General features: G+C 66.9%; 72 protein-coding genes, 1 tRNA gene and 1 pseudogene. 40 read left to right on the top strand and 34 right to left on the bottom strand.

Annotated elements, in window-relative coordinates:
• Positions 1–111: 111 nt before the first annotated feature.
• Positions 112–942, bottom strand: a complete 831-nt coding sequence (locus ABZS58_RS31985; RefSeq protein ID WP_354786965.1) for an SGNH/GDSL hydrolase family protein — start codon at positions 940–942, stop codon at positions 112–114.
• Positions 943–1,071: 129 nt separating this feature from the next.
• Here ABZS58_RS31985 and ABZS58_RS31980 point away from each other — a divergent pair, with 129 nt between their 5' ends.
• The 11 genes from ABZS58_RS31980 to ABZS58_RS31930 all read left to right on the top strand — a co-directional run bounded on the left by ABZS58_RS31980 (position 1,072) and on the right by ABZS58_RS31930 (position 7,463).
• Positions 1,072–1,716, top strand: a complete 645-nt coding sequence (locus tag ABZS58_RS31980; RefSeq protein WP_354786964.1) for a hemerythrin domain-containing protein — start codon at positions 1,072–1,074, stop codon at positions 1,714–1,716.
• Positions 1,717–1,756: 40 nt separating this feature from the next.
• Positions 1,757–1,903 (top strand): GPGG-motif small membrane protein, encoded by a 147-nt coding sequence (locus ABZS58_RS31975; protein ID WP_354786963.1) that lies wholly within the window; start codon positions 1,757–1,759, stop codon positions 1,901–1,903.
• 179 nt (positions 1,904–2,082) lie between these two features.
• Positions 2,083–2,165 (top strand) — tRNA-Leu (locus ABZS58_RS31970).
• Between the two features lie 207 nt (positions 2,166–2,372).
• Positions 2,373–2,741, top strand: coding sequence for an AbrB/MazE/SpoVT family DNA-binding domain-containing protein (locus tag ABZS58_RS31965; protein WP_354786962.1), 369 nt, complete (start codon positions 2,373–2,375; stop codon positions 2,739–2,741).
• A complete protein-coding gene (locus ABZS58_RS31960) occupies positions 2,738–3,781 on the top strand; it encodes a tyrosine-type recombinase/integrase (RefSeq protein ID WP_354786961.1) in 1,044 nt (347 codons plus the stop codon). The genes ABZS58_RS31965 and ABZS58_RS31960 overlap by 4 nt, the downstream gene beginning before the upstream one ends.
• A 214-nt stretch (positions 3,782–3,995) precedes the next feature.
• The gene (locus tag ABZS58_RS31955; RefSeq protein WP_354786960.1) at positions 3,996–4,367 is read left to right on the top strand and encodes a hypothetical protein; all 372 of its coding nucleotides are present in this window, start codon (positions 3,996–3,998) and stop codon (positions 4,365–4,367) included.
• Positions 4,364–5,440 carry a site-specific integrase gene (locus ABZS58_RS31950; RefSeq protein ID WP_354786959.1) on the top strand — a complete coding sequence of 359 codons (1,077 nt, stop codon included), beginning with the start codon at positions 4,364–4,366 and terminating at the stop codon, positions 5,438–5,440. Before ABZS58_RS31955 ends, ABZS58_RS31950 begins: the two co-directional genes overlap by 4 nt.
• A 68-nt stretch (positions 5,441–5,508) precedes the next feature.
• Positions 5,509–6,600 (top strand): hypothetical protein, encoded by a 1,092-nt coding sequence (locus ABZS58_RS31945; RefSeq protein WP_354786958.1) that lies wholly within the window; start codon positions 5,509–5,511, stop codon positions 6,598–6,600.
• 82 nt (positions 6,601–6,682) lie between these two features.
• Positions 6,683–6,853, top strand: a complete 171-nt coding sequence (locus ABZS58_RS31940) for a hypothetical protein (RefSeq protein WP_354786957.1) — start codon at positions 6,683–6,685, stop codon at positions 6,851–6,853.
• The gene (locus ABZS58_RS31935; protein ID WP_354786967.1) at positions 6,781–7,020 is read left to right on the top strand and encodes a transposase; all 240 of its coding nucleotides are present in this window, start codon (positions 6,781–6,783) and stop codon (positions 7,018–7,020) included. Before ABZS58_RS31940 ends, ABZS58_RS31935 begins: the two co-directional genes overlap by 73 nt.
• On the top strand, positions 6,924–7,463 hold the full coding sequence (locus ABZS58_RS31930; protein WP_354786956.1) for a transposase: 540 nt from the start codon (positions 6,924–6,926) through the stop codon (positions 7,461–7,463). Before ABZS58_RS31935 ends, ABZS58_RS31930 begins: the two co-directional genes overlap by 97 nt.
• Positions 7,464–7,593: 130 nt before the next feature.
• On the opposite strand, the gene ABZS58_RS31925 is transcribed toward ABZS58_RS31930, so the two are convergent.
• Entirely contained in the window at positions 7,594–7,977 is a 384-nt protein-coding gene (locus ABZS58_RS31925) for a hypothetical protein (RefSeq protein WP_354786955.1), read from the bottom strand.
• On the opposite strand from ABZS58_RS31925, the gene ABZS58_RS31920 reads away from it, so the two are divergent.
• From ABZS58_RS31920 to ABZS58_RS31885, 8 genes are all read left to right on the top strand, one after another.
• Positions 7,976–9,058 (top strand): hypothetical protein, encoded by a 1,083-nt coding sequence (locus ABZS58_RS31920; RefSeq protein WP_354786954.1) that lies wholly within the window; start codon positions 7,976–7,978, stop codon positions 9,056–9,058. The genes ABZS58_RS31925 and ABZS58_RS31920 overlap by 2 nt on opposite strands.
• Before the next feature lie 101 nt (positions 9,059–9,159).
• Positions 9,160–13,545 (top strand): BREX system serine/threonine kinase PglW, encoded by a 4,386-nt coding sequence (pglW, locus tag ABZS58_RS31915; protein ID WP_354786953.1) that lies wholly within the window; start codon positions 9,160–9,162, stop codon positions 13,543–13,545.
• Positions 13,542–17,123 (top strand): BREX-2 system adenine-specific DNA-methyltransferase PglX, encoded by a 3,582-nt coding sequence (pglX, locus tag ABZS58_RS31910; RefSeq protein ID WP_354786952.1) that lies wholly within the window; start codon positions 13,542–13,544, stop codon positions 17,121–17,123. The genes pglW and pglX overlap by 4 nt, the downstream gene beginning before the upstream one ends.
• 112 nt (positions 17,124–17,235) lie before the next feature.
• A complete protein-coding gene (locus ABZS58_RS31905) occupies positions 17,236–17,724 on the top strand; it encodes a Uma2 family endonuclease (protein ID WP_354786951.1) in 489 nt (162 codons plus the stop codon).
• 69 nt (positions 17,725–17,793) lie between these two features.
• The gene (locus ABZS58_RS31900; RefSeq protein ID WP_354786950.1) at positions 17,794–21,477 is read left to right on the top strand and encodes a hypothetical protein; all 3,684 of its coding nucleotides are present in this window, start codon (positions 17,794–17,796) and stop codon (positions 21,475–21,477) included.
• Positions 21,474–24,278, top strand: a complete 2,805-nt coding sequence (pglZ, locus tag ABZS58_RS31895) for a BREX-2 system phosphatase PglZ (RefSeq protein WP_354786949.1) — start codon at positions 21,474–21,476, stop codon at positions 24,276–24,278. The genes ABZS58_RS31900 and pglZ overlap by 4 nt, the downstream gene beginning before the upstream one ends.
• Positions 24,275–25,591, top strand: coding sequence for a BREX system ATP-binding protein BrxD (brxD, locus tag ABZS58_RS31890; protein WP_354786948.1), 1,317 nt, complete (start codon positions 24,275–24,277; stop codon positions 25,589–25,591). Before pglZ ends, brxD begins: the two co-directional genes overlap by 4 nt.
• Entirely contained in the window at positions 25,588–27,717 is a 2,130-nt protein-coding gene (locus ABZS58_RS31885) for a DEAD/DEAH box helicase (protein ID WP_354786947.1), read from the top strand. The genes brxD and ABZS58_RS31885 overlap by 4 nt, the downstream gene beginning before the upstream one ends.
• An 83-nt stretch (positions 27,718–27,800) precedes the next feature.
• On the opposite strand, the gene ABZS58_RS31880 is transcribed toward ABZS58_RS31885, so the two are convergent.
• Together ABZS58_RS31880 and ABZS58_RS31875 are read right to left on the bottom strand one after the other, a co-directional pair.
• Complete coding sequence (locus ABZS58_RS31880; protein WP_354786946.1) at positions 27,801–28,301, bottom strand: hypothetical protein; 501 nt, start codon at positions 28,299–28,301, stop codon at positions 27,801–27,803.
• A 401-nt stretch (positions 28,302–28,702) separates the two neighbouring features.
• Complete coding sequence (locus ABZS58_RS31875) at positions 28,703–29,116, bottom strand: helix-turn-helix domain-containing protein (protein WP_354786945.1); 414 nt, start codon at positions 29,114–29,116, stop codon at positions 28,703–28,705.
• A gap of 753 nt (positions 29,117–29,869) precedes the next feature.
• On the opposite strand from ABZS58_RS31875, the gene ABZS58_RS31870 reads away from it, so the two are divergent.
• Positions 29,870–30,955 (top strand): hypothetical protein, encoded by a 1,086-nt coding sequence (locus ABZS58_RS31870; RefSeq protein ID WP_354786944.1) that lies wholly within the window; start codon positions 29,870–29,872, stop codon positions 30,953–30,955.
• Positions 30,956–31,449: 494 nt separating this feature from the next.
• Here the strand turns inward: ABZS58_RS31870 and ABZS58_RS31865 are convergent, their stop codons facing one another.
• The 11 genes from ABZS58_RS31865 to ABZS58_RS31815 all read right to left on the bottom strand — a co-directional run bounded on the left by ABZS58_RS31865 (position 31,450) and on the right by ABZS58_RS31815 (position 43,597).
• Complete coding sequence (locus ABZS58_RS31865) at positions 31,450–31,983, bottom strand: DUF2220 domain-containing protein (RefSeq protein ID WP_354786966.1); 534 nt, start codon at positions 31,981–31,983, stop codon at positions 31,450–31,452.
• On the bottom strand, positions 31,869–32,672 hold the full coding sequence (locus ABZS58_RS31860; RefSeq protein ID WP_354786943.1) for a DUF3322 domain-containing protein: 804 nt from the start codon (positions 32,670–32,672) through the stop codon (positions 31,869–31,871). The genes ABZS58_RS31865 and ABZS58_RS31860 overlap by 115 nt, the downstream gene beginning before the upstream one ends.
• Before the next feature lies 1 nt (position 32,673).
• A complete protein-coding gene (locus tag ABZS58_RS31855; protein WP_354786942.1) occupies positions 32,674–36,063 on the bottom strand; it encodes an SbcC/MukB-like Walker B domain-containing protein in 3,390 nt (1,129 codons plus the stop codon).
• Positions 36,060–36,677 carry a DUF4194 domain-containing protein gene (locus tag ABZS58_RS31850; RefSeq protein WP_354786941.1) on the bottom strand — a complete coding sequence of 206 codons (618 nt, stop codon included), beginning with the start codon at positions 36,675–36,677 and terminating at the stop codon, positions 36,060–36,062. Before ABZS58_RS31850 ends, ABZS58_RS31855 begins: the two co-directional genes overlap by 4 nt.
• Entirely contained in the window at positions 36,674–38,125 is a 1,452-nt protein-coding gene (locus ABZS58_RS31845; RefSeq protein ID WP_354786940.1) for a DUF3375 domain-containing protein, read from the bottom strand. The genes ABZS58_RS31850 and ABZS58_RS31845 overlap by 4 nt, the downstream gene beginning before the upstream one ends.
• A gap of 209 nt (positions 38,126–38,334) precedes the next feature.
• Positions 38,335–38,838: a hypothetical protein gene (locus ABZS58_RS31840; protein WP_354786939.1), complete on the bottom strand. Its 504-nt coding sequence runs from the start codon at positions 38,836–38,838 to the stop codon at positions 38,335–38,337.
• A 149-nt stretch (positions 38,839–38,987) separates the two neighbouring features.
• Complete coding sequence (locus tag ABZS58_RS31835) at positions 38,988–39,440, bottom strand: hypothetical protein (RefSeq protein WP_354786938.1); 453 nt, start codon at positions 39,438–39,440, stop codon at positions 38,988–38,990.
• Positions 39,437–40,420, bottom strand: a complete 984-nt coding sequence (locus ABZS58_RS31830; RefSeq protein ID WP_354786937.1) for a hypothetical protein — start codon at positions 40,418–40,420, stop codon at positions 39,437–39,439. Before ABZS58_RS31830 ends, ABZS58_RS31835 begins: the two co-directional genes overlap by 4 nt.
• A gap of 168 nt (positions 40,421–40,588) precedes the next feature.
• A complete protein-coding gene (locus ABZS58_RS31825; protein ID WP_354786936.1) occupies positions 40,589–41,491 on the bottom strand; it encodes an ImmA/IrrE family metallo-endopeptidase in 903 nt (300 codons plus the stop codon).
• 128 nt (positions 41,492–41,619) lie between these two features.
• Complete coding sequence (locus tag ABZS58_RS31820) at positions 41,620–42,573, bottom strand: hypothetical protein (protein WP_354786935.1); 954 nt, start codon at positions 42,571–42,573, stop codon at positions 41,620–41,622.
• Positions 42,574–42,712: 139 nt separating this feature from the next.
• Positions 42,713–43,597 (bottom strand): hypothetical protein, encoded by an 885-nt coding sequence (locus tag ABZS58_RS31815; RefSeq protein ID WP_354786934.1) that lies wholly within the window; start codon positions 43,595–43,597, stop codon positions 42,713–42,715.
• Positions 43,598–44,057: 460 nt separating this feature from the next.
• Here ABZS58_RS31815 and ABZS58_RS31810 point away from each other — a divergent pair, with 460 nt between their 5' ends.
• Positions 44,058–45,194: a hypothetical protein gene (locus ABZS58_RS31810; RefSeq protein WP_354786933.1), complete on the top strand. Its 1,137-nt coding sequence runs from the start codon at positions 44,058–44,060 to the stop codon at positions 45,192–45,194.
• Positions 45,195–45,446: 252 nt separating this feature from the next.
• On the opposite strand, the gene ABZS58_RS31805 is transcribed toward ABZS58_RS31810, so the two are convergent.
• A complete protein-coding gene (locus ABZS58_RS31805) occupies positions 45,447–45,575 on the bottom strand; it encodes a hypothetical protein (protein WP_354786932.1) in 129 nt (42 codons plus the stop codon).
• A gap of 310 nt (positions 45,576–45,885) precedes the next feature.
• Between ABZS58_RS31805 and ABZS58_RS31800 the strand changes: the two genes are divergently transcribed.
• A complete protein-coding gene (locus ABZS58_RS31800; RefSeq protein ID WP_354786931.1) occupies positions 45,886–46,545 on the top strand; it encodes a DNA-binding response regulator in 660 nt (219 codons plus the stop codon).
• Positions 46,546–46,560: 15 nt separating this feature from the next.
• Here ABZS58_RS31800 and ABZS58_RS31795 read toward each other — a convergent pair whose 3' ends face one another.
• On the bottom strand, positions 46,561–50,175 hold the full coding sequence (locus ABZS58_RS31795; RefSeq protein ID WP_354786930.1) for an AAA family ATPase: 3,615 nt from the start codon (positions 50,173–50,175) through the stop codon (positions 46,561–46,563).
• A 99-nt stretch (positions 50,176–50,274) separates the two neighbouring features.
• On the opposite strand from ABZS58_RS31795, the gene ABZS58_RS31790 reads away from it, so the two are divergent.
• From ABZS58_RS31790 to ABZS58_RS31735, 12 genes are all read left to right on the top strand, one after another.
• Positions 50,275–50,766 carry a hypothetical protein gene (locus ABZS58_RS31790; RefSeq protein WP_354786929.1) on the top strand — a complete coding sequence of 164 codons (492 nt, stop codon included), beginning with the start codon at positions 50,275–50,277 and terminating at the stop codon, positions 50,764–50,766.
• A gap of 450 nt (positions 50,767–51,216) precedes the next feature.
• The gene (locus ABZS58_RS31785; protein WP_354786928.1) at positions 51,217–51,402 is read left to right on the top strand and encodes a hypothetical protein; all 186 of its coding nucleotides are present in this window, start codon (positions 51,217–51,219) and stop codon (positions 51,400–51,402) included.
• 250 nt (positions 51,403–51,652) lie between these two features.
• Positions 51,653–52,537, top strand: coding sequence for a site-specific integrase (locus ABZS58_RS31780; RefSeq protein WP_354786927.1), 885 nt, complete (start codon positions 51,653–51,655; stop codon positions 52,535–52,537).
• 164 nt (positions 52,538–52,701) lie between these two features.
• Positions 52,702–52,989 (top strand): hypothetical protein, encoded by a 288-nt coding sequence (locus ABZS58_RS31775; protein ID WP_354786926.1) that lies wholly within the window; start codon positions 52,702–52,704, stop codon positions 52,987–52,989.
• A gap of 1 nt (position 52,990) precedes the next feature.
• On the top strand, positions 52,991–53,275 hold the full coding sequence (locus ABZS58_RS31770) for a ribbon-helix-helix domain-containing protein (RefSeq protein WP_354786925.1): 285 nt from the start codon (positions 52,991–52,993) through the stop codon (positions 53,273–53,275).
• 1,160 nt (positions 53,276–54,435) lie between these two features.
• Positions 54,436–55,479, top strand: coding sequence for an FHA domain-containing protein (locus ABZS58_RS31765; RefSeq protein ID WP_354786924.1), 1,044 nt, complete (start codon positions 54,436–54,438; stop codon positions 55,477–55,479).
• Positions 55,479–56,150, top strand: coding sequence for a VWA domain-containing protein (locus tag ABZS58_RS31760; protein ID WP_354786923.1), 672 nt, complete (start codon positions 55,479–55,481; stop codon positions 56,148–56,150). Before ABZS58_RS31765 ends, ABZS58_RS31760 begins: the two co-directional genes overlap by 1 nt.
• Positions 56,140–57,462: a hypothetical protein gene (locus ABZS58_RS31755; RefSeq protein ID WP_354786922.1), complete on the top strand. Its 1,323-nt coding sequence runs from the start codon at positions 56,140–56,142 to the stop codon at positions 57,460–57,462. The genes ABZS58_RS31760 and ABZS58_RS31755 overlap by 11 nt, the downstream gene beginning before the upstream one ends.
• 116 nt (positions 57,463–57,578) lie before the next feature.
• On the top strand, positions 57,579–60,665 hold the full coding sequence (locus ABZS58_RS31750; protein WP_354786921.1) for an AAA domain-containing protein: 3,087 nt from the start codon (positions 57,579–57,581) through the stop codon (positions 60,663–60,665).
• Positions 60,643–61,869, top strand: coding sequence for a hypothetical protein (locus ABZS58_RS31745; protein WP_354786920.1), 1,227 nt, complete (start codon positions 60,643–60,645; stop codon positions 61,867–61,869). The genes ABZS58_RS31750 and ABZS58_RS31745 overlap by 23 nt, the downstream gene beginning before the upstream one ends.
• Positions 61,850–64,135, top strand: a complete 2,286-nt coding sequence (locus tag ABZS58_RS31740; protein ID WP_354786919.1) for an AAA family ATPase — start codon at positions 61,850–61,852, stop codon at positions 64,133–64,135. The genes ABZS58_RS31745 and ABZS58_RS31740 overlap by 20 nt, the downstream gene beginning before the upstream one ends.
• Positions 64,132–66,195 (top strand): hypothetical protein, encoded by a 2,064-nt coding sequence (locus ABZS58_RS31735; protein WP_354786918.1) that lies wholly within the window; start codon positions 64,132–64,134, stop codon positions 66,193–66,195. The genes ABZS58_RS31740 and ABZS58_RS31735 overlap by 4 nt, the downstream gene beginning before the upstream one ends.
• Positions 66,196–66,342: 147 nt before the next feature.
• Here the strand turns inward: ABZS58_RS31735 and ABZS58_RS31730 are convergent, their stop codons facing one another.
• From ABZS58_RS31730 to ABZS58_RS31705, 6 genes are all read right to left on the bottom strand, one after another.
• Positions 66,343–68,634 (bottom strand): UvrD-helicase domain-containing protein, encoded by a 2,292-nt coding sequence (locus ABZS58_RS31730; protein WP_354786917.1) that lies wholly within the window; start codon positions 68,632–68,634, stop codon positions 66,343–66,345.
• Positions 68,634–75,323 carry a DEAD/DEAH box helicase gene (locus ABZS58_RS31725; protein WP_354786916.1) on the bottom strand — a complete coding sequence of 2,230 codons (6,690 nt, stop codon included), beginning with the start codon at positions 75,321–75,323 and terminating at the stop codon, positions 68,634–68,636. The genes ABZS58_RS31730 and ABZS58_RS31725 overlap by 1 nt, the downstream gene beginning before the upstream one ends.
• A complete protein-coding gene (locus ABZS58_RS31720; protein WP_354786915.1) occupies positions 75,320–80,740 on the bottom strand; it encodes a class I SAM-dependent DNA methyltransferase in 5,421 nt (1,806 codons plus the stop codon). The genes ABZS58_RS31725 and ABZS58_RS31720 overlap by 4 nt, the downstream gene beginning before the upstream one ends.
• Entirely contained in the window at positions 80,737–83,691 is a 2,955-nt protein-coding gene (locus ABZS58_RS31715; RefSeq protein WP_354786914.1) for a DEAD/DEAH box helicase, read from the bottom strand. Before ABZS58_RS31715 ends, ABZS58_RS31720 begins: the two co-directional genes overlap by 4 nt.
• A 53-nt stretch (positions 83,692–83,744) precedes the next feature.
• Positions 83,745–84,884, bottom strand: a complete 1,140-nt coding sequence (locus ABZS58_RS31710) for a serine/threonine-protein kinase (protein WP_354786913.1) — start codon at positions 84,882–84,884, stop codon at positions 83,745–83,747.
• Between the two features lie 245 nt (positions 84,885–85,129).
• Positions 85,130–85,267, bottom strand: coding sequence for a hypothetical protein (locus ABZS58_RS31705; RefSeq protein ID WP_354786912.1), 138 nt, complete (start codon positions 85,265–85,267; stop codon positions 85,130–85,132).
• Between the two features lie 780 nt (positions 85,268–86,047).
• Here ABZS58_RS31705 and ABZS58_RS31700 point away from each other — a divergent pair.
• The 3 genes from ABZS58_RS31700 to ABZS58_RS31690 are packed head-to-tail and all read left to right on the top strand — an operon-like array spanning position 86,048 to position 88,271.
• Positions 86,048–86,269, top strand: a complete 222-nt coding sequence (locus tag ABZS58_RS31700; RefSeq protein ID WP_354786911.1) for a hypothetical protein — start codon at positions 86,048–86,050, stop codon at positions 86,267–86,269.
• Complete coding sequence (locus tag ABZS58_RS31695; RefSeq protein ID WP_354786910.1) at positions 86,266–87,663, top strand: class I SAM-dependent DNA methyltransferase; 1,398 nt, start codon at positions 86,266–86,268, stop codon at positions 87,661–87,663. Before ABZS58_RS31700 ends, ABZS58_RS31695 begins: the two co-directional genes overlap by 4 nt.
• Positions 87,660–88,271 (top strand): restriction endonuclease subunit S, encoded by a 612-nt coding sequence (locus ABZS58_RS31690; protein WP_354786909.1) that lies wholly within the window; start codon positions 87,660–87,662, stop codon positions 88,269–88,271. The genes ABZS58_RS31695 and ABZS58_RS31690 overlap by 4 nt, the downstream gene beginning before the upstream one ends.
• A 222-nt stretch (positions 88,272–88,493) precedes the next feature.
• Here ABZS58_RS31690 and ABZS58_RS31685 read toward each other — a convergent pair whose 3' ends face one another.
• The 7 genes from ABZS58_RS31685 to ABZS58_RS31655 form a co-directional block, all read right to left on the bottom strand.
• Positions 88,494–89,558 carry a Wadjet anti-phage system protein JetD domain-containing protein gene (locus ABZS58_RS31685; protein ID WP_354786908.1) on the bottom strand — a complete coding sequence of 355 codons (1,065 nt, stop codon included), beginning with the start codon at positions 89,556–89,558 and terminating at the stop codon, positions 88,494–88,496.
• Complete coding sequence (locus ABZS58_RS31680) at positions 89,555–94,051, bottom strand: hypothetical protein (RefSeq protein ID WP_354786907.1); 4,497 nt, start codon at positions 94,049–94,051, stop codon at positions 89,555–89,557. Before ABZS58_RS31680 ends, ABZS58_RS31685 begins: the two co-directional genes overlap by 4 nt.
• Before the next feature lie 11 nt (positions 94,052–94,062).
• Entirely contained in the window at positions 94,063–94,848 is a 786-nt protein-coding gene (locus ABZS58_RS31675; protein WP_354786906.1) for a hypothetical protein, read from the bottom strand.
• Positions 94,849–94,853: 5 nt separating this feature from the next.
• Positions 94,854–96,302: a hypothetical protein gene (locus ABZS58_RS31670; RefSeq protein ID WP_354786905.1), complete on the bottom strand. Its 1,449-nt coding sequence runs from the start codon at positions 96,300–96,302 to the stop codon at positions 94,854–94,856.
• A 204-nt stretch (positions 96,303–96,506) separates the two neighbouring features.
• Positions 96,507–97,424 carry a hypothetical protein gene (locus ABZS58_RS31665; protein WP_354786904.1) on the bottom strand — a complete coding sequence of 306 codons (918 nt, stop codon included), beginning with the start codon at positions 97,422–97,424 and terminating at the stop codon, positions 96,507–96,509.
• Between the two features lie 346 nt (positions 97,425–97,770).
• The gene (locus ABZS58_RS31660) at positions 97,771–99,153 is read right to left on the bottom strand and encodes a recombinase family protein (RefSeq protein ID WP_354786903.1); all 1,383 of its coding nucleotides are present in this window, start codon (positions 99,151–99,153) and stop codon (positions 97,771–97,773) included.
• A gap of 339 nt (positions 99,154–99,492) precedes the next feature.
• Positions 99,493–100,158, bottom strand: a complete 666-nt coding sequence (locus ABZS58_RS31655; protein WP_354786902.1) for a hypothetical protein — start codon at positions 100,156–100,158, stop codon at positions 99,493–99,495.
• A 127-nt stretch (positions 100,159–100,285) separates the two neighbouring features.
• On the opposite strand from ABZS58_RS31655, the gene ABZS58_RS31650 reads away from it, so the two are divergent.
• Positions 100,286–101,224: a hypothetical protein gene (locus ABZS58_RS31650; protein WP_354786901.1), complete on the top strand. Its 939-nt coding sequence runs from the start codon at positions 100,286–100,288 to the stop codon at positions 101,222–101,224.
• A gap of 576 nt (positions 101,225–101,800) precedes the next feature.
• Here the strand turns inward: ABZS58_RS31650 and ABZS58_RS31645 are convergent.
• The 3 genes from ABZS58_RS31645 to ABZS58_RS31635 form a co-directional block, all read right to left on the bottom strand.
• Positions 101,801–103,291: an ATP-binding protein gene (locus tag ABZS58_RS31645; protein WP_354786900.1), complete on the bottom strand. Its 1,491-nt coding sequence runs from the start codon at positions 103,289–103,291 to the stop codon at positions 101,801–101,803.
• Positions 103,291–107,700, bottom strand: coding sequence for a hypothetical protein (locus ABZS58_RS31640; RefSeq protein ID WP_354786899.1), 4,410 nt, complete (start codon positions 107,698–107,700; stop codon positions 103,291–103,293). The genes ABZS58_RS31645 and ABZS58_RS31640 overlap by 1 nt, the downstream gene beginning before the upstream one ends.
• Before the next feature lie 816 nt (positions 107,701–108,516).
• Positions 108,517–110,022: an NYN domain-containing protein gene (locus ABZS58_RS31635; RefSeq protein ID WP_354786898.1), complete on the bottom strand. Its 1,506-nt coding sequence runs from the start codon at positions 110,020–110,022 to the stop codon at positions 108,517–108,519.
• A gap of 410 nt (positions 110,023–110,432) precedes the next feature.
• Between ABZS58_RS31635 and ABZS58_RS31630 the strand changes: the two genes are divergently transcribed.
• Positions 110,433–111,098 (top strand): AAA family ATPase, encoded by a 666-nt coding sequence (locus tag ABZS58_RS31630; protein ID WP_354786897.1) that lies wholly within the window; start codon positions 110,433–110,435, stop codon positions 111,096–111,098.
• Positions 111,099–111,240: 142 nt separating this feature from the next.
• A pseudogene (locus ABZS58_RS31625) lies at positions 111,241–111,488 on the top strand (IS1380 family transposase); the annotation flags it as partial.
• A 43-nt stretch (positions 111,489–111,531) separates the two neighbouring features.
• Here the strand turns inward: ABZS58_RS31625 and ABZS58_RS31620 are convergent.
• The coding region (locus ABZS58_RS31620) for an integrase core domain-containing protein (RefSeq protein ID WP_354786896.1) at positions 111,532–111,777 on the bottom strand (246 nt) is incomplete at its 5' end.

The following is a 111,777-nucleotide window of genomic DNA, read 5'->3' as shown; positions in this document are numbered from 1 at the left end:
CAGCCCCCGCGCACTCGGCGACATCATCGCCGCAGCGCTCCATCTCACCCACTTCGAATACCGGTACCTACCGCAATCTCGTTGAGATCACCTCACTGGACCACACGCACCTCACCAGCCGAAACCGGCGGCGTAACTCACCGATGCGAGCGCCGCCTGGCCCGACGTGTTGGGATGGAAATAATCCCAGGTCGAGATCTGCGACAGCTGGAACGCGTAGCCGAAGACCGCGCCGCCGTCGTATTTGCAGTTGGGGCCGTACGCGGTACACGCGGAGGCCAGTTGACCGTTGAAGTCGATCACACGCTGACGGACCCGGTCCCTGCGTGCCGTGTCGGCCGCGGCCGTGGACGTCGGGTTGGCCAGCATCGACTGGCAGATGCCGAAGAGCCCCCAGGCGGTGCGGGCGCCGGAGCTGTCCTTGCCGACCTGCCAGAGCCGCTTGATGTCGGGCACGCTGATGAGCAGGACCTTCGCGTCGGGCAGCCCGGCCTTGAGTGTGCCGAGCGCGGTGTCCAGCGCCGCGCGGTAGGCCGCGACGGTCGTCATCGAGGACTCCGACGAGGTGCAGGCGTCGTTGGCGCCGATGAGGATCGTGACGTAGGCGACACGCTGCGAGACAGCGGTCTGGGCCTGACCTGCCATGTCGGCGACCTTCGCGCCGCTTCTGCCGTCATTGTACGAATGACCGTCGATGGCTGGACTCGTTGCCCGGATCCGGAGGTAGTGGCTGTTGACGGCGGGGGTGCTGCCCGTACTGAAGGAGCGTGACGGGCAGTCGGCGAACCATCCGCACGCGTTGAACCCGCGGGTGATGGAGTCGCCCATGCCGGCGATCGATCCGGGTGGCGGCCCGGGTGCGGCGTGCGCGGGGACGGCGGTCCCGAGCAGCACGACCACGGTGGCGGCGAGGACGGTCAGTCCCCGCCCGGTGATGGACATGGCGGCCCCTTTCCTTGGGCATCCATCGATAGCTGTGCATAGTAGCGTACTGGCGGGTAGCCCCTCGTTTCAAGAAGTTGCGCGTCGGGTACCGAAGCCGCACCAGCACATCGATCGAGGAGGGTCCACGTGAGCGCTGCGCCACTGCCGCCGCTGCCACCGGTTCCTGGGGGCATCGAGGACGACGACGTCGACTTCGGCGGCCGCAGCATGCTCGATCTCCTCGACGAGGACCACCGGCAGCTCACCCAGCTCTGCGACCGGCTCACGACCCCCCGTGAGCAGGAGCCGGCGAAGCCGCAGGACATCGAGGACGTCCTGGTGGCGACCCTCGCCCGGCACCTGTCGGCCGAGGAGCAGTACCTGTACCCGACGGTCAAGGCCGTCCTGCCCGACGGCGACCCGATCGCGTCACAGGAGGTCGCCGCGGACGCCGAGCTGCTCCTGGCCCTGCAGCGACTGCACGTGACCCCGGCCGCGGACGACGCCTACCAGGCCGCCCTGGACGCGGTCGCCGCGCACGTCCGCTCGCACGCGCACCGTACCGGCGAGGAGGTGTTCCCCCGTCTGCGCGAACAGTGCAGCGACACCGAGCTCGTCCGGCTCGGCAACCGCGTCCTGATCGCCCGCGGGGCCGCACCGACCCGCCCCCACCCCAACACCCCGGCACGACCCCCGCTCAACAAGCTCGTCGACCCGGCCGTCGCCGTGGTCGACAAGGTCCGCGACGTCCTCACCCGCCGCACCACCTGGCCCGAGGACCTCGCGAGCTGACTCGCGTTCATCGATCTCACCCCGGAGGTACGAAACCATCATGGCTACCCTTTTGTGGATCATCGCGGTGATCATCGGCATCGCCGGCGTCTTCGCACTCCTGCGCCGCCAGATCCTGTGGGGCATCATCCTCATCGTCGTCGCGCTACTCGTAGGCCCGGGCGGCGTGAGCATCTTCAACGTCTGACCCTGGGTGGCCGGCTCCCCCAACCGGCCACCCAGGCGAAACAGGGCCCCGGCGATCCCCTCCGCCGGGGCCCTTCGCGTGTCGCACCCCCCGATTCGCCAAGATCTTCCAGGACCGTGTAACGTCTCCGTCGGCCAGCCGGGCGGTGAGGAAGTGACCGGGTAGGATGGTCGGAGCAGGTCGAAGTGGCGGAATGGCAGACGCGCTAGCTTGAGGTGCTAGTGCCCGCAAGGGCGTGGGGGTTCAAGTCCCCCCTTCGACACACAAACGTTGCACACATGCCACATCTGACGGGCGAGTGTTCGGGTGCCTTCCGACACTCGCTTGTAGCGTTCGCGCTACGTCTCAACGGTCCCCGCAACTGTGGGTGGACCCCATGAGCGGTGCCACGATCCCGGCGGTGATTCCGTCCTCAATGGCGCCGTCAAGCGCACCGTCGACCCGGTTCGCGCAGCGACGCGTGCTGCCGTTGGCTGACCTTCAGGCACGTCGCACCCGTTCGACGGTGTACGGGCTCGCCGCGGTCGACAACCGGGGCAGAATCGCTGACGGCGCGCTGTTCCGGGCATTGGGCTGGCCGCCGGGCACCCGGCTGGAGGTCAAGGCGCACCTCGGTCTGGTCCTGGTGCGGTCCGACCAGCAGGGCGTGCTCAGCATCAACCGGCTCGGGCATCTGCAACTGCCGGTCGCGGTACGACGCTGGTGCGACCTCGCTCCCGGCGACAAGGTGCTGCTCGCCGCCGAGCCAGACCAGCAACTGCTGGTCATCCACCCGCCGACGACTCTCGACGCGATGATCACGCAGGCGCACGCCACGCTGGGCGGTGACACTGCATGACCCCCGAACCGACCACGTCAACGGCCGGCACCGCCGAGCTGGACGCCGCCCGACTGCTGCTCGCCAGGCTCGGAGTGTCCCCGGCCGACCTGCTGGGGCTCGTCGACGCCCGTACGCCGGCGCCGACGTTCGCCGAGTACGTTCCGGTGGTCTCGGCGGCGGTCACCGACAGCAGCCGCCGAGCGTACCGGAGCTACTGGAACCGGGTCTTGGACCAGTGGGCCGATCGACGTCTCGACGAGATCAAACCCTCCGACATCGAGCGTCTGGCGGAGTACGTCAAGACGCATGTCGTCGCCCGGCGCAACGCGCGTGGCGGACGCAGCGCCGCGGAGAACCTCATCACCGCCCTGCGCTGCCTCTACAACCGGGCCGTTGCCGACGGCCACCTCGCCGAAGCCGACAACCCGGCGAGGAAGGTCGCCAAGCCCCGCCGCCTGCCCAGCACCCGGCGTGCGGTGCCGGACGCGCGGCTGGTCGAGATCAACGCCGTAGCGGCATCCAGCGGTGACGATCCGGTCCTCGACTGTCTGCTCCTGCGTCTGCATACGGAGACGGCGTGCCGGCGCGGCGGAGCGCTCACGCTGCGACCCGCAGATCTGGATCCTGAGCAGTGCCTGATCCTGTTGCGGGAGAAGGGCGACACTGTCCGGTGGCAGCCGGTCTCCCCCACCCTGATGCGGCACCTGCAGCAACATGCGGAGGAACGCCACGCGCCCGCCTCGGGGCAGCTGCTGCGGTACCGCAACGGTGACCCCATCACCTACCGCCGCCTCGACCACCTGTGGGTCAGGATCGGCCGGCAGCTGCCGTGGGTGGCGACACAGCAGATCAGTACACATTGGTTGCGGCATACGACGCTGACTTGGGTGGAGCGCAACTTCGGCTACGCCGTCGCACGCGCCTACGCGGGTCACGCCGCCAGTGGCGGTGACACGGGAACGACAGCCACCTACGTGCGCGCCAGCGTCCATGAAGTCGCGGCGGCACTCGCGGCGCTCACCGGCGAACAGCACCCCCTGCAGCTGTCCGACGCTTGACCGCTCCGTGGTGGCCTGTCCGCAACCGTGCGGGCGGGCCACCACGGCGACACGTGGGCACACGTGGTGACACCTCCCCTGCCGTCGAGTACTACGGCAGTATCGAATCGTCGCCTCGGCCGGCTGGGGCGACGAGGTGATCTCATCTGCGAGGGCGGTGCGTATAAAGATGTTCCACGAGGGTGGCGCCAGTGCCACTGCATCAGGGCTGCCCTTGGCGCGGCTGGACGCCCGGCCTGCCGGAAGCAGCTCGATCTACGTCGTCACCGCAGTCGACGTTCGGGGACGGCTCGCCGACCGCTCCGGACTGCAAGCTCTTGCCTGGCTGCCCGGCCACCCGATCGCTGTCCACATCACGCCGACGATGGCGATCGTCGAAGGACGCGCCGAAGGGCCGCACGCCATTACCCGGCAAGGTCATCTCCGGCTACGGGCCTCGGTGCGGCACGCGTTGAGCATCAACGCGGGCGACAGGGTGCTCCTGGTCGCGCGACCCGAGTACGACCTGCTGGTCGTCTACCCGATCCCTGTACTGGACGCGATACTCCGGACGCACGACCTTCCCGGTGACCGGGGTGCGGCATGACCGCGTCGCCGGCGGCCCAGAAACGCGCCGAGTTGGACACGATGCGGGTCTTGCTGACACGGCTGGGCATCACGCCCGAGGAGCTGCTCAGTAACGCCGCGCCTCGTGAGATGCCGACGTTCGCTGAATACATCGACCGGGTCGCGGAGGCCGTGACGCCCGGCACGCGCAGCGCGTACGGATCGTACTGGCGACGCGTACGGGAAGTATGGGGAAACCGCCGGCTCGACGAGCCCAGTCCGCTGGAGATCAAGGCCCTGTCCGAGCAGGCGAAGGCGACCGCCGTCGTGCGGGCGAATTCCCGCGGCGGCCGGACCGCGGCGGAGCACGTCATCTCAGCGCTGCGGTGCCTGTATCAGCACGCCGTCGCCGATGGCCTTCTTGCGGAGGCTGACAATCCCGCGAAGCGCGTTGCCAAACCGCGTCGCCTGGCCAGTCCACGCCACGCGCTCACCGACGCTCAACTGGCCGAGATCGTCGCGGTGTCGGCGACGACCGGCAACGATCCCGAGCTCGACAGTCTGCTGATCCGCCTGCACACCGAGACGGCCTGCCGCAGGGGCGGCGGCCTGGCCTTGCGGCCGGTCGATCTGGATCACGGGCAATGCCTGATCCGGCTCCGGGAGAAAGGCGAAACCGTCCGGTGGCAGCCGGTCTCCCCCACCCTCATGCGCCACCTGCTCCGCCACGCGGAAGAACGCGGCGACGGTGCACCGCACGGCCAACTGCTGCGCTACCGCCACCGCCAACCGATCACCAGCCGCCGGTACGACCACCTGTGGGTTCGTGCGGGCCGGCACCTTCCGTGGGTCGCCACCCAGCAGATCAGCACCCACTGGATCCGTCACACGACGCTGACCTGGGTCGAGCGCCACTTCGGATATGCCGTTGCTAAGGCGTTCGCCGGCCACAACGGCCGAGGCGACGCCGGTACCACCGCCACCTACGTCCGCGCGGACCTGCACGAGGTCGCCCGCGCAACCGCCGCCCTCACCGGCGAACATCACCCGCTCGCCGCACCTGCACCCGAACCGGTGGAGGGTGCCACCTTCTGGCACCTCCCTGCCCGGTAAGTCGCCGAGCACCATCGACCGCGATCCACCAGCTACGCCGGACGGCAACCGAACGGGGACGAACACACATGACGCGCTATGCCATCGACGTGCAACGAAGCGAACTTCACGCCGTTTGGAGCACCGGCCTTGCCGACGCCACGCACGTGGTCGCGGTGTTGCCGTCCGGCATCTCGGCACACGACGTCGGCGCGCTCGCAGCGGCATTGACGGGCCTGTCCGCCGCGCTTTGGCGCCGCTACACGCACCCGTCCATGGACACGCACCTTGACGAGGGAAGCAGCGCAGGCTGGCAGCGGTGCGAAACGCGAGCCCTGTTCGGCGACGTGACGTCGACGGTACGGGACCCGAACCTCCCCATCGACGATGTGCTCATCGTCTCGTACGACCTGGTCGAGGAGAACGCCCACCGTGTCGGCAGGGCATTGCACACTATCGACACCAAGGCCGTCACCGACGCGGTCGTAGGCGACATCGAGTTCGAGCTCGCGGCAGTCGCGGACGCAGAAGCAGGCAGTCTCGTCGGGAGGGCTCAGCAAGCGATCTCCCTGATCCGCCCGGACGCCTCGCCCGTACAGGTCGCTGCGGCCGACCGGCTCCTGCACCGCAGTCTTCTCAACCCGGATGAACTACTGCAGTCCATCGACCCGACATCTGCCGCCGTCGCGGCCGCGCATTGGCTGCACGCCGCTGCGGAAGTCGTCGCAGAGCACCTCGGCGTCCCACCGGCCGCTGTGATCCAGGAAGCCGACACCATCGAAGCGACCCCACAACAGACGCCTATCACGGTGCTGGAGCTGCTGGACCGCCAGATCTCACCGCTGAACGTCGTTGCCACCCTCATCCAGGACGCCATGCTGGTTGCCGAGGGGCTGCTCCCCAAGACGGCTCCCGCCATCCAGAACATCAGGAAGGCACAGCGGCGGGCGGCATCCGCGCCGGCGAGGCAGGTGCGACTTACCCTGCTCGACCCGCAGCGACCGTCCCGAGACCTCCTCGAAGACCTGCTCGCAGGCATCCGCGGCTGCTGGCTCGTGTACCCGCGATACGTCGACTACAACGACCTGAGCGATGTGGATGGGTCTGAGATCGACGACATGTTCGTGGCCGCCGTTCGCGCACGGGCCTCCCAGCGACAGGGCCGCCTGACCGACCAGTGATCGCCGACCGGAAGGGAATCGAACTTCCGTCCGGCGCACGAACCAGCTGGCCGAGCCGGTCCTGGCCGCCGACGAGTCCCCGGTGCAGGTCGTCACTCCCGCGATCGACCCGGACACCGGCGAACTGATCCCCGGCAGCCCGCACGTGCTGGCCACCCGCACCCCGGACGAACGTCTGGCCTGGCTGACCGGGCTGACCTCCCGCAGCTACGACACCGTCACCGCCGCCTGCGCAGCTTCACCGGGCATCTGATCGTCGACGGCTATGGCGCCTACCAGCGGCTGATCACTGGTGTCGACGCGGTCCTGGCCGGTATCCAGCAGTGCGTGCAACACGTCCTACGCCGCTGCGCGGGGTGGCGAAACTCGGCCCCGGCACCCTGCAATCGCACTGGACCAGGCAGGTCACCGACGCCCTGACCGACGCACACACGGCGACCGAGACCGCCAGAGCCGCCCAGCAGACCGCTCTTGACCCCAACCTGCTCGTCGACCTACGCGACCGCTACGACAAGGCCGTCGGCAGCGGCATCGTCCACAACCGGCACCGCGACTGGCACGACGGCAACCACCCCGGCTACACCCTCGCCCGCTGGCTCGCCACCCACGCCGACCAGGTCTGGCACTTCACCACACACCTCAACGTCGACTGGACCTCCAACGCCGCCGAACGCGGCGTCAAACCCGCCAAACGACACCAAGCCGTCTCCGGCTACTGGCAAACCCACGCCACCCTCAACCGCTGGTGCCTGATCAACTCCTACCTCACCACCACCCGCAACCACGGCCTGACCGTCCTGGACGCGATCACCCGAGCACTGACCGGCCAACCCTGGCTACCCACACCCGCCACGGCAGCGTAACCATCCTCCATTCACGACACCACCCGTGAATGGACTCTCGACGAGGTACTTGAAAAACTGCTGCAATCCCTTGTGCTTGTTCAAGGCGGTCACCGCGGAGCGGGTCTCGATCACCCACGCCTGGAAATGCTCAACGTGCGCCTTCGTCACATCGGTCGAGTCCTGCGGCGACAAGATCCTTCGGTTTCCCACTGAGCGCAGTATCGATCCGGAGACCTTCTCCCGCCTGGTACGCGATTGCTGGATCGGCACGTCCGGCACGGCTGGCGCTGCCATGCACAAGCTCCTCGCCGGACTTCGCCAGCATCCACCCGCGCACTTGCTCCTCGCCTACGCCGGTACGGCGGCAGAATGCAGTCGGGCAAATCGCCACGCCGGATTCCGGCGAACCCTCGTCACCGGTCGTCGATGCACAACTCACTCTCTGGTGATGCCAATACTGAATGCGGTCGATTACGAAAGTGACATAGGCATCGACCAAGAACAACCCGCCTTGGTCTACTGTGCCCGGCATGGCTACGGAGGCTGCGATCCGCGGATACCTGCTCGAAGAGGCGCTTGCCTGGCTTCTCCGACGTAGTGGCTACGAGTTACTGGTCCACAACGAGCTCGATCCGGAGTTGGCCTGGGGCAGCAACGGGCTCCGGGTCCACGGTCGCGGCGCCGACCACCAGGCCGACACCCTCGGGGAGCTCTCGTTCGTCCCGCCGTTCTCGTTACCGATCCGCCTGTTCGTCGAGGCGAAGTTCCGCGAAGCAGTCACCGACATCCGGGACATACGCAACGCCCACGGCGTCATCCACGACATCAACGAGAACTTCAGCCGCACGACGCCGAACGGCCGCCCGCACCGCCGGTACCGGTACACCTACGCGCTCTTCTCCACAGCTGGCTTCTCATCCGCCGCCCAGACCTACGCGTTGGCTCACCAGATCTCCCTGGTCGATCTTTCCGGGCTGCCGTTCGCGTGGCTGCGCACTGCCGTCTTCAATGCTGCGAAGCAGGTGAAAGCGCTGGAAGATGAGGTACGACAGCAACATCCAACGGTCAAGCCGCTACCGCTGCCCCTGCTTCGCTACGCCGTCCGCGCGGCGCTCGGAACGAATGAAGCGCAGCCTCCACCATCTGGCGAGACGGCCCTTTGGAGCGATGTCGAACACCTCATCATCGCCCTGGCAGAACAGATGCGACTGGAACTGATCAACGAAGGCCAGAACGAGGTGCTGCTCGGCTTCCCCGCCGCGCCCTTTGTGTTGACGATGACCGCGCCACGGCCGGGCAGTGTGGAAGCGTTCCTTGACTATGCGCGCGGTCGGCCCACACATCAGATCCGGCTCGTGCGACGACCGAGCGCCGGGCAGACAGCATCCTGGGAAATCACCCCAACGGACCGGGACCAGGCATATCGGCTGTACTTCAACCTGCCGGCCAGCCTCGACGACTGGATCTCGCACAGCGAACTCGAACGGTCCAGGGTACGAATGGTAAAAGAGGATCTTCTCTCGACCATCCTGATCTACCGGATCTCGGATCGGCGGACCGAGGTGTTCCGCTTGCAGTACTCGCCCGCACAGGTGGAAGCCGCCCGAAGGTGATCCGACGTCATCCGACGGGCTGATCAGGCACGACCAGGTCACCATCTAGACTCATCGGGCCGATCAGGTGCTCACTCACCGTCGAGAAGAGGTTCCCCGCCGTGCAGGAGGGTCGTTGGACGACCGTCACCCCTTCGCAGTTCACGCACGAACGGGAGGCTCTGGCCCATGTCCAGCACCTGCTACCGGATGCCGAACCGTACCGGGCCTGGTCCAACTTCACGTTCACCGCTGACACCGGGCACGTCTACGAGGTGGACCTGCTGGTCGCGGCGCCGAGCGGGCTCTATCTGATCGAGATCAAGAGCCTCCGTGGCCGGTTGACCAACAGTGGATCCAACTGGCTGCTGGGTGGCGGCGAAGGCACGCGCACCTTCGACAACCCGCTCCACCTCGCCGACTCCAAGGCCAAACGGCTCCGGTCACTCCTCGACCGGGCCGCGGGCACCGGCGGCAAGGTCCCGTTCATCCAGGCGGCGGTGTTCCTGTCGGTCCCGAGCCTGCAGATCGCCCTGTCGGACAACCAACTGCATTGGGTGTACGGGCCGGAAGGCACAGGCCAGCACCACCTGCCGGGTATCGGCGCGGATCTCTTGCAGCGACCGCCCCTTGATGAACGCCGACGGCTGACACCCACCATGTCCAAGGCGCTGCCCGAGCTGCTCAAGAAGGTCGGCATCGCCCGTAGCCGCAAGCACTACCAGATCGGCGCGTGGCAGCTCGCCGCGAAGCCGATCGATCAGGGGCCGACCTGGCAGGACCATCTCGCAAAGCACAGCCAGCTCGATAAGGAGCACCGGCGGGTCCGGATCTATCTTGTCGAACGCAACGCCGTGCAGTCCGAGCGGGCCAGCATCGACCGGGCCGCGAAACGCGAAATGCTGGCGCTGCACGGCATCAACCACCCCGGCATCGTGCAGGTCGACGCGCTGGAGCAGCACGAGGCCGGACCAGCGCTGGTGTTCCGCTACGACCCTCGATCCCTACGGCTGGACCATTACCTCGCGCAGTATGGCGCGAAGCTGGACGTTGAGACCCGGGTCGGCATGGTGCGTCAACTCAGCGAGGCCCTGGCTTACGCGCACGGTCGGCACCTGCACCACCGCGCGCTGTCCGCCCGCAGCGTTCTCGTCATGCCGGGGCCGCGACGACGCGGTACTGAGGAAGAGGCGTGGCTGCGTCCGCAGTTGCAGATCAGCGACTGGCAGACCGCCAGCCGCAGCACCGACTCCAACGCTGGCTCATCGGCGCCCAACCCGCTGCTGGTCTCGCCCACTGCCCACGTCAACGCCCATATCGAACAGTCCGCCCAGGGGTATCTCGCACCAGAGATCGCCGCGCCGGAGGCTGACCCGGTCGCATTGGATGTCTTCGGGCTCGGCACGGTGACCTACCTGCTGCTGGCCGGGAAACCACCCGCGGGCACCCGGGCCGAGCTGCTCGCCCGGCTCGCCAACGACAACGGCCTGCGCCCATCAGCCGACGCCGATTCGATCTCGGAGTTCATGGACGAGGTCGTCCAGGCCGCCACGGCGCCCCAACCCGCGCAGCGCCTGGCCACCGTCGCGGAGTTCCTCGAAATGCTGGAGCTCGTCGAGGACGAGATGACCGCACCCGAGCCGGCGGCTGTATCGGTCTCGGTACACCCTCCGGTCGAGCCGGCCGATGAGCCGGACCTGCTCGAAGCCCGTGGCGGCGACGTCTACGGCGACTGGCAGATCGTTCGCCGACTGGGCACCGGATCGACCAGCCGGGCATTCCTGGCCCGCAACCTCGGCTCGACCTCCGAAACCCTCGTGGTCCTCAAGGCCGCGCTGTCCGATGAGAAGGCCACCCGGCTCGACCACGAGGCCGCGGTACTGCGGGGACTGGTCGATTCGCGCATCATCAGGCTGGCCCGGCAGGAGGCGATCCCGCTCGGACGACGCACGGTCCTCGTGCTCGAGCACGCCGGCGAACTGACCGTCGCCCGGAAGCTCCGCGAGGACGGCCGGCTCACCGTCGACGAGTTGGAGACCTTCAGCGAGTACCTGTTCGGCGCCGTCGACTTCCTCGATGGCGAGGGCGTCTACCACCGCGACATCAAGCCGGACAACATCGCCATCCGGGTGCGACCCAACCGGACCAAGCAGCTCGTCCTGTTCGACTTCTCGCTCGCCGCGACCGACGTCAAGCAGACCACCGCCGGGACGCCTCGATACCTGGACCCCTTCATCGGTACGGTCCACCGACCCGTCTACGACGCCCACGCCGAACGCTTCGCCATGACCGTGACGCTGCACGAAATGGCCTCGGGTGAACTGCCGGTATGGGGCGACGGCGTGACCGAGCCGCAGTTCACCGACGGTCCGGTGACCCTGGCAGGCGAAGCGTTCGACCCGGCAATCCGTGAAGGGCTGGTCGAGTTCTTCGGCCGCGCCCTGAACCGCGATCACAAGCTGCGGCACGAGACGCTGAAGGAGATGCGTGACGCCTGGCTCCAGGTGTTCCGCAAGGCCGACGCCGCCGTTCCGGTCGGCTCGCAGCATCCCGAGACCGAGGACGACACCGCCGATCTCGCGATCCTCACCAGCACTCGGGATGCGGCGGCGGCCGCCGCCACCCGGGCCACCTCCCTCGAAGCCGCCGGCCTGAGCCCCCGCGCCATCTCGGCTGCGCACCGGCTCGACGCGACCACCGTCGGGCAGCTGCTCGGCCTCGCCGGTAAGGTGCTGTTCAACCTTCCCGGTATGGGCGCGAAGACCCGCCAGGAGCTGCAGCGCCGGATCAAGGATTGGCGGACCCGCCTCGGCGAGCAGGAGCCGGCCCCGCAGGCCACCGCCGAGCGAACCGCCGCCAAGCAGGAGATCGCCGCTGCCGGGCCCGCCGAAGGCGAACTGGCCCGCGTCGGCCTCGATGCCATCGCGTCGCTGCTGCTGCCCGCGGTACCGAAGCAGGGAAAACCGACGACGGAGGCTGAGGCGATCCGCCTGTTGTTGGGCCTGCCGGACGCGACGGGGGTGCTGCCGAAGCTTCCCGTGTGGCCGCAGCAGCCGCTGGTGGCCAAGCAGGTGCAGGTCACCGCCGGGCGGGTCGCGCAGATCCTCATCAAGCAACGGAAACGCTGGGCCGTCGAGCCTGTGATGGCCGACGTCCGCGCCGAGCTCCTCACCATCCTCGGTGAGAACGGCCGGGTGATGGGCGTCGACGAGCTCGCCGCCGTGCTGCTCAGCCGGCGAGGCTCGGCCCGTACCGGCGACGAACTGCGCCTTGCGCTGGCCACCGCGGCGGTCCGCGGCGCGGTCGAGATCGACACCGTCGTCGAAGATCCTCGGCTCAAGACCCGCCGGCACGGCGACACGCTACTGGTGGCGCTGGAGGTAGGACCCGACGAGAGCCCGGACACGCCATCCGCGCCCGCGTTGCTCGACTATGCCGACGCGCTCGGCACCGTCGCCGACCGGCTCGCCGGGCTCGATGTGCTTCCCAGCCCCGCTACCGTGCTCAGAGAACTCGCCGCGGTCACGCCACCGGCCGGCGCCGCGCCGGACGAGCGCCGCCTAGTCCAGCTCGCCGCGGTCGCGTCGAAGGATGCCGCCGCAAGCCCCCGCCTGGAGATCTACTCGAAGACCCTCGACCCGGTCCGTGCCCTCCGGCTGGCACAGGCCGGTGTTGTACCGCCGGCGCTCGGCGACCTACCCGTCGGGTTGAGACCGGCGCAGATCCAGCAACGGGTCTCCGCCCGGTTCCCGGACCTGACGCCCCTGCCGTCACATCCGAAGCTGGACATGCTGCTCGCCGACGCGGGTTTCCAACTGCAGTGGCGCGACGGGCAGTACGTGCCACCGCGCTCGGTCGCCTCGTCGTCCGCGTCCATGGCCAACCGGCGTCGCTCGACACGCCTCACCGGCGCGCACTGGACCGTCGTGGACTCCCCCGAGCTCGCCGCAGCCCTCCGCGCCGAGGAACGACTCGACAGCGCGCGCGAAGGAGTGTTCCGAGCGCTCACCGTTCGGCTGGACCGCGCGATCCCAGCGCAACGCGACCTCACCAACCGATTCGGCGCCCGCCCGGTCAACGTCGCGGCCCTGTTCATCACCGCCCTGCGTGAACTCGTCACCGCAAAACCCAAACCCAGCTGGGAGACCGTGCTACGCGCCGACACTGCTCCGGCGGGCTCGCGAGATGCCATCAAGCTTTCCGAGTACGTCAAGACCAGCTGGACGGCGATCCGCCCGCAGTTACTGGGCCAAATGGCCGAGGGCAGCCCGCTGCTATTGCACGATGCCTCCCTGCTGGCCCGCTACGGCGCCATGGACTTGCTGCACGAACTAACCACCCAAGCCGAAGCCGGCACCGGGGCGGTCTGGCTGCTCTGCCCGGTCGAAGACCCGGGTGCACTGCCCCGCCTCGATGGCACGGTCGTGCCGGTCGCCGACAACCAGTGGATCCCGCTGCCCGACGCCTGGGTGGCCAACGAACACCGAAGTGGAGCCCACGCCTCGTGATCGACCGTCAACTGCTGCTCGCCGACCTCAAGAAGCAGGTCAAACTCCTGGAAACCGACCTGCGCGAGCAGGTGACGACCACGCCGAAGGTCTTCGAAAGACTCGACAGGGAGTACCAGCGGGCTTTCAAGCAGGGTCGAACCGCAGCAACGTGGGCAGCGTGGCGGGACGAGCGAGTAACGCAGGCCGCCGCCGCATGGGTGCTCGGCACTGTCTTCGTACGGTTCTGTGAGGACAACGGACTGCTCGAACAGGCGCACCTGACCGGACCCTCGGTGGAGCGGATGACCCACGCCGAGGAGGCGCAGGAGGACTTCTTTCGACTCAAACCGGCCGAGACGGACCGGCACTGGATCCTCGAGGCGTTCGGCTCGATCGGATCGACGCAGGCGGGGCAACTACTCTTCGACAAGCGGCACAACGCGGCCTATCAGATCCCAGTCTCGGCAGACGCCGCGAAGGCATTGATTGCCTTCTGGCGCCAGCGCGGCGACGACGGCGCGCTGATCCACGACTTCACAGACTCGGAGTGGGATACGCGCTTCCTCGGCGATCTCTATCAGGACCTCTCGGAAAGCGCACGAAAGACATATGCGCTACTGCAGACGCCGGAGTTCGTCGAGGAGTTCATCCTTGACCTTACACTGACACCGGCTATCGAGGAGTTCGGTTACGACGTCGTCAAGATGATCGACCCGACCTGCGGGTCTGGGCACTTCCTGCTCGGTACCTTCCACCGGCTGCTAAAGGAGTGGGAGCAGGCTGGCAAGGAACCGTACGAGCGGGTACGGCTTGCCATGGAAGCTGTACATGGCGTAGATATGAATCCGTTTGCTGTCGCGATCTCGCGTTTCCGCTTGATTATTTCAGGACTGCAGCACGCTGGCTTTTCATCATTTACGTCCGCAGCTCAACATACCCTTCCTGTAAACGTTGCGATTGGCGACTCGCTACTTAAAGACCGCCAAGAGGACGGGTCGTCCTACTTCTTCGACGAAGAGGACGCGCAGAATTACTTCCACTACGCAACTGAGGATCTCGAAGACTTTCCTGAAATCTTGCGCGAGGGCCGCTATCACGCCGTCGCGGGAAATCCTCCATACATTACGGTAAGCGATGAGAAAGCCAGCCAAAGCTACCGCAGGATGTATAGCGCCTGCCATCGCCAGTATGCGTTAACCGTACCTTTTGCTCAACGCTTCTTTGAACTTGCCGTACTGCCGGCAGGCGACGGCCGAGGTGCGGGATTCGTAGGCCAGATTACCTCTAATTCCTTTATGAAGCGCGAATTTGGCAGAAAACTGATCCAGGAATTCTTCGCCAAGAGAACGGAGCTGACTCACATCATTGACACATCAGGTGCGTTTATTCCGGGTCACGGCACTCCGACGGTCATCCTGATCGGAAGTCCGACAGAAAGACCCACGAGAACCACCATCCGTGCCGTGCTTGGTGTTAAAGGTGAGCCTCACACACCAGCCGTACCGGCTGAAGGAAAGGTCTGGAGATCGATTCTCAATCAGACCAGTTTGCCGAAGTCCCAGAGCGAATGGATCAGCACCGCCGACATAGATCGAAAAGAATTCGCAGCATTCCCATGGAGCCTTGCCGGCGGCGGGGCCAACACTCTATTGCAAATACTCACTCAACAGACGCGAAAACTGATAGAAAATTCGGAGGTGATCGGACGCACTACACACACCGGTCTAGATGACGCGTACTATCTGTCGACTAGTTCCGCAAGAACGCACGGCCTAACGAGTTCGACCGTTCCTGTCGTTCTAGGTGAACAGGTACGCGACTATTCGCTTACTACCGAAACATCGACAGCATTTCCATACACCGCTGACGGCAATCCGAGGCCAATCACAGCCAGCGAAGAGCAATTCTACTGGCGAACTCGAACCTGGCTTCGAAACCGTGTGGATTTCGGGCAAACCCCAGAACAACGTGGTCTTCGCTGGTTCGACCACAGTATGTTCTTCGCCAAAAGGTTTACCGCCCCTGCAACGATTGCGTTTGCCTTTGTGGCGACACATAACCATTTTGTGCTTGACCGCGGCGGGAAAGTCTTCAATCGTTCCGCGCCGGTAATCAAGCTTCCGGAGGGGGCAGACGAGGAAGAGCATCTTCGACTGGTCGGAGTGTTGAACAGTTCCACTGCGTGTTTCTGGCTCAAGCAAGTCAGCCATGACAAGGGCAGTCAGGGCGTTAACGAGGGTTTCAAAAGCCAGGACTGGGAGAGGTTCTACGAGTTCACTGGGACCAAGTTGCAGGAGTTTCCGCTTCCTGCTGTCTACCCGACGGAACTCGCGACCCAACTGGACGCACTGGCACAACGTCTTACCGCATTAGACCCGTCAACCGTTGCCTCGATTGCCACTCCGACCCGCAAGCGTCTCGCCGACGCGAGAGCGGCATGGCTCGCCACGCGCGCGACGATGATCGCCAAGCAGGAAGAGTTGGACTGGCAGGTCTACTCCCTCTACGGACTGCTCGATGATCTTCGCGCACCGGAGGACTCAGTGCCGGAGCTGCAATTCGGTGAGCGGGCGTTCGAGATCGTGCTCGCCCGCCGCTTGGCTGCTGTCGAGACCGAGACGCAGTGGTTCATTCGGCACGGCTCCACGCCCATGACTGAGCTGCCCGCGCACTGGTCACCGGAGTACCGGGCCGTTGTCGAACGCCGAATCGCCGTTATTGAGTCCAACCGGAGCATTGGGCTGATTGAGCGGCCGGAGTGCAAGCGTCGCTGGTCGACCGAGGGCTGGGAAGTCACGCAGGATAAGGCGTTGCGGGGCTGGTTGCTGGATCGGTGCGAGGCTCGTGAGTTGTGGTTCCACTCTATTGATGGGATGGAGCAGCCGCGCCCGCTGACCGCGAGCCAGCTTGCCGACGAGCTGCGCCGAGATGCGGACGTGCTCGCCGTCGCGGACCTGTACACGCCGGGCAAGGAATTCGCCAAGATAATCGCCGAGCTGGTCGCTGACGAGCATGTTCCGTACCTGGCCGCGCTGCGATACAAGGGCAGCGGCCTTGATAAACGTACCGACTGGGAAGCCGTCTGGGACCTACAGCGTGCCGAGGACGCAGCCGAAGATGATCGGGCTAAGAAGAAGATCCGGGACACGATTCCGGTGCCGCCGAAGTACGGCTCGGGTGACTTCCTGAAGCCCAGCTACTGGCGCAACCGGGGCAAGCTCGACGTACCGAAGGAGCGGTTCATCTCCTATCCGCTGGCGAGCCCTGACGGTGATCCTTCGCTGCTGCTGGGCTGGGCCGGCTGGGATCACCGCGAGCAGGCGCAGGCCCTCGCCACCCTGATCGTGGACCGGGAGCAGACCGAAGCCTGGTCCACGGATCGGTTGACGCCGTTGCTCGCCGGTCTCCGTGAGGTGCTCCCGTGGGTGCGACAGTGGCACGGGGACTTCGACCCGCTCTACGGAGGCTCCCCCGCGGAGGTCTACGACGCGTTTCTGTCGGAGATCACCGGTCGGCTGCAGCTCACCGACGAGGCTCTCACGAGCTGGCGGCCGGTCAAGGCCACCCGTGGGCGAAAGGCCGGGGGCGCCGCATGAGTGCCGGTGCCGTTGTAGCCTCGGAGGGCGTACCGCAGAGGGAGGCATGATGAGCGCCGAGACCGTGGGTGCCGAGATGCCCACTCAGGTGACCCTTGACGACCTTGCCGCGATGGCTGCTGCCGATGAGAACCACCGCTATGAGCTCAGCCTCGAGGGAGTGTTGTCCGTCATGCCACCCGCGGATCCCGATCACGCGCTGCTCGTGACGCGGATGTTCGCCTGGTTCCTCACCAATGGCTACGGGCCTGAGCAGGTCGTCGTGGACTGCGGTATCGACGTCGGCGGCGGCCGGGTGCCTGACCTGTCGGTCTGGGCGGAGGGCCGGCCACCGCGCCGGGCCCGGTCCAGCTATGCGGGCACGGACGGGCTGCTGCTCGCTGTCGAGGTCGTGTCCAGGGGTTCGGAGGTCGTCGACCGGATCATCAAGAAGACCGAGTATGCCAAGGCCGGCATCCCCCACTACTGGTTCGTCGAACGGGACGGCGGCACGACCGTGCATCGGCACACGCTCAACGCGGAAACCGGCGAATATGAGCTTGTCGTCGGTGGTGCACAGCCGCTCGCCTGGCTGCTGACCACCGTTCCGGACGTGGCGTGACCTTCTCGACATGATGATCCGCCGAGCGGGTCATGTATCGACAGTGACCGGCACGCTACGGTGACGACCATGGCATCGACGACCCCGCCGCTGCTCCGCGAACTGATCCACATTCCGGAGCGGTCCAGCCAGAGTGACTTCGTCCTCAAGCTCGTCGAGGGTGTGACCGACCCGCAGGCGACCCTGCGGGAGTATGTGATCACCGACCGCCTGGTGGACAACTTCGACCAGGCGCTCAACCTGATCGCTGGGGCGCTCGGTGGCGGGTCGAAGGCGGCGTACCTGCACGGTTCGTTCGGCGCGGGTAAGTCGCACTTCATGGCGGTGCTGCACGCGCTGCTGCGCGGTGAGAAGGTTGCCCGCGAGCGTGACGAGTTCGCGCGGCTGCTCGGCAAGCACGACGAATGGCTGTCAGGCAAGAACTTCCTGCTCGTGCCGTTCCACTTGATCGGCGCCAAGTCGCTGGAGCAGAAGGTCCTCGGCGGCTACGTCGAGCACATCCGGCGGCTGCACCCCGACGCACCCATTCCGGCGGTACACCGGACCGACGCCCTGCTGGAGAGCGCTCGCTATCAGCGCAAAACGATGGGTGACCCGGCGTTCATCAGTGGGCTGCCCGGCAGCGATGACGAGTGGGGTGACGAGGAGGCGTGGACGTCGCAGCAGCTCGACGCGGCCTTCGCCGCATCACCCGACGACGAGGGTCGCCAGAAGCTCGTCAACGACCTGCTGCAAACCTGGAACCAGGGGTTCTTCACCAACGCCCAGGAGGACGCCGAGGGCTTCGTTTCCCTCGACCGGGGCCTGACGGAGATCAGTCGGCACGCCAAGTCGCTCGGCTACGACGGTCTGGTGCTCTTCCTGGACGAGTTGATCCTGTGGCTGGCCAACTCGATCGCCGACGAGAAGTTCGTCGCCCGGGAAATTCAGAAGATCACGAACTTCGTCGAGGGTGGTGACGTCCGGCGGCCGATCCCGATCGTCAGTTTCATCGCTCGGCAGCGTGACCTGCGGGAGCTGGTCGGCACCGATGTGACCGGTGCGACCGAGCTCGGTTTCATGGACACGCTCAACCTGGCCAGCGGCCGGTTCGAGCTGATCACGCTCGAGGACCGGAACCTGCCGGACATCGCGCGGCAACGCCTGCTCAAGCCGCTCTCCGACGAGGGCGACCGGCAGATCGCCGACGCGTTCGAGCGCACCACCAAAGAGGTACGTCGGGATGTTTTCGACACGCTCATGGGTGCTGAAGGCGCCGATCTCCCATCATTCAGGGCGACCTATCCGTTCAGCCCGGCGTTCATCAGCACGCTGGTGCACGTCTCTAGTGCGCTGCAGCGTTCCCGCACCGCGCTGAAGCTGATGCGGGATCTGCTCGTCGAGCGCCGTGACGATCTGCGGTTGGGGCAGTTGGTGCCGCTCGGTGACCTGTATGAGGTGATCAGCCGGGGCGGGGATCAGCCGTTCACCGAGAAACTGAAGATCGAGTTCGAGACGGCGCAACGGTTGTACCAGGGACGCCTCCGGCCGTATCTGTTGAATGTCTATGGCATCGGCGAGGACGACGTCGAGCGGGTACGCCGAGGCGGGGACGTGCCTGCGGACCTCGCCGGGCGGGTCCGGGTCTTCACCGGCGACGACCGGATCATCAAGACCCTGCTGCTTTCGGCGCTGGCGCCGACCGTACCGGCGTTGCGGAATCTGACTGCTCGGCGGCTGTCCGCGCTGAATCACGGCAGCATCACCAGCCCGATCCCGGGTGGCGAGGTCGGCCAGGTCATGCGCAAGATCGACGACTGGGCCGGCCAGTTCGGCGAGATCAAGAAGCTCGGCATCGACGACCCTGTCGTGTCGCTGGAACTCGTCGGCGTCGACGTGGACAGCGTCCTGCAGTCCGCGCACCACTTCGACAAGCCAGGCAACCGCCGCTTGATGGTGAAACGCCTGCTGTGGGAAGAGCTTGGCGTCACCGAGTCCGGCCAGTACGTCGACACGGCGGAACTGCCGTGGCGCGGCAGCCGGCGCCAGATCGAGATGATTTACGGCAATGTCCGCGACGAGAACAATATCCGCGACGATGCCTTCCACCCCCTCGAAGGCGACGCCTGGCGGTTGATCATCGACTACCCGTTCGATGAGGGAAACCACAGCCCGGCCGACGACCGCGACCGGGTCCACCGGCTCGCCGAACGGATCTCGCCGCGGACGGTGTGCTGGATCCCGGCCGCGTTCACCGCCGACCGGCTCAACGATCTGGGCCGGCTGGTCATCATCGACGCGGTCCTCAGCGGCCAGCGGTTCGACAGCCACGCGCAGCACCTCAGCAAGGATGACCGCCGCCGGGCGAACGACACCCTGCGCAGCCAGCGCGACGCGCTGATGAGTCGCATGCGCACGCTCCTGCGCCAGGCATACGGGCTGGCCGCGAAGCAGTCGAACGACGTGGTCACCTCATACCAGGATCACGTCCTGTCGCTGGCTTCCAATTTGCAGCCGACGCTGCCGATCGGTGCGGCGTTCAAGCAGGCTCTGCAGGCCCTCGCTGAACAGATGCTGGCCAGCCAGTTCCCGGCCCACCCGGACTTCGACCCTGACCGCAACGGCACGATCGTCAGATCGACCGAGTTGAAGATGGTGCTCGAGGTTGTCCGGCAGGCGATCGACGCGCCCGACGGCCGTGTCGAGGTGGAGCGCAAGGACCGCCTGACCGTGCGACGGATCGCCAACCCCCTGCGGCTGGGTGAGATGCACGAGTCGGCCTTCGTCCTCGGCCGGCACTGGGTGCAGCACTTCCATCAGAAGGTGGCGCAGGAAGCCATCACAGGCGACCTCAAGGTGCCGGATCTGCTGCGGTGGCTTGACGAGCCCCAGCCGTACGGCCTGGACCGCAGTGTCGCCGGGCTGGTCCTGATGTGCTTCGCCGAGCAGACCGACCGGGCGTGGCTGCTGCAGGGCGGTGTCCTGAACCCGCCTCCGGACCTGACGGGCATCCGGGACCACTTCACGCTGCGGGAGCAGGCGCTGCCGTCGGAGGAACACTGGCAAACCGCCGTCCGCCGGTCGATGGACCTGTTCGGTGTGACGACGCCCGGGCCGAGACGGGGCCGGTTGGTGGCATTGTTGGTCCGCGACATCTCCTCAGAGGCGGGGCGGTACCGCAACGACGCCCACCGGCTGCTGCGGCAGTTGCAGGACCACGCCCAACCACTGGACCTCTCCGCCGAGACCGGGCGGCTGCAGACGGCGCAGGCCGCGGCCGACCTGCTCGACGGGCTGCACTCCCGGGCCAGCACCGTCGACGTCATCACGCACCTGGCAACCGCGGACCTGGGTGGCCCTGCGGACCGGTGCGGAGTGAGCATCCGATCGGCCGCCACGATCGCCCAGGCGCTGGACCAGATGGACTGGAGCAACCTCGAACTCATCACCCAGCTTCCGGCGCCGTTCGACCGTGAAGGCGCGGAGATCCTGGAAGAGTTGCGGACCGTGGCCCGCTCCGACGAGCTCACGACACGGATCAAACTGGCACCGGCGCTGACGACCGCAAAGACCAAGACTTCGGTCCTGCTCAAGCGAGCCATCATCAAGCCGACGCCACCGCCGACGCCTCCGCCGCCTCCGCCGAACCGAACGGCCACCAGGCGCGACGACGTCACTGCGGCGAACGTGGCCGCGGTCGTTGACGAACTCCGCCAGATCATCAACAGCAAGCCGGACAAACGGTTCACGGTGACATGGGAGGAGACCGAATGACGACAGCCGACGCCACTCGGACCCGCGTCATGCGTATCACGCCAGCGGCGCTGACCCGCAAAGTTGAACAGCAGCTCGCGCGGCATAGACGGACCGTTGATGGGCCTGCTCCGGTGATCCTGCTACGCGCCGAGCCGCAGTGGACCACCGAGCCGACCTTGGTACTTGCTGACGGCATCCGACTGAGGGTGGCCGTAGCCGTATCGACATTGGCCGTTTGGGACCAACTCGTCGGGCACCTCGCCGGTGATACCCCAGAACCTCTGGTCATCCTGACCGACCTGACCGATACCGAGCTTGGTCACGGCATCCTCAGCGAGGTGTTCCGCAACCGGGTCATCACCGTCGAGCCCTGGTCGCTGATCGCGGACTGCTTCGGCGCGCAGCGCATCGACCCGCGGCTGGCAAACGAACGATGGGCCGGGGCGGCGTTGATCGACGCGATGCCCAGCACCGGCTGGCCCAAACTGTCCGGCACGCTCTTGACCCGTGACGTGGCGCTGAGCTGCCTCGCCGCGGCCAGACTCGGCCTCAACACCGCCAACGGCGACGCCGAAAACCTCGACGGCGCCGCACTGCTGCGGTGGACGCTCGAACCGGAAGCAACCGCCGCCCTCACAAACCTCCAGGCCGAGGAGCGGACCGGCCTGCAAACCTGGCTGGTGGAGCGCACCGGCAGTGCCACCCGCCCGGTCTTTGCGCTTATCGAGGCCGGACGAGTGGAGGACAGCATCCCGTTCGGCCTGGTGTGCGCCGCGCTCTGGTCCGACGAGAGCTCCGACACCAGCCGCGCCAAAGGCCGAGCCGACCAGTACCTCAACGATCAGGCGGTCGGCGACCCGGAGTTGCGTGCTCTCGGCACGGTGGCCGAGCAGGTCATCGCCGAGATGCTCGGAGAGGCGGGTCGCGACGGTGTACGGAGCGCCGCGGTCGCGCTCCGCCTGCAGCAGGTGCTGGACCGGGCCGAGGAGCTGGTGATCCAGCTCGGTGCACAGATTGCCGCCGCCCGCAGTCCGATCCTGCGGACCGGATTCGACCACCGCATCGGCGTAGTCGCCGTTGCCTTGCAACGGACACTCGACGAGCCGGGGCCGGCAGCGGCGCAGGCGCTCGAAGCCGCGGCAGCCGTGCTCGGTGCGCACCGGCTTGCCTCCCGCCAGGAGCAGCGCGTCGAACGGGCCACCATGGCACTGCGACTCGTGCGTTGGCTGGCTGACGGCGACGCCTCGCCACCGGAAAATGTCAGCGACGCGATCGACCGGCAGGTCACTCAATGGGCCTGGGTCGATCTCGCGCTTACGCAGGTCTGGGCGGGCGAGGAGGCCCACCCGGCACTGCAGGCCGTGTACCGGAGCCTGTATCACGCGGTGGCCGCTCGCCGGCGCGCCCTCGACGAGGCGTTCGCCAATCGGTTGGCGGCCTGGACCACCACCGGCGGGCAATTGTCAGGATCGACGGTCGTCGTGGAAAAGGTCCTCGAACGGGTCATCGCACCACTGGTCCGCGCAGGCGGGCCGCCAACTCTGCTGGTGATCCTCGACGGCATGAGCACCGCCGTCGCCGCGGAACTGGCGCAGGAGCTCACCAACCATGGCTTGGTGGAGTTCGACGTGCTGGCGGGAGTGGACAAGGGCGCGCCGCCACGGCGCCGTGGCGTGGTGGCCGCCTTGCCGACGCTCACGACCGTGTCCAGGGCATCGCTGCTCAGCGGAAAGCTCCGCACCGGCGGCCAGGACGACGAACGGGTCGCCTTCGAGGCCCACCCGCTGTGGGGAGGACGCCCCGCCCGGCTGTTCCACAAGGGATCGCTGCACGGCGGCGCCGGCGAAGTCCTCGGTACCGAGCTCGTCCAGGCGCTCGGCGATCCGCAGACGCTGGTCGCTGTCGTCATCAACACGGTCGACGACGCGCTGGACCGAGGCCGCGAATCCGCTGACGCGTCGTGGCGGCTCGGTGACCTCGGCCCCCTCCGGGTCCTGCTCGACCATGCTCGCAGCGCCGGCCGCGCGGTGATCCTGACCAGCGACCACGGCCATGTACTGCACCGCGACGGTACACACCGATCGGCCGACGCTCCCGGATCGGGTCGTCACCGCAGCCCCGGCACCACCCCGGTCGGCGCCGGTGAGGTGCTGCTGTCCGGCAGCCGCGTCCTCGCCGAGGAGCACCGCATCGTCGCACTGTGGAACCCGGACCTCCGGTACGGACCGAAGAACGCCGGCTACCACGGCGGGGCAGCCCTGGCGGAGGTCACCATCCCGCTGCTGGCGTTTCTGTCCCGCGGGGCCGAAGTACCAGCAGGCTGGGGTGCGCTGTCCGATCAACGTCCAGTGTGGTGGGACTGGACCACGCCAGCGCCGCCGGTGACGCGGCAGGTCGTGCCACCACGGAAGGCACGCCAGCACAGCGCGCAGCGGGCGGAGGCTGCCGGGCAGGTGACCCTCGATATTCAGCTCGACCCGCCGATGACTGACTCGCCTGTTCCGAGCCTCATCGATGCCCTGTTCGCGAGCGAGATGTTCGAGGCACAGCAGTCGTCAACCGCGCGGCGCATGCCCAAGCCGAAGATCAGAGGAGCTCTCGACGCGCTCCTCGCCGCCAACAACACACTCCCCCTGCCGGTCCTCGCGCAACGCGCCGGTGAGGCGCCGGCACGGGCCAACGGTTTCGCGACCACGCTGGCCCGCATCCTCAACGTCGACAACTTCGAGGTGCTCCAGCTCATCGACGACGGGCAGACCGTCCGGCTCAACGTCGCCCTGCTGCGGACGCAGTTCGGTCTTCCGGACGACGTGCGGTGACCGCCGCGGTGAGCGCCGCGCGGCGCAGACAGGTCATCGACGCGCTGCGGCGGGGCGCCGTGCCGGAGACCGGGCTCGACCTGCTCGCTGTCGGCCTGGACCGGTTCACCGGCAGCGTCGAGGAGGACCTCGAGGCCGTTGCGGCCGGCGGATCGGTGTTCAAGGCGGTCCGCGGCGAGTACGGCGCAGGAAAGACCTTCTTCACCCGCTGGCTCGCCGACCGCGCCCGCAAGGCGAACCTGGCCACCGCCGAGGTGCAGATCTCCGAGACCGAGACACCACTGCACAAACTGGAGACCGTCTACCGCCGGCTCACCGAGCGGCTGACCACATCGGCGTTCCCGCCGAGTGCGCTACGGCCCGTGGTCGACTCGTGGTTCTATGCGCTCGAGGAAGATGCGCTCGCCGCTGGGACCTCCGCCGATGACAGCGCAGCGCTCGAAGCGGCCGTCGCCGATCTGCTGCGGCAACGCCTCGCCGCGGTCGGCCGGACGGCGCCGACGTTCGCGGCCGCGCTGGGCGCCTACCGTGCTTCCACATTGGATGGTGACGCCACCACCGCGGCCGCGATCCTCGCGTGGCTCGGCGGACAGCCGAACGTGGCCGCCGCCGCCCGCCGGATTGCCGGCGTCCGCGGAGATCTCGACCACTTCGGTGCGCTCGGCTTCCTGCAAGGCCTTTTGACGGTACTTCGTGACTCCGGCCATCCTGGTCTCCTGCTTGTCCTGGACGAGGTCGAGACCCTGCAACGCGTCCGGTCCGACGCCCGGGACAAGGCCCTCAACGCGCTCCGCCAGCTCATCGATGAGGTGTACTCCGGCCGCTTCCCCGGTCTCTACCTGGTCATCACGGGCACTCCGCCGTTCTTCGACGGCCAGCAGGGCGCCCAACGCCTCGCGCCACTGGCGCAACGCCTCGCGACGGACTTTCCCGCTGATCCCCGGTGGGACAATCCGCGAGCGGTCCAGATCAGGCTGCCCGGCTTCACCATCGATGCCCTCGTCGACCTCGGCGGCAAGGTCCGGGATCTCTTCGCCGCTGGGACGACAGATCCGGCCCGTATTGTCGGCGTCGTCGACGAACGCTATCTTCGCGAACTCGCTGAGGCGGTCGCGGGCCGGCTCGGCGGCAAGGTCGGTATCGCGCCCCGGCTGTTCCTCAAGAAGCTCGTCGCCGGTGTCCTCGACCTCGTCGAGCTGCACCCCGAGTTCGATCCACGACAGCACTACGCGTTGACCGTGACCGACACCGAGCTGTCCGACGTGGAACGCAACGCTGCCAACGCCGACGACATCGACCTCGAGGTGCCGTGAGCCTGGAGTCGCTGCACCCGTCGATCCAGCACCATGTGGTCAACACCTTGGGCTGGGCGGCGCTGCGACCGCTGCAGGAAGCCGCGATCATGCCGTTGCTGCGTGGCGACGACGCGCTCCTCCTCGCGCCCACGGCGGGTGGCAAGACTGAGGCCGCGACCCTGCCGCTGCTGTCCCGGATGTCCGCGGAGCAGTGGCGTGGACCGGCGCTGTTGTACCTGTGTCCGCTCAAAGCACTGCTCAACAACCTCCTACCGCGCCTGGAGCAGTACGCCGGCTGGGTCGGGCGCACCGTGGCGCTGTGGCACGGCGACGTGAACTCCCCGCGCCGCAAGCAAATCCTGCGCGACCGGCCGGATATTTTGCTCACCACCCCGGAGTCACTCGAAGCAATGTTGGTCAGCGTCAACGTCGACCACCGCTCATTCCTCGGCGGCATCCAGGCCGTCGTCATCGACGAGGTACACGCGTTCGCCGGCGACGACCGCGGCTGGCACCTCCTCGCCGTATTGGAACGCTTGAGCCGGATCGCCGGTCGCCCGATCCAACGGGTCGGGCTCTCCGCCACCGTCGGCAACCCGGACGATCTGCTGCTCTGGCTGCAGGGCGCCGAACGCGGACGCCGACCCGGTTCGGTCATCGCGCCGGACATCGCACCGCCGGCCGGCGGGCGCCCTTCCCCTGACGGTCCTCCTCCCGGCGACATCGAGCTCGACTACGTGGGCTCTATCTCGAACGCGGCGACCGTCATCGCGGCGCTGCACCCCGGTGAGAAACGGCTCGTCTTCTGCGACTCGCGCCAACTCGTCGAAGAGCTCGGCGCGGCGCTCCGCTTGCGTGGGGTCACTACCTTCGTGTCCCACGCGTCGCTCTCCATCGACGAGCGTCGGCGGGCCGAGACAGCATTCGCCGAGGCACGGGACTGCGTCATCGTCTCCACCAGCACCCTGGAACTCGGCATCGACGTCGGCGACCTCGACCGAGTGCTGCAGCTCAACGCCCCACGCACCGTCGCCTCGTTCCTCCAGCGGCTGGGCCGCACCGGACGACGCCCCGGCAGTACCCGAAACTGTCTCTTCCTCGCCCTCGACGAACCCGGCCTTCTCCAAGCGGCCGGACTGCTGGCGCTCTGGGGCAGCGGCTGGGTCGAGCCGGTCACGCCACCACCCGAACCGCGGCACATCGTCGCGCAGCAACTCCTCGCGCTGTGCCTCCAGGAGCAGCGGGTCGGCGAGAACCTCTGGCCATTGGCGTGGAACGGCTTGGCGCCGTTCGACAAGACCGCCGACGTCATCCAGCGGTACCTCCTCGATCAGGGCTACCTGGACCAGGACGGCGGGATGCTCCACATCGGTCCTGAAGCAGAACTGCGCTTCGGCCGCCGCCACTTCATGGGCATGACAGCTGTGTTCACCGCACCTCCCGAATTCACCGTACTGACCGGCCGGACCGAGATCGGCCGGACCGACCCCGCACTGCTCACCGAGGAGGTCCGCGGGCCACGGCTACTCCTCCTGGCCGGGAAGAGTTGGCGGGTCACGTACGTCGACTGGGTACGCCGACGCTGCTACGTCGAGCCCGCCGACAGCGGCGGGAAAGCCCGCTGGAACACGGCAGGTGGAATCGCCGGGATGAGCTTCGAACTGGTCCGCGCCATGCGAGGCGTCCTGCTCGGCGCCGACCCACCGGTTCGGTTGACTCGCAGGGCAAGCGGCCGTCTCGAAGAGACCCGGCTGCGGCTGTCGTCTCTCGTGCATCGAGGCGGGCCGGTGGTACACCGCAACAAGGGACAGCTGCGGTGGTGGACGTGGGCCGGCTACCGCGCAAACGCGACCCTGGCCACGACGCTCAGCGAGCTGGTCGATCCCGCAGGGTACTTCGATGACCAGCACATCAGGCTACGGGCAGACCTGTCCCAGAACGACTGGGTTAGTGCCGTGGCGGATGCGGAGCAGCGGCTCTGCCTACCTGACGTCGATCCGAAGGCGCTTTCCGGCCTCAAGTTCAACACGGCGCTTCCGCAACGACTGGCCATCGCCACGCTTTCATCGCGTCTCGCTGATTTGCCTTCGGCCGCACAGGTCCTCGGCGAGCGAGCAACCTTCGTGACCTCTGACGACGACTAACCGGCCAACTATCTTCACTTTGGCCCAGGGTTCAGCAACGTACTCCACGCTGGGGCCTGCCGCCCGTGGCTGCTTGGTCTTCGCTAACGTCGACCCTGATCTGCCGTAGCCTGGGCTGCCTGTGCGCTGCTGAACCTGCTCCGTTCCCACCGCCCCGGCTCGTCGAGTAGTACAAGCGTGCTCGAACCACCACCCATGGACCGTGACTCGCTGCCGAGTGCGGCAGCCAGTTCATGCCACCGATCCTCGTCCTCATACCTGAGGAGATCGGCGGCATCGTAGACGACAAGCCACTGATTCAGGGACGCTGAACGGTCGCCGGCATCACCGACGAAGTCGGACCAGCTGCGAGTCGCCCGGTAGGGCAGTTGAAGCGCCGCAGTCAGATGCTCAATGGTGCGGGCGACGGTAGTGCAGGCCGCACCGAGTGCGAACCGGATGTCGATGCGATCCTCTGCTCCCAGCTCCAGGGCCTCATCGAGTTCGAACACCAGTTCCTCGAAGTGACCCTGCGCAAGGTCTGCGATGATCGTCCGCCCGCGAGTCGCAATGACCCGCTCGGCAAAGAGGTTGAGATCGGCCACACCGATAGTGTGGCAGTCCGCTTCATCCGGGCGACCGGCGCGATCGCCCTGTCCTTCCTTGGCCCACCAAATGCCAAGATCATGATCTGGTATGCCCTGGACAAACCGGCATGCCGGACTGCTTGACTCATTCAGGCGCAGCGTCAAGGTGCCTGATCGCTTTATCCACGATGCCAGATACTAAAGCGCAGACCCTTGAACAGCAATAACACTGCTCGATTTAGATCGTTCGGAACCGGACAAGCCGAGTCAAGGGGTCTGATAGCGGCATTCTCGACCTGACATCTATGCCAGAGAATGAAGGAAGGCTATACCGGTCATACGACCAGTAGAAACCCTCAAATTTCGGGACGGCGGGATTCGAACCCACGACCCCTTGATGCGCAATCAAACGAACTCTGTCAGGTTAGGTCGCGAATGTAGCTGTCCAGATCCCCACGGCGAACCCGACGTAGACGACCAATAGTCACTGACGGCAACGTTCGAGCGGCGACTAACCTCTTCACGTGCACCGAGCTGCACCGCAACACGGCGGCGGTCTCCTGCACGGTGAGGAGGTCAGGCCTGCCGCCCTCGTCTGCCGGCGCGGCCGGCGAAGCGTCGACGACGTTCACGCGTGCGGGCTGTGACTGCACCGACCTGCCGGAAAGGGGGACGATGATCGCCAGGAAGGTCTGATGTTCGGCATCGACATGTCCGCCCACTGCTCGAACAAGGTCTTCGACGGCGAGTTGTAGCTTCGGATGGTCCATCGAGTTGAAGTGCTCCTGATCATGCGTGCCCTGCCGGGTATGCGCTGGCGGGAAGGGAGTCACGGACACCCACGCTAGAGATTGGACAAGGTGCAAGCCGGCCACAGCGGGTTCATGCACTCGGACCACGAGCACGGATTCGCAGGCGTACCGCAAGGTGAGCAGCGACACGTCGTACAACGACGCATTGCGTCGACGGGCGTGGCCGGTCGAGGATCTCCACGAGGCATCGACCCAAGGTCGCCGGGTTAGCTCTGGCCAACTTCCCAAGCCAGCCGACCGGGCACATATTCATCGGTCGATGAGCAACATCGCCGAGGGGGCAAGGACGGACATGCACCTGGCGAGTGTCACCGGGGACGTCATGAAGCCCTACGCCATCCGCAGCCCTCGAACTGAACTCCCCGCCTCATGGGGCGTCGGCTACGGCAATACCGCGGCAACGGTCGCAGTGCTCCCGGCTACCTCAAATCCGGCGAGCAGCTGATCCTTGCCGAGTCGTTGACCAGGTTGTCGCAGGCGTTATGGCACTGCTACACCCATCCGGCATCCGCAACCTCCAGCACGAAGGGTGGCGACGTCAGCAAGAACGAGCGTCACTCCCACTTTGTGCTCGACGGACAGATGACACGTGGTGACACCTTCCACCACTCCGCAGAGGACGGCACCATCAACACGTGTCCGAACAGACCAGCCGTACGAGGCCGGTCACCGCGTGGTTGCCGTCGTCGGCCGCCCAGCGGCGGCGGGCATTGGGGCCGCACTCACGCTGCACCCAACAGGCAGTTGACGTTACCGACTGGGTAGGACATCTCCATGACGCACTACGCGATCAACGAATACCGTGACGAGCTCCTCGCCGTATGGAGCGCTGGATACGGAGAAACGGCCCGAGCGGTATCTACGCTCCCCACGACTGCGACCCCAACACAGCGATTCGCGCTCGCCGAAAGCCTCACTCACCTGTCGCGCGCATTCTGGCACTGCTACACCCATCCAGCCTCCGCATGCCGGAGCGTGGAGGTCAACACCGAAGGCTGGCGGCGGCAGGAGACCCGCGCACTGTTCAGCGCCGTGGTCGCATCGCTGCTGAAGCCGAACCTGCCCGAGGGAGACACACTGATCGTCTCCTACGACCCAGTGGAAGAGTCCGCGCATCGCGTCGGGCGCGCACTGCACGAAATCGGCGATGACGATCTCACTGCTGCCGTTGCCATCGACGTCGAAGCCGAACTCGCTGCCGTCGAGCAAGCCGAACGCGGAGACCTGTCCGACCGCGCCCGCCAAGCCGTCCTCCTCACCCGCGAAGACGTCTCCCCCGCCCAGATCGCCGCCGCGGACCACCTACTACGGCAATACCCCCTCGGCACAGACGACCTGCTCCTCAGCTTCGACCCGACTGCAGCATCCGTGGCCGCAGCACACTGGCTGCAAGCCGCCGCCGACGTCGTGGCCGACCTCGCCCACCTCCCCGCGGCCGAGGTCGTCGAACGAGCCGACGACGTCGAGGCGATCCCCCACGCCACCCCGACCAAAATTCTCGAGCTCATGGAGATCGGCGCATCCCCACGCGACGCCGTCCTGGATCTGATCAGCGGCGCCATGCGCGTCGCCCAAGGCGAACTGCCCGATATCGAGGAGACTCGCGACGTCATCGAAGCGGCCGACCGATTCATGGAGACGGACGAGCCGATGCGGCTCACGCCACTCGATCCCCAACGTCCAGCGCGCGATCTCCTCGAAGACCTCCTGGCCGGCATCCGAGGCTGCTGGCTGCTCTACCCTCGATACCTCGACGGTGTCCAGCCCCATCACGACGATGAACTCCAGGGCGGAATTGACGCCGAGTTCCTGGACGCTGTCCGAACACGCGCCAAGGCCGACCACGCCCGGCTGCTCTAGCTGGCCGCCCGCCGAACCCGCAACCTTCCGATTACAAGTCGGTGGAGTACGTGTTGCTCGCGCCGTCGATTTTGTGCGGGCTAACATCCGCGACACAACCTGCAACCACCGCCGTCTCCGGCCAGGAGTCTGACCCGACCATTACAGGCAGGTGTGGGTGAGCGGGACCAGCAGAGCCATCCCTCCGGTTCACTGTAGGAACTCGAATCCTCTAACGCACTCGGAGGCTGCTGAGCGACTGCAGGGCTACGGGTACTCGTTGTACAAGCGGGTTGCCGGTCGGAAGATTCGCCATCATGTGCTTGGTGGCCGCCTCATCCGTTTCACCGATGACGACCTGCGGTCCGCTTTCCGCGTCGTTGAGCCGGCCGTTGAGGCTCTGGCCGCGCGTTGACGCTGTTGGCGTCGTCCCTGACTCTCATCCGCCATCGTCTTACGGGTCGATGGCCGGGTTGGTGCATCGCGGTCGAATCACGTCTGGCCTGACATGGACCTCAGCTCGGGTCAGCGCCCTGATTGGTTGGGTGGCCGATGCTCATTGCCGTTCGGACGGCAGAGAACCGGATCCGTTCCTGCTCAAGGCGTACCGACGGGCCGAGAGCGTCCTCGACGAGGTCGCGGTACAGGCCCGCTTCGTGGTCGTCGAGCGCTGGCAGGTGCGCGGAAACCGGAGTCGGCTCGTGTACCCACTGGGTTTTGTGCGCCAGCAGGGTGGGTCGGTCCATGAGTATGGACCGGGTCAACGGAAACAGTTGCCGGAGCCGGCTGAGGATGGCGAAGCCGTGGGTGTCGATGTCACCCCAGTAGATCAGTTGCCGTTCTTTCAGCCAGTGCAGCGGCTGCAGCGTGGAGAGGGCGTAGCCGCCGCCGAAGATGACGACCGCGTCGGGCGCGGACGGGAGGGCGAGGTAGGTCACCTCGTTCTCCACGACGTAGATCGTCGAGGCTTGCAAGGGCGTCGCAGCGAGTTCGTCGACTCGGACCGCGACGTCGCTGTATGGTCCGGCGAGGTCGACGGACGGGTCCAGGCGGCGGACCCGAGCATGGCGGGCTTTTTGCGGAACCGATATCGGCCGGCGAAGTCGCTTGCCGGCACGTCGGCGGCTATCCGGTGTTCGGGCAGTTGCCGGTCCAGCAGGCTCGCCAGGATGCTGCGGTGCTGTTCGATGAATTTGGTGTCGACGCCGGGTACGTCGACTTGGCGCAGGTACAGGTCGGCGCCGGTGTTGGCCTCGATCCACAAGATTGTGTCGAGGAGCGCGGCCCACTGCTGTTCGTGGTGCAACACTTTCATCGGTTGCGTGGCCAGGTAGTCGATCAACGCCGGCGTTCGCTGCCGGGTGAGTTCGACGAGTTCGTCAAAGCGCTGTGCGTATCGCGTGACGCCGAGGATCTGCCACAGCTGCCGGGGTGTGTCGATCCAGGCCCGGCATGGCAGGGTGTTGGTGCCGACGTGCCGGCCGCCGACCGATCGGTGTTCGAGGCGGAACAGTCGTGGGTCGGCGGCGCGCCATCGGTCGGCCCAGCTCTGCGCGGCGGCGAATGCGTCGGCGATCTCGCGGGCCGTCGGTGCTCGGATCGGGACGGCGACCGGCTGCCAGTCGGCGTCGGCCATGGAGGCGGCGAGGAAGTCGCCGCGGTCCCAGCGGCGGCGGAGCACGTCGGTGACGTCCGTTGGGGTTGTCCACGGGTCTCGTGCGGGTGTCCGGCCGGGCATGTCAGTGTGCGCCGATCTCGGCGGTGCCGCGCTGATGGACGTGGAGCTGCCGGCGGGACCGGTATTCGTCGATGGTGAGGGTCTGCAGCCGGGAGTAGCTGCCGCCGGGGTTGTCGACGTAGCCGACGGCGGCGACGAACGGCTCGATCACGTGGATCTTCTGCAACGGGGTGACGATCAGCAGTTGCAGCCCCAAGCTTTGGAACAGCCGCAGCGCGAACCTGGCGGACTCTTCCGAACCGCGGCCGAACGCCTCGTCGATGACGACGAACCGGAAGGTCCGCGACGGCCCAGGGCCGTGCTCGAGTTTGAACTGGTATGCGAGGGAGGCGGCGAGGATGGTGTAGGCGAGTTTCTCCTTCTGCCCGCCGGACTTGCCGCCGGAGTCGGAGTAGGTTTCGTGTTCGGTGTTGTCGTGGCGCCAGCGCTCGGAGGCCGCGAAGACGAACCAGTTGCGGACGTCGGTCACCCGCTTGGCCCACTGCTTGTCGGCCTCGGTGTGACCTTCCCGGCCTTTGAACCGTTCGACCAGTCGTTGCACCTGGAGGAACTTCTGCTCGGAGTACTGGTCGGCGTCGTCGCCGGACAGGGCACTGTCGGTGCAGGCGCGCATGTCGGAGATGAAGTCGCGGATGTCGGTGCTGGGGTTGCGGTCACCTTCGAGGCGGATGTACCGGCCGGTGTTGTAGTCGATGCTGACGAGCGACTGGTTGATGATCTCGATCCGCTCTTTGATCATCTCGCTCTGTTTGGTGAGCTGGGAGTGGAACGTGGCGATGTCGCGGATCGTGTTGGTGTTCAGGTACAGCTTGAAGTCGGCCTCGAAGCGTGGCAGATCGTCCTCGACGAGCCGGGCGCGCAGCGTGCGGTACTCCCCCGCCGCCTGGATGGAGTCGTCCATCTCGGTAGTGAGGTGTGGGTAGCTGCGCCGGAAGTTGACCATGTGCGCGACGGCCCGCGATGCCGCCTGGTGCTGGCTTCGGGTCGCGGTCTCGACGGCGCGGGTGAGGCGGCGTTCGGTATCGGTGTGGAGTTGCTCGTATTCTTCCGGGGTCGCCGGTGGTGTGCCGATGTCGGTGGCGAGTTGCGTGAACTGCTTCCTTGCGGTCGCGGCGGCGGGTTCGGCGAGTCGCGCCTCTGCCTGCTGTTCGGCGAGCTGGGCGAGTTCGAGGAGTCCGCCGACGCGGCCCTGCTCGGCCTGCGCGGCCGCCTGCAGCGCTTCGCGTTCCGCGATGTCGGTGCCGACCTGTCGGAGCGCCTCGGTGAGTCGCTGCAGTTCGCCGGATGCCGACTCGAGTTGGCGACGCTCGGTCTCGAGTTCGGCGATTTGCCGGGCCACCTGCTGCCAGTTCAGATCCGCGAAGTCGGTGATCTCGCCGAGTTTGGCGAGTACCGCGTCCCGGGCGGCGGCAGCGCTGAGGTCGCCCTCGAGGGTCTTGTGTTCGGTCGTCGCCGTGGCGTGCTCTGCCGTCAGGGTTGCCGCGGTGGCGAGCAGCGCGGCGATTTTCTGTTCGTTGCTCCAGCCGAGGACGTAGGTGCGGCGGTCGTCGATGCGGTTCCGGTCGTCCTTCTCGTGGCGTCCGCCCGGGTCCTTGATCTGGCCGGAGCGGGTCACGGCACGGTCGGCGTGCTGGAACTCCGTCATCGTCTCGACGCACGCGTGTCCGGCCCGGCGGCCCAGCTCTGCGGCCAGCCAGGGTCGGAACGGCCCCTCCCGCAGGTCGAGCTTCGCGGCGAGCGAGTCGTATCCACGCTGGTCCGTCGGCCGGGCGGCCGCCACACGGTCCGGAACCCGGTAGTAGACGAGGCGGGCATTGAGGTGGTGGCTGTCGATCCAGCCGGCGACCGTTGGATAGTGTGCCTGGGACACCAGCAGGGACACGCCGAAGCTGTGCAGGACACGTTCCGCTGCACCTTCCCAGTCTGACTCGTCGTCGCGGACCTGGATCAGCTCGCCGGCGAACGGCAGCAACGATTCGGCAAGGCTCAGCTCTCTGCACATCCACTCGCGCAGCTCCAACATGCGGCGGGGAATGTTGCTGCGTCGTTGCCGGAGACTGAGCAGTTCGGCGTTCAGCTCCTCGAGCCGGTCATGGAGCCCTTTGACGTGGTGCATCGCCTCAGCGAACCGGCGCTGAAGGTCGGTGCGGCGTTCGGCGCTGCGACCCGCCTCACGTTCGATCTCGCCGAGGCGGGGCGCGAACTGCTCCGCGGACGCGACCGGCGTGAGGCCCGCGTCGGCCAGTTGGCGGTTGAACCGTTCGGCGCGTTCCTTCCGCCGACTTTGTAGCTGGCCTGCGTCGGCCACTTCGCGCTCGATCTCACCGATGCGATCACCGCCGTGACCTGCCCGTTCCAGCTCCAGCCTGCTGGCCCGCCGGCGCAGTTCCGCGATTTCGGCGCTGAGTGTCGACAGCTGCGTGCTGAGCGCGGTCAGGGTTGCCTGATGCTGCTGGATGCGGGTCTTCAACAGGGCGGCGGCTCCGTGTGCGCAGAAATACGGTAGTGCGGCGCGTTGCAGGTCCAGTTCCGCGATGCGCACACCCAGTTGGTCGTGCTCGTCGCAGCGTTCGATCATCGGGGTCAGGGCGGCGAGCTGCTCCCGGGCGACCTGGACCGCCTGGTGGGCGGTGGTGAGGTCGTCGAAGTGGTCGACGAGCTGCTTGATCCAGGTGTCCGCGTCGAACGGTTCGAGCATGTGGCTGCGCACGAACGCGTTCAGGTTCTCGACGGCTTTCATGGAGACGGTCTGGTGGAACAGGTCCATCGCCTGGTCGGAGCTGATCCCGAGCCGTCGGCGGTAGTCCTTACCGTACTCCGGGAAGTGTTCGTAGATCTTGGCGCCGGACTGCCGCAGCCGGCGGCGCAGCTGGCTGATCTCGGTGCCGAAGTCCACGAAGTCAGGTTCGATGCCGCGGCGGCCGTCCGCGACCACGAACAGGCGCTCCGGTTGGCCCGGGTTGCCCTCGTGCAGCCAGAACACCTGAGCGACGGTCACGTGGGCGTCGAGGTCGGCGTTGCCGAACACCCCGAGGATGACCGAGTAGCAGCTGCCCCGCCGCAGTGCGACCGGCCGGGAGACACCCGTCAGTTCGTTGCGTTCGGACTTGTGGTGGCCCAGCACGTAGGAGCGGAGGCTGCGTTCGCGGGTCTCCGCGCCGGCGGCCTTGTTGTAGGAGATCTTGTTCGCCGGCAGCAGCAGCGTCGTCACCGCGTCGACCAGCGTCGATTTTCCGGAGCCGATGTCGCCGGTGAGCAGGCCGCTCGCGCCGTCCAGGGTCAGCGTCCAGACCCGCTGGTCGAACGTGCCCCAGTTGCGGACCTCCAACCGGTGCAGCCGAAATCCGGGACCACCGTGCACGACATCGTCGAGCGTCAGGTTCTCCGTCACGCGGTGCCCTTCCCGTCCCGGCCGGCGAACTCCGCTGCGTACTCCCCCAGCCGAGCATCCAGCTCCGCCAGCCACTGCCCATCGACGAAAGCTTTCAGGATGCGTCGCACCTCGTAACTGCCGTCGCCGTCGTTCACCCGACGGAGGAATCCCAGCTCCACGGCCTTGCCGATGTGGGCGTCGATCTGGTCGATGAGCCGGGCGTCGGTGCTGGTGTCCGGCAGGAACACCGCGAGCATGTCGATGATCTGCTGGCGGGTCAGCACCATGCGGGTGTCGCTGGAGTTGGCGTCGAACTCGGCGAGCCGTTTGCGCAGCAGCGCCAGCAGCACACTCACGTGCAGCGACAGCTGCCTGCGAGCGACCAGTCGTGGCACCGCGACCTCGTCGACGGCTTCGTCATCGGGTCTGCCGCGCAGGTATGCGTAGCCCTCGGCCTCGTCGATGAACACGACGAGGCCGAGGACCGCGACGTAGTCCCGCACCTGGGACTGCAGCTGCAGCAAATGCCGCCACGGCACCTCGTGGGTGTCGCGATACACAACGCCCTTCATGAGGTGGGTGACTGCGATGGACAGGTCCGGCTGGAACTCGGGTGTGCCGCGCCCGCTCATGCCGCCGCTTTCGACGACGCCATGCGGGTGTAGATGACGCGGGGCATGGTGACCCGCTTCGCCGCGCCGTCTGGGTCCTGCCAGCGGACTTCGGCGGGCCGGTGCTCGTCGAACACCACATCGAACGCCGGGTCTGTCAGCGACAGATAAGTGACCAGCTCGGCGAGCCCTTGCCGCAGCGGCCGGCGGGAGAGGACCTCCACGAGCTCGACCTGAGGACGCTTCAGCAGCGCGGCCCGGACCTCCTGCCGAAGTGGCTCCGGATCGACGTGGACCTGCTCGAACAAGACCGAGAAGTCCACGACCTCATCAGCGCGCTCGGCGGTAGCGGTGCTGTCCAGCGCTGCTTTCGACCGCGGCCGATACAGCGGACGCTCCATCGGCAGGACAATGGTCGGGGTAGCGGCGTCGATCTCCATCGTCAGGCTCGCATCGGGATACCGGCGCAGCCGCAGGGCGTGGGTCTCGATGCTGCGGAGCAGGTCCATGACCCGCCGGTTCTCCAGCCACACCTGATCGTCGAGGAAACGGCGCAGCTGCTCCGACAACAGCCGGACCGTTGCCTGGGTCCGTTCTGCCGCGTCGAGCCAGTCGTAGTGGATGCGGCGCATCCGCGGGTCCGGGCCGCCGATCCCCGGCAACGCCTGCACCCGGTCCAGCAGAGTCGTGAATTCCGCCTGCCGGGCGTGTGAGAGCAGGAAGTCGTAGAACGCGTGGAAGCTGCGGCCCTGATCGGAGTCGGCGATGGTGCTGCGGTCTCCGAGCACCTCGTCGAGGAACGCGCCCTTCGAACCGTTCCACAGCGCGACGCGCTCCCGCAGCTCACGATCCAGCCCACGGAAGTTCGCCTCGACCTCACGGAAGTCCGCCAGCAGGTCCCGGGCGGTCGAGGTGAACTGCTGATACCGGTCGCGTTGCGCGGTGTCGTCCAGCAGCGGCAGCTCCCCACCGCGGATACGGGCGATCTCCTCGTCGATCTCCGCGCGACGGCGGTACAGCTCGGTCAGCCGCACGTCCGGGTCGGTCTCCGCACCGAACGCCATCTGCCGCAACAACTCGAAGACGATGTTGAGCCGTGACTCCGTGCCCACGAACGAGCGGGCCTGCAGCGACCGGACCCACGCGAGGGCCTTCTCCACCGCCGGCGTCGCGTCGAAATGCGCCTCGTCGGAGCCGGCCGGATAGTACTTGCGCAACCAGCCAGCGTCGGCATGGGCCCAGTCGTCCAGATACGCCCGGGCCGGCCGTGGGAACCTCGGCTCCCGCTCGTTGAAGCCCGACAGTTCGTCGTCGAGCCGCGCAGCCAGGTCGACCGCAGGTACCGATCGAGCGTTCTCGTCGACGAAGACCTTCCCGAGGAACGCCAGGATCAACGGCGCGTGTTCAGCGCGAAGCAGCTTCCACGCGGCGTGGTTGCGCCGCAGCGCGTCAACATCATCGAAGTCCACCAGCACCTCACGGTCAGCTCATCCGAGTGATACACCATGCTACGAGGCCCCACTGACATTTTCGTGCGGCGACCGACCTCGCGCAGACGCCACAGCAGGTGCCGGGGCCCCTGGACGCCATGCCCGCACATGAGGGTCAGTCGAGGTTCTTGCCGATCGAGCGGTGCCAGCAAATCCAAAATGCCTTACGGCCGGTAGCAGCGCAGCGTCTACTTTGCCCACCAGGGCGACAGTGCTACGAGGTGATCACGTACGGCTTGGGAGTACGCCTCTTCGAGCGGGGTGAGCGCCGCTAGATCGATGACAGCGAGTGGGATGTTCATCGCGTGGTCGTCCTGGATCGGGGCGTCCAGCCACGCTTGCCGCATAGCGCCGCCTGCGGTCTTGCGCAGTTCCCGCACGAGGGTCGCGTAGGTGTCCCCGACGATGCTGGACTCCGCAGCGGTCCAGGCCAGGAAGTAACTGAGCCGGCCTTGAATCTCCCGGATGGTTTCGGACAGGCGGATGCGTTCGGCGGCCGGTTCGTCGTGACGACGGCGTCGAATCGCGTACGGCAGTTCCTTGTAGGCGGCGTACGCCTCGAACGCGGCGGCGAACAGATCACGTTGACGGGCGCGCTCTTCCTCACGGCCTTTCCGTCGGGCGGTCCAAACCGCCACGCATGCGCTCAGCAACGCCGCAAAAAGCGCCCCGGACAGCAGTGCAGCGATCACGAGGCTTGACGGCGCGACCGGTTGAGCGATCGGGGCCGGCGACGGTGAACCAACCGTCGTCACGGCTGGAGCAGCCGATCCGGATACCGCCGGAGTAGCACCAGACGGACTCGGTCCCGGACTCACCAGACTCGGCGGGGTGGACGGGCTCATGGGCTCTCCTGGTCCTCCCGGGCGTCGTGGGGTGCCTCGGCGCCGACCCACTCACCGGTCCGCCGCCACCATTCTTCCTTGATCAAGTGAATGATGATGTGGCCGAGGAGCGCGGCGGCGCCGTCACCGCGCAGCCATCGCTGGTCGGGGCCGTCGAAGGGGAACCACATGCACAGTCCGTCGGAGAGATACCGGTGTGGTGACTCGGTCGGTCCGTCCACGAAGACCCGCGGTACTTCCGGCGACCCAACGGCGAAGACGATCGTCACCTCGCGCGGTTCGACGCCGGGCGGGGTCACCGTGCAGCGCACCGCGAAGCCGCCGCGGTAGCGGCGCGGCGGGCGGATCGGGCGGACCGTGATCCCGGTGCCGGTGAGCTCGGCGAGAAAACGCAGCCGCAGCGCCGGCCTGGCGTGCCAGGCCGGCGCTCGCCACGGGAGGTGCTTCACTGCGGTGACCGGCCACCGTAGGCGCGGGTCGGCACGATCAGTGACGCCGCGCCGCCGAGGCCGAGCGCCGTGGTAGAGACCGGTGTGCGGGGCCGCAGGAGACCAACGGCACCGGCGAGCCCGCCACCGGCCGGGTCGTCGATGTACTTCCAGAACATTTGGTGCAGAGCGGCCTGCACGGCCTGATCATCACTGTCGTTGTCGATCGCCTCGGTCACCGCGTCGGCAGCCTTACGGAGCCGGCGGGCCACGACGTCACGGCCCAGCATCAGCTTGAGCGGAGCGGAAACACCAGCTGGGTCCTGGGTGGCGGTGCCCCGGCTGATCCGGGTGGCCGCCTTGTCCAGCACGGTGCGCAAGGCGACCGGCACCCCCATGCCACTGGTCACGAACTCCCAGGCCAGTACGGAGAGGTGGAACGACGACAGGCCGGGCGTGTCGAACTGCTTGTTCCACGCCTTCAACAGCCGAATCACGACCCGGCGCAGCTGGCGCAGCGACGCCGGGGCAGCGTTGAACAGCTCGACGTGGCCTTCAGGGTGGGACGGCTCCCACCGGTCTTTGTCCAGGTTTGGGATCCACAGACCGTCACCGTCGCGCCGGGTGAGCGCCACGACCATATCGACGGTAGGGTCTTGGCCGTTGACGGGCTTGCCGAAGGAGATCTTCGGGCCGCGCTTGGAGGTGCCGCACCGGGCCTTCGGGTACTCCTCACGCACCCCCGGACCGAGCAACGCGCACAGCTTCTCGGCCACGTCGGTCGGAGACTCCCCGCCGCCCTCCGGGCCGAGCTTTGGGTAGCAGCGGCGATCGAGGACGAGACCTCCGTCGCCGTCGGTCACCGGGTGGTTCATGGTGTGGTGCGCGAGCGATCCGCTGCTGTAGGTGCGCAGCGAACCGGGGAAGCCTTCGGCGAGGTCGCGGACCAGCTCGAGGCGGTTGCGGGCTTCTTTCAGCGGTGCGTCTTCAGCGTCGATCATCGTACGGACGGTGGACAACAGGTCGGCGGTGTGCCCCATATTGCGGCTCCCAAGGTCGCGTGCCGCACTTCGCGGTGCGGCACGTCTTTTCGCAACACCCCGGTGGGTGCTGAAGGGCCTGTTGGCCCTCACCCCTACCTGACGACGCATCCGGCGATCCGTCCAAGGTCAGATGCACTCCCGGCAGACCGTGCCGGTGCCGACGAACATCGCCTTGTCGTAGGTCATCGTGCATCGTTCGCAGCGCCGTTGCCGCCGCATCGTGCAAGCACAGTGCCCGGACGGGCAACGCGGTTCACGGCAGGTGGCGCAGGCACCGGTGACCTCGAAGGAGTCCTGGCACAGCTCACAGCCCGCCCAGCGCGGCTGCGACATAGTGATCGGCGGTCGGGTCGGGGAGAAGGACTGCCACGGTGCGTGATCTTCGACCAGGACCGCGACGAGAAAGCCGTCGCACCAGGCGGCCTGCCCGTACAGCCGGCCGCTGGTGTGCCCCGTCCGATATGCGATGACGGTGTCGCTGACGGTGATCGGCACACCGTCGGGGCGGTCGAGATGCTGCAGTGCCGCGGCGACCAGCGGGGTCTGTGACTGGTCGCTGCCGCGGGCCGGCGGGTAGACGCTGCCCCGACCTGCGGCGAACGACACGATGCCGTCGGTGTCGTACAGCACCACCGCGCCGAAACTGCGCAGGTGCTCGACCGCGCGCACGACGCACGCGGCCCGCGAGGCGGTGGACCTCCTGTAGAGCGCGACGATGTCGCCCGGGGTGGGTGTCCGGTCGCCGAAGCAGGCGGCGACCAAGTCGTCGGGGAGCAGTACCCGGGCGGCAAACAGGTCGCAGGCCGCGTCCTCGAACCCGTCCTCGTCGGCGTTCAGCAGGCCGGTCCCGAGGCCAGGATCGGTGTTCTGCAGGTGATGACCGAGTTCATGCAGCACCGTGAACTGTCGGCGGCCCGGCGAGGAGGCATTCGCGACCCACAGCGACGGCGGCATGGTCGCGGGCTTGTACCCACCGGCGACCGAGCAGAGGCCGGAGGTCTGCACCTCGGCGGTTAGCTTCACCTGCACGTCAGACCATGTCCGCAGCTCCTGGATGGCACCGCCCCGCAAACGCTCCAAGGCCCCGGGATGGTCCCGTTCGACGACCTGCATCATTAGGTCAACCTGGGCACGTACCGCCGTGGACGTCCGATTCGTCACTGGTCATCCCGTGCCTCATCGCCGTGCTCGGCTACGAGCCACTGCCCGATTCTGCCGCGCCAGTCAGGGTCCGCTTTGCCGGTCTGCCGGAACGCCATGGCGAAAGTACCGAAGCCGACCTGCAACCGGGTCTGAACCTCGCTACCCCTCATGCGACGGGCCAGGGATCGCCAGGTCCCGCGCCAACGAGGGTGCTCCAGCTCGACCGCCAGCTCTGTCGGCAATCCACCGGCCGCCGCCAGGACGTCTTCGACGGTGAGCCCGAGCACCCGGGCAAGCACGTCGGCTTGTTCTGCGGTCGCCAGACGCTTGCCCTGCAAGATCTGCAACACCTCAGGTTGCGGTGCCGCCAGCGCGGCGACAACGGCGGACAGGCCGACCCCTCGGGCTGGGACACGCAGATCCACTGGTACTGACGCTTGGGTGGGCACCAACGGCGCTCCAACCAGGACGTCGAGATCGTCAGCAAGGCTTGCCCGGACGGTGGCGCTGGGACTCCAAGGGTCGGTGATCGGTCGGCCACCGCGGGCACCGTCGGGAATGTTGTCGCTCGATCTGTGCGCCGCTGCTCGGCACCAGTCGGTGAGGGCCGGCGTCCACAGGTCAACAACCCGGTTGAGCGTCCCGGTCGGGATCGAGACCGCGAGACCTGCCCAAGCGGTGACCTCCACTCCGAAAGCTGTCTCCTGCCCGTCGACGACCAGGCTGTCTTCGTCCTCGCCGGTAGGTTCGACGGACACCGGGACCACCCGCCATCGGCGGTCCTCAGCTTCCACCAGCAGCACCAGTCCGGACACCTCATCCCAGGTCGCTCGCCACACCTGACCTGCCGCCGGTGCGATGTCGGCTGGGTCACCGAACCGTTCGCGCAGTCCAGCGGTCGTCAACGCTGCCGGGGCCACCGCGGAGGTGACGAGGCGGCGCAGGCGGTCGGGGATCTCAGCCGTCACGACGGGACCTCCTCTGCCTCTGTGCTCGGTTGTGCCCGCTGCTGTGAGTTGACGACACGTCTGCCGCATTGTCCAACGCCCCAGGCCAGTCGTTCGCTGCGGCGCTGGTCCGGAACGGTGCGCTCCAGGATGCCCACGGTCAGCGTGCGCACAGCGTCAGCACCTCCCGGACGACTTGCTCGGGATCGTCATGGTTTCCGGCGAGCTCGCGGATCAGCGCCTTGAGCTTCCCGATCCGGGTGTAGGCGGTGCTTCGCCCGCACCGGAGGTGCGCGCGAACCGCAGCTGGGTCTTCAATCAGCAGGAGTAGCTGACGTTCCACCTCAGTCAGCTGGGCGAACACGCTGTCCGCAGCGCTCGCCGCAGCTCTCGCGTCGTCACGCTCTTCAAATACCGTCTCCGGGGTCGGCGCGTCGGCTGGCACGAATTCGTGCGTCTCGTCGATCGTGCGCGGTTCGGCGTCCAGCGTGGCAGGGAACCGGCGCACGATCACCGCGACCAGCTGCTGCAATTCGAGGCTGGCGAATCCAGCGGCGGACATCACGGCCTCGACCACCGTGATCAGATCCGGGGTATACGCGATCGGTGGTCGCCGCGTTTCGCTGCTCCACCGCACTGCTCTGACCCGTACGGTGTACGCCGCCGCGACAAGGTCGTCGAGCCGTCCACCCCAGGGCGACCCGACGGTACCCGCCATCCGCCACCGGCCGGTTCCAGGTTGACCGGCTGGCACCATCTCGAACGTCGGTTCCGCCATCAGCAGGTCTTGCAGTCGGCGGAGCACGGACCCGCGGTCGGTGTCGCGCACCTGATCAACCAGCCAGTAGTACACGGTCCGATGGAACAGCCGAGTCAAGGATTCGTCATCGTCGGCTTCTGCGAGCAACGCCGGGATCGCCCGTTCCCACCGATGTTCCACGAAGCTCTGCACGAAATCCCAGACGTAGTCATCGTCGAGGCGCCGGCCGGCGTACAGGATTGGCAGACGCCTCAGTTGCACCCGCATGACATCGCGGAGCAGCAACAGTCCCGCCTCACCGAACCGTCCGGTGTCCGCGAACTCCGCCAGGATCGAAATCCCGACCTCCCATCAGATTGACGCCGACCATCCCGCCCGCGCCATGGCCGAGAATCGATCAACGTCGCCACACTTGACATCTCACAGGCTTCAAGCGGCGATGAAGCTACATCGGCCAAGATTCCTCCCGCAGCACAATGACAAAAATTCACCCGCCAGGTCATCCTGGGCTCCCATTCGTACGGCCGGACACCGCGGATGTCGATTCGAGGCACGTGCGGGTCACGTCACTCGATCGATAGATCTTTTGCCCACGGCTGCCGTTCGCGCGGTAGAAGAAGGCGTGACTCCCCCTCGCCGTACCGGCCTCGGCCGTCTCCGACCCCGAGCGTCACGCTCTGGCACAGCCCTGCCGTGGTGGATCGGCGTCGCGATCCTCTTCCTGATCCTCGCGACACTGCGGATCGTGCTCGTGCAGCGCGGGCTGCTGTTCGGAGTCGGGCGGATCGTGACCATTGACGTGCTGATCAGCTCTACCCTGATCCTCGCCCTGGCGTCGGCGCGGCACCGGTCGCAGGGCAAGACCCGTCCGGTGCCGGCGGACGAACCGACCAGTTCGTGGACGGATTGGTTCGGCGTCATCGCCGCTGTGATCGGGCTGCCAGCGCTCGTGGCGTCCGGCATGAACTTGCTCGCCCCTCCGACACCCCACGGGTTGAACGCTCCCGCGTGCCCGGGAGCGCAGGTCTATGACATGCCTTACATCGGCGTCGCAGTCGGCCCGCTGGGCAACTACGCCCGTAGCGGCGCCGGCCTGTCATTCCCGCAAACCGATCGGTTTGACAGCGGCTGCACGCTCGGGTTCGCCGGCTACTGCGTCGGTGACCCGGTCGAAGACCCGACGGTCAAGAACGACTGGGAGGAAACCCGCTGGCTGCGCCTGGGCCAGCACACCAGCCAACCAGCCAAGGGCACCGCTCAGTTGCTGTCTGACGAGCCGGGAGACCGCCGGTTCGTCTCGCTGGCCTACATCGCGCCGAAGAGCCCAGACCGCGACCTGCGCTACCTCGGCGACGCCGAGTGCGCCAGCAGTCGCGACCTTCCGGCGGGGCCGGTGCAGATCGCCCCAAAGGTCGGCGACGGCATCATCGACTTCACCGTCCAGGTCGACCATGCCGAACGCATCGGACTGGCCGTCGCCATCCCCCACGACGCCCTACGCGCCGGCAGTGCGATCCGCCGCGTCTACTCCCAGCCGACGGATATCAACGGAACAGCCACCATCACGTGGCGATTCGCCGTCACGGCGAAACAACTCCGACCTCAGCGGACAGCCCCAGTCCCCGTCGTCGTCCCCGTCGTCGTCCCCGTCGTCGTCCTCGCCGTGGCTTGTCTGGGACCGGTCGCACCAGCCGGAGCGGACACTGCCGCTACCCGGACTTACCAGATCGGGCCGGACGATACCCTGAGCGACAACCCTTCCACCCCCGAGCCGTCCACCGCCGTCATTGATGGCCTTCGGCGAGCCGCGTGTGACAGCGAAGGTGCCATCGCTGGAAGTCCATCACAGGCCCCAACGCCGAGTTCGTCCGTCACCCCGTAATCCAGAGGACCGGTCCTGTCGTGGACGTCGGCGAAGGGCAGTCCGACCGAATCGCCGTCGAGCGTCCCACCCGACGTAGGACAAACCCATACGAGTCCGTCCGTGATTTCCACGGTTCGCTTGGCCTGTGGGCTCGCCTATCAATCGGGTGAACGGTGCCGACACACAGGTACGCGTCTGGGGCCACCCATTCTCGGCCAAGATGACCGCAACCACTTCGACGAGCGGTCCTGGTAACTCCCGCTACGGCTATTAGCGCCCTCGCGCACCCAGCTCGGCCATCACGACCTCAACCATGGCCACCGTGATGTCGTTTCGGTTGTTGTCGTCGCGGATGCGGCGGGCGATCCGCCGCGCGTCGAGCCTCGGAAACCGTCGCACGGTTTTGACGATGATGTCGCGGACCGCTGATGAGATCTCGGGCCGTCTCGATCGACTGGCCTGCGTCCATCGGCCGGACCCGTCCGACCCGGAACGTCGGGTCCTGACGAAGTCGCCTCTGCCGGTGTCATCGTCGTAGACCATTCGACACCCTTTCCTTACGTTGCGTTACATCGACGGTAAGGAGTAGGCGCGGTGCGGGTCCATGCCGTACATCGGCGGGAGCCTGCCGTTCGGCGTCAGCAATATGCCCGAAGCGCTGAACAGATATCGGTTTGCAACGATGATCGATGTCTAGTCTGGGACCGCGATGATCGTGGTGGCGAACGAGGATGAGCTGTCTGTGGCACCGGTGCGGGTCGCGGTGCTGGACCCTCTGCCGCTGTACCGGCAAGGAGTCGAGGCTGCCCTGGCTCCGATGGGCTACGCCATCGAGACACCGGCCGACGTCCTGGCCTGGTCACGGAAGCCGCAGACCCTCGTGCTGCTGACGTTGGCCGCGGACGAGGACTGGGGGACGCTCGACGCACTGGGCGGCGGCCGGACGACGTTCGGTGTCATTGCACTGCTGACCGAGGACTCTGGTGTTTCCGGCGTACGGGCGATCCGAGCCGGTGCCCGGTCCGTGCTCCCGCGCGGCGTGACCGGCAGCAGCCTGCGGCGCGGTGTTGAGGCCACCGTCGAGGGCAACGCGGTGATGCCAGCCTCCGTTGCGACGGCGCTCGCCAGCGGGGCGGAGGCGCTCACTGCCATCTCCGCCGTGCCGACCATCGACCGGTTCTCGTGGCTGGCCGATCTCGCTCAGGGAACGACCGTGGCCGAGTTGGCCGACCGGGTCGGCTACTCGGAACGGGCGATGTTTCGGCAGCTGCAGGCCCTGTATCGCGATATGGGTGTCCAGACCCGCACGCAGGCGATCGTCCTGGCGCAGGAACGCGGCTGGCTCCGCCCGTCGCGCCGGCCGCGTTGATTGCTCGACGGCGAGCTACTGCCCGCTCCGCCGAGTGCCGCCCTGGTCGAGCAGGTCAAGAATCGGCCGAAGCCGGCCTGGGCGGGCGGCGACCACGTCCAACGCGCGGACGAGGACTCGGAGTCGGCCGATCAGGCCCGAGGTGGGGCGGTCGGTCAGGTCGCGAGCCTTGGCAAACGCCGCCTCTGCCGGCGTGAGCGGGATGGTGTCGTCGAGCATCCGGCCGCAGATGGCGTAGCCCAGGAAGTCCCACGCCGCGAAGTCGAGACTATCCGCGTCGAGCCGTGCCTTGGCTTCGTCGTACAGCTGGTCGAAACACTTCTGCGATTGGTCCCCAGGACCGTGCTGCCGGGCGACCAGCGCCTGGAGCGCCAGCACAATCAATGACCGGCCCTTCGGACGGTACCGCACGGCGTGTTCGACCTCCCGCGCGACGGCGTCGCCGGAGGCGCCGGACATGATGTGAGCTACGGCGAGTGTCGTGCGCGCCTGCAGCACCGTGGTCGAGTCCTCCAGACCGATGGCGAGGTCGATCGCCTCGGTCGCGACGGCCAGAACGGGCACAACGGCAATCGCACCGACACCCAGCGCGACCTGCAGCAACAGGTCGGCCCGGCCGTCGAAGCACAAGGCGCGCATCGACGGCAGCGCGGCCCCCGCTACCTCGGCCGCGATGATCGCGTCGTTCGCGGCGGCCATTTCACCGATCTCGGCGTGCCACCGGGCGCGTTTGAGACCGATGGTGACGGTGCGGACCGTCAACTCCCGGGCATCGTCGTCGGGAGAGTCGGAATCGGCCGGGATCGACCGCACGCCGAGCGCCGCCTGGGCGAGCTGGAGGGCATCGTCGTACCTGCCCCAGCGCCGATAGCAGTCCGCGAGGCCCGCCGTCGCCGACATCCAGGTCAGCGCATCGCCTGCCGTCTGCGCGGCCGACCGGGCCAGGTCGTAGTAGCCCGCGGCTTGACTGGTATTGCCGTTCTGCCAGTACATCGCGGCCAGGTTGACCTGGATGCGCGTCCGGTTCGCCGCATCGCCGACCGCACCCGCATACTGCAACGCCCGACCGAAGGCCTCGCTGGCCTTCGGGAACCAGCCACGCGACTTGTACAGGTCGCCGAGCTCGTTGAGGTTCTCCATCTCGGCGTAGTCATCGCCGATCGTGCCCCGCACCGCCTCCCGCTGGGCCAGCAGCAGACGCTCACTTCCCCACGCACGCAGCAGATGGCCCAGCTTCTCGATCAACGCATAGGCCAGCTCCCCGTCCGCGGCGCGCAGCAGCGCCTGCAACTCCGCGAAATGCAACATGAGGTCGTCCACTCGCCGCGGGTCCGGTGCGGTCATGTTGGACAGTTCGTCGGCTGCGCGGGCCAGCAGGCGGTCGCGATCAAGATCTTCGAGCATCCAGTCCACGTCCGCCGGCTGGACGTGATAGGACCGGCCGTCCCGGGTACGGCGGATCACCCGGTGCGACAGCAGGTCGTGTAGCGCCCGGTCGATCTGGTCCGCTGTCCATCGGTCCTCCAGCAGCCGGGCGGCGTCGGCGGCGGTGACCGGTGTTGCGTAGGCGGCGAGGGCCGCCACGACCATGCGCGGGATCAGGTCGAGACCGTGCACCAACATGCGGGGCAGACGTTCGCGCACCTCGTCGGAGGGAAGGGACATCAGCGTCGTCGCAAGCGCTCCGGCGGGGCCGTGCCTGGTTAGAGTCGCGGTGGCGTGGAACAGTTCGGCGAGCCTCGGGTTGCCGCTGCACAGCCGGTACAGGTCCACAAGCCGCTCCATCGGCAGCCATCCTGGAGCGCCGGGCTGCTGCGGTACCCCGAGGATCGTCACAAAGTGCTCGTACGGCAGACGGGACAGGTGGATCGGCGGTGGTTCGGTCGGCCACGTCGCGGCGAACGGCGAGATCGGCACGGTCTGCGTGACGAGCACGACGGACACCCGGTGCCCCGGTGTCCTGGCGATCACGTCGAGCGCCTCGTCCAGGTCCAGGTCGAGGAACTCACGGCCGTCCGGGCGCAACAGGCGCTCGGCGGAGTCGATCACGACGATCACCGGTGCGTCGGCAACCGCTTCCAGGGTTGCCTGCAAGCGCGCCGCGAGCGATGATCCGTAGCGGATGGCCGCCGCGGGTTCCCTTCCGCCGGCAATGTCGTCGATCATCTTCCGCACGTCGAAGCGGGCGCCGGCGAGGATCTCGGAGTGCAGGATCCGCGGCATCGTCCGCGCCGTCGCGCCCCGCTCGAATTCCGCGAGGACCGTGTTGACGAGCAGGCTCTTGCCGACGCCAGCCGGGCCGCTGACAATCACGACGCCTCCGGTAGCGCCGCTGAGCCGTGCGCGCAACTCGGCGTGCTCCGCCTCGTGGTTCAGCATGCCGTCGGCAGGGCTTTTCGTCGTCGGCAACGTGGGCGACCGCCCGTAGCCGTCCGAGGGATCGGCCGACCGGATGAACGTCACTTCCAGGTTGTCGTACTTTCTGACCACGTCCAGGTAAGCCTGGGCGGCGGCCGCGCTGAGCTCGTAGCACCACCTGCGGGTGGCGGCCGGATCGCTGCTCTTGAGATCGCGCCCGATGTGCACGAGGCCGACCCCGACCAGTGACAGCAGGCACTGCTCGGTCCATTGGCCACCGAAGCTGCCGTCCGTGGCCATCCGGCCCGACGACTCGTGGATCGCCGCGCTGATCCGTTGGAACGGTCCGGCCGTCGCCGTCGCCGCGCGAGAGTCCGGGTCGACGATCACCTCGATGAGTTCCCGGCACCCGCCTACGGACAGCTGATGCATGTCGATCCAGTCCAGCGCCAGCGCCACAAGCAGGTGCATCGGGTCACGCGCGAGCGGCCCGTCGGTGGCGAAGTGGTCGGCGTCGATGAGCACGTACCGGTCCGGGTCCACCGCCGGCTGCGTGGGCAGGAGAATGTTCCGGCCGCTGAGGTCGCCGTGGGCGTGGCCGACGATCACGTCCTCCAAGAGCCGTCGTGCGGGTGGCCCGGACAGCAGGGTGAACGGATTGACGGCCGGACCGACGTCCGGCGACCGCAATGGTTGCGGTTCGCCACCGATCAGCTCGCCGGTGCGCTCGCCCCACGAGCGCACGGCGTCGATCCGATGTCCGATGATGTCCAGCACGAACTGGCCGACGGTCGGTGACGTGCCGGCGGGGCGGACGCTGCCGAGGTTCCAATCCCGGATGATGGAGTGCATGATCCTTTCGCAATAGACGTGAAACTCTTTGCGATTGAGTGATTTGTTCAATGCCTGGATGGTCAGGAGATTGCCGGTGGCGACCTTGAAGAAGACGCCGCATACCTTCCCGAGGTAGACCGGATTCCTGAACATGGGCGCGATGTGGCGCGTGCGAAAATCGTCGGGCGAGGCGTTCCACGCGTCGGCGAGGCGGTTCGCCCGATCGTCCGAGCTGCAGAACTTCAGCACGAGCCGGTGGGCGGAGTCATCGCCACCGGACCGCGTGACGAGGGCCACGGGACTCGCGCTTCTGCCGTCATCGAACCAGCCACGCGGCACGAGCTCCACGCCGGTGCTGCGCTGCCAGCGCATGAGCTCCTCGACGACGTCCGGATCGAGCCGCTTGGCCCATTGATCGCGGTAATCCTGTCCGCCCATGCGTGCCACCTTGCATCCGGCCGACGTGACACCGACAATCTAAATGCTCCCCGCGATCAACTGAACCGTCCGCCGGTGCAGAAATCGGAAGGGTGATAGATGGCTGACGAGCTGTCCGACGCCGAGAAAGCACGAAAGGATCTCCTCTGGGGGATGTACACCGACCTTCGCGCTCACTCCCGGCACGCTGAAACGCTCCGAGCCAACGTCGTCAATTTCACGGTGGTGATCGCCTCGGCGCTGGTAGCGGTGATCATTAATGACGGCCGAGTCGGCCGCAGCGATCTGGCGTTGTGCGTGGTCATCGTGATCACCGGATTGTCAGGCCTAGCGTTCGCCGCCTCGTACACAGAGCTCCACGAGCGCAACCGGCTCCGCGCGATGCGCATCCGCGAAGCGCTGGACGTCGAGTTCTTTGCCAACGCGCCGGCCACCATCAGCGGACTGCTCAACGAGGCGGATGCGCCCCACGAGGCCAGCTCGCTCTTTAGGCACAGCCGCGGGCTCATTGGCAGCACCCAGCGATTTTGGCTCTTCGTTCCCCTGTTCGCGGTATTGGCGGGTGTGCTCCTTGGCGTCGTCGCACTGTGAGGCCGCGCAACACTCCAGAGCAGTCCGCGGCGCGCCAACTGGCAAGTGACGCGCCTCGCGTTCGACTCGCGGCCGTTACACCTACAACGCGCCGGAGGGAGACGCCAGCAACTTCCGCGGCGCCGACCGGCTCCTGGCCGGCTCCACGATCAGTGCGTCACCCTCGCGACATTGAACCACGGACGCCTTGAGGTGGGCCTCGCCTGAAAGGAAGTATCCACGCCGACGGCCGAGTTACCCGGTCAAACCTTCAAGTGTTGTATCGGTTCCTGATCCATTGTGGACACTCAGTTGAAGAGACGAGTCAGACTCCGTAGGATGAACGCATGGACACCTGTTTTTCGCAGGTGTGCAACGCGTGGGGGTTCAATTCCCCCCTTCGACACCAGTTTGATATGAAATGTCCGGTTCTGAAGTGTCCAAGTGACCGCTTGAACACTCGACCGTGCCATGTACGACGACCAGCGGTGTTCAAGTGAGACATTGACACCGCCGTTCGCGACCAACTGGGCCAATCCGAGCATGGCCGGTGGCGAGATACACAAAGCTATTGAACGGTCGGCTCAACATCAGCGTGCAGCTCACGCATTTTTCCGCGATGTCGACCCTTGGCATTTTGCTATTGCGGTCGCCTGACGGGCGCGCTCGATTGACGTCGCACGCAAACGGCAAGCCCTCATGTCGATGACCTCATGCGATGGCGCCATGACCCGATTCAGTCCCCCAGGTGCACCGAACCCCGGCCCGACAATTCCGGCAAACCCCGATGCCACCGCACGGGGCGCCGGCCGAATCACGCTCAACGTACGGTTCGACCTACCGATCGACGACATCACCATCGTCGTGACCATGACCCCGTCCACCGATCACGTCGCACCCGCCGAACATGGATAGGGCCACTCCGGCACAGCCGCTGCCGACCACTGTCGCCGGATGGATCCCGCTGACCCTGAACACCTGCACTGCCAGCACCGCGACGCTGTACCGGCACTACCTCGAACTGTTCGCCGAGCGCCACGGCAACGACGAACTTTCCAGTATCCGTGCCACCCACATCAGCGACTTCGCAGCCTGGACCCAGACCATCGCGCAACGTCGACGGTCGTCCATCGACGGACGCAGCGCCAAGGAACATGCCATCGCCGCCGTCCGCAAGCTCTTCACCGTCGCCATGCAGAACGACATCGTCATCGGCAACCCCGCCGCTGTCATCACCAAACCCCGACGCCACCCCACCCGGCGCGTTCCGCTGACCAGCGAACAACTCCACGACATCTTCGACGCTGCCGCCGACCACGAGACTCTCCTGCTGCGCTTCCTCCTCGAAACCGCGTGCCGCCGCGAAGGGCTGCTCAACCTCACCCCGAAATCGGTCCGCCCTGAACGCCAGACCGTCATCCTCGACGAGAAGCACACCAAACACCGCGAACAGCCAGTCTCGGCCACGGTGAATGACGCACTCGCCGACCCCAGCTGCCCGTTGTACACCTGGACCCGTCGTCGCCTCGACACGCTCTGGGCCCGCCTCGGGCGCGAAATCGACTGGTTCGCCACGCTCGGCGTCACGACACACTGGTTCCGGCACACCACCATCACCCGCGTCGAACACCGCACCGGCAGCTACGCTCTCGCCGCCGCGTTCGCCGGCCACCACCTCCCGGGTAGCACCGGCACCTACATCAACATCACCGTCGCCGACGTCTGCTGGGCCTTCCAACAGACCGGCTACGGCCACCACCCACTTGCCCAACAATCCCACCGACAGCAATAGCCGCAAGCTCGCCGGTAAGAACAACTACCGGCGGAACACCAACCGAACAAGTCCGCCCTCAACCGCAGCCCCGCATACCGCCAACCGCGGGCCAGCGCGATCCGCCGCTCCGCAGGTGGCTGACCGACGATGCTCTCGGGTACCACCGGCATTAGAATGCCAGGGTGGGTGAGATCGCCTGGCGGATGCCGCAGCCGGGTCAGCGCCCCGAAGCGGTGTTCCGTGACGGGCTGACAGTGGCGGACGTGGCCGAGCTGCTGAGCCAGCCGGAGCAGGTCCAGCACCGCACGCGGGTGACGGAACTGATCATGCAGGTGGTTGCCCCGACGGCCATGAACGTCCTGGTCCAGGTTGTGCTCTACCGTCATGACGACTCGCTCGTGTGGTGGATCCGGGGCGCGCAGGCCGCCCGCCCCGAGGAGACCGAGCAGTGGAAGCAAGGAAGGGGCTGAGATGGCGGCGCCAGATTTCGAGGCGATGAGCCGCGACGAGGTCGCGCACTGGCTGATGGACAACGACTCGGGTGCAGTGACAGCCACCATGCCGGCCGGCCCGACCGGACGATTCGTGCAGGTCGATGAGACCGGCAGCCCCGTCCCGCAGCTCGTGACGGTGAAAATGGCCAGCGACGTAGTGGCGAGGCTCGACGTCGCTGCTGAGCGAGACCGCGAAGGCCGCTCCGGAATCATTCAGCAGGCCGTCGTGGAATGGCTGGAGCGGCACTCGCCCGCCGCATGAGTAGTGACGGTACCTCGCGATCACTCATAGGTCGGGCGTCTCCATTTTCATCCGACGTCCTGTGACCTGCCGCAAGGAAGATGACGGCTGGCCGCGAACGGCTCGACGCCGCCTGTAAGGCTCTGGCTAAACTCGGCGTCGCCCTCGCCGATTTTGGAGCGTGACGCCCGACCAGCGCTGCCGCCGTTCGACGAATACCTCCGGCAGGTGCTCGCCGCGGCCAGCCCCAGCACGCTGCGCGCCTACCGGAATACATGACGACAGCCTGGACGGCCTCGCGCTCCAGCGACGCGTCATTGACAGCGCCCGCAACAGCCGCGACGGTCGCCACACCGGCGAACTGCTCATCGCCGTCGCCGCCGTGCGACAACCAGGCCGTTGCCGACACCCTCATCCAACCCGCGCAGCCCAGCCCGCCGGGTCGGCAAACCCGCCAGCTGCCCAGCACCCGACGGGCACCGACGCCAGCTGAACTGACCGAGGTCAACCTGGTCGCCCCGAACTATCAGCAACGACACCATCCATCCTCAATGCGCCTGCTCCGACTGCGCACCGAAACCGCCTGCAGGCCCGGCGGCTCTGCGGGGTTGCGGCTGCAGGACCTTGACGCCGAACGCGCCGGTCTCCTGCGACTGCGCGAGAAGGGCGGCACGGTCCGGCTGGCAGCCAGCCAGCCTCGACCTCGCCCAGCACGCCGCCGTTTGCGGCGTAGTCCTGCCCACCAAGTGCACTGCTGCGGTACCGCAACGGCCATGCCCTGGCCGGCCGCCGTTGCGACGAGCCGTGGCGCCGCATCGGCGCCCACCTGTCCTGGGTCGCCGCCCAAGGCATCACCGCCCACTACAGTGCGTCCGCATCGCCCGGGCGCGCCGCAACGGGCTGAGGCGGTCGCGGCGTCGGTGAGCTGCTCATCGCCGTGACCAGCTTCGCGGGTCACCGTCTTGATGCTCAGACTGGTGATCCAGCGACACGATGCTACCTTTTCGATCAATCGGACCGACGCCTGAATGCTTACATCGGATGGGGCACTGTCGTAGGATCACTCGGCTCAGACACTGCGGAAGCCGGCCCCCATCCAGCCAGTCCGGCCGGGCGTAAAGTCCGTACCTGACTAGCGGCCGAGATACGGAAGGACAAGGACGTAAATGCGATCACCGACGGTGATCATCGACCTTTCACCCATCGTCCGCGACCAGAATCTCAACGACTGGGGCCTCGTCGAGAAGGTCGTTCGCGCCTGGCGAGCTCAGCGCGACGCCAACGCGATCTGCTACGGGGTCGCCGACAACAGCCTCTGGTACCTCCTCGACGAACCGGGCAGGCGGGCCCTGAGCGACTGGAAGAAGCGTGGAATGGCCCGCTCCGTACCGGACGCCGACGCCGATGTCATCGAGCTGGCCGAGCAGCATTCCGGTGCGGTTGTCGTCACCAGGGACCTCTACCGGGCGGAGCGGCGCGAACATCCGTGGCTTCAGGGCTCCGACAGATTCTTCAGCCCGGTATACGCGAACGGGAATGTCGCCTTCAAGCAACTGGACATGACGCCGATCAACGAGTCGGAGGTGTCCATGCGAGTCGAGGCCCGTGACCTCAAACCGCGAGGCCTGACATCGCCCGAAACGAAGCAGATCCTGGACAGCGAGTGGGCCTGCAGCAACCCGCAGTGCGTCTGGGGCGGGCTTCCCGTCATCGATAAGGACCCCTGCTACCGCGACGGCCACGTGCTGTGCCCCGAGTGCGGCGAGTCGGCCAACCGCGTCGGTGCGATGAGCAACACCCGACAGGTCGTCGTCTTCCTCGACACCGGGGAGATCGATCGCTTTCCCGTTCCTGAAGGCAGGACGATCGTTGTCGGGCGCACGAGAGGCGCAAACCGGTACGACATACGTGACGTCCTGGAGACCGCGAAAGCCGCCCTCGTCAGCCGCGACCACCTCGCGGTGTCGAATGTCAGCGGCAGCATATTCGTCGAGGATCTCGGGTCAAAGAACGGCACCAAATTCAGTCACGACGGAACCACGAATGCGCTTGAGCCAAATGTGCGGCAGCGAGTTTTTCAGGGCGCCCGCATCAGCATCGCGAAGGGTGCGCTCCAGATTCGGCAGTCCGGGCGCAAGCGGGTTCGCGCTCGCTGGGATCCTGATCTTGCGATGCCACCGTGGGCAAGCCCGGGCAGAGAACACGTTGAGAGTAAGGAACGCTGATGTCGCTCCTCGACAACCTCACACCCGCCGCAGCAAGGACGCTTCCAGTCGTCCTACTGCTGGACACGAGTGGCAGCATGCGGGAAAATAACAAGATCGAAGTCCTCAACGACGCCGTCACGGAAATGATCGACGAGCTCGCGGAAGCTGACGGCGGCCATGGCTGCATCACTCTCAGCATCGTGACCTTCGGCGGTAGCGGCGCCCAGGCGATCGTCGAACATACGCCGGTGGGCGAGGTCGAGTTCAGCTCACTCACCGCTCGCGGCAAGACGCCGCTTGGTGATGGCTTCCGGCTCGCCCGGGCGATCATCGAAGACAAGGAAGCTCTGCCCTCGCGGGCTTACCGGCCCACCATCGCCCTCGTCTCGGACGGAATCCCTACCGACAGGAACTGGGAGGAGGAACTCGACGCACTCCTGGCAAGCGAACGTGGTCAGAAATGCACCAAGTTCGCACTGGCGATCGGAGCCGACGCGGATCGGGACATGCTGGCCCGCTTCAGCGGCAGCCAGCCCCACACGGCGGACCGCGCCGGCGAGATCCGCAGATTCCTCCAGTTCGTCACGAACACTGTCACCAGCGTCACTCTGAGTGATCTCGGCTCGGTGCAGGACGACGCTGACTCCGCCTCATCAATCGTGCGACTCCAGGGCGACGATGCGTTCTGACGCCACGCTCGTCACCGACGACGCCGGGGTCAACTTCACTCTCGGACCTCCGATCGCCAAAGGCGGGCAGGGAACGGTCTACCGGGTCGAGGGTTATCCGGAAGTGGCCATCAAGCTGCTCGCAAGACCGGAGGACCTCGAACGGATCAAAAGCGTTCGCCGGTTGCCGCTGGACAGCCTTCCCGTGGCCGCACCCGTAACGCTGATCCAGGGCCGCCGCACGGGGTACACAATGCGCCTCGCCAGCGACATGCAACCCCTGCGGGAGCCGTACCTTCCAAACGAGTTCGGCCACCGCGAGACGAACGCGCGGTGGTACTCGGAAACAGGCGGCCTCCGGCGTCGGCTGGCGGTCGCGGCCAACACCGCCGATGTGATCGCCAAGCTCCACGGTCTTGGCCTGACCTACGTCGACCTCAACCCCAACAACGTCATGGTCTCCGACGACCTCACCCGGGACGTGACGTGGTTGATCGACTGCGACAACCTCACGTCCATGTCCAGGCCGAGATGGGATGTTCTCGGCTTCCGCGGATACGCTGCGCCCGAACGCAAGCGCAAGGCGCCACCGTCCACGCTCGCCGACGCCTACATCCTCGGGGTGCATGTCTTCCGCATGCTCGTTCTGCGGCACCCCCTTGAGGGCGTTCTGGCCGACGCGCTCGACGGCAACGAGGCACGTGAACGGATGGACCGCGGCGAACTGCCTTACGTCGCAGACCGCGACGATGACTCCAACAGGCTGACGCGCGGAACATTCTCGTGGGGCACCTTCAACCTCGTACTCAGCAAGCAAATGCAGAAACTGTGCCATCAAACCTTCTCTGAGGGGCGCCTCGACCCGACGAAGCGCCCCGGCTCCGCACGCTGGCGCGATGTCCTGTTCGCCGCTCTGAACAATGTCATCGACTGCCCAGCGTCCTGCGGCTGGTCGTATTTTCGGACCCTCAAAGGATGTCCGAGCTGCGGGGCCCCCACCGGTGCGGTGACCCTGCTGTCCGTTTACGGCGGCGACTTCGAGCAGCCGCTCTCCGAACGCGACACGCTCGTCGTTTCACAAGGCACCGTCACCGCTGTCCTTCCGCGGCACCTCTGGGGCCGGTTCGACGAGCACAACGCCGTCGTCACCCTCCAGCCGACAAGTCGAGGGCTTGACGTCAAGCCTCAGCACGATGTCACGCTAACCGACAAGTCCGGCAGGGTCGCTCAGGGCGTGCGCCTGCCTGAGCCCGGACGCGTCACGCGGCTCAAGCTGGAAGCACCTGGCCGGCCAGCGCGGATGCTGGCGCTCCGGACGATGGCCGCGTCGTGAATCTCCACGGCTTCCCCTGCAGCGCGGATCGCATCATTCGGCTCCACTCGCGAGACAGCGTCGGCGGTGCCGCCGGCCAGCGGGTTCGCTTGTCCTTCTCCGGCCCGGGAGTCCTGTTGACAGCAGACGGGAACTCATGGATTTGCGATCCGCCCGAGCAGAACGACCTGGAGTGGCTGCAGACTGTGGCATCCGCGGGTGCGTACGTCGTCGAGCTGCTCCGACCAGGCACGGACGTGGTCCTGCGAGTCCTCACCTTCGACGGCGTCCAACACTGGGCCGAGCCACGGGACATCGGGGTCGACGACCTGACCGTCGAGGCGGCATCGACGATCAACCCATCGCTCAGCGGGAAGCGCTCCATTGACGTCATCAGCTGGCTCACGGAGACGATGTGCCTCGATGGCCCCGAGCCGTTGGCCGTGGTGGTAGCGACCTCCGGAACCCGCGACGACACGAACGAAGCATTCCGTCTTGTCGGTGCCGGGTTCGCGTTGGATGTCAAACGCCTTGATGACCGGCTCGTCGCGTCTCGAATTGTTCGCGACCGGCCACCCGACGAGCGCCGGCTCCTCCTCGTCCGAGGGGCTGTCCGCTTCACAGATGTCTCGCGCTCAGCGCCTCTCTCGGTGGCCCAGCAGCAGGAGTTGCGCCAGCTCGCAGAGGAGAACAACGCCTACCTGGCGATCTGGGACGAGTACAACCAACTCGAACGGGACGCGGCTGCGGCCGCCGCACGGGATATCGGCTGGGCGCCATATGACCGTGTAGCCCGTCGCGCCGACGGATCCTGGGAATTCGAGTTGCGTGTGCATCAGCGCTCGGACGCCCTGCGTGATCGGATCGGCTCCGAGACCGTCGGGCTCGAAGCCGGTGCCAAGGTCGCCTTCGACGAGACCGTCGACGCCGGAGCCCGATCCGCGGCGAAAGTGATCATCGGTCTGGGCCGCGTCACGCCGCAGGGGACGATCGTCATATCCCCATCCGCGGACGACGGCCACGCCGAACTTCCCCAGAGCGGGCACGTGGCAGGCGCCTTCACACTTGACAAGGTCCGGATCGAACGCCGGAACAGGGCCCGGGAGGCAATAGCCGGAGCCGCGACCGTGCCTGTACGCCAGCTGGCGACGGTCCTTGGCGACAAGCCCCCCATCCCGGTCGGCCGTCGTCGCCTGCACCCGCCAATGTCCGCACGGGTTCGAGAGATCCTCGGCGGCCAGCCAACTACCGCACAACTACAAGCCATCGACGTGGCAATCAACTCGCAGGACCTCGCCCTGATCCAGGGCCCTCCTGGCACGGGCAAGACCCGCGTCATCGCCGCCATCCAAGCGAGACTCGCGGAGATCAACCGCGGCGAGTCCGCCCTCGCTCGCCGAGTCCTGCTCACGAGCTACCAGCACGACGCGGTCGCGAACCTCGTCCAAGCCGCGGACGACGGGACCCTCCCTCCGGTAAAACTTGGTCGCCACGACGGCCGAGAGGACCAGTCGCACCTCACTGCGTGGACACACGACCTCATCCAACGGCTCGAGCGCAGACATACCGCGTCCCATGCCAGCGAGCTACTTCGTTCCCAGCGCCAGCTCACGGACCGGACCGACTACTACCTCAATGTCAACCCGAACGTCACGGAGACCGTCGAACTTCTCAGCTGGATCGAAAGACATGTCGATCTTGTGGGCGCTGGAGTCGCTGTCGATGCCCGCAGAGCGGCACGGCGACTTTCCTACGAGCTTGATGCGGCTGGCGCACGCATGAACCAGGAGCGGATCCTTGTCCTCGCCAGGAGACTTCGGACCACCGCCGCCGGGCACGAGGATGATGGTCCAGACACTGCTCATGCCGCCTTCAAGACGGAATCGTTCTACAGCATCCTCGACGGCGAGCAACGCAGGAGCCTCGAGGCCACCGCGCGCGGGAACCTCGACGTCGATGCCGCAACCAAGTCCATGGCAGCCATCCGCGACAGCGTCATTGACCGAGTGCTGGACAGTCGCGCCCGGGCCGGCTTCGTCTCGCGCTTCCCCGAGGTGGACGCGATCCTTCAGCGCGCCCGAATCGAAGCGCAACGGCAGGTCGACCTGCAGGTCACCTCGATCGATCGGATCGTTGCCGGGTTCCGAGACGTCGTTGAGCGGCAACCTGCCGCCGTCCAGGGCTCGATCATGGCCCACACGCGTGCGCTCGCTGCAACCTGCCAGCAGTCCGTCTCTGGCTCTATGCGCGACGTGCAGTCAGTCCCCTTTGACACGGTCATCGTCGATGAGGCAGCACGCGCTAACCCCCTCGACCTCATGATCCCACTCGCCCTCGCCAGTGGCCGTGCGATTCTCGTCGGCGACCATCGTCAGCTGCCGCAACTGCTGGACGAGACGATCGAGCCGAAGATCTCAGCCCGTCATGACTCCGCCGTCGTCAGGAGCGTACTGAGCAGGTCGTTGTTCGAGCGCCTGTTCACCAAGCTGCAGGAGGCAGAACGCCGGGACGGGCAGAAGCGAGTCATAACGCTCGACCGTCAGTACCGCATGCACCCGGTGCTCGGCACGTTCATCAACCGGCAGTTCTACGCCCCGCACGGCGAGCACGTCACGAACGGATTCTCCGACGAGGCACGGTTCGCGCACGGACTCTCGAAGTATTCGGGTGCGGCGTGCGGATGGCTCGACGTGCCACCGGAGTCAGGCTCCGAGATCCGTTCACGAAGCAGCTTCAGCCGACCCGCCGAGGCGGCCGTCATCGTAAGGGAGCTCAAGGAGGCGCTCGAAGAGAGCGCCAACCTCAGCTTCGGCGTCGTGACGTTCTACAAGGGGCAGGAGGCCGCGATCTGGCGGGAGATGCGCGAAGCCGGCCTCGCGGGCAAGGACGACACCTTGAACTCGTCGCACCCAGCGCTGTGGTCCTCACGCGGACTGCCACGTGTCAGGATCGGGACCGTCGACGCGTTCCAGGGGCGCGAGTTCGATGTCGTCTACCTCTCCACGACGCGGTCCAGGCGAACCGGGTCGCGGCAGAGACCGCAATTCGGCTTCCTCGTCCTGCCGAACCGTCTTTGCGTCGCCATGAGCCGCCAGCGCAGGCTTCTCGTCGCCGTTGGCGATGCCGGCATGTACAGCGCCGACGCTGCGCGTGAGGCGGTACCCGCACTCCACTCGTTCTTCAAACTGACGGGGGGCGAGCATGGCTTCCGTCGACCTGCGTGAAATGCCTGTCTACGCACTGTCCGAACGCTCTCGTTCGGGACGCTCGACGCGGCATACGGTCCTCACCCCCGCAGCCCGCTGGCGCGTCGTCGTCGAGCAGCTCACACCGATCCCCGGCGATATCCTGCTCGAAACCGTGATCCAGCTTCGCATGGCGGGCGAGACGTCCAACGAACGGATCAGCGACTTGCTGCAGATCCCTGTCGACCTCGTCCGGCATCTGCAGGCCCGGATCCTCACCGACAGACTCGAGCGCTCGGCAGGCGGACAGGTTCGTACCGGAAAGTCATCCGTCACCTGGGTCTATCGGGATCTGGCGACCGGTGAACTCTGGCCGGAACCCGCGACTGACGCACCGCAGATGAATGTGCGTTATGAGCGAAAGTTCGTGGGGACCCACGTGGCTGGAACCGCGGGCCGCCCAGTGTTGATTCACTGCTTGGTGCTCGACACCGAGGCATCCGAGCCGAGAGAGCCAACCAGCATCGACCTCGCGCGCTTCAGCAGTGCCTCCAAGGACCCCAACCGACGAACGGTGCTCGTGAGCGACGCGGAGCGATGCCTGGTCATGAGCCCTTTGTTGCGTACAACCTCCGACGTCGCTGTGATGACGTCGCTCGGTACCCCACATGTCGGACTCACCCAGGCGCTGAGCAGGTTTTGCGCCCAGAACCAGCAGGCTCGGCGCTGGCTGCAGAACGTCCCGGCGACGGACCAGCCGGGACGTCAGCGACGAACACCGCTGGCGGCAGCCATTGATGAACTTCATGAAGCACTCGCGGATTGGCGCATCAGTCGCCCCGACAGGGACCACCTGATCAGCCGCGCAGAGTTCGCGTTACGCCGAGCCTGCGACCAGCGCTGGTACACCGCGCACCGCGACTCGTTCGAGGCCTCGGCCGATGAGGCGGGAAAGGCTCGATTGATCGAGAAGCTAGGCCTGTCCAGCGAAGATGCGAACGCCCTCATCCGCGCCGAAATCGGCAGCGTCGAGGAGGTGGTCCTCAAGCTTGTCAGCGAACCAGCCTTCATTGAGATCGACGCAGAGTGGCTCCGCGCCCTCGCGGACGTCACCGCTCGTTGGGTGCAGGCCGCTCGACACAGCGTTCAAGTCTCCCTCGAACAGCTTGCCCAAGACGTCATCGACCTTTGCGCGCAACTGCAGAACAGCCAGGAGGTAGCCGGTGTCGGCCAAACAGAGTAGGAACCGCACAGGCGACGAAAAGGCGAAACTCGACAACATCGAGCACGGCCTCGCCGCCGCCGAGGCGCCGCCTGCCGACCTGCTGGCCGAGGCTGAGCAGATCGCGCGGAACGACGAGGCACTCAACGCGACACAGCTTCGAAACGTGTGGCTCAACGTCAGGAACCATGAGGATGCGTGGAAGAAGGCGCGCGCCCGCGCGGAGGCTGCACAGAAGGCAGCCGACGAGGAACGCGCCGGGCTCGCCGAACGGGCGCGGGCGTTGGCCGAGCGTGAAGAACTCGCTGCCGCCATGGACGCACAACTCGCTCAGCAGGAGGCAGACCTCGAAAAAGCTCGCCTCTCCGCACGGGAAGGCTTTGCCGAGGAGAACCGTGACGCGCTGGACAACCTCAGAAGGAAGCACGCCGACCTGCTGGAGCAGATGTCGGCGCTCGAGGAACGGGCCAGCACCGAAGCTCAGAAGATCCTTGCGGAAGCGCGAACTCAGGCACGCCAGATTGGTGAAGAGGCGCAGACCACGCTCCATGACCAAGTCGATGCCCTGTCGAAAGAACGCACTGACCTGTACTCCAGGGAGCGCACACTCGCCGAGCGCGAGGCAAGACTGGAGGCTGACCTGGACCTGACCGAAGCGAAGCAATCAATGCTGACCCAGCAGCTTGAGAGCCGGATCGGCATGGCGGTAATGGCCGTTCAGGAGAAACTCGAAATCGCCCAGGCCACCTATGAACTTGAACGCGGCCGACGTGAATCTCTCGAGCGTGACCGCGCCGAGCTTCGGACGATACTCGCCCGTTACGGCGGCGACCCACGAACCGCAAACGCACGCATCGACGAACTCGCCGAACATAATCAGAGGCTGCTCGACGAACTCTCCCGCCGCCCACCAGCCAGCGAGATCGACGAACTGCGCTCACGCGCCGCCCGCACCGAGGAAGCGCAGGTGGAGGCGGAAGCGCTCAGGCGAGAGCGCGACCAACTCGACCGGCAGCTGCGCTACCAGCTCATCAACGTCGGAGAACTTGAAGTCTTGAGGGATCAGCGGGACGCGCTCACCGCTCAGAACGAGACGTTACGGCAGTCGATCAAGCAACAGCGCACGGAGTGGGAGGAACTGCAGACAAAGGTCGGCTCCGATGATCCGTTCCCCGCATGCTCCGCATTCGACCGCGACCCGGATCTTCAAGATGGGCGTCCCCTGCGCCGACCGGACTCCCTGGCGGAGCTCGCAGAGGATCTCCGGCACGAGATGGCGGCTGCGGCTGACTTCTACTTCACCGAGTCCGACGTCCGCCTGTTCCTCGCCGGTCTGGCATCGAACAGGCTTCACCTGCTGCAGGGAATCTCCGGGACCGGGAAGACGAGCCTGCCGCGGGAATTCTTCAAGGTGCTGGGCGGCGGCGACGCCGTCGAAATCGTGGAGGTTCAGGCCGGCTGGCGGGACAAGGACGACCTCTTCGGGTACTACAACGCCTTCGAGAAGCGCTTCGCGGAGAGCGAGTTCACCAAGGCGCTCTACCGGGCGCTCCTCCCAGCCAACGCCGACCGCCCAATGGTGATAGTCCTCGACGAGATGAACCTCGCGCATCCCGAGCAGTACTTCGGAACGATGCTCTCGGTCCTCGAGAACTCGGTCAATCGATCGGGATCCCTTGATCTCCTGACGAGCCCGCTGGACCACTTGCCTCGTGAGTTCGACGGCAATCGACTCCCCCTGCCGCCAAACGTCTGGTTCATCGGTACGGCCAACCACGACGAGACGACGGTGGCGTTCGCCGACAAGACCTACGACCGGGCACACGTGCAGGAACTGCCCTCGCGCCATCAGCCCTTCCAGTGCTCGCACCGAACCGAGGCCGGCCCAGTCTCCTTCGCCGAACTCGTCGACCTCTTCAACGAGGCCGTCGACACTCACAAGGTCGAGGTGGACAGGGCGAAGACCCTGCTGGACGGCAGTCTCCGCAGCTTCTTTTCAGACTTCGGAGTCGGGTGGGGCAACCGGCTCGAACGGCAGCTCGACCGCTTCCTTCCCGTCGTCGTCGCCTCCGGCGGCACGCCTGCTGAGGCGCTCGACCACGTCGTCGCTACCAAACTGGTGAGGAAACTGGAGGATCGATTCGGCGTCCAGCCGGACAGGCTCGACACCCTCGCAGATCGCATAGACCAAGAGTGGCGGCGCTTCGATCCGGTCAACTCGCCGACCAAGACGATTGACAAGGTCCGAAAGGAAGCGGAACGGCTTCGAGGCGGATTCGGCTCATGACAGGTGCCGTCGACCGCGTGTCAGGCGCTGCGGGTCCGCCCGGCGAAGGGTGGACAGGGAGGTGGTACGACGCCGGCCACCATGTCCTCGACACCACGCCGGCGGCGGCCGGTGCCCGCAGCCGTGACGACATCACCTCCGACGACCTCGACGCGCTCGCGACGCTTGAGAATGCGTTGACGGACGCCCGTGCGTCAGGCACATGGACCGCATCGGCGATGTGCCGGCTACTTGCGGGCCATGACGACGACACCCTCCGACTGCAGCCACGAGAGCAGGTGCTGAGGCAGCACATCGGCTCGATCGCGCGCGTATGCAGTCGATTCGTCACGCGTCTTGGCGAACGGGCGGAACTCTTGCCCGTCGCACGCGTCAAACGTCCCGCTCGCCGGGCGATCGATCGCTTGGCGGGGCACACCGAGGACTGGGCTGCTCGCACCCTGGCCGGCCCGATCCCCCGCCGCGCATTGGCTGTCACTCGGATCGAAGACGCCGACCTGTACGAGAACCGAATGGTCGTGGAACTGATTCACCCGATCCTCGATGGCGACCTCCGCAACCGGATCAACCTTCTCCGCCGTCTGAGGCAGGACCTCGCAGACCTCGAACGCGCTCGGCACGAAGGCACGCGCCTGCGGCTGGAGCGCCTCTACAGGTTCTGGGGCGCCGAGGCGACCAACGCGAGTCACGCCAGCGGGCAGGCCGCACAGACGTTGCGTGCGCTGGAGGAGTTGCTCACCCGCGTCCAGGCCCTATGTGGCAGCGAACTCGCAACCCTCCTCCGCGGGCGGCGTACCGGGCATCGCGCGTTGCGGCGCACCAATGTCACCGACAACGACCGGCACTACCACGCGGCGGGGATCGTGTGGCGAGAGTACGAGCGGCCAGAGACCAACCGCGAGTCGAACGACACCCGACGAGAACGGCTTGGCGCCCGTCACCGCCTTTTCGACGACTACGTGATGGGCCTCATCGCACGATCACTCCACGACCTCGCCTGCAACCCAAGAGCCGACCAGGCACCCAGCCCCGGTCGGCCCACCACCCTCGACGGACCGTGGGGGCAGGTGACCGTCCACCGAGAGCACACGGGCGTCACGATTGTCGAGTCTGCCGGTGTCCAGACGAGGTTCGTTCCCCTACTCGACCTCATCTCCCCCGACGCAGATGAAGCGGAAATCCGGGAACGATGGCAGAGCTTGCCGAGCACCAGCGCGGATTCCACAGTTGTTGTTTACCTTGCGTCATCGGAGCACCTACGTCAGCAGGTATCTGACCTTTCGCTTCCCGTCCTTTCCAGTGGCCCTGACGGTCAGAACCGTCGCGCGACGCTCGTCGGCGTGCCAGTTTCGCCGCTGGAGACCACAAGCCTTGAGCGTGTGGCACGAGCCGTCTCGATCGCCGCTCTGCAGCCGGCCCTTGGTTCCTATCCACCTGAAATCCGATCGCCCCACGGAGGGCTCCCCCGCCGCTTAATCGACCACATCGAGACGTCCAAGCTGGCCGAAGCCAATCTGCCGTCACTCTTCCATCGTCCAGGCCTCGATGACATCAGATTGCGCCGCCCCCTCTCGGCTGTCGAACGAGCGAGACTGGACGGCGTCCTCGACGCGCTCTCGCGGCGCACGAGGGCTCCGGGTTGGGTGCGGGACGTCGCAGGAGAGATCGCGCAGCTTCGTAAAGCATTTGAGACGGCGGAGGCGCAATTGCGACTCGTGCTGCGCTGCCCTGTTTGCGGCACAGTGGCGGGCCCAGAACAGGTAACTCGATCAGCAGACGTCTTCTCGCTCACGTGCCGATCCTGCAATCTCAGATGGGGGCACGAGAGGTGCGGCAGGTGCCAGCAGCGGATTCCGATCCTTGAGCCCACCCGCGACGTGCCGAATCCAGAAGTCACCGGCATCGGTTGGGTCGAGCGCATCTTCGGGCGGGATGCCCTCGCGTCCCCCTGCTGGGCTCGAACCGTACCAAACCGATACGTCTGTGCGTCCTGCGGCGAATGCCCGGTCCGCACTCGGCCAGAAGGCGAGGCGTGTATCCGGTGCATTGGGCGCCGATAAGTTTCCGTCGCCGGTGACGACTTGATGATCTGTCTGGCCCACGCAGAAGTTCCGCCAGCTCGCCTTCACAGCACGCCGGCAGCGTCCGGAAGGCCACTGGTCGTTCTCCCAAGGGGTCAACGATGCACAGGAGTGGATGTCGCCGCGTCACTGTCCGGTTGATGCCGCGATCCCTGCGATGATTTGGCTGGGGCTGCCGTGCCAGCTGACGGCAAGGCCGTCCCTGGCGCGGGTCACTGCGACGAAGAGCAGTGATCGGGCCTTGCGCTGTTCGCGCTCGTAGCGGGTCGGGTCGTCGTGGCGGTACCGTTCGATCCCGGCTCTCGGAATCGCACCCTGACTCACGCCCACAATGGCTAGCTTCTGGTATTCGAGGCCCTTGAAGCGGTGCATCGTGCCCACCTGGATCTCGCCGTCCCCGCTCGGGCCGTCCTTGGTGAGCTCGGCGCACGTGATGTCCGAGGACGTCAGGAAGGCGATGACCTGGCCCACGCGCTCCCGGTCCGTGACACAGACTGCGATATGACCGGTCGGGTCGCGGCGCGTTGCTCCGCCGTCGCCAGCGATCTCCTCCCGCCAGGCACGCAGGGTCGACGCCAGCGCCGCGAGTTCCTCGTCCCAGCTGGTGTAGCCGGTGAGCGTCGGTGCCGGGCCGTGCAGGATGGAGCGGTAGCCGGCGAGGTCGTCGGTGCCGTCGTTGAGGTCGTCGTAGGTGACGTCCTTGTCGTCGGCCACGAGGAGCGCCCGCGCGAGGATCTCACGGGTCGTACGGTAGCTCAGGGTCAGGCGCGTCGAGCGTCGGCCGCGAATGTTGATCCCGAGAGCACCGAGGGCGACCTGGTGGTCGTAGATGCGCTGGTGGGTGTCACCCGCGATGAACATGTCGTTCGGCTGGGTCGGGTCGACCATGGCACGCAGCATCTTCCAGTGCGCTGCGCGTAGATCCTGTGCCTCGTCGACAACCACATGCTGATACCGGTAGCCCAGGTGCCGGGACCCTGAGCTGTCCCCATCCGCTGTCCCACCTGCGCGGCGGGCCTCGACAGCGGCGGCGCGGTCCATCTCGTAGCGGGCGGCGCGTTCGGCGGCTTGCCCCCAGGTCTCGACGCCGAGCTTGTCGAGCCTTGCGGTGAACTGCTCGATGAGCTTCCACACCTGGCTGCGTTCGAGTCGGGTGATCGAGCGTCCGCGGCCTGCGCGCCGGACCTGGAAGTAGTCGGCGCGGCTCGGGACGGACTGTCCGAGGATCACCTGTTCCCACTCGTCCAGCAGGAATTCAGCGTCCCAGCGTTGCTCGTCGAGCTCGGCCAGCAGTTGCCGGAGTTCGGTGAGGGCGACCTGGTCGGTGACGCGCTGCTTGCGGTGTCGCTGTGCGGTGTTCTCGCCGACGACCCGCGCGGCCAGCTGGTCGATGTGGGTGACGTCGACGCGGGCCATCAGGTCGGGGTCAATGAGGGAGGCGAGCCTCAGCCGAAGATCTGCGGCCAGGTTCATGGTGAAGGTGGTGAGCAGAACGGGTTTGTCGGTGCCAGGTGGCAGTTGCCGCGCCAGGTGGTTGACGCGGTGCAGCGCGACAATGGTCTTGCCGGTGCCCGGTCCGCCAGAGATGCGCACCGGGCCCTTGTTGTGGTGACTGGCGAGGCGCTCCTGCGTCGGGTGGAGGTAGACCTTCCAGGCGCGGAAGTCGCCTTCGTCAATGACGGCCTGGACGTTCTTGTCGACGGTGGTGACTTTGGTACGGGTCACCGCGGTGGCGAAGTCCGTCAGGTCCAGATCCTCGTCGAGCCGGACGGGTGCCGTGACCTCTTGACGGACCTCATCGATGCCCATACCCGACGCGAGGCCGTAGATGACGTCCTTGGACAGCATCGGCGCACCGTCGAGGACCTCGTCGAGTTCGGCGTCGCTGGTGACTGCGAGGACCAGGTCGATGAGCTGTTCGGCAACGCCGAGGTCGCGCAGCTGGTCGGCGTCGTACCCGGTGAGGAGTGGTGGTTCGATGGCGGGCGCGGGTTCGATCGGCTCAACCGCCGGCGGGGTGACCGTTTCGGGCTCTGTCGGAGTGAGGGTGATGCCGGCGCGGCGCAGGGCGCTGCTGCCGACGACGGCGAGGTCGACGAACTCGATCTCGCCGGTGACCCGGTTGACGGCGACCTGGAGCTCGTCGTAGACGTCCTTGCGGTGCCGGACCGCGATGACCAGCCAGTGCTGGGTGTCGTCCGGGTCGACACCGACGGGGGTGAGCAGCGCACGGTACGACTGGTTGATCTTCGCCCGGTAGATACGGGAGTCGCCCTTGAGCTTCTTCAGATCCAGGCCAGGCTGGTCGGGGTTCGCCCGGAACATGTGGCTGAAGTCGTAGAACTGGGCCTTCACCGCGCGGTCGAGCTTGTACAGCTCCTGTTCGGCCTTGCGGTACAGGCTGAGCCGAGCGGTCATCAGGTGCGGCCTTCCAGGTCGGGGAGTCGGGAGATGAGTTCGTCGATGCGCTCCAGCCACTCCGCGGCGGTCCGCACCGTCCATCCGGCGGCGGTGAACGCCTCGTCTCGGCGCCGCTCTTCATCGGAGGGTGTGGTGTGCCGGCGGCTGACGACGGCGACTTTGACGTCCCTGCCGTCCCAGCCGAGGTCCGCGAGCCAGCGGCTGCTGCCGAGTTCATAGCCGAACACCGGTGCCTGTTTGCCCCGGTCGGCCAGGAGTTCGGAAAGGAGCAGCAGCTCCGGGTCGTCGTCCGGCTCCTCGCGCAGGAAGACCAGGATCTCGTCGTCCCAGCCGATGTCCCGCCCAGAGGACGGTGTCCTGGGCGGCGTCGCCACGACGATTGCCTCGCCGGCCGGTGGGCGGGCTCCGTTGAGCGAGTCCAACTGGCCGGCGCCGCCGCAGACCGCGAGCACCTCGACGTCGAAGCCTGCCGCGTGACTGGCGGCCAGCTGCACCCCGTCGCCGCCGGCGAACGAGAGGAACTGGGTGATGTTCGTCCAGTACAGCCATGCCCGCCAGCGGTCGCGGTGCTCGTCCTGACGCAGGGCGGCGTCGCTGTCGTCGAGGACGGCCAGAGCGCTCCACCGCGGCCGTTCGAGGTTGGCAGCGTCGAGCGCGACAACGACAGGCAGTCCGGCGGCGTCCTTCGCCCTGAAAACATGTACCTGTCCACCTTGGGCGACAGGTGGATGGTCCATAGGGTCAGGCCGGCCACCGGGGGCGAAGCGGCCCAGCTCGCGGCGGAGCCCGTCGATCAGCTCGCTCCGCCGGTCCGTGGACAGGACCGGTGCCACGCCCGGGGCGGAAAGCAGGCCGGTGACGAGTGTCTGTGCACGGCGTGCCCAACTGGCGGCGTCCGGATCCCGCAGGTAGGCGATCAACGTGGCGATCGGGTTGGCGAAGACGGCGCCGGCGAATTGGCCGCGTTGTCCGCCGGACAGCTCATACGCACGCTTCGCACTCTCCTGCGCCGCGCCGGCGTAGGGCGGCCAGACCGGTCGCGCCTCGGTGCGCCGCTGCTCGAACAGGTCGATGTCGTGCCAGTTGATCTGGAAGACGGTGTGGCCGTCGGCGCGCAGCATGGTACGCCGGCTGGCATCGGTAGCGATCCTGTTGTAGGCGAGGCTGGCGTGGAAGCGGAACCCCTCCAGGTACACCTTCACGCTGTGCGGCGGCCCGTCGACGCGGGTGAACGTGAAGTCGGTCCGGGTGCGTTCCAGCTGTTGCTGGGCGGTGAGCCGCCAGTGGACGACGTCGGTGCCGCCGGTGAACCGGAGGTGGCCGCTGGCGTTGCGGTCCTCGTCCAGAACCGCGTCTTCGGTGACTCCCGCCCAGTCCCGCAGCGCCGTCAGGAACCGCGCCTCGAGGTCTGACTCGACCTGACGGTCCAGGCCGACCAGGCCGGTGTGCGCGATCTCGGTGGTCTCCCAGCCGTCGGCGCCGTCCTTGGTGAACAGCAGCGACTCGAGCATCTCGATCGCGGCCCGGCGGGAGACCAGGTCCTGCTGCAGTTCCGGGGTGTACCGGTGCAGGCATCGATGGCAGGCGCGACGTTGCTCCTCGGCGCACGGGCAGGTCCGCAGCGCCTCGTACGCCGCGAGGAGTGTGTCCCGGAACGCGTCGGGCTTGGTCAGTCGGTCGAGGTAGCCGGTGCCGCCGGGCAGTTCGTCGAACAGTACGAGGAACCAGCGGCGTTCCCCGCTGTCCTGGTCCGGCATCGACGCGACGGTGGTGTCCAGATGCTGGGGGTCGCCGCCGAAGTGCAGGTCCACACCCATCCGCAGGGCGGCCCGGAACGAGTGGACCCGCGCGTCGACGTCGGCACTCACCGCCGGCAGCAGGATGCGCAGCGCCTCGGTCTGCAGCTGGTGGGCCAGCAGCACCGGTTCCTGGGTGACGCCGTCTCGTTTGCCGCGGCGCAGCGGGCACCACGGCCGGTGGTGCTTCAACGCCGGGTTGCGGGCTTCGGACGAGTTCAGCGCGTCGGTGTCGTGGTCGAAGACCGGCTTGCCGTCGGCGGTCGCGGCGCCGCAGCCGGTGCAGACGTGGAACGGGTTGAGCCGCACCGTGTGCCCGGCGAACTCGTCCCGGGCCTGCGCGTCGAACCGAGCTGGTCCGACGTTGATACGGCGGATCATGGCGCGGCGGCAGTAGTCGACGCCGAGGGTCTGGTGTTTGTGCCGCCACGAGCCGGGTGCGATGGCGTCCTGCGGGAAGTCGACCGCGTCGATGACCGTGTAGAAGCGCCGGTCTCGTTCGTCCTTGTCGTCGCGGATGCGGGCGTCCTCGCGCTTGTCGCGGGAGGTCACCGTGACCGGCTCCACCACCTGGAACAGGCAGGAGCCGTCGTCGGCGATGTGCAGGCTGCGGCAACGTGGGCACGCCGACCGGTCATTGACCGCGTCGTCGGTCCGCACGTAGCCGCATCCTGGGCAGATGCGCCAGTCGTACCAGTCCTTCCGGCCGTCGGTCGCGACCTCCAGGCCGGTGATCTCGTGCCGGTACCCGTTGACGTAGAAGGTGTTTCCGGGCGCGAGCTCCTCCAGGGCGTACCGACGCGGCCGTTGGTAGCCGACGGTCGTGGAGCTGAACACCATCCGGCCGGTCTTCGGGTCGGCGCCCTCCTCGCCGTACACCGTGGCGGCCAGGGTCGTCGCCACGCCGATGAGGGCGTAGTTCGGCAGCAGCCCCAGGTCGCACAACGCGTTCTGCGCCGGGGTGTCACCGAGCTGGAGCAGCCGCTTGCCGACGTTGCGGCGTTCGGCGTCCAGTTCACCCTTCTGTCGTAACTGCTCGGGGTCTGTGTCGTGCAGCTCGCCGTGTGCCTCGTCAATCATCTTGAGCCGGGCCCGGAGCGCCTGCTCAGATCGGCGCCATTCGGCCTCGGCCTCCTCGACCGCGGACCGCAACCCGCGTGTCGCGTACGCCTTGAGGTCTGCTTTGGCGTCGTCGGTCACGCCGGCCGGGAACAGCGCGAGGAAGGCGTCGACGAGCGTCTCGCCCTGTACGGTCGCCAGTTGCACAAGGTCGGTGAGGTAGCCGGACGGGCCGAACAGTGCCGGCGCGCGGTGCGGCAGCGGACGCAACGGCGCGCCGTCGGCCCGGATGAGACGGCCCGCCGCGGCCAGATCCAGCAGGTGGGCGAGGTACTGCCGACGCAGGATCTCCACCGCGGACAGGTAGCAGCCGGGCGGCACGATCGTGCCGGCGATGAGGTCCCTCGGCCGGTCCAGGAAGTACAGGTCACGGCGGCGCCGGTCCGGGATCGTCAGCAGGAACGCGTTACCGGTGCGCCGGCCGGCCCGGCCAGTCTGCTGCGCGTAGTTCGCGGGTCGCCGTGGCAGCGCCGCGAGGACGACCGCCGACAGGTCGCCGATGTCGATGCCCATCTCCAGCGTGGGTGTGCACGACAGCACGTTCGGGGCCTTGAATCCGTCACCGAGTTTGAAGGCGCGTTCGACCCGTTCGCGCTGCGGGCGGGTGAGCATCCCCGTGTGCTCGGCGGTGATCACCTGGTAGGTGCCCGCCTCCCGGTACAGGCGCCGGTAGTAGTCGCGGGTGTAGTCACGGTCCCGCTGGTGCCGTCCGAGCCCTTCCGGCTGATCACCGGCGACGAGGCGGCCGGTTCGGCACCGGTACGCCGGGCAGGGCTGCTCCCGCCACTGGTCCAGCAGCGACGGGTGCACGGTCTGCTCCCAGAAACACACGGGGCAGCGCACGAACGCGGACCGGACCTCGGTGTCGTCGAGCAGCAGCGCCTCGACGTTGCCGGGACGCAGACCGTACACGCGGGCCGAGGAGTCGTTGGGTGTCCGTACCGCCAGCAGTCCCGCCGACGTCAGCTCGGGCAGGAGCCGCCCCCAGAACTCGGGGGCGACCTCACGCGGCACGCCGAGGCACCGGCCCAGCCAACGTTCGTACCAGGACAGCCGCCCGCCGGCGACGTCGAAGTCGCTGGTCGCCTTCGGCTGGGCAAGCAGGAACACCGGTGCGGCCACGCGGGTCGGGAACGCGCGCATGCCCGGTTCGCGTTGCCCCCAGATGAAGTACCGGCTGGTCCCTGCCTCGTCGATGTACTTGCGCAGCCAGTCGTGCGCGACCGCGCCCCGGCTCCGCAGCCGCTCCAGGAAGATCCGCAGGAACGCGAGGTAGCGGGCGTCGTCCTGCGCCACGATCCCGAGGTCGGGCCGGTCGAGGTCGAGGTGCAGGTTCCGTACGAGCGCCGCGACGCCGGCCGGGTCGGCGATCCGGACGTGCGCGGCGGCGGTCCGGGTCAGCTCCAGGGTCCGGCCGTTGCGGGACCGGAAGCCGAACTCCATCAGGGTCTCGAACGCCAGCCGCTGACCGATCAGCGTCCAAGTAGCCCGGTCCCCGCCACGGCTGCGGCCGGACAGCAGCCGGTCGACCCCCTTGAAGCTGTGCAGGTCCGGTGGTACCACGGCAGCGAGGGTCGAACCGTCGGCGGTCGCATCGATCACGTCGGCGATCAGGTCGTTGAGGGCCGTAGCGCTGTCCTGCCGCAGGCGGGTCGCCAGCAGCGCCCGCAGGGAGAACGTGTACGATCGGTTGGCGACGAACCCGGCCCGGTGCGCAGCGTCCTGCACCGAGTCGTTGAACATCAACGTCTTGTTCTCGTGCAGCGTCTGGTCGAGTTCACCGCCGGTGAACAGCTGGGTGATCGCCGCCGACGCCATCGCCGCCGCGCCGGTGCCGAGGAACCGGATCGCGTTGCGTTCCCCGCACGCGGGGCACCAGTCCTCCTTAGCCGCCGTGTTCCCGGTCGGGCCGGTGTTGACCAGGACGAACGCCGAGTCGCGAGCGGTCAGCAGCGGTTCCCTGCTCTCGCGGTCGTAGTCGCCGACGGGGTCGGGCAACCGCAGCCGCTGATGGACCGCGTCCAGCACCATCAGCGTCCCACCGAGGCTCTGCGCGGCCGCCGAGCCATTCTTCGGCCGGGCGCTCGCTGGCACGAGGCCGGCACCCGAGCCTTCCTTGGCCTCACGGTCGGTCGCGGCGACCAGGTACCGGACCCGTGCCTTGTCCTGGCCCGTCGACGCTCGCCGGATCTTGTGGCTGTCGAACTGCACGTCCTGGTCGTCGCTCTCCGGGGAGAACACCGCCCAGCCGGACCGGCCGCAGTCGCGGCAGTAGACCGCCGGCAGGAACAGGTTCGCCGCCTGCCCCGCGGTGGCCGTGGTCGCCGGCACGAGATGATCACCGTCGCCCGGGTCGGTCGTGCCCGGGACGTCCCACCGGAAGGCCGCCTTCGGCCAGGGCAGGACACCGCGCAGCAGCCGGGTCACCGCCCGCGCCCACTGGTGGACCTCAAGGTGCACGAACGGGCGCGGCTCCCCGGGTTTCGAGTCCGGGTCCCGGGCGTGCGAGAGCAGCGCCAGGAACCGGGCGAGGGCCTCTGCCGCCTTCTCCGGCTGCCGGGTGATTGCCGACGACCAGTTGGCGGCGCCGGCCCGCCACATGATGTCGAGCACCTCGGCGGCGGTCTTCACCTCCCCGCCGAGTGCGATCATCACCGCCCTGGTGAACAGGTGCCGCTTGAGGTTCGCGCCCAGCAGGTATGGGTCGAGGTCCCGGACTTCGGTCACGGCCTCGATGAGATCCAGCAGGGCCTCGTCTCCGGATCCCGGATCCGGCAGGGCGAGGATCTCGTCCGGGGACGGCTGCGGCATCGGCTGGACCGATGCCATGGGGATGAAGTCGTCGACCGCCAGCCGATCCTCCCCGACGATCGCGTCGACGGTGAACTCGGTGCCGAAGACCTCCGTGGCCACCGTCAGCAGGGCCGCGATCCCGGACTCGTCGGTGGCAGAGGCGAGGGTCGCCGACGTGGCGACCGGACACATCCGGCCCAGCGGCTTGCCAGGCTCGCTCGCACCGACCGCTGCGGCGAGCCGGCGCAGCAGCATCGCCACGTCCGTGCCCTGCGCGCCGTCGTACGTGTGGAACTCGTCGACGACGACGTACCGGATGTCGGCGTCCTCCCAGAGCGGCGCGTCCTCGGTCCGCTGCAACAGCAGGTCGAGCATCTTGTAGTTCGTGATCAGGATGTCCGGCGGGGAGAGTTGCATGTCGGAGCGGCGGGTGCGGACCCGCTCGAACGGGAACGCCGCCTTGTCGCCGATGTACAGCCCGGCTGTCACCCTGCCCAGGTCGGTGTCGCTGCCGAGCAGCAGCTTGTTGATCCGCTCCGCCTGGTCGGTGGCGAGGGCGTTCATCGGGTACAGGAACAGCGCCTTCACCCCCGACTTCCCGGCGAGGCGTTCGCGGCGGCAGTGGTCGAGCACCGGGTACAGGAACGACTCCGTCTTGCCCGAACCGGTGCCCGTCGTCACCAGCGTCGGCTGGGGTACGTGGCCGTTCGCCGACGTCAGCCGGGCGAACGCGGCGGCCTGGTGCGCGTACGGCGTCCACCCGTCCCGGCGCCACTCCAGATGCTGCTGCCAGTCCGGACCGGCGAGCGTGAACGGGGTCCGGATGCGCAGGAACGGGCCGCGGAACATGCCCTGCGTCTCATCACCGAGGAACCGGTGCAATGCCTCGCGGGCACCCTCGTCGGCGAGGGCGTACGTCGTGGACAGGTACTGCAGCAGGCTCTCCTTCAGCGCCCGCGCCTGCAGCGTCGGCCTCATGACGCCTCCGTCCCGCGGGTCACCGGATCCCACGCACCGCTGGTGATCGCGGCGTCGAGGCGCTTCTGGAACACGGCATGCGCCGCGCGCATCTCCTGCTCGCGGTCCGCCTTGTGGAACGGCGGCGTGTACCCGTCCGGCGGTGCGAGGCCCTCCGGGGTGTGCCGTTTCCGGTCCTCCTGGTACGCCTCGAACTGCGTCCACGTCGTCTTGGTCTGCCGCTGCCCAGCCGTTCGGGCGTTCCCGGCGAGCTTCCAGCCGCCGGCGTCGAACCAGGTGACCGCCTCGTACTTCTGCAGTACCGGGAACCTGCCGCGGTAGGCGGCGATGAGCGCGTCGGCGCTCATCCCGAGCCAGACCGCGACGAGCGCGTCGATCTCGACCAGTGCGGAACGGCGGGCCCGCTCCGTGCGCAACGGCGTGTCCCGCTCCCAGGTCGGGCCGGCTCCGTCCAGCGGTTGCAGGCCGGGCCAGTCGCACGCCCACCGCTCCGTCGCGGCCCACGCCGGCTCGTACAGCTCCGCCCACAGGTCGTTGTACGCAGTGGTCAGGCAGTTCAGCCGCAACGTCCGAAGCAGCAGAGCGGACGCCAGAGGATGAAGATGCACAGGGGCGGGCATCGCCTTCGCTCCTGCAACCTGGAGATCGCTGCGGCCGGTTGTGCGGAGGTAATAGTCGAGAGGAATGGACGCCCAGAAACCTGCCACTAGCACCGTCAGCCGGTTGTCGGCCAGAGCCATGCTGTGGACCGCATGGATGTGACTAGGGCCAAGCGGAACCAGCGCAGAGTACAACGAGCGTTCGGTGTTCGGGGCGATTTGGCGGCGCCAGGCAACGCGATAGAAGTCGACATATGGGCGGCGGGCCGCCTCGACGAGGCTCGCGTCATCGGCGGCCGACTCGGATCGCAGGCGTGCGAGTTCGGCGTGGTCGATCCAGCGGTCCTGGGCCGAACGGAATTCGCGTTCACGTCCGGCGGCCTGGACGTACTCGGTGTCGGGCACGAAGTCCGGGTCGAGGTCGACGAGGTCGTAGCCGTAGGGGTCGTTGCTGTTCGCGTCGTGCCGTTTGAACACCGGCGTGGCGGTGCTCAGCTGGACACCCTTCAGCACGACCTCGCTCCAGCGCTCCGGCTGGTACAGCAGACCCGTCGCGGGCTCGGTCCGGTTGTACTCGATGAGTCTGTCCTTCTTCGCACCTGACTCATGGAAGCCGGCCGAAATCTGCGGGCCGAGGGCGGCGAGCCGGGTGGGGTACTGTGCCAACGCTTCGATCGCGGCCGCTTCTCCGGTGCTGACCGGGAAGAGCAGCCGGGCCCGGGTGATCGGCTGGTCCTCCTCGTCCAGCAGCCGACGCCACACGGCGAGGATCTCTTCGTTGACAGTGACGACCCGGGTCCGGTGGGGGCGTTCGTCGAACTCCTTGTTGCGGTATCGGATGCCGGGGATCTCGCCTGAACCGTCGTGGGTGCTCGACAGCCGCAATGCGTCCGCGGACACCAGCCAGGACAAATGGTCGAAACTGATCTCTTTCGGCCGGCCGTAGATGTGCACGCCGAAGTGCGCGGTATGACCAACCGGCTCCGGAAAGAACCGCTGCCCGGAGTTGACGAAGTCGCCGTGGGTCCGCAGCCTCTGGTATGCGGCCTCGCGGAGGGCGCCTTCCTTCTCACCGACGAAGTGCGTGTCCGGATGCAGCATCCCTGCTGTGCCCGACGCTGCGGTGTGTGCCCAGATCTGGCACATGAACGCTCGATACAGATCCGGCTGGGTGCCGGCCAGGAGCGGGTACACCACCGGCGAGCTGAGGAAGGCGACCTGGCCGCTCGTCGTGGTCAGCTCCTCCAGGACGTACCGCCCGACCCGCGCACGGTCGAGGAGCTCTCGGCGTCGCTGGTCCTTGTCGGTCTCGGACGCCCGCTCCTCCAGTTCGAACCACGGCTCGTGCTCGGCGAGGACAGCCGCCTCGTCCCAGCGTGGCCGGACCCACGGCGGGTTGCCGACCTGCAGGTCGAAGCCACCCCGTTCGGCGAACGTGGAGGCGAACTCCAGCTCCCAATGCAGGAAGCCGTGCCGGTCGGCGATGTCGCGCACGACCCGCAGCCATGGGAAGCGGCTCTCCGGATCGGCGGTGTCCATGCCCATGAACTCCGGCAGGATACCTTCGAGCTTCTTCATGTCGTCGAGGTTGTCGTAGCCCTCCACGAACGTCCCCGGCGCGTCATCCGTGCCGACCATGGCCTCGAGGAAGTCGAGCCAGTCGTCGAGGTCCTTGAGCGGGATGGCGGGGCGCAGCAACGGTCGTTTCGGCGTCTTCTTGGGAGCCGGTGGGCGTGGCTTCTTCTCCTGGATCGCGGTGTGCTCGCCGGCACCCCAGTCGAGATCTTCGAACGAGCCCTGCTCGCCGTCCACCGGGAACAGGGCGACCGGCCGGTAGTACACCGTGGGCGCTTCGGATGCAGCTGCCGTCGGTTCCGGCGTGGCCTCGACGACTTCGGGGACCGACACCCCGCCCAGGAGCCGGGCGAGGCTCTCCGTCTCCAGGATCTGTGCCGGTGTGGTGTAGTCGGCGGCAGTGCCGTCCAGCAGCCCTGCCTCGTTCACGGGCCAGAACCACAGGGCGCACCAAGCGTCCATGATGTGCTTCAGCCGCCAGTACGGGGTGTCGACGGCGTTGAACAGGTCGCGGAGGACCTGTTCCTTCGGGATCGCGTGCTGCGGCCGGTGCAGGAAGTCGAATTCGGGGTCGGTCGCGTCGGCACCCCAGACCTGGATGTGCCGGGCGACTTCACGCTCCGAGATCTCCATGCGTTTGATGACCAGCGACCACAGGTATTCGACCCGCCGGGCGGCGTCGCGGAGCCGGGTGAACTGTGACGGCAGTTCGGGTTTCGGCTGTCGGTTCGGCAGCAGTTTGCGGCTGCCGTCCTTGTTGAGGTGCGCGCTGCTGCGGGCGGGGCGCTGCAGGATGCCTTTTCTCCACGTGGCGAGGCTTCGCGCATCGTCCGGTGCGAGCTTCTTCGCCTCGGTGTTGCCGGCGACCGCGGCCCAGCCCGGGCTCGGCAGCAGGAACTGGTGCACCGCCTCGTCCGGCAGCGGCTGCGGCGCGCCGTTGCGGTGGAACGGCAGCGGGGTCGGCGCGAGGCCGCCTCGGGTCTTCAGCCACTCCTTCGCCGGTGAAGAGACGTCGTCCCCTGCGTACACGGCGCGGCGAGCACCGATCAAAGAGTTGCCGCGCCGCAGGTGCAGGCCGAACCACGGGGCTCGCATGCCGGGGTGCATGGTGTTGAGCCACAGGGAGACCTCGGCGAGTTCGACGCCGGTGGAGTTGAGGTCGACGCCGTAGGCATTGTGCAGCGCGATGTACGCCTTGGCCCGCTGTTTCTCGGTGAGCAGGTCTGGCGTGGGGATGGAGCGGCCGAGTTCGTCCTGGCGGCGGCGCAGGTACTCCTCCGCGACCTGGTTGATCGCCTCGTTGAGGAAAGCGCCGGAGCCGAGCGCGGGTTCGCATATCTTGTACGACAGCAGTTCGGCGGCGCGGGTCCTGATGACGTTGCCGTCGACGTCGCGGTCCTGGTCGAGGCGTTCCTTGAGGGCCAGTTCGACGGTCACCTTGGTCAGCGATTCGGGTGTGTAGTACGAGGCGGAGGTTTCCCGGTCGCGGCCGGCGAGCCGGTAGACGAAGGAACCCTTCGGGTACTTCTTGACCCCGCGCAGACCTCGGCGGGCGTCGTGCTCGTCGTGCTGGACGAGGACACCGTCGGGGTACTGGTCCTGCCGCCGGGCCGGGATGAGCCAGGAGCCCTGTTCCGGGTCGCCGCCCTTGGCGACCTCGCACAGTTCCTCGTCGGCGATGATGCCGGTGTAGGACATCAGCCCTTCGTAGACGGCGCCGAGCTGGTTGATGCCGAGGTTACGGTACGAAATGAACCCGCCGCGTTCGCCACGGGCGCCCTTCTTCATGGTGAGCAGCCGCAGCACCGCATGCAGTGCCTCGTTGCGCAGCCGCAGGTCGAGCCAGCGTGGCCACTCCTCCTCGTCGCTGCGCGGGTCGACGGTGCCGGTGCCGATGAGCTGGATAGCGGTCGGTTCGAACAGTTCGCTGCGCAGCGGTTCGAAGCGCAGTCCGAGGTCCTCGCTGCGCCGGGCCGCCTTCTCGGCGCGGGTCTGTTCGTCGTCGCCGGGCTGGTCGTCGCCGGGTTCGGTGCCGTAGGCGCGGTGACCGAAGTTCACCTTGTTGAACAGGACGTCGAGGGAGGAGAACAGGTGGAAGCCGTGCTTCGCCTCCTCCTCGACGAGTTCCTCGTCGCGGGCGACCAGTTCGCGGAGCCGGGCCATGGAGTAGCCGGCTTCGTAGCTGCCGTCGTCGGCGGGCAGGATGCCGAGTTCGGGGCGGGCTTCGGCGTACAGCAGGAACAGGATGCGGTACAGGTAGCGCAGCGACTCGCGGGTCAGCCGCCGCGCGAACGGCATCCGCGGGCTGGGGATCTGCGCGGGGGTGATGTCGTTGCCGGGTTCGGCCGTGCGGTGCAGGACCTCGTTGGCGATGATCTCCACCGAGCGTTGCAGTCCGTGCCGCAGGTCCGAGTCGACGCCGACCGCGTTCGAGGTGGACGACTTGAGCAGTGTGTCGATCGCCGGCGCCAGGTCGTTGTCGCCGGGTCGCAGCAGGTCGAGGCTGAACAGGGCGGCGATGGTGGACAGTTCGCCGTACTGGGCTCGGTCGTTGCGTTCCAGGGCGGTGTCGAGGTTCACGGCCAGGTACCGTCCCTCGGCCCACGCGTACCGGTCCGCGAGGATGAGCACCCCGCCGTGCATCAGTAGCACAAACCGTGGTTTGGGTCCGCCGGCGCCGCCGAGTTCGCTCTGGAACAGCCACGATGCGAGCGCTGCGCCGGTGTCGTACTGCTCGGACCCACTGACTCGAAGCGGCACAAGCAGCCGGTCCGCGCCATCGGGGTCGAGGGCGGCGTCCATGTCGGCGACCCAGCCGCAATCGACGGCGACGATGTCGTGGCCGTGGAAGGCGACGGTGACGGTGTGGTCGCGGCCGGCGCGGTGCACGGTGAGGTCGGTCGGCGCCGGGTCGAAGCCGAGCGCCCGCAGGACGTCCTGGTGCCATCCGCTGAGCCGCTTGCACCACTCCGGGTCGTCGTAGGCGGACATCCGCAGTGCCGCGTCGTCGGCGTCGAGCTGTGCCGCCGCGGCGAGGTACCCGCGGACGTCCTCGTGCAGGTAGGTGCCGCGCAGGGAGCGGATCGACTCGCGCGGCGTTTTGCGTGGGTCGTGTTCGTCGGTTTCCCGGCTCGCCCAGGTGGCGAAGATGCCTTTCTTCAGGTCGCTGCCGAGTTGTTCGGCGAAGTAGTGCGCCGCCAGGTACTCGCCGCGGTTGCTGATCGAGTCGAAGTAGGCGCTCATCCTGCGGGCTCCGTGGTGTCGATGTGCGGTTGCAGGACGGCGAGCACCCGCAGCATGGGTTCGCCGGCGGTCTCCAGGGCGGCGACGAGCTGCAGCAGCCGGTCGGCGGTGCTGCCGATGCCGCGCCGGTCGGGGCGCGGGCCGGCGATCAGCGCCTGCTGCTGCCATTGCTGGACCCGGCCGCGGTACGGGGCGAGCTTGGCCTCGACCCGCTGCCGGTAGATGTCCTCGCGGGTGCCGAGGTACCGTCGCGCCTCGTCGACGGCGGCCGGGACCAGCTTCGTGAGCTCGGGTAGGCCATACGGCACGGCCCGTCCCGGCATCCGGGGGCCGAGGCCGTAGCGTGCAAGCAGCTGCGGGTTGAGCGACACGGTGACCGGGTCGGCGGGCAGGCCGGTGACGGCTATCCACTCCACGATCGTGGGCCGGCCGAGTGCGTTGGAGTAGATGCCCTGCAGCAGGAACACCGGCTGGTCGACGGTCGCGGCGAGCACCGGTGCCTGATGCCGGCCGATCTCGACGAGGACCTTGTCGGTGAGCCATTCCAGCACCGGGTGCACGTCGGTGAGGTAGGAGACGTTCGGCCATTGCGTCTTGGAGCTCTCCCTGGCCGCCTGCAGCCGGGTGTCAGCGAGGTGCTTGGAGAACGTCACCCGCATCCGGCCCGGCTCGGTGCTCGTCGGCAGGATGCGCTGCTCGTCCAGGTAGGAGCGGGGCAATGACCGCAGCCGGTAGAGCAGGTCCGGTGGTGGTTCGAACGCGATGGTGCCGTCGTCGTCGCGGCGCAGCGACAGTTGATCCTCGGGGTTGGGCCGGCACACCTGCCGTAACGCCTCGTCGAAGTAGTCCTGGGTCGAGTCGAACAGGGTCAGCACCTCGGCCCGTTCGACGTCGGCGTGTGCGGGGGCGGCGCCGACCTGGCCGAGCAGCCCGGCGAGGAAGCCGCCGCCCTGCTGCGACGTCGTGATCGACTCCTCTACGGTCCTGCCGGCGATGAGGTCCTGGACGAGCCGGTCCTCCTCTTTCTTGGCGCCGTACAGCCCGGTGACCGCCTCCGCGGTGCCCTCGATCTTGTGGGCTTCCGCCTCGCGGGTGAGGAGTTTCTCGCCGACGAGCCGATCGTCGAGTGTGCGCGGCTGTCCGGTGGCGGGGTCGGTGCGCCACGGCAGGTCGCAGGTGAGGATCAGCGCCCGGAACTGCGGCGGGAACTCCTGGCCGTAGCGGTCGATGCGACCGTTGCGCTGCTCGATGCGGATCAGCGACCACGGCAGGTCGTAATGGATCAGCAGGTGGCACTGCTGGTGCAGGTTGACGCCTTCGGAGGCCACGTCGCCGGTGAACAGCAGCCGCACCGGGTCGTCGCGCAGCCCGAACTGTTCGATGATGCGACGCTGCTCGTCGTCGGTCGTGGAGTCGCCGTGCATGACCTGGACGGCGCCCGCGTACGCCAGCCACGGCCGCCGCTCGTCCGGGGTTGCGCCGCTGCGGAACCCGAGCGCTGCGGGCACCTGCGTGGCCAGCCACGTCAGGGTCGGGATCCGTTCGGAGAACACGACGACCCGGGTGTCGGACCCCGGTCCGACGCCGAGCTCCCGGAGCTGGTCGACCAGGGCACGGAACTTGGCGGCCCGGTCGTCCTCGATCCGCTCGGCGAGGCTCCGTAACGTGTGCAACGCGGCCCGCTCGGCCTCGCGTGCCGTGCCGTCGGCCGGCTTCTCCGCCAGGGAGGTGGTCAAGGTCCGCAGCCTCGTCGTTACCGTGGCCAGCAGCGCACGGTGCGAGGACAGGAACGACTTCAGCAGTTGGTACGGCACCAGCTGGGACGTGCTCACGGACGGGCCGGCGTCGTCGCCGGGTATCCACCGCTCGATCAGCTCGGCGAAGACCGCTTCCTCGGCGTCCGTGGCAGGCACGGGAATCGGCTGGGACGGTCCCCGGTCGGCCCAGGCACCTTTGAGACCGTCGCGCACCTCGGCGGATGCCTTCGTCCGCCGGATGTACAGGTGACCGAGCTTCCCTGCGTCGTACTGCTCCGGGTCCGCGATCGCGGCCTCGTCCAGCAGCCCGATCAGCTCGGCGAACGACGACGCCTTGCCGTTGTGGGGCGTCGCCGACGCGAGCACCAGCGCGTCCGTGCGGCGGGCCAGCAGGTTCGCCAGGTCGTTGTTCCGGGTGCCGCGGTTGAGCAGGTTGTGCGACTCGTCGATGACGACCGCGTCCCAGTCGGTGCGATCCAGGTGGTGCGCGTACAGGTCGCTCTTGAGCGTGTCGACCGAAATGATCACCCGTTTGAAGTACGCGAACGGGTTCCGGCCGGCCGGGATCTCCCGCTGTACCCGCTGGATACCGGACGAGTCGAGCCGCACCAACGGGATCGCGAACCTCGTCCACAATTCACGCTGGAACTGCTCCAGCACATGCTGCGGGGTGACGACAAGGATCCGTTCACCGCGCCCGCGCCGGATCAGCTCGGCGAGTAGAACGCCAATCTCGAGTGTCTTGCCGAGCCCGACGACGTCCGCGATCAGGATCCGCGGCTGCAGGTTGCGCATCGACAGCGCCAGCTCGGCCGGGCGGAGCTGGTGCGTCTGCTGGTCCATCAGGAAGCTGTCGGCCAGGGCGAGCCCGTGCTCGGTCTGCGGGAGTGCGGTCTTGCGCAGCACCGCTTCGAGGAACAGCCGCGCCCGCCGGTGGTTCGGGGAGTCGTCACCGACAAGCACCGTCTGCCGCGGGTCCAGCACCCGGATGTCGTCGAGGCGTTGGTAGAACACGGCGTCGGTGCCGCGGACGAACGGCGACACGCCGGTGACCTCGACCATCCACCCGTCGTGCCGGGTCAGTGTGGTCTTGCGGACCAGCCACTGCTCGTCGCGGACCAGGACCTGGGCGCCGGGTGGTAACCCGGGCTCCGCCCGGCCACTCATCCCGGCGGTCGCGGCCTCGACGCTCACTGCTGCTCCGATCGTTCGCTGTTGCGGACGGTTGCGCACCTGGGCGACCCTACTTACAGGGCCGATCGCGCCGCGTAGGCGGTCCGCAACTCGTCGGCCACCCGTCGGGATGCCGGAAGGCGTCCCGGACGCTGCTTCGCCCGGACCGTGCCCTTCGCGGGCTCCTCGTCAGCTTTCGGCGGGCTGTCGGGCTCCGCGGCCTCATCTCCGAGGCCGGGCGGAACGTCCAGCGGGCTCTCCAAAGCTGTCGCGTCGTCCAGGAGGTTCAGTGCCTCGAGCCGTGCTTCGACCGACGGGGACAGCGACGGACCCGCCTTGTCGGCGGTGGACCCGGCAGACCGGGCGATCAGCGCGAGCCGGGCGTCGGCAGGGCCGACGCCCATCCCGGCCAGCAGCGCGGCGCAGGCGGCCGCCACATCCGCCACGGTCGGCCTCGTCTGCGGCTCGTGCGCCAGCATCGCGGTCAGCAAGGGCTGCAGGCCGCTCGGCACGCCGCTGAGGTCGGGGCCAGTCTGCGGGTTGAGGACCTTCGCGACGATGGCCTCCCACCGCACCCCGTCATACGGGTAGTGGCCGGCCGCCGCGTACAGCAGCACCGTGCCCAGCGCGTATACGTCAGCGGCCGGTGTCACGTGCGGATTGCCACCGGCCTGCTCCGGCGGCATGCAGCGGACCGTACCGATGATCATTCCGCTGTGCGACAGCGAGTCGTGCGGCGCATCGACGAACGCTGCCAGCCCGAAGTCGATGATCATTGGACCGTCGGTGCCGAGAATGATGTTCTGCGGCTTTAGGTCCCGGTGCAGCAGTCCGACCGCGTGGACCGCCTCCAGACCCTCGCACAGCAGCGCACTGAGGCTCGCCACCAGCGGCAGCGGCAGCACACCGTACTCATCGACGTGCTGCAATAGGGTGCGGCCAGGAACGTACTCCATCGCCAGCCAGGGCCGACCGGCGTACGGATCGGCGTCCAGGAAGCGGGCGACCCGGTTGGTGCCGATCACCGTACGGGCGATGAGCGCCTCCCGCTCGAAGCGAGCTCTGGTACTTGCGTCCAGCCGATCACTTCGGATGACCTTGACCGCCACGGGTGAGCCCGCCGGGGAGTACGCCAGGAAAACTTCCCCCATCCCGCCCGCACCGAGCCGCCGAGCAACCGTGTACCGGCCGATCTGGGCCGGGATATCTTCCACGCGCCGTTACCGTGCCTTCCCGGTCGGTCACTCCTAGATTCACTCCGCGACAGTCTGCCCGATCTCCACCCCTCCGTACGACCCCCCGTACGGTGCGTGATCTGCTGTCCGGTCCGTCAATCGACCAGGCCGCACGGGCCAACACCAGAAGGGGCCGGCGGCGCGGTGTCGGGGACATCCGGTCGCCGCGTCCAGCGTGGTCACCGCGGCGGAGAACCAGTGCTCAGTTCGATGACGACGCCCTGCTAAACGGAGACGATGAACCGGCGGTTGCGCTGGAGGTTGGCCAGCACGTCGCCGACGTGCGGGATCGAGTTGGTGACGTGCACGGTGTAGCGGGTATCGGTGGGACGCGACTCGACGAGCCACCGCAGCGTGCCCACGCTCGGATGATCATGTTTGCGTCCGCCGAGATGACATAATGATCGGCGTTTACGACTTGGAAGAACTCCGGCGCGACGTTGTTGGCGCTGCCGTGGTGTGGAAGTTAGAACACGTTGACGTGCAGCTCGCCGGCCGGAGCAAGACCGGTCGCGTGCAGACCTTCCAGAATGTCGTCGCCGCGCGTCCCCCGTCAGCAGACCGAGTGCCCGCGGCCACCGATATACAGGCTGATACTCGACAGGTTCGGATGGGCGCCGCGGCCCGCAGCAATCCATCGAACCGGGCGCGGCGCTCGGGGCGGACCGTGGCGTTGGCGTAGTCCTCGGCCGCCAGCACGATCTCGGGGGTGCCGCCGAGTGCGAGGACGACGTCGGTGAAGACGGAGTTGGCGCCGTGAGCGGGGCAGCTCACGCCGCCGAGGTCGGCCGTCGGAACTCCGGCCGGCACCACCGCAGATCGGCACGGACCAGGTCGACGGTCGCCGGGAGTCAGATTCATGTGACCGGTGATCCCGATCCACTGCGCCGACGCCACCCAGCGTGCCAGGCCGGTCATCGCGGGGCGGACCTGCTGATGCGAGTTCAGGGGTCACCGATTCGGCAGTAGAGTATGCAAGGTCGGTGGCGCGTATGTGTCTGCGCGCTTGGCGCGCAGGTCCATACGCGCTACGCTAGCGGAGTGATGGCAGATGGGAACGTGGCGGTCGGGCCGGAGTTGTCGACCATGCCGTGCGCTCGCGGCATGGGGTCGATTCGGCGATTCAGAGCGGTGGGTTGCCTGTGACGAACGTGCAATGGGGGACACTCACGGCGTTCATCGCACCGGCGGGTACTGCGCTGGCCGGTGCTCCATGGTGGGTAACGTTTGGCGCGTTCGTCTTGCTGGTGTTGCACCGGACCTTGCCGCGCGAGTCGCTGCACCTGTTGCTGCTCTGGCTGCAGGTTCTCCCGCGTCGAGACCCTGAGGGCGGCACGCTGGGGAAGGATGGAGACGAGACATGACCGATGCGCCAGTTGGACGTGCGGCCTTGATCGCAACGGACGTCGCGGCTGGTCGGCCTTTCGTTGACGCACTGTGGCGTGCCTACGATCGGTGCCGCGGAGTACTCGACGTCACGGAATTCGGCGATGTCGTGCTGACGCTGCTGTACCTGCGTGACCGCCCGGTGTGGAGGGCTGTGGTCGAAGACGGCAGGGACCTCGAATGGGCGCTGATCGAGGACGTGTCGGGGGATCTCGACCGCAGCACGCTCATGCGTCCCCTGCTGGACCCACTACGCAAGATCGATCGGGGCGACCAGTTGACGTCGCTCATCGACCTCGTCTCTTCGTGGCACCCAGACGGCGGCGTCCCGATGTCGTACGTCTTCAGCGCGTTCATCGACGTGGTCAGGTCGGCCGCCGGCCGTCGGAGTGGGGAGTTCCACACGCCCGGAGCCATCACCGAACTGGCCGCTGCATTGGTCGATCCGACACCGAATGATCGAGTCCTCGACCCGTTCTGCAGGGCGGGCGAGTTCCCGGCCGCGATCGCGGACAGGCTGGCAGGTCAAGGCAGGGCCGTCGACGGGCTGAGCGTCGATCTCGCCGACTACTCGATGCGATCCTCCGCGCTGGCGTTCCTGGGCCTGCGATTGAGGAAGATCGCACCTCGGGTGTTGCCCACCTCTGCCGAGACCCTGCCGACCGGCGTGCCCGGTCGCCTGTATGACGTAGTGGCGACGAACCCGCCGTTCAACTATTCGGGCTGGGACTTCGAAGGCCGATCGGGAGGACGCTGGCGGTACGGCGTCCCGCCGGCACACAATGCCAACTTCGCCTGGCTGCAGTACGTCGTGGCCTCACTCGACCGCGGCGGTCGTGCGGTGGTGGTCATGCCGCACGGCGCCGGCCTCTCCGCGAACCCCCAGGAGCAGAGCATCAGGGCCGCCATGCTCGACGACGGCGTGGTCTCGACCGTGATCGCGTTGCCGGGTCAGATGTTCGCTACCACTGACATCCCGGTCACGCTCTGGCTCCTCCGGCCCTCGGGCGGCGATCGGCCAGGTGATGTGCTGTTCGTGGATGCAACCGGACGTGGGACCGTGCGGCACCGTGGTCGCCGTACCCTCGACCGCCCGGACATCAACGCCATCGTCGATGTCTGTCGTCTGTGGCGCGAAGGCCGGCCACAGTCGGTCGACGGGTTCGCGGTCACGGTGCCCGTCAGCGAGATTCGCGCGGGCGGGTATCGGCTGAATCCCCGGGAGTACGTCAGACCGGTCGACTCACACTCGGATCCGGGTACGCGAGCGGGACAGGTGGCCGAACTGACGCAGCGGTTGGACCGGCTCGCCGAGCAGGCCGACCTCGCCGACCAGGTAATTCAGGAGTATCTGAAGGAGCTTTCGCTGTGAACGGGTTGACCGGTCCGATACCCGATGGCTGGCAGGAGACGACGCTGGCGGACGTGTGCGAGATCGTGGCCGGCCCATCCGGCGGTATGATCCGTCCCGTCGAGGAAGGTGTGCCGATCGAAGTCGTTGCACCGAAGCACCTGCTGCATGGACGCATCGTGGATCGCAGCACGGTCTTCGTGACGCGCGATGCATCGATGCGGCTGGAACGGTACCGGCTCGCCCCCGGCGACCTGATCTGCGTTCGTACAGGAGATCTCGACAAGTACGCCCTCGCAGGTCGCGAACACGACGGTTGGGTGGCAGGCACCGCATGCTTCCGGCTACGACCGGCACCGTCGGTCGACTCGCTGTACCTCCTGCACTATCTGGGGCACCCGGCGGTACGCGACTGGATCGCTCGGCACGCCTCCACCGCGACCGTACCGACGCTCACCCTCGGCACCCTGCGTACCTTGCCGGTGCTGGTCCCGCCGTCGGCGACGCAGGCAAAGATTGGCAACATCATGGGCGCACTGGACCACAAGATCGCGCTGCACCGGGAGATCGTCCAGTGCACCGAGCAGCTACGCCACACGCTGCTGCCCCTGCTGCTGAGGAATCAGTGAGTGGGGCTGCGGCAACGATGCCGCTGGGCAGCGGAGGTCTGCGCCTACGGGGACGGCAGTCTCGTCGGCGCGCCAGGCCATGCTGAAGGTCCCGCATGTGTGTCGTCGCCGCGTGGCCGGGGCCAAGATGCTCCTCGCAACGGTGCGGGGTGGCTCCAGGAGCATGCAGGTCGCGGACCAGCCGGTAGACGACTGGCATTACAGCTGCAATGCAGTGACCTACTACAGGTCGGCCGACCAGATCTCCACGGTATCGACGAGCAGTGCCGCGTTCACACTCTCTTGCGGGATGCGCACCGCCGATGCAAGGAGCCGGCGGGCTGCTGCTGCGTGCTCGCCCAGCCATGCGGCGAGCTCAGCGGCACGCGGTTCGGGCAACGGTGCCTGTCCCGGCTGCGTGATGCCGTGTTCGAACAGCAGACGATACAAGCCTCGAGCCGGACGTATCGCCGGCAACCCCTCAATGGCGGCAGTTGCGGCCGCCGAGGCAGGAATCCGCAGCCCGTCAGCGTCGAGATCGCCGAAGTACGCGACGTCGTGCACACCATCGAGCTCGTCGATACCGAGCACCGACGCCTCGAACGCAGCGCCGGCTCCCCATGCGATGTGACCGACGGCGGTCGGGGTCGCGGTCAGCCTCCGCCGTAGGGAGTCGAACGTGTCGGCGTTCTCGACCACCAGCAGGATCGGGCCATCACCGACGCGGCGGACCGGCAGCGGCGGGCGTGCCCGGAACGTCCGCAGCATCGGTAGCGTGAGCCGATCCGGCCCGAACAATGACGTGCAGATGAGCGCATCGAGACGTTTCTCGTACCCGAACAGCTCCAGCGACCGTTCGCGCAGGGGCAGCACATCGGTGTCCCGGCCGCGGTCACGCAGCCATCCGTTCACCGTCTGCAGCACGCCGACCTGACCGACGGTCAGCCGGGCCGAGGCAGCCCACGCCAGCTCCGGCCGCCACGGCACGGCCTTCGCCAACGCCGCCGCAGTCACGGTGACGGCAACGGCGGGCAACGTCAACTTCGCCGGCAACGGCGGCACAGCGGTGCGGTCGAACTGCTTCGACACCACGACCATCCCCGCGTCGGCGAGTGCGGCAATCGTCGCGGCGAGGTCGGTCCGGCGGGTCGACCGTGTCGCGGACGCTGGATCGGCACGCGCGAAGAGCGGCCACAACTCCATCAGCGTGATCGTGCGCCGGTCCCACGCCTCAAGTTCGGCTGCGAGCCGGGCCGCGCGCGGCGTGAGCGGACCACTGAGCGTGCGGTGCGTCAGCGGATCGCTCATGACGGTCGGCGGAAGAGACGCGTGGCGGTGACATTGCCCGGTGCGGTGCCAGCGGCCTCTTCCTCGTCGGTGAACTGCTCGGGCAGTTGCCGCCTGACGACCTCCGCGACACGGATGTGCTTCAGGCCGGCGCGCAGGTCGGCGTCGTTGCGCATCCGTACCCACAGCGGGAACGCGGCCAGCGCCCGGTCGTCGGACAGCCCGGTCGTGTACACCAGCTGTACGCCGAGCGTCGCCGCCACCCCTTGCTGCAGCTCCAGCAGATACTCCGCGTTGGCTTTGCCGATCGGGTTGTCCAGGAAGAGCACCCCGGAGTGCCGGGAGCGCAGCTGACCGCGTTCGTTGGCGCGTAGCGCGGCCATCGTGCAGTAGAGCACGATCGCGGCGGTCAGTTCCTGACCGCCGGAGAACACCTCGTTCATGGCCTCGACCGGCACTCGTTCGTCGCGCAGCACCGAGTCGGGTTTGAGCAGGTCAACGGTGAAGCCCTTGGGCACCGCCATCTCGATGCAGCGCAGCAGCAGCGCGAGGCCATCCCTCTTCGGAGCGGTGCCTCGCGCAGCAGGGGCACGAGCGCTGCTGGCCGCCGCCATCTCGTCGACGACCTCACCGACATGCGCGGCCAGCAGGCTCGGATCCGGCTCTTTGAACCGGATGCGCAGGAACTCCTTGCCCTCCCAGTCGCCGAGCCCGGCAGGCAGTCTGGATAGCCGTGATGCTGTACGCAGGGTCTTCAGTGCTCCGTCGACCAGCGCGGCAAGCCGGTCGACGATCATCTTGCGGTGCCTGCCGGCGGAGTCGAGGTCGGTGGTGAGTGTGGCCAGCCGCTGTTCGAGCTGCGTGGCGAACTCACCGGCTCGGGCGGCCAGCTGCTCCCGTTCCAGGTTGACCAGTGCACGCCGCGCGAGATTGGTCATCGCCTCGTACTTCTGGTCGTTCGCGAAACGCACCGTCGCATCGACAAGCCTGGTCACCTCGGCGTGGCTCTCGCGCTCCTCCGCCATGGTGTTGCGAAGCGAAGCGCGCATCCGCTCGGTCAAACCTTGAGCCTGCTCCGCTGTGCCCGCGTACGTGACCGGCGCGTCGACGGTATCGGTAGCGTCGGGCCGGTTGAGGACCGCCGCCAGCGGAGCGGCGACCGCACGGAACGCCTGGGCGGCCTCGTCTGATGCCTGCACCTTGCGGGCGAGCTCGCCCTGCCGTGCGATCGCTTCCTCGTGCCGTTGCTGTGCGGCACGGTGTTCGGCAGCGCCGGCGGTCAGCAGTTCGCGTCCGTGCGCGACCGACGTCGGACGTCGGTCGTCAGGCAGCTGGATCCATACGTTGCGGTGGTCCGACGGTGACGCCTTGGCCAGTTCGTTGCTGAGCTCGCCGGCCTTTCTGGTCGCAGCGCCGATGGCCAGGTCGTGGCGGACGCGTTCGCGATCGGCTCGGGCGGTTGCCGCCTGCCGCCCGGCGGCGTCGGCACCGTCGGGGCTGGCCAGCAGCTGTCTGCCGCGTTCGACGTCCGTTGGGTCCTGGCTGTCGACGTCCGTGCGCAGGCGAGCGGCGTCGGCCTCGGCAGCGTCCGCTGTGAGCCGGAGGTCTTGGCCGACCTCGACGGCGGCGAACGCAGCGGCCGCTGCCTGGTACACGGCGCGCAGATCGCTGATGGTGCCGGCCGGGGCGGTCGCTGATCGTTCTCCGGTGGAGGTGACGACGCCGGCCATCTCCGCCTGGTGGCGTTCGGCGCGATCGGCGGCATTCTCCGCGGTACGAGCCGCTTCGGTTGCCTGTTCAGACTCGTGGTCGCGTCGCTCCGTCAGTTCACGAACGGTGCGTTCATCGGTCCTGATCGCCTCGTCAAGTTCGGGAAGCCGCCGCTCCTCTTCGGTTGTCTCCATCACGATCACGGCAAGCCGCTGCAACGCTCCGGCCCGTTCGGCGGCGGCGCGTTCGGCCTTACGCAGACCGGCGAGTTCGGTGTTGCGCTGGCCACGCAGTGTTTCGGCAGCCCCTGCGGCGAGGCGTGCCGCTTCGTCCTCGTCGGCAGCGGCTGCCAGTGCTTCGTCGCGCCCCTGCAGGTCCGCGCGCAGGTAGGCCAGACGCCCGGCAGGGCATTCCCGGCGCCACCCGGTCAGCTCGGTACGAACCCGCCGGAGGTGCTCCACGGTCGTCGATTCCTGGTGGATGTCGACGCCCCGCGACTGCATCGTCTCGCGGAGCTGCTCCCGCCGTCGTTCGGCTGCCTCAGTGTCGAACAACGCCGGATTCGGTTCGACGACGAACTGTTGCCCATCGCCGGCCGATTCCGTGTCGTCGTCGGAGCGGTCGCCGATCTTGAGCATCCGTGCGCCCGTCCCGACGGCGATCGCCGCCGCTGGGAGCAGTCGTGCCGCGGTCAGCGCGTCGCGTGCGTCGCGCAGCGCGGCCTGGTCCACCACGACGACACCGTCGGCCAGCTGCGGATGAGCGGCGATTGTCCGGCCTCGCTCGGCGGCGGGCACGTTCTCGGCCAGGTAGCGCCAACCCGCGTGCGCGCCAACGCCGGCGGCGTGCAACACGTGCAGGCCGGCCTCGACCTCGGCCCGGGGTGGCAACAGGCCACCGTCGCCGAGTGCGTCGAGCAGGCGCTGATCGGTTCGTTGCGCATCGCGCAGCCCGCCCAGACGTTGCTCGACGGTCACTTCGTCGCGGGACAGTTGCTCGGCGAGATGGTCAGCGACGAGGTCGAGCATGTCCACGTCGACGACATCGGCGGTCAGCGCCACCCGGACGATCTCGTCGGCGGTCAGCGGCGCCGCCCGCTCGACAACCGTCTGCAACGCTCGATCGGCATCCTCTCGCAGGCGACGAGCCCTGCCCAGGGCATCATGTGCGTCACGGGCGGTCTGTGCCGTGGCGCGGACCGCCCTGTCCGCCAGCTCGACGGCCTGTTCTCCAGCTTCCACCTGTCGCTCGGCGACGTCGGCCTGGCTCGCAGCAGCCGCGGCCGTCTCCGCCACGTCATCACCAGCGGCGAGCAGTGCGTTCGTGATCGCTATGTCGACCTGCATGCGTGTCTTGGCGACCTTTTCCCTGACCGCTGCGCGCTCAGCACGTCGCAGCGCGGCCTCGTTCAGCGCCTCAGTCCGTTCCTCGTCGAGCTCCCCGGCGCGGCGACGACGGTCACCCGCGTCGCGGTTTTGCCGGTCGCGTTCCCTACGCGCAGCTTCAGCCTCGGCGTGCAGCTTGCTCAGCAGGTCACCGGCGGCCTCGTCCCGTGCATGCAGGGCCGGCCGGGCGGTGAGCTCCGCGTCCATGATCTGCTGCGCGAGGGCCTTGGCCTTCTGTTCGGCAACGGCCTTCAGGTCGAGTTTCCCGGCCAGCGCCCACCCTCGCAGGTCGGCTTCGGCGACCCTACGCGCCTCGGCGGCCTCACGCTGTTCCTCTTCGGCGGCGGCGTGCTCCAGTGCGACGGTGCGCCGGCGGATCTCATTGACGACGTCACGAGCGCGGTCCCGTTCGCTCTCCCGCGTGCTGGCGGCCTCCGTGGCCTGCGCCGCCAGCGCCTGCAGCCGCTCGCTGCTACCGGCCTCGGCGGCCTCCCTGGCCTGCACGCGGAGCAGCAACATCAGAGCGTCGGACTCGGCGGTACGCTGCGCGGTGCGGGCGGCACGGTGCCGCAGAGCTGCAGCGGCGAGCGGCTGCAGCGCCGCGACCGCCTCGGCAGCGAATTCGCGCTCCAGTAGCATCGCCTGACGATCTCCGACCGTGCTCGCGTACACATGGAAATTCTCGGCGACGCTGACCGCGTCCTCAGCGTCGAGAACGACCTTCAGCAGCCACTCGACGAAGTCCTTGCTCGAATTGAACTTGAACGCGTTCGCAGCGTCACCTTCGTCGGCGTTCATCCGCCGCTGGATGCTGAACAGGTCGGGCTCGATCCCGGTGGCACGCAGGTGCTCGACCCACGCGCCGATCTCGGACCCGACCCAGGTGAGCTGGGTGACCGGCGCCGCGCGGTCGATCTCCTGCAGCGCCTCCCGGAACCCGTCCAGGCGCAGCCGCCGCCCGCTGGCGGTGAACGGAAGGCTGTCGATCGTGACATCGCCGTTCGGTCGCAACGACCACCAGTGCTCGGCGAGCCGACCGCCGGTGGTGTGCTTCGGACGCCGCTGCAGCGTCTTTCCGGTGATGACCTGCTCGCCGGTCCGCACGTGCATCCATTCCAGGACGACGTGTGCGGCGTCATCGCCGATGACGAACTTTTCCATTACGGCCGCTGAACCACCGACGGCGTTGCGCTTGCCCGGCAGCACGACCGAGAACAGTAGTTTGAGCAGGACGCTCTTGCCGCCGCCGTTCTCCAGCAACAGCAGACTGTACGGGCTCGGCCGACGGGTCGGCTCAGTGAACAGATCACCCGTACCCGGGACGATCCTGCCGACGCCGGACAGGTCGAGCGTCACGTCGGTGTAGCGGGCGCCGCGTGGACCGACGCCGAACAGCCGGATGCGGTTGAGTTCGTACATCGCGCCCTCCCCTACAGCTCGGCCAGCGACTCGGAGGTCCAGCCGATGGTGATGGTGCCGCTGCCGTCGCTGAGCTCGGTGATGCCGAGACCGAGCAGCTCTTCGAACATCACCACACCGGCCTCACGGACATGGGTGCGGTACCGCGGGGTGGTGCGGAACGTGCCGCCGCGCTCATCACCGGTCCGCGTGAGCAGTCCCTGGTCGGCCAGGAACGTCAACGCCTTGCCCACGATGCCCAGCGTGCTGCCGGCGAGTTTGCGCCCGTCGCCAGTGCTGCCGGTCTGCGCCCGGCGGGTATAGACGCGCCATGCCGCCTCCAACGCCGGTTGGTCCACAGCGACGTCGGCAGCGTCCGTGGCAGCTGCCGTTTCGGCCAGCCGGCCGGTAGCCTCACGCACGAACGCCTCGACACCATCCGCGGTGATACGGCCCAGGTATGTCTCGTTGGCCAAGTCCGCCGGCCGCGGAAACGCCAGCGTGGCGGCGCCGAGGTGTGCCAGCGCGTGCAGGACGCGCTCGGACGCTTTGCCTTCGCCGCCGGTCCGGCGGGCGTAATCGGTCATCTTGATCGCGAAGACGCTGTCCTCTGTGGAGCCGACGACAATGCCGGTGCGTTCGCTGATCTCGAGCACCACGAGATCGAGGCCGGAGGCAACGGCGTGCACCGCGGCGGCGAACTCGTCGTCGCTCCGGGCGCGGAGCACGAGCCCGCGGTAGGTGTCATCGCGCGCGGGCACGAGCCGGGGACGCAGCCCGTAGCCGACAAGTCGTGCGGCATCCGCGGTGAGCTGCATCGCGCTCATGCGACGGCCACGGGCTCAATCGCGGCGCACGCGACGATGAGATCAGCCCCACCGTATTCCGGGTCGTCCAGCGGCGTGCCGTCGTCGACGGCGATGAACACCGACGGAAAGCCATGACGAACCGCCGGATTGATCTCCTGGGCAACAAGCGCGACGACGCGCACGATCACGAGCCCAGCGAGCTGCGGATGCAACGTGCGGGCCTCCTGCAGCAGCCCCGACAGCCGCCGGGGCGCCTCGACGTCCAGGTCGAGCAAACCTTCGAGCAACTCGTAGCACTCCACGGGGAACGCCGGCTCCTCGATGATGTCGTCGAGTTCCGGCTCCTCGATCTCACCGCCGAGGATCTCCCGCTCGGCCGGCGGGGTCACCAGCGCGGTGAACAGATCGATCAGACGCAACGCCCGCGGCACGAACGGGCCGGTACTGCGGGCGAAGAACGCCGCGAGCACCCGGTCGGCTGACTCGACCGGCAGCGTGAGCACCGGCACGAGCAGTTGGGCATGCAGGTCCAACGACGCGTTGGTGCTGCCAGGAACGAACGTCTGCCGGTCCTGCTGGGCACGGAAACGCCGCCCCGCACCCTGCAACGCTGCCTGCAACTGCTCATGCCTGCGCAGGCAATCACGCACCACGAAGACGAGCCGGGCCGCCTGGGACTTGCGAACGTCGGTGTCCGCGGTGTCCCGCACCTCGGTGATGTTGACCAGGATGGCGTTCTCGGCCTTGTACCGGGCCTCGATGTGTTCGATGGCCTCGGCAATGAACTGTGGCATCTCGTTCAGCCAGTCAACGGTGCGCACGTCACGCTCGGTCGCCTCCAGGTGCTGGCGGAGTTTCTCACCGTACTGGATCGTGCGGTAGCGGGCGGCCTGCGCGGCGGCTTGGGCGTCCGACAGCCGGCCGCGCCGGATGAGCGTGTCGAGGCGCAGGTCCGCAGCGATCTGCGCGGACTCGATGTCGATCTCCAGCGCGCCGACGAGCACGTTGACCGCCTCGTTCGTGGCGCGCAGAAAGATCTCGCCGTCGGCCCCGACAACCTCTTCGAGCAATTTGAAGTCAAACGCAAATCGACTGTAGGTGCCGTCACCCGCGGTCATGCCGTACACCGCGCGGAAGCCCCGGTCGGTCGATCCGACATTGAGCAGGTTCTCCAGGATCCAGCGGGCGACCCGCGCATACTCAGCGGCGTCGCGCCCGGGCGCCTGCCGAGCCACAAACGTGGTCAGGCCGACCACGATCTGCTCCGGCGCCGCCCCCGCGTCGAAGTCCATCGCCAGGGTGACCAGGTCGATGGCGTTGAGCGCCAGCTCACTCATCTGATACACGCTGAAATCGGCTGACTGCACCTGCCCCTTGCGATTGTCGAGGTCATGCAACGGCGCGGTACAAGCCAGCGCCTTCACTCGCTGAGCGAACCCGATATCGCCGGCTGGCTGAACCATGTAGACGACTTTAACGTGCGGGTACGACAGAAACGGGCCCGTTCCAGCTCTTGCTACACCATTCACATAGGCGATGATCAGCGCTGAAATATCTCCCAAATACTACAGATCATCCCGTACCGACCAGAGCACGCGTCAGATTTACCAGCCTCGGCTCACCCCCCCTGGCGCACCGTCGCGATGATGCACAGCACTACGCGAAGGTCACGAGCCGCTATGTTTCGCGGAGATGGCTTCGGCAGTCTTGCGGTGTGCGCCGACGAGGCCTCGGGTCTGGCCGATCCCAGTGAACGGGTCGCTGCTGTTGGGCTTGACCAGGTCGCCTCGGCGCACCCAGACGTCTGTGGGTCTGATCATGTAGTTGGTGGTCAGGATCGTGGCATTGCGGGCGAGCAGATACTCCAGAACACGGTGCAGCTTCTCGCTGTTGCGTGAGTACCGGCTCAGCGCCGAGGTACATAGGACCAAGTCTCCGTCAGCTGCCTGTCGGAGTAGATCGAGAAGATGTTCATCGAACTGTGGGTCGATCGCGCTGAACACCACGGTACTGCCGTCTTCGCTCGGCGATGTGATGACCAGTTCGGGATCGGTCGGGAGTTCGGGGATTGACGCTGCGGGAAGCCGCAGTGGGTGCCGCCCGCCGTCGCTGAAGACCTCCGTCAACGCGTCCAGGCATGCCCACGCGCGTGGGTAACGGGTAGACAACCCGGCGAACGGGTTCGGCCCGCGATAGTCGACGGGTTCACGCCGTCGTGCAGCGAGGAAGTGCGACAGCGGGCCAGCGACCTGCTCGGTGACGGCGATGATCCCTGAGGTCAACGGGCCGTCATGGTGCGCCTGTTCCAGGAGACTGTTGCGGACGACGATGGTGACCTTCGCTTTGATCTCCAGCGACGCGTCGAGTGGCTTATGGTCGAACACCTCCTCGACGAACGGTGCTATGAGCACATCCTGCTCGCGCGAGGAGAGTGCGGCGAACGCCTCGGCCCGCTGGATGACGTCCTCGCCGATCCGGCCAGCAAGGTCCGCGTCCACGCCGCACACCTTGGTCAGCAGGCCCGGAAGCACATCACGGCAGTACTTGATCATATAGTTCGGATCGGGATCGTTCACACGCTCCACCCACTGCATCGTTCGGCCTCGAGGTCAAACCGCTCCGAGGATAAGCGTCGCAAGCCAGCAACTACCACTCGACGTGAAGCCTTCACCACAGCCGCCAACGAGCATCCGCTCCACATTGGACAGTAACGGGTGAGCCACTCACGACCCGCCCGCAAGACTGTAGAAGTGCCAAGGCAAGCCGCCGCGGGGGCGCTAATCGTCCGCCGTCACGCTGGTTGGATCGCCGAGTTTCACCCACTACGCTATCGGTATGTGCACACGTTCTCGGCGTGTGTGCCGCGTTTCTGGGTCGGGGTCCCCTTCGACACGTAAATTCCCTGCCCGACGGCAATTCGGGCAGAACCGGTCAAGCCGGAATCTGCGGTTCGAGCGTGCACTCCGCCTCGCCGCAGATTACAACTAGTCTTTGTTGACGTAGGGTCTGGGCCAGCCTTGACGCTCTTGAGCCGAGAGCTGCATCGGTCTCGCCGAGAAGCGCCTGGATTGCCTCGACCAGGTGATCTTCGCGAAGGTAGAGGTTCCGCCGGCGCCCCGTCGCTGGCTTCGCGCTCGTGTTCCCGTGCTGGCATCGGTATGCCGCCCGGCCGTGCGACCAGCACGACTCCAGCCGCCGCCCGCACCACCCGCAGCGCAACAGACCCACCAGCGCATACGCCCGGCCGTCACCCGCTGCCGGGTGCGCCCGGACCGCCTGCACGGCAACGAAGTCCTGCTCCGACACCAACGGCGGATGCACCACCGACCGGGACACCACCCACTGATCCGCCCGCGCCCACCGCTGCGTCCTGAACGGTCCCGGCAGATGCGCCGGCGTGTAGTAGGCCGGCTGACGGTTCCACACCTGCCGCCCCGTGTACTTCGCGTTCATTAAAATCGCCCGCACGGTCGTCAACCCCCACGACGTCCCGGTCCGGTGCCGGTTCCGCGCCCTGTCGGCGCTGGACGGGCACGGCACGCCGGAGCCGTTGAGCTCCGCGGCGATGCTCGACACGCTCCGGCCACGCAGCCGTTCCGCGAAGATCCACTTCACCGTCGGCGCTGTTACCGGATCAGGGTCGTACCGCTGCAGCCGCCGGCCCCACTTCGCATGCATCGGGTTCGGATGCGGCCCGGCATCGACGAGGCGATACCCGAACAGCGGCCGGCCGCCGAGAAACCGGCCCTCGTCCCGCGCCTGCCCGCGCATCGCCTGCACCGCCCGCCACCGCGCCCGCTGCACCTCCCGCTTCGACTGCGCACCAAGCAACAGCACCAACGCCCGATGCGACGCGTCACCCACATCCAACGGGCCGTGCGCCTCCGGCAACCACAACTGCACACCATGCGCCTCGAACAGCGGCAACAACGACATCAACTGCGTACCGCAGAACGCCCGCTCATACTCCCCCACCACCACCGCATCGAAGCCACGCTCCGCATCGGCGAACCGGCCCAGCAACGCAGCCGCCTCGGGCCGATCCGGCCAGGCCAATCGCCGGCTCCGTGAACTGTCGAAGTACTCAGCCACGATCCGGCCGTGCCCGGCCACCAACTCCTCCGCAGCGTCACGCTGCCACCGATGCGACGACTGCCGCTCCTGGAAGTCTGCGGTCGACACGCGCCCATAGAACGCGAACCGAACCGTCCCCACGACGTCCGCCAGCCGCCGACCCATCCACGCGCCGGGATGCGCCTGGTGCATCCACTGCGTCAGCAGACCATCATCGTCGTGTTCAAGATCGATCGGCACCTCACACCTCCAGCCAGCGGCCGGACAACCTGCACTGCTATTGAGCTGCCGGGCTCCCTACCACGGCCGCACCAGGTGTGCGATTCCGACCGCGACATCGACGGCTTCCCGCCGCGACCTCAACGGTCGGTGAGAGTACCGAATGCTTCGAAGATGGTTGCGGTCGACCGTATGACCGGACGATCGTGCTCGATGGCAAAGAAGCCCTAGACATGATCCAGGCGTTTCGCAACACTACGTCTTGTGTCGTCACCGTCGCACAATGCTGCGTCATCTGCACTGGGCTACCTGTACCAGTCGCAGTGGCCGTTGCTGGAGTTGTTGCGGCGGTCCGATCAGCTACCGGACTGCGCGATCACCCTTGAACTCTACGACGACGTCGCCTGGGAGCAGGGCGGGACGGCCACTGACCTGCTCCAGCTCAAGCACCACCTGCGGAGTCATCGCGGTCTCGGCGACAAAGACGCCGACCTGTGGCGCACAATCGCGGCGTGGATGGACACCAATGAAGTCGGTGACCCAGACGGCCCAACGTTGACCTTGGTTACTACGCAGACCGCCAACACGGGCACCGCGGTAGCCGCTCTCCGCCCCGACGGACGCGACATCGGCGAAGCGCTCCGGCTGCTTGAGGTTGCAGCCGGCGAGTCGACGGCTGCGGTGAGCGCAGAGGCCAGAAGACGGTTCGCCGCCCTCGACCCCGCGGTGCGAGCCGTCTTCGTCAGCCGGATCTACCTCCTCGACGGCGCTACGCTGATCGGTGATCTGGACGCCGAGGTCCGCCGCGCACTGAAGTTCGTGATGCCGCGAGGGCACGAGGACACCTTCATAGGGCTGCTCTGGGCCTGGTGGCACCGCAATGTCGTGGACCTCCTGCAGGGCAAGCGCCGCAGCGTGAGCGCTGTCGACGCAGCCGTGGCCATCGACAACCTGCGGGATCAGTTCACCCGAGACAACCTGCCGACGCTGGTGTTCGCCAACCAGTTCGATCCAGCCGCGGCTCAAGTACTAACCCCGTCTCGACTATTTGGAGGGTCGATCGTGGCCGTTAGATCTACCCGATCGTGGGCGTGTTGCAACAGGTGTTCTCGTAACTCTGCGCTACCGTGGTCGGCCGAAGGAGAGGTGGGGCGTGACCAACACGGATGTCCGTCAGGCGCAGTTCCTGGACTCGCTGTACGACTATGACCGGGAGCGCCCGGGTCAGGTGCCCGGTGTTGTTGACCTGCTGGGCGAGCGGTATGACCCGAACGATGAGCACGTGTGGCGTGGCATCGTGCGTGACTTGGACTATCAAGGGCTGATCAAACTCGCCGAGACGATGGGCTTCGACGGCACGAGGGCCATGATCACGGGCAGTGGTCGTCGGGATGTGGAGGCAAGGCGGGCGCGTCGTGCGGATTTTACCCAACGAAACCCGCTCGTCAGACGTGCCGTGATTCGCTACGTGTATGCGAACTCTCCCGCCCCGGACCTGACTCCGATGCTGGAGACCTACCACTTCGAAGGTGAACCGCTGACGCGGCGCGATCTCGACACCGCACTTCAATACCTGCTCGACAAAGGGCTCGTCCACGGGGTTGACGTGGCTGAAGAGATCCTGATCCATATCCGACTGACCGATCGTGGCATCGACTGTGCCGAGAATTTCGGAGGTTCCGTGGGCGAGTTCCTGAACCATGAGCGCGGCGGCGGAGGAAACACCACCGTCAACTTCCACGGGCCGGTGACCGGCAGCAACGTTGCGTGGAACAGCCGTGAGATCACGCAGACCGCGACGACTACCAGTTCAGGACTGGCTGGAGACGAACTGGCCTCACTCGTCGGCGCTATCAGGCAGGCACTCCCCGTGCTGGGCTTGGACAACGCTGAAGTCACCCGCCTTGGCGGGCAGTTGGATGTCATTGAGGGAGAACTGGAAGGGGACGAGCCCGACCCCGGCGTCGTGAGGTCCGTGATGAGGCGGGTGCTGTCCAAGATCGGCGAGGTGGGCGAGACCCAACTTGGGCTGCTGCTGACCGTTGGCACTAGGCGCCTGCTGGAAGAGGCCGGTATTCCGCTAGGGCAGTAAGCGGTCGTTGACTGTCACTCAGGCGGTGGATCGATCGGCGGTTGCGAACCGGCGTGGAGACCGTGCAGCGCCTGGGCGGCGGGCAGGTGCGGTTCTTCCATACCGGTCCCCCCGGCCGACGTCCTGCGGGAATGCTCGGAAGCGTTGTCAGTAGTGACTCATTCACGGCTGTCCCCGATCGAAGTATCGGGCCGCGTGCTCGCGAATGCACCTTCGAGGAGTACCTGCCGCAGATGATCGCGACGGCTGGGCCTAGAGCGCTACGGGCGTACAGCAGTTACTGGTACCGCATGGCCGAGCACTGGCACGGCCGCCCAATCGACACCCTTGCCGCCAGTGAGATCCAGGCCATGCAACTCGTCATCGTCGGCAGCGCCCGGAGCCAGCGCAACAGCCGCGGCGGACGCTACGCGGGCGAACTGTTCATCGCCGCCGCCCGCGCCTACTACAACCGCGCCATCGCCGAGGAATACATCGAACCGGCCGGCAGCCCGGCCCACCGCGTCAGCAAACCGCGCCGGCTACCCAGCACGCGCCAAGCCCTCACGGGGCTGGCGGGTACCGGGCAGCGGAACCCTATCGCGCCGTCGTGCCGAGGGCCGAAACCGGCCGTACGTGACCGAGGCCACGCAGGGTGGCCACGATCGCGCTAACGGCCGCTTGCGCGCGCAGCCGGAAAGCCCCCGGAATCGGTCGAATGTGCATCACCTCGTTGCGCGCTCTGATGACCTCCTCGCTGCGCTGCTGCCAGGCTCCTCTCGTCCCGCCGAGCAGCGGCTCGAACAGGTCCCATCTGACCACGATGATCTGAAACAGGTCATTCGGGTTGAGATAATCGATGGTGTCCAGCGTGGCGTCAACGACAGGCGCATACCGGCACTGCCGGGCGCGCGCGTCGCTCAACACCTTGCCGAAGGATTCAGGCAACAGGCTGAGGCCGTCCCCGTTCGGCGCGGCCGTGCCCAGGACGGACCGGATGAGGCGCCGCAGACCCACCTCGCAATCAAGCCATAGACTCCGGAAGTCCCGTCCATCGGCGATCGACAGCAGGTAGCGCCCGAATTCTTCGGAGAACGGCACCAGGCGCTTGTCGTCCGCCTCGACGACGAGGCCGTAGCGCAGCAGGGCGAGCGCGTCGTCGAGCGAGACGTCCAGGCCGATGCCGTCAACGACCTGGTAGAGCTTGTCGACGCCGGAGCCTCCCAGGTCGGCATCGATGATCCTGATGAGCCGGGCGAAAAAGTCCGCATACGAGGATCGAACGTTGCTGTAGGCCAGGTCGACGTCGACCGAACTCTCCACCAGCTCATAGCAGAGCAGCTCCAAGAGGTACGGATGACCGCCGGTAAGGCTCGAGATCCACTCGTCGTGCGGCCGCAAGTCAATCCCGGCGCTACGGGCCCGCCGCATCATCGCGGCCTGCTCTTCCGGCTCGAACAGCTTGGTGTACGTACGGACTGCCAGCACTTGGTCGAGACAGGACCCGTTGGTCGAGTCCATTTCCAGCGTCTTGACCCGTTGGCGGGACACCGTGACGAGGCCGGTCGACGACCAGTCCTCGGTGCACAGGTCGCGCAATAGCTGAAAATGTGCGGTCTGGACACCGGCCATGTTTATTCGATCAAATTCGTCGAGCACGATCAACACTTTCAAGCTGCGCTGATGAATAGCGCTGAAGAGCTTGATGAATTGGCTCATTATGCCGTACCAGCCGGATTCGGACTCAAGTGCCTCCAAGGTGGCGGTGAGCCCATCGTGGATCTGTTTCGGGAGCGTGTCGAGAGCATCTACGGCAGTGCGCCCGATGAGCCGAAATAGGTCCTCGATCCGCTTGACCTTTCCGATTCCGACTAGGGCGATGGCGAGATCCGGTCGGGGCATCGGAATGTCGATTAGGCTACGATAGATCAGGCTGGTCTTTCCGGTCCGGTGGTTGCCGATGATCGACATGTTGGACGGACGGTCGCCCTCGACGATGCCGCGCACCCGCGAGACCAGGTCCTCGCGTCCGACGAAGCGGCTGCCCCTGGCTGGTTGGCCCACGCTCTGATACGGATTGCCGTTCATCAAGCAACCCGCCGGCGCAGCCAGTCGTGGTACAGGCGCACGAGGATGCGATAGGTGCCTGCCTCCTGTACCACGACCTCACGAGCCTCGAGGTCTTTGAGGATTGAAACCACATTGGGCACCGAGCATCGACGCTCCACGTCTTCGATCGTTGCCCGGCCGTCGTTGGCCGCGACGGCAACGGCGGTGAGCACCTCGCGGACGGCCTCCGTGGCAATAGCGGTGGTGGACGACTCGCCACTGGTCTCCAGGTTGTCGAAGTCGCTCGGTCCGAAGTCACCAAGCAGCCACTCGCGGATCAGTTCGACGTCAGCCTCGGTGACGAGCGGTGCCTTCGAGCTGTTCATGTGCTCCACGAGTTGGTAGCAGAACCGCTGGATATAGAACGGGTTCCCGCCCGTCAGGCTCAAGATCTGCTCCTGGGCCCGTTCCCGGTAACGAGAGTCGCCGTTGGGTCCGCCGATTCGAATCGGCCGGTCCATGAGTTCCAGGGCAAAACGCGGTTCGAGGTAGTTGACCCTTCGTTTGTCGAAGACGCCGAACTCGTTGGCGTACCTGTCGATGAAAGACTGCATGGCGTCGACGCCGACGACCACCAGGTGGAAGAGCCGCTGCTCGAGGATTGCCTTGAGGGCCTGGACGAAGGTGGACGAGACGCGGCCCTCGGCGATCCAGTTGGCAATGAACTGGAACTCATCCATCAATACGATGAAGGAGCGCATGCGCCACTCGTCGCGGCCGTCCGCCGTGGCGTTGAAGCTTTCGAAGATGCTGATGAAGTCGGCGACCGGGACCCGGCTGGTCAAGAAGGTCTCGCGCGTCATGTCGGCCGGCAGGAACTCGATCCCCTTGCCCAATTTCGCAGCTCGCTCCCGAACGACGGAGTCGGCCCGGGTGAGGATCGTCCAGAGCACCACCTGCAGGGTCGCGTTGTCCTCGCCGAGGCTGACCGGCGCGAGCTTACCGATGTTCCCGACGTCGACCACCAGGAACCGGTCGCTCTTCTGCAAGCGTCGGGAAAGATGGAGACGAATGGATGACTTGCCGGCCCGCTTCTGTCCGTAGATGGCGACGCCAGCGCCTGGACCGGTCGCATCGACCAGCAGCGCCTCGATCTGGTCGACGAGCTCCTCGCGGCCGAAAAACATATCGGGATCGGTGACGGTGAGACCGGCGGCACCGTCCTTGAACGGATTAGGCCTGATCTTAGTGAAGTCAGCCTCCGACATCAGGCGAACGGCAAGCGTCGCACTGATTCTTCCTTCTTCGTTCGTGCGTGTGCGATACGTGACGTCGATGGGCAGGCTGAACGCGCCGGAGGCCACCAGTTCCTTGCTCAGCTCAACGAGGATCGGCGAGATCTTGTGGTCCCCGCCACGGACGGTAGGCACTGACTTGACCGCGTCCAGCACCTTGATGCCGTCGGCGGCCGCGGCGAGGTTGACGACCAGCTCCGGCGATTCCACGGGCGCGCAACTCGGCTCGTTGTAGAGTTTGACCTGGACAATGATCCGGTTGTGTACGTCCGGGGTGTACTCGACCAGGGCCAGCGAGAGTGTCGGGTCCGGTTCGCGATCGGCATAGAGCCGCTCCAGCGTGCGATCGACCTGGGCGAGCGTCCGGGAGGCGATCGGCAACAGATTGCGGACGGCCAGCCGGGTCGGTGCCGCTTTCACCAGTTCGGCGAAGTCCCTCATCGCGCCCTGGACCTGAAGATAGCGGAATTCGCGCTCTTCGAATCCTGGCTCTTTCAACCCTAGCTGCAGCAGGCGAAAGTTCGTCTGCAGCTTGCGGCAGGCCTCGCGGTCGACAGCAAGCACAACGGTGCGTACGTTGTGGAGATTGTCCAGCACTGTGGAGGCGCGGTCCAGGCTGACCTCGCCCACCTCCAGCCCGTGCAGCAGCCGCAGTTGCTGCTCGAGCTCGTCGCGGTCGGACTGCCGGCGCAGGCCCGCCTCCCGCCACGCCTCGATGACACGTTCCGTGGTGAGGTTGCTCGATCGTTGGTCCAGGAACTCGGCCAGGTGCCGGCGGCTTGCCTGGGCGAGGGAAGGCACATGCTCGATCGCGCGGATCACCGACTCGGACGCAAACCTGGTGCGGGCCGCCAGTTCGTCGACTGCGTCGAAGAGTTGCTGGACGGCCTGCTCGGGAACCTCCCGGAGGTCGTCGGCCAGAGCAGTGCCGACCTCGGCCGCCGACAGGTTGGTGTTGCCGCCCCTGTCGTGGGACACGGTGAGCGCCTCTGGATTGTCGAAGATCGACCGCAGGTAGCGCTGTAGTGCGTTCCAATACTCCTGCGAGGTCGGCTGCTTCAACTGGTCGGCTACCGCCAGCGCTTCGAAGTAGATTTCGCGGGCCACCTCGGTGTTGCTCAGCAGCATGGTGTCACCGAGCGCGGTGAGGCCGCGCAGTAGGAGATCGAAGAAGGCTTGGGCGTTGCGCTCGGCGGTCACCGATCCGCCGCCGTCGACGGTTGAAATCTCCAACTCGATCTTGGCTGCCGAGATGTATGCGTCGTATCGCTCGCGGCTGCGCTTGTTGCGGGCCTCCTGCGCGCGGGTGCGCAGATAGCGGATGTCGTTCGCGGCGAACTTGCGCTGCTGCCGAATGCCGTCGGCCGCCTCGGCGAAGTTATCGAGGATGTACTGACCGAAGTCCGAGATTGCCTCGAACCGGATGTCGGAGAGGCGACGGACAAGCATGTCCAGGTCGGCCGTACTTCCGCCTTCGCGCATCTGCCGGATCTTGTCGACGATCTCCAGCGCCTGGGCGTCTTCCTTGCTACGTAGCTCTTGGATCTCCTCCTCCGCACGGTCGAGGTCGCCGGGTTCGTCCCGGCGCATCAGAGCGATGGCAAACGTGCGGCGTGCGGATGCCTCGGAGGGGGCGATTCGGAGCAGTTCTTCCGCGTACGGCGTGGCGTCCTGGGAAAGGCTGAGTTTGGCCAGACAGATCCGTCGGAGCACGGCTTTGCTCTGACCGAGTTCCAGGCGCCCGGCGAGCATCGGCTCCAGCAGCCGCAATGCATCCTCGTATCGTTGCGCACCCATGTAGAAGTCGATGAGTATCTGGTCCAGCGAGGTGCTCGGCGGCAACCTGCCAGCATACTCCTCCTCGATTACCTGCAGGGCAGCTGCCGGTCCGTCGAGCCTCCGGGTCAGCCATGCCAGGTCCTTGATGGCACTTTCCACATTGATGTTCTTGCGGATCGCCTCGCGGTAGGCGGCCTTGGCGCGCTGCAGATCCTTTGCGCGGTGCTCGAAATATTTGGCCTGGTCGTACTCGTTGCGACCGTGCCGGTGCGAGCCGTCGGCCAACTTTGCCGGGGTTAGCCGGTGCAGGGGCGGCGCCGGCAGGATTCGCGGTGTGGCGCTCGCCGGAGTGATTCGAGCGGGCATCGCCGGTGGCGACAGTTCCGGCACTGTCGTCGATGAGGCAGTCGATCCCGGCCCCTCTGCCAGCATCCTCGCGGCCCGGTCGGCGAGATCCGTGTCGCCCGCACCGGTGGCCAAGCTGTGGCAGGCTTCAAGAATCAAACGCCGTGTTTCCGGTGTGGCTTCGGCCTCGGGGCGGACCAGGTGGAGCAGGCTGACGGCGCTCAAGCGTTCCGACAACGCCAGCAGTGCCCACCAGGCGTCGGGGTCGTCCTGCGGCGATGCGCCGTCGAGGAACCGGACTAGGCCATGTTGGGCGAGTTTCTCCTGGTCGACACGAAGGGCCGTGATTGCCGTGTCGAGCCACCAGTAAGGTGCGGCATTCGGCACGATGAGCGCCGCACTCAGATACCGGTCGCTGGCCGTCTTGCCCGAGCCGGCCATGTAGTGAAGGTATCCGGCGAGGCGGAAGGCCGAGCTTGAATTCGGCTCGCTGAGCAGGATCTTATCCATCTGGGAAGCCATGCTTGCGCAGCGGCCGAAGCGTGGATCGAGCTCCTTGACGCGGACGGCATACTCGAACTGCTGCTTGACGCGGTCCAGCGCATCCTGGTGCGCATGCACATTGAACAGTTCGTCGTTGTTGTATGCCACGAAGGCGGGTGCGGTCAACGGGCGTTGAGCAATGATGGTCGTCGCACCCGAGGGAATGATGAGGCGGGGCACCGCTGGCGGGGTCGCGGCGGCTGCCGGCACAGTCTCGGCGTCGGCGGGAGCGACCGGCGCGGGCGCGGGAGACGCCACGGCCGCTGCTGCGACTGCCTGCGGGCTGGAGGAGCCGGGCCGGCCGGTCGTGACGGTGATGACGCTGGCCAACGCGACAGCGTGTTTGAGTCCTGTGTCCTGGTCCTCCACGACGAGGTGACTCATGCTCAGCGTGGCGAGCGTCCCGGTGATCTGATGCCCTGTCGACTGTTGCACCTGTACAAAGTCGCCGACGCGGGCAACCGCCTGAACAAGGTCAAGATCCACCTATCCCTCATTCCTTCCAGGGCGGTCGCACACCGGCGCGTCGATCAATCCTCTCAAGCTAGCCCGATGCCGCCCGCAAGGGTATCGCCGAACAGGCGATTCGGTCGGTCGATCGGTATGATGTATCCGTCAACCTGGATCAGTCTTTCGTCTCGATCGAGATGATCAATACCGCGCTCTAGGGTATGCAGGTAAACTCGGTCGACTGGACACTCGTGATATCCACGGCAGCCTTGTCGGTGTCCACTAGTGGCACCGCCGTGGCCGTTTGGCAGGCGCACGTCGCCAAACGGGCGGCCGATTTCTCGAGCAAGGCGGCGGATGCGAGCGCTGTCCAGGCCATCGCCGCGGTCCAGCAGGTAAATCTGCTGCGGCGGCAAAACGCGGCAGAGGCGGATGACCGTGCCCAGCGTGACGCCCCGGAATTACCGCTGAGTTCGTCGGGGACGGCGAGTGGGGCACCTGGCGGAATGGTCGCGGCAGCGGTCGTGAGTTTGCGCCGATATCACAGCGGAAAAATCCGTCGGTCCGCGATTGAGCGAAGAGGCGGCAGCTATTGCTGCGGCATCAGCAGGGTCCCTCGGTGCGGATCTCGCTGGCCGTGGACGACCGCCAAGCATCGGGGGTCGGCTGCTTAATCCTGGCCCTTTCGAAACGGTCGCGGGTGGCAGCCAAAGGATCCGAATTATCACGGCACACGAGTTGGAGGGCGCGGTATTGACGATTTTGATCACCGGTGAAGAGTCGTCCGGACAGCTACGCCATTGGGCCGGCGTCGGGTGCTGTCGCTCTGATCTCACCGGTTCCGCCTGCCGGTCAGGAGATCCGATCGAGCCACGGCGTGCGTCTGAGCCGGATTGTCGGTTCGTCACCGGGTGGCCTTTCCAGCAGCCCAGAGCGTCGCAGCACCCGAAGCAGGCGCTGGCGGTCCCGATTGTCGTAGCCGAAGAGCACCTGACCGTTTGCATGATCATCACGCTCGCGCATGAGTGACAGCACTTCGTGCTCCGGGACTGCAGTGTTCATCCTGTCCTGCAAGAGGGTGCCGAGCATGCGGTAAGCGCTCGTGACCGACTGTGCCACCGGATGAGCCTCGATCACCGCCAGCGCGTAGCCCTCCGGTCCTGCCGGGATCACGTCGATCACGCCGATGCGGCGCGAATAGTCGATGACCTCGTGAGCGGCCTTACCGCCCTTGCGGTCGATGTCTGCAGCGATGGGTGCGGACCGTAGGTCCTGGAACAGTCGATCCCGGGAAACCCCCTCGGAGCGATCCGCGAAAGCCCGTCGGTTGATCTCGCATACCACCCGCCATAGCGGCTCGATTAGTCCGTCCGCCGACCACTCCAGGCGTGACTCGAAGCGTCCGTCCGATCGCTCGAGGAGCCATCCGACGTCCTTCATCGCGCCGACAGCGCGGGTGAGGCGACGCCCGTCATCCGTGGCGAACCGACCCACACCCAGGTCGCCGAGGGTGGGCAGGCGTGCCGCGTTGCCGGTCCGACGCAATACCCAGTCGGCGTCCTCGAGAACATCACGCACGGTCGCCGAATTGAAGTTCAAGGTGGTGCGCCGCATGACTGCGGATCGGTTTCCTGTCTCTCGCTTCGCCGGCACCGCGACCTTACGGGTGTCAACCCGGGTGAACTGCTGCACGCATGCGGTGTACTCCACGTCCTCGTCGCCCGGCTGCAGAAGGCCCCAGCTGGTCAAAGTACGAATGTTGCGCGTCTGGTCGCCGCCCAGGACGCCCCCGTCCATGCATACCCGATACAGACCGAGCACCCGGGTGGCTGCCGCGTCGACGTCTGACTCCGGCAGCGGCTTGATGTCCAAGATGTCGGTGAGCGAAAGAAGTCTGACGTCCTGCTGAGCCGCGATCCGCCGGTACTCGGGAGCGAGCGTCCGTGTTGAAGCGACCACCAGTACCACCTTTGCCCGGGCGTCGATCATCCGGTTGACCAGGGGAACGAAATCCTGGTCGCCGGTCGCCAGCAGAAACAGCGCGGGCGGGCCGCCGGAGGCATGAATGTGATCCATTGCCAGCACGGCGAGAACCAAATCGGCCTGTTCTTTGGCGGTGCGCGTTTTGTGGAAGCGCGCGATCAAGGTGTTGGTGATTGCGTCCTCAACGCTTGTGGCGAACTGCTCGCCAACGAAATGGGCGCGTACCAGTTCGATGTCCCCGTGACGCATGCACTCGTCCCGGGAGATCTTGATCAGATCGGCGACCAATTCAGATCCGAAGGACAGGCGCTGATTCTTGAGGTGGATGCTGAGGTTGAGCCAGTCGACCAGCAGGACCGCTTCGTTGATCGTCATCAGCTGACCATCCGTGTCGTGATGGGAGACAGTGGAAGAATTCTAACCAGGACATGCATGGTTGGAATTCTACGATCGGCTGATCTGGATACGACGGTCGGGTGATCGGGGACCGGTCGAACTTCCTGAAAATAAAGTAAGCCTCGAAATCAATCGAGGCTTACCGGGGTTCGATGCTGGATCGCGCTTTGGTGACCGACTTTGTCGGTCGCATTCCACCAGCTGCCCTCGTTGAGTTCAACGCTACGCCGTGCTTGAGTTCCCGTCAACCGGTCACCACGAACGGGTCCGCGCACCTGTTGCGTTGGGCTTGATCGCAGACAATCCGTTTGCATGTCTGGATTCCTGTCGCACCCCCGACGGATCTGTGCCAGGGCCCCGGCAAGCCCTTAGCCTCGGGATTTCATCAGGTGACCGGTGAAGTCGGCGCAGGCAAGACGGTGGCCGTCCGCGCCGCCCTCGCAACGCTGGATCCCTCACGGCACACCGTGATCTATCTCGGCAACCCCGCCGTCGGCGGCCGTGGCCTCTACGGCTGCATCGTCACCGCTCTCGGCGGTGTCCCGCGCTTCCACAAGGCGTCGTTGATACCCCAGACAATGGACCTCCTCGCCGCCGAGGAGCACGAACGCGGCCGCAACACCACCGTCGTGCTGGACGAGGCACACCTGCTCGGCGCCGACCAACTCGAAGACCTCCGGCTGCTGACCAACAGCGAGATGGACAGCCACTCACCGTTCGCCTGCCTGCTCGTGGGCCAGCCGACACTACGACGCAGGATCAAACTCGGCACCTTCGCCGCGCTCGACCAACGCATCACACTGCGCTACGCCATGCACGGCATGACCGACAAAGAGACCGCCAGCTACATCGCGCATCACCTCCAGCTGGCCGGCCGATCAGACACACTGTTCAGCGACGACGCCATCGCGCTCATCCACCAAGTATCCCGAGGCCTGCCCCGAGCGGTGAACAACCTCGCCGTCCAAGCCCTCGTCGCCGCCTTCGCGGGCAAGAAGGCCATCGTCGACGAATCATCCGCCCGGGCCGCAGTCACCGAGGTGACCGCAGAATGAGCACCACCCCGACAACCTGACGGGCAAGACGCCAACACGAACACTAGGCCCCGCCGGCGACGCCAGCGGGGCCTCTTCATGCGACCGCTACACGATCACAACGAACGCCGCCGCCGTGCTCATACCGAGAGTCGGTCAACAGCCAGCCGGGATGCGCATCATCGCCCGCCGCGAACGGCCACACCCGGCGCCCAACTGCACCTCACCGACGTCGACGAATGGCGGATCACCTGCTTCGCCACCAACACCGCCGGACCAGGCTGGACCCTGACCAGCCTCGAAACCCGCCACCGCCTCCGCGCCCGCGCCGAAGACCGCATCCGCGCCCTCAAAGACACCGGCCTGCGCAACCTGCCCTACCACCACTTCGACCGCAACCAAATCTGGCTCTGAGCGGCCTCGCGTTTTCCGGACAGCTTCTAATTGGCCTGCTTTATGCGGCGAGCTGTCGGTTCAGGTACTCGGTGTGGGCCTCATGTGGGGTCTTGTATCCGAGTCCTGAGTGGAGACGTTGGGAATTGTATCGGAGTTCGATGTAACGCGCAACATCGTCCGTGGCGTGTTTCCGGGTCGGATACACGGTCCGGTTGACCCGCTCGTTCTTCAACGCGCCGAAGAACGATTCGGCCATGGCGTTGTCGTAGCAGATCCCGGTCCGGCCGACGGACTGTCGGATATC

Origin of the sequence: Dactylosporangium sp. NPDC005555, from assembly GCF_040605635.1 — a bacterium.
GTDB lineage: Bacteria > Actinomycetota > Actinomycetes > Mycobacteriales > Micromonosporaceae > Dactylosporangium.
This window is presented reverse-complemented; position numbering and strand designations above follow the sequence as displayed.

Coding starts and splice junctions, on each gene's coding strand:
- ABZS58_RS31785 (WP_354786928.1), top strand. CDS start 51,217: ATGTACGACGACCAGCGGTGTTCAAGTGAGACATTGACACCGCCGTTC.
- ABZS58_RS31920 (WP_354786954.1), top strand. CDS start 7,976: ATGGCTACGGAGGCTGCGATCCGCGGATACCTGCTCGAAGAGGCGCTT.
- ABZS58_RS31800 (WP_354786931.1), top strand. CDS start 45,886: ATGATCGTGGTGGCGAACGAGGATGAGCTGTCTGTGGCACCGGTGCGG.
- ABZS58_RS31685 (WP_354786908.1), bottom strand. CDS start 89,558: ATGAGCGATCCGCTGACGCACCGCACGCTCAGTGGTCCGCTCACGCCG.
- ABZS58_RS31635 (WP_354786898.1), bottom strand. CDS start 110,022: ATGACGATCAACGAAGCGGTCCTGCTGGTCGACTGGCTCAACCTCAGC.
- ABZS58_RS31860 (WP_354786943.1), bottom strand. CDS start 32,672: ATGCCCGGCCGGACACCCGCACGAGACCCGTGGACAACCCCAACGGAC.
- ABZS58_RS31850 (WP_354786941.1), bottom strand. CDS start 36,677: ATGAGCGGGCGCGGCACACCCGAGTTCCAGCCGGACCTGTCCATCGCA.
- ABZS58_RS31675 (WP_354786906.1), bottom strand. CDS start 94,848: ATGCAGCTCACCGCGGATGCCGCACGACTTGTCGGCTACGGGCTGCGT.
- ABZS58_RS31735 (WP_354786918.1), top strand. CDS start 64,132: ATGACAGGTGCCGTCGACCGCGTGTCAGGCGCTGCGGGTCCGCCCGGC.
- ABZS58_RS31720 (WP_354786915.1), bottom strand. CDS start 80,740: ATGAGCGCCTACTTCGACTCGATCAGCAACCGCGGCGAGTACCTGGCG.
- pglZ (WP_354786949.1), top strand. CDS start 21,474: ATGACGACAGCCGACGCCACTCGGACCCGCGTCATGCGTATCACGCCA.
- ABZS58_RS31695 (WP_354786910.1), top strand. CDS start 86,266: ATGACCGATGCGCCAGTTGGACGTGCGGCCTTGATCGCAACGGACGTC.
- ABZS58_RS31945 (WP_354786958.1), top strand. CDS start 5,509: ATGACGCGCTATGCCATCGACGTGCAACGAAGCGAACTTCACGCCGTT.
- ABZS58_RS31790 (WP_354786929.1), top strand. CDS start 50,275: ATGGCTGACGAGCTGTCCGACGCCGAGAAAGCACGAAAGGATCTCCTC.
- ABZS58_RS31925 (WP_354786955.1), bottom strand. CDS start 7,977: ATGCCGGGCACAGTAGACCAAGGCGGGTTGTTCTTGGTCGATGCCTAT.
- ABZS58_RS31985 (WP_354786965.1), bottom strand. CDS start 942: ATGTCCATCACCGGGCGGGGACTGACCGTCCTCGCCGCCACCGTGGTC.
- ABZS58_RS31725 (WP_354786916.1), bottom strand. CDS start 75,323: ATGAGGCCGACGCTGCAGGCGCGGGCGCTGAAGGAGAGCCTGCTGCAG.
- ABZS58_RS31730 (WP_354786917.1), bottom strand. CDS start 68,634: ATGACCGCTCGGCTCAGCCTGTACCGCAAGGCCGAACAGGAGCTGTAC.
- ABZS58_RS31780 (WP_354786927.1), top strand. CDS start 51,653: ATGGATAGGGCCACTCCGGCACAGCCGCTGCCGACCACTGTCGCCGGA.
- ABZS58_RS31745 (WP_354786920.1), top strand. CDS start 60,643: ATGGCTTCCGTCGACCTGCGTGAAATGCCTGTCTACGCACTGTCCGAA.
- ABZS58_RS31975 (WP_354786963.1), top strand. CDS start 1,757: ATGGCTACCCTTTTGTGGATCATCGCGGTGATCATCGGCATCGCCGGC.
- ABZS58_RS31900 (WP_354786950.1), top strand. CDS start 17,794: ATGGCATCGACGACCCCGCCGCTGCTCCGCGAACTGATCCACATTCCG.
- ABZS58_RS31905 (WP_354786951.1), top strand. CDS start 17,236: ATGGCTGCTGCCGATGAGAACCACCGCTATGAGCTCAGCCTCGAGGGA.
- ABZS58_RS31680 (WP_354786907.1), bottom strand. CDS start 94,051: ATGTACGAACTCAACCGCATCCGGCTGTTCGGCGTCGGTCCACGCGGC.
- ABZS58_RS31645 (WP_354786900.1), bottom strand. CDS start 103,291: ATGAACGGCAATCCGTATCAGAGCGTGGGCCAACCAGCCAGGGGCAGC.
- ABZS58_RS31960 (WP_354786961.1), top strand. CDS start 2,738: ATGACCCCCGAACCGACCACGTCAACGGCCGGCACCGCCGAGCTGGAC.
- ABZS58_RS31670 (WP_354786905.1), bottom strand. CDS start 96,302: ATGGTTCAGCCAGCCGGCGATATCGGGTTCGCTCAGCGAGTGAAGGCG.
- ABZS58_RS31950 (WP_354786959.1), top strand. CDS start 4,364: ATGACCGCGTCGCCGGCGGCCCAGAAACGCGCCGAGTTGGACACGATG.
- ABZS58_RS31870 (WP_354786944.1), top strand. CDS start 29,870: ATGACGCACTACGCGATCAACGAATACCGTGACGAGCTCCTCGCCGTA.
- ABZS58_RS31830 (WP_354786937.1), bottom strand. CDS start 40,420: ATGATCGACGCTGAAGACGCACCGCTGAAAGAAGCCCGCAACCGCCTC.
- ABZS58_RS31770 (WP_354786925.1), top strand. CDS start 52,991: ATGGCGGCGCCAGATTTCGAGGCGATGAGCCGCGACGAGGTCGCGCAC.
- ABZS58_RS31760 (WP_354786923.1), top strand. CDS start 55,479: ATGTCGCTCCTCGACAACCTCACACCCGCCGCAGCAAGGACGCTTCCA.
- ABZS58_RS31755 (WP_354786922.1), top strand. CDS start 56,140: ATGCGTTCTGACGCCACGCTCGTCACCGACGACGCCGGGGTCAACTTC.
- ABZS58_RS31795 (WP_354786930.1), bottom strand. CDS start 50,175: ATGGGCGGACAGGATTACCGCGATCAATGGGCCAAGCGGCTCGATCCG.